Here is a 113,838-nt window from a genome sequence, read left to right as displayed (position 1 = left end):
ACAACGAGCTCGACGTCGTCGAGGGCATGCAGTTCGACCGCGGCTACCTGTCGCCGTACTTCATCAACAACCAGCAGTCGATGTCGGCGGACCTGGATGACCCGTTCATCCTGCTGCACGACAAGAAGATCTCCAATGTCCGTGACCTGCTCCCGGTCCTGGAAGGCGTGGCCAAGTCGGGCAAGCCGCTGCTGATCGTCGCCGAGGAAGTCGAAGGCGAGGCCCTGGCCACGCTGGTCGTCAACACCATCCGCGGCATCGTGAAGGTCGTGGCCGTCAAGGCGCCGGGCTTCGGCGACCGTCGCAAGGCGATGCTGGAAGACATGGCCATCCTGACCGGCGGCACCGTGATCTCCGAGGAAGTCGGCCTCTCGCTCGAGAAGGCGACCATCAAGGACCTCGGCCGCGCGAAGAAGATCCAGGTCTCCAAGGAGAACACCACGATCATCGACGGCGCCGGCGAATCGTCGGGCATCGAAGGCCGCATCAAGCAGATCAAGGCGCAGATCGAGGACACGTCCTCCGACTACGACAAGGAAAAGCTGCAGGAGCGCGTTGCCAAGCTGGCCGGCGGCGTGGCGGTGATCAAGGTCGGTGCCTCGACCGAGATCGAGATGAAGGAAAAGAAGGCCCGCGTCGAAGACGCCCTGCACGCCACGCGCGCTGCTGTGGAAGAAGGGGTGGTCCCGGGCGGCGGCGTTGCGCTGGTGCGCGCGCTGCAGGCCATCGGCGAGCTGAAGGGTGCCAACGAAGACCAGAACCACGGCATCGTGATCGCCCTGCGCGCCATGGAAGCCCCGCTGCGCGAGATCGTCACCAACTGCGGTGAAGAGCCGAGCGTGGTGCTGAACAAGGTCAAGGACGGCACCGGCAACTACGGCTACAACGCGCAGACCGGCGAATACGGCGACATGATCGCGTTCGGCATCCTGGACCCGACCAAGGTCACCCGTTCGGCGCTGCAGAACGCGGCCTCGATCGCCGGCCTGATGATCACCACCGAAGCGATGGTGGCGGAGCTGCCGAAGAAGGACGAGCCGGCCATGCAGGGCGGCGGCGACATGGGCGGCATGGGCGGCATGGGCTTCTAAACCACACCCCACGCAAGACCCGCGAAACGAAAGCCCCCGCAGAGATGCGGGGGCTTTTTTTGTGGTGGTCCTGTGGTGGCCCTCTGGTGGCCGTGAGGCCTTCGCGGCTCATGTCCCCCGGCATCCGCCTGGCGGCGGATGCCTCCTCCTTGACTTCCCCGCGAAGGCCTCACGGCCACTTCGGGGCTCTGTGGCGGCTGCCAGTTAGGGACCATGCGCGGGATCGCGGGGAGTGCTTTCAAACCACCGCGTACTGCGGCGCACCGGGTGCCAAGGCCCTTGAGGGGGAAGTCAAGGAGGAGGCGATGGCCGCAAGGCCGTCGCCGGGGGACATGAGCCCTCAAGGGCCTTGGTACCCGGCACCCCGCGTCATATCCGCGTCATAGCCGCGTCGCGCTCCCCGTCATCCGGTCTTCCCCGGGCAATGACACAATTCCGTCCTTTCCCCGCTCGGAATGCACGATGGCCGGTGGTTCACTGCTCCTGCTGCTCGACGACATCGCCACGATCCTCGATGACGTCTCGATCCTCACCAAGGTGGCCGCCAAGAAGACCGCCGGCGTGCTTGGCGACGACCTGGCGTTGAACGCACAGCAGGTGGCCGGGGTGCGCGCGCACCGCGAGTTGCCCGTCGTGTTCGCGGTGTTCAAGGGGTCGATGCTCAACAAGGCGATCCTGGTGCCTGCGGCGCTCGCGATCAGCCTGTGGCTGCCGTGGCTGGTCACGCCGCTGATGATGATCGGCGGCGCCTACCTCTGTTACGAGGGCGTGGAAAAGCTGGCCCACAAGTTCCTGCACAAGGACGAAGCGCCGCCGCCGCGCAAGGATCTGCAGCGTCGCGCCGAAGCCGTCTTGGCCAAGGCCGCCGCCGCGCCGAACGAGGCGGACGTGCTCGCCAGCGAAAAGGAGAAGATCCGGGGTGCGATCCGCACCGACTTCATCCTGTCGGCCGAGATCATCGTGCTCTCGCTCGGCGTGGTGGCCGGGCAGCCGCTGCTGCAGCAGGTGCTGGTGCTGGTGGCGATCGCGCTGGCCATGACCTTCGGCGTCTACGGGCTGGTCGCAGGCATCGTGAAGCTCGACGACGTCGGCCTGTGGCTGACCCGCAAGCCCGGCAAGGTCGCCTGCATGGTGGGGCGCGGCCTGCTGTACGCCACCCCCTGGCTGATGAAGACCCTGTCGGTCCTCGGCACCGCGGCGATGTTCCTGGTCGGCGGCGGCATCCTCGTGCACTCGATCCCCGTGCTGCATCACGCGGTCGAGGCCCTCGGGCCGGACGGCTGGCTCGGTGCGATCGTCAGCGCGCTGTGCAATGCGCTGGTCGGCATCGTTGCCGGCGCGCTGGTGCTGGGCGCGGTCACGCTGTTCGGCAAGCTGCGCGGGAAGGCACCGGAGCCGGCACACTGAAGCTATAGTCTGCACCCGCTCCACATCCCGCATCCGATGCCCGATCCGCACAATGCGCCGCGTCGCGCCGCTGTCGGCCTTGCTGCCGGTGGTACCGGCGGCCACCTGTTTCCTGCCGAGGCGCTGGCGCGCGAACTGCTGGCGCGTGGCCATGAGGTCGTCATCTATACCGAGCGTCGCGGCGCGCAGTTCACCCGCGCCCTTGAGGGACTGCCGCACGTGGTGCTGCCGGCGCGCAGCCTGGCCGGCGGCATCGGCGGCAAGCTGGCCGCGGCGACGGTGATCGCGCGTGCCACGCTGGCCGCACGCGCCGACATGAAGCGCCGCGGCGTGCGCCTGCTCGCGGGCTTCGGCGGCTATCCAAGTTTCGCGCCGGCGCTCGCCGCGCGCAGCCTGGGCCTCCCGCTGCTGCTGCACGAGCAGGGCACGCGGTTGAGCATGGCTAACCGCCAGCTGCTGCGTTTCGCCACGCGCGTGGCGACGTCGTTCCCGGGCGTTGCCGGCATCGACGTCGGGCGCGTGGTGGAAACCGGCAACCCGGTGCGCGCCGAGATCCTCGCCGCCGCCGGCGCGCCCTATCCGTCGCTCGATGCCCCGGCGCCGCTGCGCCTGCTGGTGGTCGGCGGCAGCCAGGGCGCCGCGGTGTTCGGGCGCGTGGTGCCGGCGGCCCTGCTGGCGCTGCCTGAAGCCCTGCGCCGGCGCATCCGGGTGGCGCTGCAGTACCGCGGCGACGATGCGGCCAGCGTGGCCGCCGGACTGCAGGCGGCCGGGATCGACGCCGAGGTGCGGCCGTTCTTCGACGACATGGCGGCGCGGCTGCACGATGCGCACCTCGTGCTCACCCGTGCCGGCGCCACCACCATCGCCGACCTGCTGGTGGTCGGCAGGCCGGCGATCTTCGTGCCGATCCCGCAGGGCGGCTCGCGCGAGGAGCAGCGCGGCAATGCCGAAGCGCTGGCGCGGCTCGGCGCGGGCTGGTGCATGCCCGAGCCGGACGGTTTCACCGCCGCCGCGCTGGCCGGGCGCCTCGCCCTGCTGTTGGCCGACGCCACCACGCTGCCGAACGCCGCCGCGGCCGCCGCGGCCCTGGGCCGGCCCGATGCCGCCTCGCGCCTGGCCGACGAGGTCGATGCGATGTTGGCGCTGCCGGCGGGCAGCGCGTCGCGACGCGCGCTGACCGGAGGCTGACCGGCGTGGCCCGCGACGCGCAGGATGTGCTGATCGTCGGCGGCGGCCACAACGGCCTGGTTTGCGCCGCCTACCTTGCCGGCGCCGGGCTCAAGGTGCGCGTGCTGGAGCGCCGCGGCATCGTCGGCGGCGCCGCGGTCACCGAGGAGTTCCATCCCGGCTTCCGCAACTCGGTGGCCAGCTACACCGTCAGTCTGCTGAACCCGCGCGTCATCGCCGACCTGCGCCTGGCCGCGCATGGCCTGCGCGTGGTCGAGCGGCCGTACTCCAACTTCCTGCCGCTGCCCGATGGCCGCGCGTTCCGCCTCGGCGGCGAACACGGCACCGCCGAGGTCGCGAAGTGGTCGCCGCGCGACGCCGAACGCCTGCCGGAGTACTACGCCATGCTCGACCGCGTGGTGGTGGTGCTGCGCCAGCTGATGCTGGAAACGCCACCCAACGTGTCCGACGGTTTCGTGCTGGCCGACTGGATGGCGTCGCTGACCGTGGCGCGGCGCCTGAAGTCGCTGGACATGCGCGGCCGCCGCGACCTCCTCGACCTGTTCGCCAAATCCGCGGGCGAGCTGCTCGACGCCTGGTTCGAATCCGAACCCTTGAAGGCGGCGCTGGGCTGGGACTCGGTGGTCGGCAACTTCGCCAGCCCCTACACGCCGGGCAGCGCCTACGTGCTGCTGCACCACGTGTTCGGCGAGGTGAACGGCAAGCAGGGCGCCTGGGGGCACGCGATAGGCGGCATGGGCGCGATCAGCGATGCGATCGCGGCCGAGTGCGCGGCGCGCGGCGTGGTGGTGGACACCGATGCCGAGGTCGCCGAGGTGCTGGTGGAGCAGGGCCGCGCGGTCGGCGTGGCGCTGGCCGATGGCCGCATGCTGCGCGCGCGCGTGGTCGCCAGCAGCCTCAACCCGAAGCTGCTGTACACGCGCCTGGTCGCGCGCAAGCACCTGGATGACGACACCGCCGAGCGCATCGCCCGCTACCGCTGCGGCTCGGGCACGTTCCGCATGAACGTGGCGCTGTCGGAGCTGCCGGACTTCAGTGCGGCACCGGGCACCACGCTGCAGCCGCACCACCAGAGCGGGATCCTGGTCGGACCCTCGCTGCGCTATTTCGAGCAGGCCTATTTCGACGCCCGCTCCAGGGAGCACAACGCCGGCTGGGCGCGCGCGCCGATCGTCGAGCTGGTGATCTCCTCGACGCTCGACGCCAGCCTCGCGCCCCCTGGCGCGCACGTCGCCAGCCTGTTCTGCCAGCACGTGAACCCGGATGTCGACGGCGGCTGGGACGCGCACCGCGACACCGTGGCGCGGCTGATGATCGACACCGTGGACGCGCAGGCGCCGAACTTCCGCGCCAGCGTGCTCGGCTACGAAGCACTGTCACCGCTCGACCTCGAACGCCGCTTCGGCCTGGTGGGCGGCGACATCTTCCACGGCAGCCTGGGGCTCGACCAGCTGTTCGCGGCGCGGCCATTGCTCGGCCAGGGCAACTACCGCGGGGCGCTGCCGGGGCTGTACCTGTGCGGGTCCGGCACGCATCCCGGAGGTGGCGTGACCGGCTTGCCCGGGCGAAATGCCGCGCGCGAGATCGCCCGGGACCTCGGTCGTCGCATGTCAGGCTGAGCCGTCGCCGGTCTTCAATTCATGAACTGCCCGGTTTCATTTTGCAGCGCAGCGTGCAAGTTGCATAACGCTTCCTTCACGATCGACCTGCACCCGACGTGGGGGAGGGAGCAAGGCCCGAAGCGGTTCGCCGCTTCGGGCTTTTTTATGGTGATCTCCCTGGGCATGGGGCACCGGGTACGAAGACCGTGACCACTCATGTGCCCCGGCGATGGCCTGCCGGATCCGGTTCTCGTATGTCCGATCCCGCGCCGATGCCACAATCCCTGCGTGAACCCCGTCTCCGACATGCTTCCTGACGTGCGCCTGGGCGACCATGTCGACCGACTGCTGGCGCGCCTGCCGGACGGGCTTGGCGCGCGCGGCGGCGATGCCTTGCGCCGCGTGGCGATCGCCAGCGATTTTGCGGCCGAGGTGTTCGCCCGGCAACCCGAGGTGCTGGCGCGCCTGGTGGACGCGCAGGATGCGCCGGCGCTGCCGCTGCCGGTCCTGCCCGCCGATGGCCAGGCCGAATGGCCGACCCTGCTGCGCCGGTACCGGACCGCCGAGTCCGCGCGGCTGGTGTGGCGTGACGTGCTCGGGCTGGACGCGGTCGGCGACACGCTGGCCGGCAGCACCCGCCTGGCGGAGGACTGCCTGCAGCTCGGGCTGGCGGCGCTGGAGGCGCAGTTCGAACAGCGGCACGGCCTGGTGCGGGATGGCGACGGCCATGTGGTGCGGCTGGTGGTGTACGCGCTGGGCAAGCTTGGCGGCGGCGAGCTCAACTTCAGCTCCGACGTAGACCTGGTCTATGCCTACGCGGCGGGCGGCGAGAGCGATGGCGCGCGACCATTGGCGGCGGAGGATTATTTTGCCCGCCTGGGCCAGGCGCTGGCACGGCTGCTCGACGCGCCGACCGCCGACGGCTTCTGCCACCGCGTCGACCTGCGCCTGCGCCCGTTCGGCAACGCCGGGCGCATCGCGCTGAGCTTCGCGGCCATGGAGCTGTACTTCCAGCGCGAAGGCCGCGACTGGGAACGCTACGCCTGGCAGAAGGCGCGGCCGGTGGCCGGCGACATCGCCGCCGGCGAAGCGTTCCTGGCCACGCTGCGGCCGTTCGTCTACCGCCGCTACCTTGATTACGGAGCGCTCGAAGGCCTGCGCGACATGAAGCAGGCGATCGCCGCCGAAGTGGCGCGCAAGGACCTGGCCGACGACATCAAGCGCGGCCCGGGCGGGATTCGCGAGATCGAATTCCTGGTGCAGGCGCTGCAGCTGATCCGCGGTGGCCACGAGCCGGCGCTGCGCGGCCGGCGCCTGCTGCCGATGCTCGGGGCGCTGTGCGCGGCGCGGCAGGTCGCGCCGGAGGCGGCCGCCGATCTCGCGGACGCCTACCTGTTCCTGCGCCGGGTGGAGAACCGCCTGCAGATGCTGCGCGATGCACAGACGCACGTCCTGCCGGATGACGCCTTCGACCGCCTGCGCGTCGCGCGCGGACTTGGCCATGACAGCTGGCCGGCGCTTGCCGCGGAACTCGAGGCGCATCGCGCGCGCGTCGCCGCCGAATTCGACGCGCTGCTCGCCCAGCGCCGTGCGCAGCCCGGCGTCGACAGCGACATCGCCGGCTACTGGCGCGCGCTGCCCGATGCCGGCGCGGCCGATGTGCTGGCCGCCGCCGGCTATGGCGACGCCGCCGAGGTCGACGCCGCGCTGCGCGATTTCGCGCGCTCGCCCAGCGTGCGCGAGCTGTCCGACGCCGCGCGCGCACGCCTCGACCGGGTCATGCCGCTGCTGCTGCAGGCCACGGCGCCCGCCGACCGCCCGCTGCAGGCGCTGCGCCGCCTGCTGGCGCTGCTGCACAACATCCTGCGCCGCCCGAGCTACCTGGCATTGCTCGACGAACAGCCTGCGGCGCTGGCGCGCCTCACCGGCCTGGTGACGCGCAGCGCGTTCCTCGCCGAGCGCGTTGCCGCGCACCCGCTGCTGCTCGACGAGCTGCTCGACGCGCGCGTGGAAGGCCCGCTGCCCGGGCGCGAACAACTCGATGCCGCCTGCCGAGTGGCGCTGCAGCGCGACGACATCGAGGCGGCGCTGTTCGCGCTCAACGAAACCCGCCAGGCGCTCAGCTTCCGCATTGCGCTGGCCACGCTCGACGACCGCCAGCCGGCGCCGGACAGCACCCGCCAGCTGTCGTGGCTGGCCGATGCGGTCGTCGGCGTCGTGGTTGCGCTGGCGCGACGCGAGATGCAGGCCGCGCACGGCGACATCGCCGGCGCGCGCTTCGCCGCGATCGGCTACGGCAGCCTCGGCGGCGAGGAGCTCGGCATCGGCTCCGACCTCGACCTGGTGTTCCTGTACGACGCGCCCGAAGGCGCCCAGTCCGACGGCGCGCGCAGCGTGGACGCCGGGCGCTGGTTCGCGCGCCTGGCGCAGAAGGTCGTGGCGCTGCTCGGCACCAGCACTGGCGCCGGGCGCCTGTACGAGGTCGACGTGCGCCTGCGCCCGGATGGCGCCAGCGGCCTGCTGGTGTCCTCGCTCGCCAGCTACGGCGAATACCAGCGCACCCGCGCCTGGACCTGGGAACACCAGGCGCTGGTGCGCGCGCGTTGCGTATCCGGCGATGCCGGCCTGTGCGCCGCGTTCGAGCGCGTGCGCACCGCGGCGCTGGCGCGGCCACGCGATCCTTCCGTGCTGTTCACCGATGTCGCGGCGATGCGCGCCCGCATGCGCGCCGAGCTCGACCGTGGCAGTGCCGCCCGCTTCGATCTCAAGCAGGGCGAAGGCGGCCTGGTGGACCTGGAGTTCCTGCTGCAGGCGCTGGTGCTGCGCGATGCCGCCGCGCGTCCGACGCTGCTGGTGCCGCGCGCCACGCCCGAGCTGATCGCGGCGTGCCGCGCAGGAGCTCTGCTGGACGAGGCGACCGCGGCGCGGCTGACCGCTGCGCACGCCACGCTGGTGGCAATGGGACTTGCCTGCACCCTGGACCGCCGCGCGCGCCTGGTCGACGACAGCCCCGGACTGCAGGCCGCGCGCGACGCCATCACCGGCGCCGTGCGCGCGGCAGGCCTGGCAACCGCCTAGGCGGCGGCGTCGATGCTGATCCCGGCCAGCCGCTGCAGCGCTTCGGCGTACTTGTCGCGGGTGCGGGCGATCACGTCCGCCGGCAGCGACGGCCCGGGCGCGGTCTTGTCCCAGCCCTGGGCCTCCAGCCAGTCGCGCACGAACTGCTTGTCGTAGCTCGGCGGGCTGGTGCCGACTTCGTAGGCATCGGCCGGCCAGTAGCGCGACGAGTCGGGCGTGAGCATCTCGTCCATCACGTACAGGCGGCCGTCGGCATCGGTGCCGAATTCGAACTTGGTGTCGGCGAGGATGATGCCGCGCCCGGCGGCATGCTCCGCGGCGAAGGCGTACAGCCGCAGCGTGGCGTCGCGCACCTGTTCGGCCAGCTCCGCGCCGACCTTGTGCACCATGGTGTCGAAGTCGATGTTCTCGTCGTGGTCGCCGGCGGCGGCCTTGGTGGACGGGGTGAAGATCGGCTGCGGCAGGCGCTCGGCCTGGCGCAGGCCATCGGGCAGGGCGATGCCGCTGATGCGGCCGGTGCGGCGGTAGTCGTTCCAGCCGCTGCCGATCAGGTAACCGCGGGCGATGGCCTCCACCGGCACCGGCTTCAGGCGCCGCGTCACCACCGAGCGCTGCAGGTAGGGCGCCGGATCCACGCCGGCCGGCAGCACGCTGGCCACGTCGATGCCGGTGAGGTGGTTCGGCATCAGGTGTTCGGTCTTGTCGAACCAGAAGTTGGACACCTGGCAGAGCATCTCGCCCTTGCCGGGGATCGGGTCCGGCAGGACCACGTCGAACGCGCTCAGGCGATCGCTGGCCACGATCAGCAACAGCGGGCCGAACGCCTCGGGGCCGGAGCCGGGAGGCAGCTCGTAGACATCGCGGACCTTGCCGCGGTGGAGCAGGTTGAGGCCGGGGAGGCGGGCTTCGAGCAGGGTCGTTGCCATCGTGTCGGGTCGCAGCCGTCGGGCGGGCATTGTAGCGACGACGGCGTCGAGGTGCCGGGGGACGGTAGAATCACGCGCATGAAACGCTGGTACGGAAAACTCCTGGGCTTCATCGCCGGCTGGCTGCTGCTGCGCCACCCGGCCGGCGGGCTGATCGGCCTGCTGATCGGCCACGCCTTCGACAGCGACTGGTTCCGGCGCCCGGCCGACAACGCCTATGGCGTGCTGGGCCTGGGCCCGGACGCCAGCGATGCCGATGTCGACCGCGCCTACCGGCGGCTGATCGCGCAGTACCACCCCGACCGTCTCGGCGGCGCCGCCGAGGAGCTGCGCGACCAGGCCGAGCGCCGCGCACGCGAGATCAACGGCGCGTACGACCGCATCCGCGCGCTGCGCAAACCGCGCTGACCGCGACGGTCGCCGCACCGCATCCTTCCCCCCGTCCGGACCCGCCATGCAACCGACCGTCATCGCCCCCTCGATCCTCTCGGCGGATTTCGCCCGCCTTGGCGAGGAGGTCGACAACGTGCTCGCCGCCGGCGCCGACTGGGTGCACTTCGACGTGATGGACAACCATTACGTGCCCAACCTGACCATCGGCCCACTGGTCTGCTCCGCGCTGCGCAGGCATGGCGTGACCGCGCCGATCGACGTGCACCTGATGGTGTCGCCGGTGGACCGCATCGTCGGCGATTTCGCCGAGGCCGGCGCCACGCTGATCAGCTTCCACCCGGAAGCGAGTTCGCACGTGCACCGCACGATCCAGCTGATCCGCGCTGCCGGCTGCCAGCCGGGGCTGGTGCTGAATCCGGCGACCCCGGTCGAGGTGCTCGATTACGTGCTCGACGAACTCGACCTGGTGCTGCTGATGTCGGTCAATCCGGGGTTTGGCGGCCAGGCCTTCATTCCCTCCGCGCTCGACAAGCTGCGCACGGTGCGCGCGCGCATCGATGCCAGCGGCCGTGATGTGCGCCTGGAGATCGACGGCGGCGTGAAGCCGGACAACATCGGCGCGATCGCCGCCGCCGGTGCCGACACCTTCGTCGCCGGCTCGGCGATCTTCAGCCAGCCGGATTACGCCGAGGTCATCGCGCGCATGCGCGCGCACGCCGCCGCGGGGACCTGATGGCCGCGCCGCGCTGGAGGCTGGTGCTCAACGGCAAGTCGGCCGGCGACGACGCGCTGCGCGATGCGGTCACCGCGATCCGCGATCGCGGCGTGGCGCTGGACGTGCGCGTCACGTGGGAAGCGGGTGATGCGGAGCGCCATGTGTCCGAAGCGATCGCCGACGGCGTGGCGACGATCATCGCCGCCGGTGGCGACGGCACGCTGAGCGAGGTCGCGGCTGCACTGGCGCGCCGCGACGCCGCTGCCGACGCGCTGCCCTCGATCGCGCTGGTGCCGTTGGGCACCGCCAATGACTTCGCGAGCGCGGCCGGGATCCCCGACGCGCCGCTCGACGCCATGATGCTGGCACTGCAGCAGCCGGCCACGCTGGTCGACCTGCTGCGCATCGAGGCCGACGACGGCGCGCACTGGGCCGCAAACCTGGCCAGCGGCGGGTTCGGCACGGATGTCACGGTGGAAACCAGCGAGGGCATGAAGAAGCTGCTCGGCGGTCTCGCGTACGTGGTCACCGGCATGGCCAAGCTCGGCCGCATCGATCCGGTCTCCGCGCGCTTCAAGGGCCCCGGATTCGAATGGAGCGGCGACTTCATCGCGCTCGGCCTTGGCAACGGGTCGCAGGCGGGCGGTGGCCAGGCGCTGTGTCCCGATGCGCTGGTCGACGATGGCCTGCTCGAGCTGACCATCGTCCCCACGCTCGAGGGCGAGGTGGCGGCGACCTTCGGCACGCTGCTGGCCGACGGCAGGCACGCCGCGCTCGATCGCGTCGCGGTGCGCACGCGCCTGCCCTGGGTGGAGGTGGCCTCCGACGCGCCGCTCACGCTGAACCTGGATGGCGAGCCGGTGACCTGCACGCACTTCCGCGTCGAATGCGTCGCCGCGCGCCTGCGCATGCACTTGCCGGACGGCAGCCCGCTGCTCTCCGCGAACAGGTCGCGCACACCATGACGCCCGACGAATTCCAGCGCCACGCCGATGCCGGCCACACCCGCATCCCGGTGATGCGCGAAGTACTGTCGGACCTGGACACGCCGCTGTCGGTGTACCTGAAGCTGGCCGACGGCCCCAATACCTACCTGTTCGAGTCGGTGGAGGGTGGCGAACGCTTCGGCCGCTATTCCATCATCGGCCTGCCGGCGACGCGCGTGTACGCCTTCCACGGCCACGTGCTCAGCGTGCGCGAGCACGGCGAGGTGGTGGAAACGCGCGCGGTCGCCGATCCATTCGCCGAAGTCGAACACCTGCGCGCCGCGCATTCGGTGCCGCGCATCGCCGGGCTGCCGGGGTTCACCGGCGGCCTGGTGGGCTGGTTCGGCTTCGAGTGCATCGGCTACGTCGAGCAACGCCTGGATGGTGGCGACACGCCGGACGAGCTCGGCACGCCGGACATCCTGCTGATGGAGTCCGACGAGCTCGCGGTGTTCGACAACCTCAAGGGCCGCCTGTACCTGGTGGTGCACGCCGACCCGCGCGAGCCGCAGGCGCTGGCACGTGCCAACCGTCGCCTCGACGCGCTGGTGCATCGCCTGCGCAGCGGCGGCGCGGCGTACCCCGAAATGCTGCAGCCGGCGGCACTCGACGAGGCGGATTTCGTTTCCGGGTTCACCCGTGACGGCTTCATCGATGCGGTGAAGCGCTGCCAGGAGTACATCGCCGCCGGCGACGTGTTCCAGGTGGTGCTGTCGCAGCGGCTGTCGGTGCCGTTCCACGCGCGCCCGGTGGATGTCTACCGCGCGCTGCGCGCGTTGAACCCGTCGCCGTACATGTATTTCCTCGACGTCGGCGGCACCCAGGTGGTGGGCAGCTCGCCGGAGATCCTGGTGCGCCAGCAGGGCGACCTGGTCACCGTGCGCCCGATTGCCGGCACCCGCCCGCGCGGCGCCACGCCGGAAGAAGACGCCGCGCTCGAGGCCGAGCTGCTGGCCGACCCCAAGGAGCGCGCCGAGCACCTGATGCTGATCGACCTCGGCCGCAACGACGTCGGCCAGGTCGCGCGCCCGGGCACGGTGGAGATGGGCGAGCGCTTCGTGATCGAGCGCTACAGCCACGTCATGCACATCGTCAGCGAGGTCACCGGGCGACTGCGCGACGGCCTGTCGTACACCGACGTGCTGCGCGCCACGTTCCCCGCCGGCACGGTGAGCGGCGCGCCCAAGATCCGCGCGCTGGAGATCATCCGAGAGCTCGAGCCGGTCAAGCGCAACGTGTACGCGGGCAGCATCGGCTACATCGGCTGGCACGGCGACGCCGATACCGCGATCGCCATCCGCACCGCGGTGATCCAGGACGGCCGCCTGCACGTGCAGGCCGGCGCCGGCATCGTCTACGACTCCGACCCGGTGAAGGAGTGGGAGGAGACGATGAACAAGGGGCGCGCGCTGTTCCGCGCGGTGGCGCAGGCGGCCGGCGGGCTGTAGCCGGCGCGAACGCGCGGTTTGGGTGAAAATGACCGATTCGCCGGCACGGATGCAGCCATGCTGCTGATGATCGACAACTACGACAGCTTCACCTTCAACCTCGTGCAATACCTGCAGGTGCTGGGTGCCGAGGTGCGCGTGGAGCGCAACGATGCGCTCGATGTCGACGCCATCGCGCGCATGGCGCCGGAGCACATCGTGCTGTCGCCAGGACCCTGCGCGCCCGACCAGGCCGGCATCTGCCTGGCGGTGATCGAGCAGCTCGGCCCGCGCATCCCGATCCTGGGCGTGTGCCTCGGCCACCAGGCCATCGGCCAGGCCTATGGCGGTCGCGTGGTGCGCGCCAAGCGGATCATGCACGGCAAGACCTCGCCGATCCGCCACACCGGCGCTGGCGTCTTCAGCAGCCTGCCGGATGGCTACGAGGCTACCCGCTACCATTCACTGGTGGTCGAGCAGCACAGCCTGCCGGACTGCCTGGAAGTCACCGCCTGGACCGACGACGCCGATGGCGGCCGCGAGGAGATCATGGGCCTCCGGCACCGCGAGCACCCGGTGCAGGGCGTGCAGTTCCATCCCGAATCGATCCTCAGCCAGCACGGCCACGCGCTGCTGCGCAACTTCCTCGAACAGGTTTGAAGCACACGATGTCCATCACCCCCCACGAGGCCCTGCAACGGACCATCGAGCACCGCGAGATCTTCGAAGACGAGATGGTCGACCTCATGCGCCAGGTGATGCGCGGCGACGTGTCGCCGCTGATGACCGCGGCGATCATCGTCGGCCTGCGGGTGAAGAAGGAAACGGTGGGCGAGATCACCGGCGCGGCGCGCGCGATGCGCGAGCTGGCGCTGAAGGTGGACGTGGCCGACCGTCGCCACCTGGTCGACATCGTCGGCACCGGCGGCGACGGCGCCAACACCTTCAACATCTCCACAGCGTCGAGCTTCGTGATCGCCGCGGCAGGCGGCAAGGTCGCCAAGCACGGCGGGCGCAGCGTGTCCTCCACCTCGGGCAGCGCCGATGCGTTCGAAGCCCTGGGCGTCACCATCGAGCTGCCGCCGGCGGGGGTGGCGGAATCGATCGCGCGCACCGGCATCGGTTTCATGTACGCACCGGCCTACCACCCTGCGATGAAGGTGGTGGCCCCGGTGCGCCGCGAGATGGGCGTGCGCACGCTGTTCAACATCCTCGGGCCGCTGACCAACCCCGCTGGCGCGCCCAACATTTTGATGGGCGTGTTCCATCCTGACCTTGTCGGCATCCAGGTGCGCGTGCTGCAGGAGCTGGGCGCCGAGCGCGCGCTGGTGGTCTGGGGCCGCGACGGCATGGACGAGATCTCGCTGGGCGCCGGGACCCTGGTCGGCGAACTGCGCGACGGCCAGGTGCGCGAGTACGAGATCCATCCCGAGGATTTCGGCATCGCCATGGCCGCCAGCCGCAACCTGCGCGTCGATGGCGCGGCGGCGTCGCGTGACATGGTGCTGGACGCGATCGGCAACGCCGACGGGCTCCCCGGCAGCATCGTGGCGCTGAACGCGGGTGCTGCGCTGTATGTCGCCGGGGTCGCCGCATCGATCGCCGAGGGCGTGGTGCTGGCGCGCGCCACCATTGCCTCGGGCGCGGCGCTGGCCAAGCTGCGCGAATTCGCGTCCGCCACCGCCGCCATCGCCGCCGCGACGCCCTGACACCGGCGCGCGCGGGGCCGGCGGCGCGGCCTGCGTGCTATTTTCAAGCCTTCGTGGCATCCGCGTGATGCCATCCATTGAACATCGCCATGGCGCCGGGGGCGCCTGGCCGGGAGTGTGTGCTGCATGTGTCCTAGCAAGGTCGCCGACGGCGAAGAGCGTGGCTGGATCGTTCCCATCGGCGGTGCCGAGGACAAGGAAACCGGGCGCAGGATCCTCAAGCGCTTCGTGGAGCTGTGTGGCGGCCGCGATGCCGACATCGCCATCATCCCCACCGCCAGCCGCCTGGCCGACACCGGGCCGCGCTACGAGGACCTGTTCAACCGGCTCGAGGCCGGACGCGCGCGCTCGGTGCCGTTCGCCTCGCGCGAGGACGGCGGGCGTGACGCCTACCTGCGGCAGCTGGAGGACGCCACCGGGGTGTTCATCACCGGCGGCAACCAGCTGCGCCTGTCGACCATCCTCGGCGGCACCGCGGCGGCCAAGCTGATCCGCGAACGCAATGCCAGCGGCGTGCATGTCGGCGGCACCAGCGCCGGCGCCAGCATCCTCAGCGAGCACATGATCGCGTTCGGCAAGGAAGGGTCGTCGCCGCGCGCCAGCAGCGTGCGGCTGGCGCCGGGCCTCGGCCTGACCAACCGCTTCATCATCGACCAGCACTTCCGCGAGCGCGACCGCCTCGGCCGGCTGGTGGCGGCGCAGGCCTACAACCCGTTCGCGATCGGCATCGGGCTCGACGAGGACACCGCGGCGTTCATCGCACCCGACAACACGCTCGAGGTCGAGGGCAGCGGTTCGATCACCGTGGTGGATGCCAGCGGCCTGCAGTTCTCGTCGATGGCCGAAGCCGGCCAGGATGATCCGGTGTGCCTGCTCGGCCTCACCGTACACATCCTGGTGGCGGGCGCCACCTACAACCTGCACACGCGCCGCGCGTCGCCCGGTACATTGGCCGACACCCACGATTGATCCAAACGCCACCTTGAAGGGAACCACATGCGCGTCCTGAACCGTTCCGTCTACGTCGGTCCATCGCTGTACGCGCACTTCCCGGTGATCCGCCTCGAGCTCGACCTGGGCCTGCTGGAGCAGTGGCCCACCGCGCGCCTGGGTGCCGGCTTCATCGACGGACTGGTCGCCGCGTTGCCGGGGCTGGCCGAACACGGCTGTTCGTACCGCGAACCCGGCGGCTTCCTGCGCCGGTTGCGCGAAGGCCAGGGCACCTGGCTCGGCCACGTGCTGGAGCACGTCGCGATCGAGCTGCAGAACGTCGCCGGCGAAGATGTCACGTTCGGCAAGACCCGCGGCATCGATGAGGACCGCCCGGGCGTCTACTCGGTGGTGTACGAGTACGCGCAGCGCGAAGAGGGCATCGCCGCCGGCGAGCTCGCGCTGAAGCTGCTGGAATCGCTGCTGCCCGAGGCACTGCGCACGCCGGGCAGCGTGCCCGATGGCTGGGAATGGGAGGAGGCGCTGACCGCGTTCATCCGCTACGCACAGCGACGCCAGCTGGGTCCCTCGACCGCATCCCTGGTGCGTGCCGCCGAGGAGCGCGATATCCCCTGGATGCGCCTCAACGAGCAGTCGCTGGTGCAGTTCGGCCACGGCAAGTACCAGCAGCGCATCCAGGCCACGGTCACCGGGCGCACCTCGCACATCGCCGTGGAGCTCGCCGGCGACAAGGAAGAAACCAACAAGATCCTCGGCGCGCTGGGCCTGCCGGTGCCGCGTCAGATCATGGCCAACAGCCAGACCGACGCCATCAAGGCGGCCAACCGGCTGGGTGGTCCGGTGGTGCTGAAGCCGTGGAACGGCAATCACGGCCGCGGCATCACCATCGACGTGCGCGGCGACGACGCCATCCGCGTCGCGTTCAACGCCGCGCGCGAGCATTCGCGCTCGGTGATCGTGGAGACCTTCCAGCCTGGCGACGACCACCGCCTGCTGGTCGTCGACGGCGAACTCGTCGCCGCCACCCGGCGCACGCCCGGCCATGTGGTGGGCGACGGGCGCAGCACCATCGCCGAGCTGGTGGAGGTGGTGAACCAGGATCCGCGCCGCGGCGTGGGCCACGAGAAGGTGCTGACGCGGCTCGAGCTCGACGACGCGGCGGCACTGATGATGGAGCGCGTGGGCATGGCCGCGGACTCGGTGCCCGCCGAAGGCGAGGTGGTGTACCTGCGCGCCACCGCCAACCTGTCCACCGGCGGCACCGCCACCGACGTCACCGACACCATCCATCCAGACAACCGCGACATGGCCGAGCGCGCGGTGCGTGCGATCGGGCTGGACGTCGGCGGCGTGGATTTCATCACGCCCAACATCAACGAGAGCTACCGCACCATCGGCGGCGCGATCTGCGAGGTCAACGCCGCACCCGGATTCCGCATGCACGTGGCGCCCAGCGAGGGCACGCCGCGCGATCCGGCCGGGCGCGTGATCGACATGCTGTTCCCGTCCGGTGCATCGACGCGCGTGCCGATCGCGGCCATCACCGGCACCAACGGCAAGACCACCACCGCGCGCATGCTGGCGCACATCACCAAGATGGCCGGTTTCACGCCCGGGCTCACCACCACCGACGGCGTGTACATCGACGGCCAGCGCACCGTGGAGGGCGACATGACCGGGCCGACCTCGGCGCGCATGGTGCTGCGCGACCCGCAGATCGACATGGCGGTGCTGGAGACCGCGCGCGGCGGGCTGCTGCGCGCCGGCATGGGCGTGCGCCACATCGACGTGGGCGCGGTGCTCAACGTCGCCGCCGACCACCTCGGCCTGAAGGGCATCGATACGCTGGAACAGCTCGCCGAGGTCAAGCGCGTGGTGGTGGAGGTGGCACGCGAATGCGCGGTGCTCAACGCCGACGACCCGCAGGTGCTGCGCATGTCGGCGTACACCGATGCGCGCAGCATCTGCTACGTGACCATGAATCCCTCGCATGCGCTGGTCCGCGAGCACATCCGCGCCGGTGGCCGCGCCTGCGCGCTGGAAGCCGGCGTCAACGGGCAGATGGTCACGCTGTACGACAAGGGCGCGCACCTGCCGCTGATGTGGACGCACCTCATACCGGCGACGCTCGAGGGCCGCGCGCTGCACAACGTGCAGAACGCGATGTTCGCCGCGGCCATGGCCTATGCGCTCGGCATCAAGCTCGATGCCATCCGCCAGGGCCTGCGCACCTTCGACTCCACGTTCTTCCAGGCGCCGGGGCGCATGAACGTGTTCGAGGAGCATCCTTTCAAGGTGGTGATGGACTACGCGCACAACGCCCACGCGGTGGCGATGATGGCCGGGCTGGCGCAGCGGCTTGACGTGGCCGGGCGCCGGATCGTGGTCGTCGCCGGGCCGGGCGACCGCCGCGACGAGGACCTGGTGGCGATCGCCGGCAGCGTGGCCGGCAAGTTCGACCACTACATCGTGCGCCGCGACGACGGCCTGCGCGGCCGCGACGGCGACGAGGTGCCGCGCATCATCGCGGACGCGTTGCGCGCCGCCGGCGTGGGCGACGCCATGATCAGCGTGATCCCCGACGAGCAGGCCGCCGTGGATGCCGCGCTGCGCATGGGCCGCCCCGGCGACCTGGTGCTGGTGCTGGCCGACGCGCTGACCCGCACCTGGAAGCAGATCACCAAGTTCCGCGCCGATGGCGAGGCACCGCCTGCCCCGGTGCGCGTCGAGCCGCCGACGCTGTCGGAGTCCGAGCACGACGCGGCGACGGTCGCGGCGATGGACGGCGTGGTGCGCGACGAACGCGGCCTGGTATTCGAGCGTGAAGAGAGCGACTGACGATGAGCGCAGGCGGGCACTGACGTGGTGGACGCATTTGAGGACTCGCGCCGGCTGACCGGTGCGAATGTCTATTTCGCCGGCCCCGGCGCCGCGCTGGAAACGGTGACCGGGCCCGCGGTGGATGCCGCGCCGCTCGCGCGCTGGGCCGGCAACATCGCCGCCGCGCGCGTGGCGCTCGGCTGGCCCGCTGGCGCGGTGCTGGCGCGTCCGCATGCCAGCGGCGCCTCGCTCGCGTTCGAGGCGCCGTTCGACCAGCTGTATGCCGCCACCGAGGTCAACGAGTGGGCGTGGTCCGCCGCGGGGGCGTCCACCGGCGGCCAGGCGGGCGACGAGGCCATGGCGCCGGGGCACGCGTCGCATCGCGATGCAGACGGCGCGCTGCACACCCTGCGCGCGGTGGCCGCGGCCGAGGCCAATCCACGGCTTGTGGCGCTGCGTGCCGCGGCGCACGCGCGCGGTCTGCCGTTCCTGTCCGACGACGACGAAGCCACGGTGGGCGCGGGCAGTGGCGCGGCGACCTGGCCGGTGCACGCGCTGCCGTCGGCGGATGCAGTCGACTGGGCCGCGTTGCACGACATTCCCTGCGCGCTGGTCACCGGCTCCAACGGCAAGACCACCACGGTGCGCCTGGTGGCGGCGATGGCGCGCGCGCATGGCTGGTCGACCGCGCACAGCTGCACCGATGGCGTGTTCTTCGACGGCGTGGAACTGGAGTCCGGCGACTACTCCGGCCCGACCGGCGCGCGCACCGCGCTGCGCCAGCCTCGGGCCGAGGCCGCGGTGCTGGAAACCGCGCGCGGCGGCCTGCTGCGCCGCGGCCTGGCCGTGGAGCGCGTACGTGCGGCGGTAGTGACCAATGTCAGCGAGGACCACTTCGGCGAGTACGGCGTGCACGGACTGGCCGACCTCGCGCGGGTCAAGCTCACCGTGGCGCGTGCCGTGGCCGATGACGGCCTGCTGGTGCTCAACGCCGACGATGCGCTGCTGCGCGAGCTCGGCGCCGACAGCAGCCGGCCACTGGGCTGGTTCGCGCTGGATGCGGAGGCGCCATGGCTGGTGGCGCATCGCGCCCGCGGCGGCGCGACCTGCGGCGTGCACGCCGGTCGCCTGCAGCTGCACTGGCGGGGCCGAAACCACGATCTCGGCGCGGTGGCCGACATGCCGCTGGCGCTGGGCGGCCGCGCCACCTACAACGTTGCCAACATTGCCGCCGCGAGCCTCGCGGCGTCGGCCATGGGCGTGCCGCCGGCGACGATCGCGTCCGCGCTGGCGCGCTTCGGTGCCGGCAGCGGCGACAACCCCGGGCGCCTGCAGCATTGGCGCTTCGACACGCTCGATGTGTTCGTCGACTACGCGCACAACCCCGAGGGCCTGCACGGCTTCCTGCGCGCGATCGGCGCGGACCGGCGCACCGGTCGCCTGGCGATGATCCTCGGCCACGCCGGCAACCGCGAGGATGCCGACCTGCGCGCGGTGGCCGCCACCGCGGCGGCCTACCGCCCGGAGCTGGTGGTGCTGAAGGACATCGGCGGCTACGAGCGCGGCCGTACCGCGGGCGAGGTGGCCGGTATCATGCGTGCCACGCTGATTGCTTCGGGCGTCGGCACGGACGCAATCGAGACCCGTCTCGACGAGGTCGAGGCCGCGCGCCGACCGCTCGAATGGGCGCGTGCCGGTGACCTGCTCGCGCTGCCGGTGCATGAACTTTCCGCGCGTGCCTGCGTGGTCCACCTGCTCGACGCGCTGCACGCGCAGGGCTGGCGGGCCGGCCAGCCGCTGCCCCCGAGAGAGGACGACATGCCATGAACGAACCCCGCCAGGATGTGCTGCGACGCATCCTCGCGCGCAAGGTGGAGGAAGTCGCCGAGCGCAGCGCCCGCGTGCCGCGCGAAGCGCTCGCCGCGCGCCTCGCCGACGCGCCCCCGGTGCGCGGCTTCGCGGCGGCCATCGAGCGCGTCGCCGCCTCGGGCCGTTCCGCGGTGATCGCCGAGGTCAAGAAGGCCAGCCCGTCGAAAGGCGTGATCCGCGCCGACTTCGATCCCGCGGCGATCGCGCGCAGCTACGAAGCCGGCGGCGCCGCCTGCCTGTCGGTGCTCACCGACATCGACTTCTTTCAGGGCGCCGATGCCTACCTGCAGGCCGCGCGCGACGCCTGCAGCCTGCCGGTGTTGCGCAAGGACTTCATCGTCGATGCGTACCAGGTCGACGAGGCACGCGTGCTCGGTGCCGATTGCGTGCTGTTGATCGTCGCCGCGCTCGACGACGCGCTGCTCGCCGCGCTCAGCGCGCAGGCGTTGTCGCTGGGCATGGACGTGCTGGCCGAGGTGCACGACGCCGACGAGTTCGCGCGCGCGCTGCGGCTGCCCGCAGTCGACGGCCGCGCGCCGCTGCTCGGGGTCAACAACCGCGACCTGCGCAGCTTCGAGGTGTCGCTGGACACCAGCGAGGCGCTGGCCGGCAGCGTGCCCGCGGGCCGGCGGCTGGTGTCGGAGAGCGGCATCATGACCACGGCCGATGTTTCGCGGCTGCGCGCGGCGGGCGTCGAGGCGTTCCTGGTCGGCGAGGCGTTCATGCGCGCAGACGACCCGGGCGAGGCGCTGCGCGCGCTGTTCGCGGCATGAGCAGCGTCGACCAACCGGACACGGCGCGCGGCGTGCCGCGCGCGGACGCGCCGCTGGTGGTGTTCGACTTCGACCACACCCTGTACGACGGCGACTCCGGCAGCCACCTGTTCGCCTGGCTGATCCGCCGCAGTCCCTGGCGCACGGCGCTGGCGCTGGTGATGGCGCCGGTGTTCGCGCCGATGGTGGCGTTCCTGCCGACCCGCCGCGTCGGCATCTCGGCGTTCGTCTGGGCCGGCACGGTCGGCTTCCATCGCCGTCGCGACCTCGATGACCTGATCGACACCTACGTCGACGGGCACGTCGAAGCCATCCGCGCCAAGCTGCTGCCGGTGGCGCTGGCGGTGATGCAGGCGCATCGCGAACGCGGTGACCGCGTGGTGGTGGCGACCGGCGCGCCGCCGGAACTGGCGCGCGCCATCCTCGCGTTCGTGGCCCACGAGGACGTGCCGGTGGTCGGCACGCTCGCCGGGCCGCGCTTTGGCGCGGTGGTCGCGGTGCGCCACTGCCACAACGAGGAAAAGATGCGCATGCTGCGCGAGCGTGGATGGGGCGACATCGCCATCGCCTATTCCGACTCCAGTGCGGACCTGCCGCTGCTGCGCGCCGCGCGCTCGCCGGTGGTGGTCAATCCCAAGCCCGGCGCGGTGGCGCTGTTCCGGCGCGAACTGCCGGCCGGCACGCCGATCCTCAACTGGGGTTGCCCGGACCGCGCGGGTGATCCGGTGCCGGCTCAGGCGACGAACAGCGCGCGGTAGATCTGGAAGCCGCTGATCGCCAGCACCAGCCCGCCGACGGCGAACAGCACCAGGCGCTCGCGCACGTGGCGCACCATCAGCGCCGAGACCGGTGCGGCGACCACCCCGCCGATCAGCAGGCCAAGGGTGATCTTCCAGTGTTCCAGGCCGATGGACAGCAGGAACGTCACCGAGATCGCCAGGGTGACCATGAACTCCGAGGCGCTGACGGTGCCGATGCTGGTCCGCGCCTCGCCACCGCGCGCAAGCAGGGTGGAGGTGGCGATCGGCCCCCAGCCACCGCCGCCGATGGCGTCGAACAGGCCGGCGAAGAAGCCGAGCACGCCGACGCGCTTCACGCGGCTGCGCGGCACCAGGCGCCCGCCGGCGCGCAGCAGGATCAGCAGCGCCAGCACCAGCAGGTAGCCGTGGATCCATGGCTTGATCGCGTCGCCGTCGATGCGGCTGAGCGCGTAGGCGCCGATCACCCCGCCCACCACGCCCGGCACCGCCAGGCGCAGCATCAGCTTGCGGTCGACATTGCCCATCGCGCCGTGCGCGGCGCCGGAGACCCCGGTGGTGAACACTTCGGCGGTATGCACGCTGGCGCTGACCGCCGCCGGCGGCATGCCCATCGCCAGCAGGATCGAGGACGACACCAGCCCGTAGGCCATGCCCAGCGCGCCATCGACCAGCTGCGCGCACAGGCCGATGGCCACGAACATCGCGAAATCTGCGCCCAGCAGGTCCATGCACCTCCCGTCGCGCCAGGCGCGTGGTTCAGGGGCTCAGGATAGCGGGGCGGCGGTGACGGGCGCCGCCTTGGATCAAGCGTCGCCGAGGCGTTTGACGAAGCGCACCGTGCCGTCGCCGAAGCCGCAGGCCTGGTAGAACGCGTGCGCGTCACTGCGCTGCGACCCGCTGCTGAGTTCGATGCGCGCGGCCCCGGCGGCGCGTGCGCGGCGCTCGGCTTCGCGCAGCAGCTGGCGGCCCAGGCCGCGGCCCTGCGCGCCGGCGGTCACCACCAGCGCGGTGATCCGGCAGGTGATGGTGTCCAGCGGCAGGTAATACATGAAGTCGAGCGCCACCAGGCCGCAGACCACGCCGCCGCAGCGCGCGACCACCAGCGCCTGGCGGTCGTCGCCGACGATCGCGGCGATGCGCCTGGCGGCATCGGCGCGGTCGCAGGGGTAGCCCATCTCGCAGAGCAGGGCGGCGACGTCGTCGGCGTCGATCGACGACGCGCTGCGCAGGTCGGCCTCCGGCAGGGTGCCGCGGGATTCGAAATGCGCCGGCACGCGGGGCTCAGCGCGTGCCGTACAGCACGACGGTCTTGCCGCGGGCGTGCAGCTTGCCGTCGATCTGCAGCTTCTTCAGCACGCGGCCGGCCATCTCGCGCGAGCAGCCGACCAGGCGGGCGAGCTCCTGGCGAGAGACGCGCAGCTGGGTGCCGTCGGGATGGCTCATCGCCTCGGGCTCCTTCGTCAGGTCGTGCAGCGTGCGCACGATGCGATCGGTGACGTCGAGGAAGGCGAGGCGCCCGGCCTTGCGGCTGGTGTCGAGCAGGCGCCGCGACAGCTGCGCGCCGATCGAATACATGATCTGCGTGGCATCTCCGGACAGCGATCCCTCGAACAGCTGGTACAGGCGCTCGTAGCTGATCTCGGCGAGTTCGGTCTGCGTGCGGGTGCGCAGGATCACCTCGCGCACGTCGGATTCGATGAACAGGCCCATCTCGCCGACGAACTCGCCCGCCCCGAAGTAGCCGAGGATCAGTTCGCGACCATCGTCCTCCTCGGTGATGATGCTGACCGAGCCGTTGATGACGTAATACATGGTGCCGGCCTGGTCGCCCGGGCGGAACACCTCGGTGCGCGGCGGATAGCGGCGGCGGTGGCAGTGCGCCAGGAAACGTTCGATCGTCGCCGGCGACGGCATGAGTGGATGCAGGGGGCGTCTATAGGTACTGAGGATGGCCACAGGGCTTGTATTCATGGGCAGGGTGAACGGGGGATTCAGGGAGAGTAGGCCGTTCGACCCCCGCGGGCAAACCCGTTGTGCCCCGATATGCGGCCCCAAGCCGGCTGCGGGTCGCCCCCCGGGGCGCGATGCCGCATAATCGCGCACTTTCCGCCGAACCTGGATCCGATGCCGTGGTCAAGCCGCTCCCCCGCCTGAAGCTCCAGGGGTTCAACAACCTCACCAAGGCGCTTTCCTTCAACATCTACGACGTCTGCTACGCGGTGTCCGAAGAAGAGAGGCAGCGCTACATCGAGTACATCGATGAGGAATACAACGCCGACAGGCTCACCCAGATCCTGACCGACGTCGCCGAGATCATCGGCGCCAACATCCTCAACATCGCCCGCCAGGACTACGACCCGCAGGGCGCGTCGGTGACGATCCTGATCTCGGAGCAGCCGGTGATCGACAAGGCGGCCGCCAAGGGCGTGATCTCCGACGCCGTGGTCGCGCACCTGGACAAGAGCCACATCACCGTCCACACCTATCCCGAGACGCACCCGCAGGCGGGCATCGCGACCTTCCGCGCCGACATTGACGTGGCCACGTGCGGCGTGATCTCGCCGCTGAAGGCGCTGAACTACCTGATCGAGAGCTTCGAGTCGGACATCGTCATCGCCGACTACCGCGTGCGCGGCTTCACCCGCGACATCAAGGGCAAGAAGCACTTCATCGACCACAAGATCAACTCGATCCAGGATTACCTGGCCAAGAACGTCAAGTCGCGCTACGAGATGTTCGACGTCAACGTCTACCAGGAAAACATCTTCCACACCAAGATGCACCTGAAGGACTTCGACCTCGACCAGTACCTGTTCGAGGAGAAGGCGCGCAACCTGTCGTTCAAGGAGCGCATGAAGATCGAGGCGCTGCTCAAGCGCGAGATCGAGGAGCTCTTCCACGGCCGCAACCTGGTGGAGTGACGAGGAACCGCCGCGATGGCCTGGATCCACCTGCTGCTCGCCGGCCTGTTCGAGATCGGCTTCGCGATCGGCCTCAAGTACACCGAAGGCTTCACCCGCCTGTGGCCCAGCGTCTGGACGGTGACCACCGCCGCGATCAGCCTGTGGCTGTTGACCCAGGCGCTGAAGGTCATCCCGGTGGGCACGGCCTATGCCATCTGGACCGGCATCGGCGCCGTGGGCGTGGTGACGATCGGCATCCTGGCGCTGGGCGAAAGCGCATCGCCTGCGCGCCTGGCGTGCATCGCCCTCATCGTGGGCGGCGTGGTCGGGCTGAAGGTGGTTTCGGCCTGACGCAAGCCGGCGGTCAGATCCGGTAAGCGACGGTCTTCATGAGCTTCGACGCCACGGCCATCAAGGTCGGGATCGGCTGCGGCAGCAGGCGCGCGCCGGCGGCTTCGGCGTTATCGGCGTGGCGGGCCTCGTCGGCCTTCATGACCTCGAGGATCGCGCGGCTGCGCAGGTCGGCCTCGGGCAGGGTGCGCAGGTGCTCTTCGAGATGCGCCTCGACCTGGCGCTCGGTTTCGACCACGAAGCCGAGGTTCCAGCCGTCGCCGCGCAGCCCGGCCAGCAGGCCGATGGCGTAGCTGCCCGCATACCACAGCGGGTTGAACAGGCTGGGCCGGCTGTCGAGTTCGCGCAGCCGGTCGTCGCACCAGGCAAGGTGATCGGTTTCCTCCTGAGCCGCCTCGAGCAGGTGCGCGCGCGTGGCGGCGTCGCGGGCCACCGTCGCCTGCCCGACATACAACGCCTGCGCGCAGACCTCGCCGACATGGTTGATGCGCATCAGTCCCGCCGCGTGGCGGCGCTCGGGCTCGTCCAGCACCACCTCGGCGTGGTCCGCGCCGGGGTTGCGGCGCTCGGCACGCGGCCGTCCGGCAACGGTTTCCAGTGCGTTCTGGGCATCCGCCAGCAGGCGGTCAAGCGGGGAGAGGGTGCGCGTGGTCATGCCGGCATTGTGCGCCCGCCGATCGGTGCCGGCCACCGGCCCCGAAGGGCCAGCCAACCTCCAACTTGCGGCGAACGCGGCCGGCCGGTACAATTCCGCCTCTTGCGTTCCCGGAACGTGAAAACGCGTGGCGAAGTTCCCGGCCCAGGCCCGGAACCAACCCGACCAGTCACCCCTGAGAGTTCCCGATGAAAACCTTTATTGCCAAGAACGAGACCGTCCAGCGCGACTGGTTCATCGTCGATGCCACCGGCAAGACCCTTGGCCGCCTGAGCACCGAAATCGCGCGCCGCCTGCGTGGCAAGCACAAGCCCGTCTACACCACCCACGTCGACACCGGCGACTACATCATCGTGGTCAACGCCGAGAAGATCCACGTGACCGGCAACAAGCTGGCCGACAAGATGTACTACCGCTTCACCGGTTACATCGGCAACCTCAAGTCCGAGTCCCTGGCGCAGGCGCTGCAGCGCCACCCGGAGCGCGTGATCGAGCATTCCGTCAAGGGCATGCTGCCGAAGAACACCCTCGGCCGTGCGATGTACAAGAAGCTCAAGGTCTACAAGGGTGCCGAACATCCGCACGCCGCCCAGCAGCCGCAAGTCCTGGATATCTGAACATGGCAATCACCCAGAATTACGGCACCGGCCGTCGCAAGTCCTCCACCGCCCGCGTGTTCCTGCGCCGCGGTACCGGCACCATCACCGTCAATGAGCGTCCGCTCGACGAGTTCTTCGGCCGCGAGACCGCGCGCATGATCGTGCGCCAGCCGCTCGAGCTGACCAAGAACACCGAGAGCTTCGACATCTACGTGACCACGCACGGCGGCGGCACCACCGGCCAGGCCGGCGCCATCCGCCTGGGCATCGCCCGCGCGCTGGTGGAGTACGACGAGACCCTCAAGACCGAACTGCGCAAGGCGGGCTTCATGACCCGTGACGCGCGCGAAGTCGAGCGCAAGAAGGTCGGCCTGCACAAGGCACGTCGCGCCACCCAGTTCTCGAAGCGCTGATCGAGGTATTCAGGATCGCCTCGCGCGATCCTGCGTTACAATTTGCTCCATAGCCCCGTCGCCAAGCGGTAAGGCACCTGACTCTGACTCAGGCATTCGGAGGTTCGAATCCTTCCGGGGCTGCCACATCCAAGCTAGGCCCGAAGCCCGCCACGTGCGGGCTTCGTCCTTTCCGCCTGCCGGAGTCCGCACATGGCCATGACCTTCCCCCCGCCGTATACCGCCGAGGACGGCGTGCTGGCGGCGCTGCGCGATGACGGGTATGCCGTACTCTCGCCCGCGATGGTCGCCGCACTTGCGGGCATGACGCCGGTGGACGTCGCCGGCCTGCAGGTCGGCTGGAGCGACCTGCCGCTCGACGGCTACCTGCGCGACGGCGGCAGCTATCGGCGGCGCCGGCATTCCTGCTTCATCGTCGACGGCGAGGGCGCGCATCTCGCCCCGCATCGCGCGCACTGGCAGTCGCTCGACTACAACGCACTGCATGGCGGCATGGAGCGCATGTACCAGCCGCTTTCGCCGGGCGTGATGGGAAGGCCTGCCTGGCCGCGGCTGCTGGAAGCGTTGGGCACGCTGTTTTCGCAGGTCCGCGCCGCCATTCCGTGGTACGTGGAAGCGCACCAGTTCCGCATCGACACCAGCGACGGCATCGGCCGGCCCACGCCCGAGGGCGCGCATCGCGACGGCGTCGATTTCGTCGCCGTGTTCGTCGTCGAGCGCCATGGCATCAAGGGCGGCGAGACCCGCGTGTTCGATGCCGCCGGCCCCGACGGCCACCGCTTCACGCTCGAGGACCCGTGGTCGCTGCTGCTGCTGGACGACACCCGCATGATCCACGAGTCGACCCCGATCCAGCCGCTCGACGCCGACGCCACCGGCCACCGCGACACCCTCGTCCTGACCTACCGGGCAGGTGCGTTCCAGGGTGAGGATTGAGAGCAAAAAATGCTCTCCCACACGCCACCCACCGCCCCGCTACAATCGGCGGATTGTGGCTTTCGCGGAGCGGTGATGAAGCTGGGTTCTTTGAAAGAGGGCGGCCGCGACGGCACGCTGGTGGTGGTGTCGCGTGATCTCGCGCGTGCCGTGCGCGCGACAGGGATCGCACCGACCCTGCAGCAGGCGCTCGAGGACTGGTCCAACATCGCGCCGCGCCTCGTGGCGCTGTCCGACGCGCTCAACGCCGGCGACGCCGATGGCGCCTTCGACGTGGAACCGGCGCAGCTTGCAGCCCCGTTGCCACGCGCCTACGAATTCCTCGATGGCAGCGCCTACCTGCCGCACGTGGCGCGCGTGCGCCGTGCGCGTGGTGCCGAGGTGCCCGAGAGCTTCTACACCGATCCGCTGATGTACCAGGGGACCAGCGCCGGCTTCCTCGGCCCGCGCGACCCGGTGCGGGTGACCAGCGAAGAACACGGCATCGACCTCGAGGCCGAGATCGTGGTGGTCACCGACGACGTGCCGATGGCGGTCACGCCGGAGCAGGCCGCCGGGCATATCCAGCTGATCGGACTGGTCAACGACGTCAGCCTGCGCAACCTGATCCCGGGCGAGCTGGCCAAGGGCTTCGGGTTCCTGCAGTCCAAGCCGCGTTCGGCGCTGTCGCCGGTGTTCGTGACGCCCGACGAGCTCGGCGACGCGTGGCGCGGCAGCAAGCTGCACCGGCCGCTGGTCACCCATGTCAATGGCGCATGGTTTGGCGCACCGGAGGCCGGCGTCGACATGCAGTTCGATTTCGCGCAATTGGTCGCGCATGCGGCCAGGACGCGGCCGCTGTCGGCGGGCACCCTCGTCGGCTCCGGCACCATCGCCAACGAGGACACCACGCTCGGCGCATCGTGCTTCGCCGAGAAGCGGACCGTCGAGGCGCTGGAGCACGGCCAGCCGGTGACGCCGTTCATGAGCTTCGGCGACACCGTGCGCATCGAGATGTTCGATGCCGCGGGCGAGACGATCTTCGGTGCCATCGAGCAGCGGATCGAGCACCAGGGCGCACCCTGAGGGACGCCAGCGGCGCGCCGGCCCCGCCCAGGCGGGATGATTTGGGGAACGGGGGGAGGAGTGGCCAGGTGGCGACCGTGAATGAATCCTTGTGCCTGCATTCGTACTGGCGCTCCAGCGCCGCGTATCGCGTGCGCATCGGCCTGAACATCAAGGGGCTGCCCTACGACATCGCCCCGGTGCACCTGGTCCGCGACGGTGGCGAACAGCACAAGCCCGACTTCGCGGCCATGAACCCGCAGCAGCTCGTGCCGGTGCTGCAACACGGCCAGCGCATGCTGCGCCAGTCGCTGGCGATCCTCGAGTACCTGGACGAGATGTGGCCCACGCCGCCACTGCTGCCGTCCACCGCGCGCGACCGCGTCCGCGTGCGCGGCCTGGCGCAACTGGTGGCGTGCGACATCCATCCGCTCAACAACCTGCGCGTGCTGCAGTACCTCGAGCGCGACTGGGGCGTGCCCGGCGCGGAGCGCGACGTGTGGGTGAAGCACTGGATCGTCGAGGGCTTCCGCGCGCTCGAGGCGCTGCTGGCCGGCAATGTCTCGACCGGCGAATACTGCGACGGCCACGCGCCGGGCCTGGCGGACTGCTGCCTGGTGCCGCAGGTCTACAACGCGCGCCGGTTCGGCGTGGACATGGCGGCGTTCCCGATCATCGCGCGCATCGAGCAACACTGCCTGCAACTTCCGGCATTCGACGCCGCGCGCCCCGAGCGCCAGCCCGACGCGCCCGAAATGGCCTGACGCCTCAGTGCGAGGCGTGGCCGGTGTCGAAGACGTCGGCGTAGGGGTCGTGCTCGTCGCCGCCTTCGGACAGGCGGAACTTGAGGTCCAGGCCGTCGCGCGAGTCGGCTGCCCGCAGCGCGGTCTCGCGCTCGATGCGGCCGTCCTTGAACAGCCGGAACAGGCACTGGTCGAACGACTCCATGCCTTCCTCCAGCGACTCCTCCATCGCCTGCTTGATCTCGTGCACCTGGCCGCGGCGCAGCAGGTCGCGGATCATCGGCGTGTTGATCAGCACTTCGGTGGCCGGCATCCGGCGACCGTCGGTGCCCACGACAAGGCGCTGCGAGACCACCGAACGCAGGTTCAGCGCCAGGTTCATCAGCACGTTCTTGTGCGCCGCCTCGGGGAAGAAATTGAGGATGCGCTCGATGGTCTGGTCGGCGTTGTTGGAGTGCAGCGTGGCCAGGCAGATGTGGCCGGTCTCGGCGAACGCGATCGCGGCCTCCATCGTGGTGGCGTCGAGGATCTCGCCGATCAGGATGACGTCCGGCGCCTCGCGCATCGCGTTCTTCAGCGCGTTGTGGAAGGCGTGGGTATCGATGCCGACCTCGCGCTGGTTGACGATCGACTTCTTGTGCCGGTGCAGGTATTCGATCGGATCCTCGATGGTGAGGATGTGCCCCGGGGTGGTGCTGTTGCGGTAATCGATCATCGACGCCAGCGTGGTCGACTTGCCGGAGCCGGTGGAGCCAACGATCAGCACCAGGCCGCGCGGGGCCATGATGATGTCCTTCAGCACGGACGGCAGCTGCAGCTCCTCGATCGAGGGGATGGTGCTGCGGATCGCACGGATCACCATGCCGACCTCGCCGCGCTGCTTGAACACGTTGACGCGGAAGCGCCCGGAGTCGGCCAGCGACAGCGCCATGTTGAGCTCCAGCTCGCGCTCGAACTGCGGCACCTGGCCTTCGTCCATCAGCGAGTAGGCGATCTTCTTCACCATGCCGGGAGGCAGGCCGGTATTGCCGAGCGGGTAAAGCTTGCCTTCGACCTTGATGTACACCGGCGCACCGGTGGTCAGGAACATGTCGGAGGCATTCTTTTCCGTCATCAGCTTGAGGAAATAGCCGATGTCCATTGCCGATATCCCCTGTCGCGTCGCGCCGGCACGTTGCGTACCGGGCGGATGCTGATAACAATGGCCGCGCGATCCCCCAATCGGCACGACCCCCTATGCGCACAAGCTTCGCACAATTCAAGACGGCCCTGCATGGCCTGTGTCTCGTTCCGGTGCTCGTACTCGGGGCCTGCGCGAGCCTGCCACCACCCACGGCCGAACTCACCACCGCGCAACAGGCGGTCTCGCGCGCCGATGCCGCCGATGCCCAGCAGTACGCGCCGGAGGAGCTCGAGCGCGCACGCACCGCGCTGAGCCGCGCCCAGTCGGCGATGGCGGCCGGCCAGGAGCGTGACGCACGCGTGCTGGCGCAGTTGGCGGCGGCTTCGGCCGACCTCGCCAAGGCCCGCAGCGAGCAGGCGCAGACCGCATCCGCGCTTGCACAGCGCCGCAGCGAGGTGGCTGGCCTGCGCCAGCGCCTCGGCATGGAGGGCACGCCATGACCCGCATCATCGCCGCCACGGCCATCGCCATCGCACTGCTGGCGACGCCGGCCATGGCGCAGGTCCAGCCGCGCGGGCAGGCGCCGGCGCGCACGCAGGCCGCGAGTGAACTGGCGCGCCTGGAGTCCCGCCTGCAGGCGATCGACACCGATCCCGTACGCAACACGCTGGCCGCGTACGAGCGTCTCCAGGCCCGCCAGGCGGTGGATGCGCTGGCGGCCGCAAGGAGCGGCCAGGGGCGCACGGACGCACGCCAGGTCGCCGAATGGCGGGTCGAGACCGCGGAAATCGCGGTAGGCAACGCCGTCGACCGGCGCGAGCTCGATCGCCTCGAGCGCGAACGCAGCGAACTGCTGGTGGAAGCCAGCCGCCAGGATGCCGCCCGCGCCCGCGCGGAGGCCGAGCGGCTGCGCATCCAGGCCCAGGTGCAGGCCGAGGAGGCCGAGCGCCTGCGCCTGGCGGCCGAGGAGGAATCCAGCGCCCGCCAGCAGGTGGAAGGCGTGCTGGACGACGTGGCCGGCGCACAGGCCGCCAAGCTGCGTGCGGCGCGACAGCGCGAAGCCGAGCTCAAGCGCCAGGAAGCCGAGCTGATGCGGGATGTGCCGGGTCCCGCCAGGCGCCCGCGCTGACGCCCGCAAGCACGCCGGAAGCGGGTCCGGCGGCCGCCTGTCCGGCGGCTGTCCGCACCCTCCGCGGTGGCCTTGCCCCCCCAGGTCGGGAGGAGTAGGGTCGGTCCTGCAGGCGGCGACCACCTACGGTGAGGCCGCCTGGCGGAGCGGAAGGGTGACGTGACGGAATCGTGCGACTCCAACGGGAATGTCGCCGCGGGCAAGGCCCCGCGGACGTTCCCGAGGGGGCGTCCGGAACGCGCCGGTCCAGCTTCAAACGATACGCCTCGGGCCGCAGGGTCCGGGGCGTTTTTGCATGTCCGCGCGGTGGGCCGCGCGGGCCACAGCTGAAAGGAGGTCTCCATGTTCGAAGGTCAACCGCAGGCCGAAATGGACGAGCTGTTCAAGTCCAACCCGGAGTTCCGCCAGCTCTACCACCGGCACAAGGAACTCGACAAGAAGGTGCTCGACGCGGAACTCGGCGTTCTGCCGATCGATGACACCAGGCTGGCGCAGATGAAGCGCGAAAAGCTCGTCGCCAAGGACCGCCTGGCGCAGATGTTCGACACATTGACCCACTGATTCCACTCCCCCCACGCCGTAACCAGGCAAGCGTGCGCGGCGGCGGCCATCCTCGTCGGTCGCCGCCGCGCACGCGCCACCTGCCGGGGCCACGCAACGGACCGCGACGCGCGATGCGATAATCGCCGCCCCGTTACGTGAGGCCGTCCGGCATGCCCATCCACGATTCCGTCCTCGGACTCATCGCCGATACCCCCATCGTCAAGGCCAGGCGCCTGGATGCGGGTTGCTGCGAGCTGTACTTCAAGCTCGAAAGCCAGAACCCCGGTGGTTCGATCAAGGACCGCATCGGCATGAGCATGATCGAGGCCGCCGAGGCGCGCGGCGACATCAAGCCGGGTGACACGCTGGTGGAGGGCACCGCCGGCAACACCGGCATCGGCCTGGCGCTGGTGGCGCAACAGAAGGGCTACAAGCTGGTGCTGGTGGTCCCCGACAAGATGAGCCGGGAAAAGATCTTCAACCTCAAGGCGATGGGTGCGGAAGTGGTACTGACCCGCTCGGACGTCGCCAAGGGCCACCCCGACTACTACCAGGACCTGGCCGAGCGCCTCGCCGCCGAGACGCCGGGGGCGTACTTCATCAACCAGTTCGGCAACCCCGACAACCCGGCCGCGCACGAGCACGGCACCGGCCCGGAGATCCTGCGCCAGATGGCCGAGGTCGGCGGGCTGGATGCGATCGTCTTCGGCTGCGGCAGCTCCGGCACGATGAGCGGGCTGTCGCGCTGCTTCGCCACGCAGGCGCCGGACGTGGAGATGGTGCTGGCCGATCCGGTCGGCTCGATCCTTGCCGAGTACATCAACGAGGGCACGCTCAGCGACAAGTCGGCCAGCTGGATGGTGGAGGGCATCGGCGAGGACTTCCTGCCGTCGATCTCCGATTTCTCGCGGGTGAAGAAGGCCTATGCGATCACCGACAAGGAGAGCTTCCTGACCGCGCGCGAGCTGCTGGCCAAGGAGGGCATCCTGGGCGGGTCGTCCACCGGCACGCTGCTGGCCGCGGCGCTGAAGTACTGCCGCGAGCAGACCACGCCGAAGAAGGTGCTGGTGTTCGTCTGCGACACCGGCAACAAGTACCTGTCGAAGATGTACAACGACTACTGGATGCTCGACAACGGCTTCATCGAGCGCGAGCAGCACGGCGACCTGCGCGACCTGATCCTGCGCCCGTATTCGCAGCGCGACACCGTGGTGGTCGGGCGCAACGACCTGCTGGTCACCGCCTACCAGCGCATGAAGCTGTACGAGATCTCGCAGCTGCCGGTGATGGACGGCGACGACCTGGTCGGCATCCTCGACGAGTCGGATGTGCTGCTGCACGTCTACGGTGACGAGGCCCGGTTCCGCGACCCGGTGTCGACCGCCATGGCCAGCAAGCTGGAAGTGCTGGACGTGAAATCGCCGATCGAGTCGCTGCTGCCGGTGTTCGACCGCGGCCAGGTGGCGATCGTGATGGACGGCAGCCGTTTCCTCGGCCTGATCACCCGGATCGACTTGCTGAACTGGCTCCGCCGCCGGGTGAACTGAGCCCCTCCGCGGGGCTGGCCACCGCTGGCCCGATGCTACAATCCGCAGTCTTTTCAAGCGGATGTGAAGGCATGCACGACGATCAGGGACACGGCGGCGCGGACACGTCCGGGTGGGGCCATGGCACCCGGGCGATCCACGCCGGGCAGTCGCCGGATCCCTCCACCGGCGCGGTCATGGTGCCGATCTACGCGACCTCCACGTACGCGCAGTCCAGCCCGGGCGTGCACCAGGGCTTCGAGTATTCGCGCACCCACAACCCCACCCGCTTTGCCTACGAGCGCTGCGTGGCCGGGCTTGAAGGCGGCAGCCGCGGCTTCGCGTTCGCCTCCGGCCTCGCCGCCAGCGCGACCGTGCTGGAGCTGCTCGACAGCGGCGCGCACGTCATCGCCATGGACGACCTCTACGGCGGCAGCTACCGGCTGTTCGAGCGCGTGCGCCGGCGCACCGCGGCGCTGGACTTCAGCTTCGTCGACCTGACCGACCCCGCCGCGTTCGAAGCCGCGATCACGCCGCAGACGCGGATGGTCTGGGTCGAAACCCCCACCAACCCGATGCTCAAGGTCGTCGACCTGAAGGCGATCTCCGCGATCGCCCGCAGGCACGGCCTGCTGATGGTGGTCGACAGCACCTTCGCCTCGCCGATCCTGCAGCGCCCGCTGGAACATGGCGCCGACATGGTGCTGCACTCGGCCACCAAGTACCTCAACGGCCACTCCGACATGGTCGGCGGCATGGTGGTGGTGGGCGACAACGCCGATCTCGGCGAGCAGCTGGCGTTCCTGCAGAATTCGGTGGGCGCGGTGCAGGGGCCGTTCGACAGCTTCCTCGCACTGCGCGGGCTGAAGACGCTGCACCTGCGCATGCGCGCGCACTGCGACAACGCGCTGGCGCTGGCGAAGCACCTCGAGTCCCATCCGGCGATCGAGCAGGTGATCTATCCCGGCCTGCCGTCGCATCCGCACCACGCGCTCGCCGCGCGCCAGATGGACGGCTTCGGCGGCATCGTGTCGGTGGTGGTGAAGGGCGGCCTCGCCGGTGCCACGCGCTTCTGCGAGCGCCTGAAGATCTTCACCCTGGCCGAGTCGCTGGGCGGCGTGGAAAGCCTGGTCAACCATCCGGCGGTGATGACGCATGCGTCGATCCCGGTGGAGCGCCGCGCAGTGCTCGGGATCAGCGATGCGCTGGTGCGTCTGAGCGTCGGGGTGGAGGACGTGGCCGACCTGATGGCCGACATCGAGGCGGCACTGGACAGCGTCACTCCATGACGCAACCCCCGGGCGCGGATTCCAGCCACGGGGCGGGCGTGCCATCGGCGCTGGCCTTTGCCGTGTCCGGCGTGGTGTCCGAGGGTGACGCCGGGCCCCGCCTCGGCTACCGCTGCGCGGGCGAGGGGTACGACCCCGCGCGCCGCGTCGCCGGCGTGGTGGTCGGCATCGACGATGGCGTCAGCCTGCGCTTCGCGCTGCCGGCGGCATCGGTCGATTTCATCCTGCTGGAGCCGGCCGCGATTTCGGGCCATTACAGCGTCACGCACATGGTGTATGCCGGCACGCCTGTCGATGACCTCGCGCGGCGCGTGATGGCGGCGCACGAGCGCCTGGGCGACGCCGCAGGACCGGGCGCCATCGCCTTCTCCAATGATCGCGGGCGCCCTTCGCTGGAGCTCGATGTCCGCGGCCTCGGTGCTGTCGGCGGCGGGCAGCACCTGGAACTGGTGCTGCGTCGCGAGGCCGACGGCGTCGCGGCGGCCGATGCGTTCGCGCGCGTCCTGGCGGCGATCGGCCGCGGGCAGGACGCCGACCACGCTGCCGGCGCGCGCCTGGCCCGGACGCTGCAGGCCCTGTCGGCGCGCATGGACGGGCTCGCGGCCGCCATCGACACGCGTGCGGACGGGCCGGGGCAATCCGGCCTGGCCGACGCGATCCAGGCGCTGGTCGCCGCGGGCGCTGCGCGCGATGAACGCATCGCCGGGCTCGAGCGGCAGTTGGTGGCCCTGGCCGGCGTCCTGGGGCGCACCGAAACGTCGCTGGCCGCGCTCGCGCCCATGGTCGAGAACGCGTCGGCGATCGCGGCGACAGCGCGCGAGCAGTCCGCGCGCGATGGCGACGCGTTGCGGGCGGAGCTCGCCTCGCTGCACGGGCAGGTCCGGCACGTGGCGGATTCGATCGACAACCTGTTCTGGCGTCGCTGGGCGCGGCGGCTGCGTGGAGGTGGGCGGTGACCGGCGGCGCAGCGGCCGTCGACGTGCCGCGGTTGGAGGTGCTGCGGTACTCCCCGCTGCACCAGCTTGAGCCGCTCGCCGATGGCGCGTGGCTGGCCACCGGCGACGACCCGTACTTGCTGGTGGAGTTGCCGGAATCGGTTCGCGATGGCGGCGCCCTGCGCATCAGCGTCGAACTCGACGGCGAACACCTGCAACGGCCCTGCCTCTACCTCGATTCCGGCAGCGGCTGGACCGAGTCGGGACGCTTCGAGCTCGTGCCCGACGGCCCGCGGCACTGGACCGCGCTCGCGTGCGTGGAGGCGCTGGCCGGCCCGGCCCGCTTCGACCCCAGCGAGTGCGCCGGCCGCTTCCGGCTTGGCATGCTGACGCTCGAGCGCGTGGCGCCGGCCGCGCTGGCGGTGGAGCTGCTCGCGCGTGATGCGGCGGCACACCCGGAGTCGGCCGCCGACGTGCTCGCACGCGCGGCGGCAATGGCGCAATCCTTCGGCCACCGGGCGGCATGCGCGTGGCTGCTCGCCGGCGGGCCGGATCGCGTGCGCGAGCCGCCGGGCTCGTATGCCCGGTGGATCGGCCTGTACGATTCGCCGACACCGGCCGAGCTGGCCGCGCTGCGCTGCGCGGTTCGCGCGCTGCCGGCGCGGCCCCTGCTGTCGCTGTTGCTTCCGGTGTCGGGCGAGCGCCACGAACTGCTGCAGGCCTGCATCGCTTCCCTGCTCGAGCAGGCCTATCCGGACTGGGAGTTGCTGCTGGTCTGCGACGCGCAGGCGCTGTCCGCGCCGATGCGCGCCGCGGTGGACGCGGCGATCGCGCAGAGCAGCCGCGTCCGCATCGTCCCCGGACCGGCAGACGACGTGGCCGCCTGGAACCGCGCGCTGGCCGCCGCAGGCGGCGCCTGGATCGGCGTGATCGAGGGCGCGCCGGTGTTCGCGCCGCACGCGCTGGCGGCGCTTGCGATGGCCGCGGCCGCGCATCCCGGCGCCGGCCTGGTCTATTCCGACTGCGACCGGATCGACGCGGCCGGGCGCCGCCATGCGCCGGGCTTTCGCCCGGACTGGAACCCGGACCTGTTCCTCGCACGCGACTACATCGGGGCCGCGGTGCTGTTCGAGACCGCCCTTGTCCGCAGGGCAGGAGGATTCCGCACCGACCATGCACCTGCCCTTGTCGGTGACCTCGCGCTGCGCTGCGTCGGGCTTGCCGACGTGGCGTCGGTCCACGTGCCGATGGTGCTGTCGCACTGGCCCGACGGCGCGGTGGGCGAACCGGCCGCGCGCGCCGAAGCGCGCCGCGCCGCGCTGCGCGAGCACCTCGGCGACCGCGTGATGGCGGTGGACGCGGTCGGTGACGGCGCGCGCCTGCGCTGGCCGCTGCCGGCGCCACCGCCGCGCGTCAGCATCGTCATCCCCACGCGTGACCGCGTCGACCTGCTGCGCCTCTGCGTGGAGAGCATCCTGTCGCTCACCACCTACCCGGACTTCGAGCTGCTGGTCGTCGACAACGGATCCAGCGACGCCGAGGCGCTGGCCTACCTGGCGTCGCTGGACGCGCGGCCGCGCGTTCGCGTGCTGCGCTACGACCGGCCGTTCAACTATTCGGCGATCAACAACTTCGCCGTGGCGCAGGCCACCGGCGCGGTGGTGGCGCTGCTCAACAACGACATCGAAGTGATCTCGCCGGACTGGCTCGACGAGATGGTCGCGCACGCGATACGGCCTGGCATCGGCGCGGTGGGCGCGATGCTCTACTACCCCGACGACACCATCCAGCACGCGGGCGTGGTGGTGGGCCTGGGCGGGGTGGCCGGCCATGTCTATTCCCGCCAGCCGCGCGGCAGCGCGGGCGAAGACGGGCGGGCCATGCTCGTCCAGGACATGACCGCGGTGACGGCCGCCTGCCTGGTGGTCACCAGGTCGGCATGGGACGCCGTCGGCGGCCTGGACGAGGCGTTGATGGTGGCGTTCAACGACATCGACTTCTGCCTGCGCCTGCGCAGGGCCGGCTACCGCAACCTGTGGACCCCGCACGCCGAGCTGTACCACCACGAGTCGGCCAGCCGCGGCAGCGAGGACACGGAAGACAAGTTGCGCCGCTTCCACTCCGAAGTGGCCTTCATGACCGATCGCTGGGGCACGTTGCTGCACGACGACCCTGCCTACAATCCCAACCTTTCGCTCGCGCACGGCGCGGCCAACGCGCTCGCTTCGCCCCCCCGCCGCGGCTTGCGGTCGTGGCTGGCCGACGCGCTCGCGGGCGCGTCCCGCGCCGCGCCGCAATGATCGACCCCGGATGATCCGATGAAGCAGATTGACGACGCCCGCGCATCCGCGGGCGCGAGCGTGGCGCTGCCGATGCAGCCGATCAACCACGTGCGCACCCTTGCCGAAGAACACGCGTGGGAAGCGGTCGGCAACGACCCCGCGTTCCGCTGCACCTTGCCCGGGGGCGGGCTCGAGGCGGGCTGGTACGAGGTGGACGCGGCGCTGGAGCTCCTGCAGGGCCCCGAGCCGTGGAGCTACTTCTATCCCGACTATGGCGACCCCGACCTGGAACGCCACAAGGTATTCGTGCCGTGGCGCGCAGCGGGTGGCGGGCGCCAGCGCGCGATCGTGCTGTTCACCAACCACGTGCACAGCCTGCGCCTGGATCCGGCGGTCGCGGTATGCAGGTTCCGGCTCGACGACCTGCGGCTGCGACGCGTCGGGCGCCGCGAGGCGGCCGGCACCATGCTGCGCGAGGTACTCGGCGACCACGACGCTGGCGCGGGCGAGACCCTGCGGCGCGTGGCGGGCCTCGCGGGGCAGCTGTTGTCCGGCGGCGCGCGGGCGTTCGCCGCGCACCTGTACGCGCTGTATGCGCGCGCACCGGCCGGCAGCGCCAACGTCGGCTACCAGACCTGGGTGGACCTCTACGATTCCTGCTCGACCGAAGTGCTCGAAGCGGCCGCCAGGGAGGCGGCTTCGCTCGCGGTGCAGCCGCTGTTCTCGATCATCGTGCCGGTGTACGACACGGAGGAGCGCTGGCTGCGCCAGTGCGTGGACAGCGTCCGCCGCCAGGCGTACGACAACTGGGAGCTGTGCCTGTCCGATGACGCCTCGCCCTCGCCGCATGTGCGCAGGCTGCTCGCGGAGCTGTCGGCGGCGGATCCGCGCATCAAGGTGGTCCACCGCGACAGCAACGGGCACATCTCCGCCGCGTCCAACAGCGCGATCGAGGCGGCCTCGGGCGATTGGCTGGTGCTGCTGGACCATGACGACGAACTGCATCCGCGCGCGCTGGCCGAGCTGGCGGGGGCGATCAACCGCTTCCCGGACTGGAAGCTGATCTTCAGCGACGAGGACAAGATCGACGAGGACGGTGTCCGCTTCGATCCGTACATGAAGTCGGACTGGAACTACGACCTGTTCCTGTCGCACAACTGCATCAGCCACCTCGGCGCGTACGACGCCGCCATGGTGCGCGAGGTGGGTGGTTTCCGGGTGGGCATCGAGGGCAGCCAGGACTGGGACCTGGCCCTGCGCTGCATCGAGCGCATCCGCGCCGACCAGGTGGGGCACATCCCCAAGGTCCTCTACCACTGGCGTGCCATCAAGGGCTCCACCGCGCTCGCGCCACAGGAGAAGGGCTATGCTCACCACGCCGGGCTGCGCGCGATCGCCGGGCACCTGGAGCGCACCGCGTCCACGGGGCGCGTGGAGGAGATCCCCGGGCAGCACGGCAACTACCGCGTGCGCTACGCGGTGCCCGATCCGGCCCCGCTGGTCAGCATCATCGTCCCGACCCGTGACAAGGTCGAACTGCTGAAGGCCTGCATCGACTCCATCGTCGAAAAGACCACGTACCCCGCGTACGAGATCGTGGTGGTCGACAACCAGTCGTCGGAACCCGATGCGCTGGACTACCTCGCATCGCTGCGCGGCGATGCGCGGATCCGCGTCGTCACGTATGACGCGCCGTTCAACTATTCGCGCATCAACAACCACGCGGTGGCCGCGGCGCGCGGCAGCGTGTTGTGCCTGATGAACAACGACATCACCGTGATCACCCCCGGCTGGCTCGAGGAAATGGTCGGCCACGCCTGCCGCCAGGGCGTCGGTGCGGTGGGCGCGATGCTGTACTACCCCAACGACACCATCCAGCATGCGGGCGTGATCCTGGGTGCGCACGGGGTGGCGGCGCACGCCTATGCCGGCCACGGCCGCGGCTACCCCGGGCACATGAGCCGGGCGCGCCTGATCCAGGAGCTCAGCGCGGTCACGGCCGCCTGCCTGGTCGTCACCCGCGAGGCCTACGAACGCGTCGGCGGCCTGGACCCGCTGCTGGGCGTCGCGTTCAACGATGTCGACTTCTGCCTGCGGCTGCGCGAGGCGGGCTATCGCAACGTATGGACCCCGTACGCGGAGCTGTACCACCACGAGTCCGCGACGCGCGGCTACGAGACGTCCCCCGAGAAGATGGAGCGCTTCAACGGCGAGGTGGTCTTCATGCGCACCCGGTGGGGCGAAGCCTTGCAGTACGATCCCGCGTACAACCGCAACCTGAGCATCAACGACGAGCTGTACCAGCTGGCGTACCCGCCACGCGAGCAGTGGCCGGGGCCACCGCTGCGTGCCCTCGACCGCTGATCGGTTCGACGATCTTCCGACGATCTTCCACCCCATCTTCCAACGACTGGAGAGACCATGAACAAGATGACCCTGATGGCACCCGCCCTGCTTGCCGGCCTGCTGGTCGCCGGCTGCGGCGAGCGCCCGGCCGACACCGCCGCGGTGGGCGAGCCGGCTGCGCCCGCCGTGGCGCCTGCCCCGGAAGCAAGCGTACCGGTCCCGGCTGCGTCCGCGACCACCGCCTATGCGATGGCCGCCGGCGCAGCCACGGCCGGCCAGTGCGCGCTGGACGTCGTGAACGGCATCCATGCGCCGTCGGTGACCGTGCCGGTGGGCAGCAAGGCGTCCTTCGGTGGCTGGGCCGCCAGCGCGGAGATGCAGGTGCCGGTGGATGCGCTGTTCGTGCTGGCCAATGGCGCCGACAGCCATGCCGTGCCGCTGGTGGCCGGCGCATCGCGCCCGGACGTCGCCGCCGCCCTGGCCAGCGACGCGCTCGCCAACGCCGGCTACAACCTGGAGGTCGACCTCGCCGCCGTGCCCGCGGGCAGCTACGACCTGGTGGTCGTGCTCGACCAGGCGACGTCGGCGTACTGCGATCTCGGCACCAAGCTGGTGCTGGAGTGATTCCAGGCCGCCACGCCAATGCCTGACCCGGCTGTCCGCACATCGGCCCCGCCACGTCCGTGGCGGGTGCTCGCGCCCTTCGGCGCGCTCGGGCGGCACGCCGACCTGACGCGCGAGCTGGTGCTGCGCGACATCCTGGGGCGCTACCGGGGCGCCACGTTCGGCTTGCTCTGGTCGCTGCTCGGGCCGCTGCTGATGCTGGTGATCTACACGGTCGCCTTCGGGCAGATCCTGGGCAGTCGCTGGAACCAGGCGTCGAACGCCGAAGCCCCGTTCGGCGTGGTGCTGTTCCTCGGCATCATGGTGCACGGCTTCTTCGCGGAGTGCCTGGCGCGCTCGCCGCGGCTGATGATCGACAACAGCAACTACGTCAAGCGCGTGGTGTTCCCGCTGCACATCCTGCCGTGGACGGTGATGCTTTCGGCGAGCTTCCACCTGGTCGCAAACGTCATCGTGTTCGCGTTGCTGGCCAAGATCCTCGCCGGCACGTTCTCGCCGTACATCGTGCTGGTGCCCGTGGTGATGCTGCCACTGGCCTTGCTCGCGGTGGCGGTGGGCTGGGTGGCGTCGTCTTTGGGCGTGTACCTGCGCGACCTCAGCCAGGCGATCCCGGTGATCGTGACGGCGCTGCTGTTCCTGTCATCGGCGATCGTGCCGGTGGAGGCCCTGTCGGAGAAGTACCAGCTGGTGTTCCAGCTCAATCCGCTGACCTTCTTCATCGACCAGGTGCGCGAAGTCGCGCTGTGGGGCAGGCCGCCGGACTGGATCGGCCTCGCCTGGCGCGGCGTGGCCAGCGTCGTGGTGCTGTACGCGGCGTATGCCTGGTTCCGCGCCACCAGCCGGGGTTTCGCCGATGTCCTCTGACCCGGTGATCCGCCTGCGGGGCGTCGGCAAGGCGTTCCCCATGTTCGACAAGCCGTACCAGCAGCTGTTGCACGTGCTGGCCCCCGGCATGCGGCCGGTCGCGATGTTCCACGCGCTGCGGGACGTCAATCTCGAGATCCGCCGCGGCGAGAGCATCGGGGTGATCGGCCGCAACGGTTCCGGCAAGTCCACGCTGTTGCAGGTCATGGCCGGCATCCTGCAGCCCTCGAGTGGCGAGCTGATGGTGTCGGCACGCATCGCGGCCCTGCTCGAGCTGGGCGCGGGCTTCAATCCCGAATTCACCGGGCGCGAGAACGTGCGCATGAACGCGGCGCTGCTCGGCCTCAGCCAGCGCCAGATCGACGACCGCATGGACGCCATCCTCGCGTTCGCCGAGATCGGGAGCCACGTCGACCAGCAGGTCAAGACGTATTCCAGCGGCATGTTCATGCGCCTGGCGTTCGCGGTCGCCGTGCATACCGATCCGGACGTGCTGATCGTGGACGAAGCGCTGTCGGTCGGCGACATCTACTTCCAGCGCAAGTGCTTCAAGCGCATCGAGCAGATGCGCCAGGACGGCTGCACGCTGCTGTTCGTGACACACGCTATCGATTCGGTGCTGCAGCTCTGCGACCGCGGCATCGTCCTCGATGGCGGGCGCGTGGTGTTCGACGGCGACGCGCAGCCGGCGGTTAAGCAGTACCTCAAGGTGGTGTTCGGCGAGCTGCAGCAGGAGCCGGAGCCGGGCGACGCGCCGGTCGAGCCGGCCACCGACGCCGATGCCGAAGCCGAAGCCACGCAGGACCGCAACGAGATCGCCGACTTCATGGCTGGCGGTGCACGCGAGCTGATGGCCACGCGGCCCGGCTACAACCGCGACGAGACGCGGCTGGGTGACGGGCGCGTGCGCACCGTCGACTGCATGGTGGTGGGCGACCACGGCAACGGACCGCTGGTGCCCGCGCGCTCGCCGTTCAAGCTGCTGGTCCGCTACCACGCGCCACAGGCGATGGACCGGCTGATCTTCGGGCTGCGCGTGTGCACCGTCACCGGCGCCGTCGTGTACAGCTCCAACACCCTGGTATCCAAGGGCGAACTGTACCGGTGCGATGCCGGTACCACGGCGATCGCGGAGTTCGACCTGCGCTGTTCATTGCTGCGCGGGCAGTATTTCGTGACGGTAGGCGTCTCGCAGCTCGACGAGGACGGCCACGAGATCCATGCGGTCGACCGCCGGTCCGACGTGCTCATCCTCACCGTCACCGGCGAGCTCAACCACGCCGAAGGCGTGGCCGACATGGAAGCCGGATTCAGCCTGGACGCACAGGCCGGCGCGATCCAGCCGATGGGATGAGCGACATGACGCCCTGGCCCGTGGATCAGTTCCTGGTGTCGTCGGTGAACGGCGGCGGGCTGTTCCTGCTCGGGCCGGGCGGACTTGAGCGCTGGTCGAAAGTGGATACGACCGGCGTGGCGCTGGTGCCGACCGGTGCCGTGCTGGCCCGCCAGGCGGAAGGCTTTGCCGAGCTGCGCTGGCTGCGGGGCCGTGACGTCGTGCGGGTAAGCCTTGCGGCGGAGTCGCTCGATCTCCACGACCTCACGTGGCACGCGGATCGCCTGTATGTCGTCGCGACGCAGCACAACCTGATCCGCGAGCTCGATCACGACTTCGCGCTCCTGCGCCAATGGTCGTTCCCCGGTGAAGAGGACTCGCAGCACATCAACTCCGTGTGCGTGCACGACGGCCGACTCCTCGCCTCGCGGTTCGGCCGGTTTGCCACGCACAGGGGCTACAAGGGCGTGACCGGCGGGGCTGGCGAGGTCTTCGACGTCGAGTCGGGCGAAGTCCTCATCGATGGGCTGTCACAACCGCATTCGCTGGTGTCGCATGAAGGGCACCTGTGGCTGTGCGATTCGGAAGCGCGCACCGTGCGGCGTTACCGCGACTTCCGCGAGGACGGCGCGTTCCTGCTGGACGGTTACGTCCGCGGGCTTGCATTCGGTCCGGCTGGCCAGCTGCATGTCGGACTCAGCCGCAGCCGCAACGCGGCGCCGGGCGGCATCGCGTCGGCCTGCGTGGCCGTCTTCGACGTCGCCAGCATGCGCGAACTCGGGCGCGTGCCGCTGCCGGTCGACGAGGTCTACGACATCGTTCCGGTTCCCACCGCGGCCGTCGACGACCTGCGCACGGCGGCGTTTGCCGACGCCGTTGCCGAGTACGACACACTCGTCGACGCCCGCAACCGCGCCGCGGCGGAGGTCACCGACGCGCTCAGGGAGCTGTCCACGATCCACCACGCAGCCAACCTGCGAATCGCGGAACTCGAAGCCGCGACCGTTGCAACCGCGGCGCAGCTGGAGGAAACGCGACGGCTGCTGGTCGCGTCGGAAGCACGGGACAGCGAGGATTCTGCTTGGGCAGGCATGCTCGAAGCCGAGGTGGAGCGGCTGTGGTCGGCCCTGGCAACCGGGGCGCGGGCGGAGGCGACGCTCGCCGGCGGCGGCGTGCTGGCGCCGCGCGTGTCGCGCGCCGACCTGCCGGTGGCCGGCCTCGCGTTCGCGGTGCATGACGCACCGCTGGTGACGATCCTGGTCGCGTCCTACGGCCACTTCGACCAGACCCGCCGCTGCCTGGAGTCGATCCGCGATGCCGGCGCAGACGCGGCGTTCGAGGTGATCCTGGTCGAGGATGCCTCGGGCGAGGTGGAGATGGACCGGTTTGCCCACGTTCCGGGCCTGGTCTACCGGCGCAATGACACCAACCTCGGCTTCCTGCGCTCGGTCAATGCCGCGCTGCCGCTCGTGCGCGGCGCCTGCCTGCATCTCCTCAACAACGACACCGTGGTCACTCCGGGGTGGCTGGATGCGCTGTTGCGGACGTTCGCCATCTTTCACGACTGCGGGATCGCGGGCTCGATGCTGGTGTATCCCGACGGCCGCCTCCAGGAGGCGGGCGGGATCGTGTGGTCCGACGCGTCGGGCTGCAATGTCGGGCGCGGTGGCGAGCCGTCCGACCCGCAGTTCGCCGCCGTGCGCGAGGTCGACTACGTCTCCGGCGCCTCGGTCATGGTGCGCACGGAGCTGTTCCGCCAACTCGGTGGCTTCGACGAGCGCTACGCCCCGGCGTATTACGAAGACACCGACCTCGCATTCCGCCTGCGCGACCGCGGGCTCCTGGCCTTCTTCCAGCCCGCGTCGGTCGTGGTGCACCAGGAAGGCCTGTCGCACGGCACAGACGAAGGCGCCGGCGGCAAGGCATGGCAGGCGCGCAACCGGGAGGTCTTCCGCGAGCGCTGGGCAGTCGAGCTGGCGCGTGCGCAGCTACCGCCGGGCGAACACCCGTTCCTCGCGCGCAGCCGTGCGCAGCTGAAGAAGACGGTGCTGGTTGTGGACGACCTTCCGCCGCATACCGATCGCGACGCCGGCTCGCGGGCGATGTGGCAGTTGATGCGGCTGCTCTGGATGCGCGGCCTCGACGTCAAGTTCTGGAGCCATCGCGTCGAGGGCGAACAGCCCTATCTCGACCTGCTGGCGATGCATGCCATCGAACTGGTCGGCAACGGCGAGGGTGGCCGCGCGTTCGATGCGTGGATGCAGGTACATGGACGGTACGTCGACTACGTCGTGCTAAGCCGGCCGCACGTGGCCATGGAGGCGCTCGATGCAGTACGCCGCCACTCGGTGGCGAAGGTGCTGTACTACGGCCACGACGTACACCACCTGCGCCTGCAGGGTGCGCATGCCGTGCTTGGCACCGATGACGACGCCATCCAGGCGGACACGCTGCAGGCCATCGAGCAGCGCATCTGGGGTGCCGCCGACCTGGTCCTGTACCCGTCGCGCGACGAGACCGCGCGCGTCGAGACGTGGCAACGCGCCAACGGCGCACCCGGGCAGGCCCGCACCGTACCGCTGTTCGCGTATGGGCCGCCGCCGGCATTGCCCGCACATGCGGGTCATGCCCTGGCCGGCCGCGACAGCATGCTGTTCGTCGGCGGGTTCGCCCACGCACCCAACGCGGACGGCATCCTCTGGTTCGCCCGTGAGGTGTGGCCGCTGGTGCACCGGCAGGTGCCCGCGCTGCGGCTCGTTGTGGTCGGCGCCGATCCGGGCGAAGCGGTTCGCGCGCTCGCGGGCGAGGGCATCGAGATCACCGGCGAGGTCAGCGAAGACGACCTCGTCGCGGCCTATGGCCGCGCCCGGGTGGCGGTCGCGCCGCTGCGGTTCGGTGCCGGCGTCAAGGGCAAGGTGCTGGAAGCGCTGCATGCCGGCGTGCCTTGCGTCACCACGCCCGTGGGTGCGCAGGGCCTGGATGATGCCGATGGCTTGGTGGTGGCCGCGGATCCGGCCGCGATGGCTGCCGCGATCGTCCGCCTGGCCACCGACGCCGATGCATGGATGCACGCGTCGGGCGCGGGCCAGGCGTTCATCCTCGCGAACTTCTCCCCGCAGACGGTATGGGAGGCGATCTCGGAGGTGGTGGACGCCACGCCGTATGCGGACATGGCATCACGGCTCGACGCGCTTCAGGCGCCCTGATCGGGGCTGCGCGCGGGCAGCATCGCCATCCCGCGGTTCGCCCTGTGCAGCGGGCGACGGGGGACAGAGGCGATGTCGTAACCCAGGAATGCCAGCACGAACTGCAGGCCGAGGATGATCGGCAGGGCCGAAAGCATGACCGTGCCGGCGGGGGTCGACACGCCCGACTGCATGGACTGCAGCCACGCCTGCGCGCCAAACAGCGCACCTCCGGCAATCAGCAGGGTGCCCGCCACCAGCTCAAGCGAGGCCAGTGAGAGGTCACGCAGGAAGTAGTTGTAGAAGATGCGCTTGCCGAAGTTGCGCACGTGCTTGGCCAGGAATTCGCCCAGGATCCGCGAGATGCGCAGGTTGCTGACCTCGTCACCGTAGTGCGCGTCCATCGGCACGTCGACGGCCACGGCACGAAGCGTGTTCAATCGGAACAGCAGGTCGGTCTCGAAGAAATAGCGCTTGCTGATCCTGTCGAACGGCAGCCGCCTGGCGACGTCGGCGTGGATCGCGGTGTAGCCGTTGGTCGGATCGAAGAGGTCCCAGTATCCGGTCGACAGCTTGGCCATGAACGAAAGCACCGCGTTGCCGAAGATCCGCAGGGGCGGCATGCGCGTGATGTTGGTCAGGTCGAAGAAGCGGTTTCCCTTGGTGTAGTCGGCCTCGCCGGCGGCGATGGGCGCCACGAAGTGCCCGATCAGGCGGGGATCCATCTGCCCGTCGCCGTCGATCTTGACGATGATGTCCGCGCCTGCGGCGATGGCTTCGCGGTACCCGTTGAGCACGGCCCCGCCGACACCCTGATTGACGGCGTTGTAGTGGACGCGCACGCGCGGGTCGGTGCATTCGGTCTCCACCATGGCGCCGGAGCGCTCGGGACAGGCGTCGTCCACGACGATGATGATCTCGACCACCGGCGGAATCGAGGCGAGGACATCGAGGATGTGGGCCTTGACGCGGTAGCAGGGCAGCACGACGGCGATTCGGGGCAAGGTGGCCGTCACGACAGTCTCCGGAGTGATGGCGGAAGTGTGGGGCACGGCCGCGTGCGTCATGGCGCGCTACCGTGGTAGCGTGTCTGGATGCTGGTCAACGCGTCATACGTCAACGCCGGCATGCACAGTACGCAGGCGAGCAACAGCAGCCTGAGCACAGGGCCCGCGCGGAGCGCATTGAAGACCAGCAGGAACGCCAGCGTGGGCAGGAAGTACCGGCCCTGCAGGCCCTGGATCACCGGCGCGTCCACGTGCGTCCAGGTGAGGAACAGGGGAACGGCCAGCAACGCCAGCGAGCCAAGCGCGGCGCCCACGGCGAGTGCCCGGGTCGGCATGGGGATGCGAGTGGCATCCGGGTTCGTCCACAGGCTCGCAAGCAGCATCGCGCCAGCGGCGGAGTAGGCCCAGCTCGACAGCGGCACATCTAGCCAACCGAGTCGCCCGATCATGGAATGGTAAAGCCCAAGCATGCCGTCGCCAAAGAACGTGTTGTACGCCATGCGTGCGACCACCATCGGCTGCTCCACCAGCAACGCGCGGTTCGCCTCCGGATCAACGCCAGGCCCGTAATGCGCGTTGCCTGCCGACCAGATCGTCCATGCCGTGTGCACGACCCAGGGGATCAGCATCGCGGTGACGGCGAGCTCGGCGAAGCGGACGCGCGCGACGCGACAGGCCGGGTAGCAGAACAGCACGGCCGCCAGGATCCACGCCGCACCCGGTTTCGCGAAGGCCAGCATCAGGGCCAGCGCTGGCAGGACCAGACGCGCCCGCTCCGGCGCGAACGTGCCGCCGGCAACGCCGGACACCACGCCCAGGAAACAGAAGCTCAGCGACAACACCAGCGAATCCGCACTGATCGACGCCACCTGGCTGAGGGTCATCGGCAGCAACGCGATTGCGAACAGCGCCCATTTGCCGAACGCCGCGTGGCGGACGCCGTAGGCGACCAGGCAGGCGCCGATGAGCAGGTTGAAGAATCGGGCCAGGTCCAGGAACGTGTCAAAGCTGGTACCGATTCCGCAGGAGGCAGCCAACACCAGTGACGGGGCTGCATACAGGTGCGGCGCGTACTGATCGGCGGACGTGGGCAGCGCGCGTTTCTCGCGGTCGCATGCCAGCGGCTGAGCGAGTTGCTTCTGCAGCTCGGAATCGTCGAGCGCGCCGGGTTGTTCCGCGGCGCCCCACAGTGGTCCGTACATCGCGCCCACGTCGACGACCGGTGCCGACCCCGAATCACCCAGCCATGCGCCACCGTGGATCTTGGCGATCTTGCTGAGATGGGTGACCTCGTCGGGTACGCCATTCGGGGGCAGCGACTGCAGGATCAGTCCGCCAGCTGCCAGCATGAGCACCAGGCACAGCCAATGCGCGCGACGCGAGCACCAGTCGAACCCGGCAGTCGCCATCCGCGCCACGCGGGGTGCACCGTCGAGGATGCGCAGCGAGGTGAAGAACGCTGCCAGTGCGACCAGCGCGGCCAACGCCATGGCCGCACGCCACGGGGCGGTTGCGCGCGGCGCGGCCTGCGCCTGCGAGGCGAGCACAACAAAGGGGTCGGGTGCCATGGGGGCCGCCCGCAGCACCATGCACGGGCCTTCGTGCCGGACCGCGACGTCGTTGGTCGCAATGACGGTGTAGCCGAACTTCGTGCCGTCGCGCCCACGGAGTTCGCACAGCCGCATCGTGGCACTGCCCGGAGCGGGGTCGAGCCGCAGGTGCTCTGCGCTGCCTGCAGGCAGCCGGAGCCGGATCCGTTCATTGCGTACCGGAATCCGTTCGACCGTCGATTCCTTTTCGCTGAAACGCCCGTCCGCCGAATGGAATACCTGGAGCTTCGTCGGCGTGGCCGCATGCGCCTCGAATTTCACGGTGGAACGGGTATGCAGCCATGCGGCGGCAAACGCCATGGTCGCGACGAGGGCAAGCAGGCACGTCGCCGCGAGACGCCCGCGGCGCGAGGCAAGCCGCGTCGGCAACCAGGAGGCCACGGACGCGTGCTTCCCGACCCGGACACTGCGCTCGGGGTTTGAAGGACTCGCAGGCACAGGAAACTCCCTCGGTGTGCGACAACGCCGTCCCGGCGTCCCACGCGTGTCTTGTCTCCGGCGTGTCCGTCGAGCAGGGCGCGTTCAAGCTTGGCGGCCGCGAAGTATACCGGTGCGGACGGACCTGTTGGCGTCGGTTATGATTCGGCGGACCCGCCAGGATTGCGCCATGCCCAGCACGCCCACGCCCACAGCCGATATGGCGGAATACATGACTGCGGCGAATGTGCTGTTGATCCTCGGCACGATCCTCATGCTCTCGTTCGGGCAGGTGCTTTTCAAGAGCGCCTCCGGCCACCTCGACATGTCGCAGCCGGCCACCTGGCTTTCGGTGCCGCTGGTCGCCGCCCTCGCCCTGTATGGCCTCGCCACGCTTTCCTGGCTGGTGGTGCTCTCGCGCGTGCCGCTGTCGTTCGCCTTCCCGTTCTACGGCTTGGCGTTCCTGCTGGTGCCGGTGGTGGCCGCGGTGTTCCTGCGCGAACCGTTGCGCTGGCAGACACTCGCCGGCGGCGTGGTCATTCTTTGCGGCATTGCCATCACCGCCTGGGGGTCGCGTTCATGAGTACCTGTCCGGCCTGTGATGCAACGCTCCGCTCCAGCCTGCCGGCGTGGCACCTCACCTGTGCGGCGTGCACCTACGAAGGTAGCTCGCTGGAGCCGCATATTCTCGAGCAGGCCCAGGGCGGCGACCTTGACGAAGCGTCCCGCCACGATGGACTCGCGGCGTTGCGCCAGGCCAATTTCGCGCGGTTGCTCGAACGGCTGTCGGCGACGGTCAAGCGCGAGGATGGTGCCGTGCCGCGGCTGCTGGATGTCGGCTGCGCCCACGGCTGGTTCATGGAGGCGGCCGCAGGGCGCTTCAGCGTGGTGGGCATCGAGCCTGACAGCGCAGTGGCGGAAGCAACCCGGGCACGTGGCCTTGCCGTGCGCGGCGGCTTCTTCCCGGACGTGCTGGAAGGCGACGAGACCTTCGACGTCATCGTGTTCAACGACGTGCTGGAGCACATCCCCGACGTCAACGCCACCTTGCGCGCCTGTCACGACCACCTGGTGCCGGGTGGCTGGGTGGTGGTGAACGCACCGTCGCGCAAGGGGTTCCTCTACCGGCTCTCGAAGGTGCTCGCCCGCACCGGCATGCCGGGATCGTTCGAGCGGATGTGGCAACTCGGCTTCCCGTCGCCGCACGTGCATTACTTCGACACCGACAGCATCAGACAACTCGCGCGTCGCAACCGCCTCGAACTCGCATCCCGGATGTCCCTGCCTTCGGTCGCCGTCCGCGGCCTGTACTCGCGCATTCGCTATTCGCGTGACGTGCCGGTGGCGAAGGCGGCGGCGTTGGCGACGGCGGTGGCAATCGCGCGCCCGCTGCTTGCGGTATTGCCGCCCGATATCGAAGTCTGGTTGCTGCGCAAGGCCTGACTGCCCTAAAGGACGCTTGTCGTCGCATGGGTCCCCGCTAGACTTGCGGGATACGACCCTGGAGCTGCCAGACATGACCCATCACGCCACGCCGCACGCCGGCAGCGCATCGCCGCCGGCAGGCTCGCCCGCCGGAAAGGTCTTTCCCTCCGCCGACGCGGCCCTGCACGGACTCGTCGCCGACAACCAGACCCTCGCCGTGGGCGGCTTTGGCCTGTGCGGCATCCCGGAGGCCCTGATCGCCGCGCTGCGCGATTCGGGCGTGACCGGCCTCACCGCGATCTCCAACAACGCCGGCGTCGACGGCTTCGGCCTCGGCCAGCTGCTTGCCACGCGCCAGATCCGCAAGATGATTTCGTCCTACGTGGGCGAGAACAAGGAGTTCGAGCGCCAGTACCTGGGTGGCGAACTCGAGCTCGAGTTCAACCCGCAAGGCACGCTGGCCGAGCGCCTGCGCGCCGGCGGCGCGGGCATCCCGGCATTCTTCACCGCCACCGGCTACGGCACCATCGTCGCCGAGGGCAAGGAGACGCGCGAGTTCGCAGGCAAGCACTACGTGATGGAAACCGCGCTGGTCGCCGACGTGGCGCTCGTCAAGGCCTGGAAGGCCGACCGCGCCGGCAACCTGGTATTCCGCAAGACCGCGCGCAACTTCAATCCGGCCTGCGCCATGGCCGGCAAGGCGTGCGTGGCCGAGGTGGAGGTGCTGGTGGAGGTGGGCGACATCGATCCCGACCAGGTGCACCTGCCCGGCATCTACGTCGACCGCATCGTGGTCAACGCCACGCCGGAGAAGCGCATCGAACAGCGCACCGTGCGCGAAGGAGGCAAGTGATGGCCTGGACCCGCGACCAGATGGCGCAGCGCGCCGCGCGCGAGCTTGCCGACGGCATGTACGTCAACCTCGGCATCGGCCTGCCCACCATGGTGGCCAACCATATTCCCGAGGGCGTGGACGTGTGGCTGCAGTCCGAGAACGGCCTGCTCGGCATCGGCCCGTTCCCCACCGAGGATGAACTCGACGCCGACCTGATCAACGCCGGCAAGCAGACCGTCACCGCGCGCGCCGGAGCCAGCTACTTCGGCAGCCACGACTCGTTCGCGATGATCCGCGGTGGGCACATCGACCTGGCGATCCTCGGCGCGATGGAGGTCACTGACAAGGGCGACCTGGCCAACTGGATGGTGCCCGGCAAGATGGTCAAGGGCATGGGCGGCGCGATGGACCTGGTGGCCGGCGTGAAGCGCGTGGTGGTGTTGATGGAGCACTGCACGAAGAACGGCGAGCCGAAGATCCTGCCGGAGTGCACGCTGCCGCTGACCGGCGTGGGCGTGGTGAGCCGGATCATCACCGAGCTGGCGGTGTTCGACGTTACCGCGGACGGGCTGCAGTTCGTGGAGGCCGCGGAGGGCGTCGACGAGGACACACTGCGCGCGAAGACGGGCGTGCCGTTCCGCAAGGGGGCCTGAGGCACGTGTTCCGCACCTGACCGGGTGCGGAGCAAGCCCGCAAGTGAAAAAGGCCGCAATCGCGGCCTTTTTCGTTGCTGCTGGCGATCTTGCCGCGCCGCCGGCCGGGCTCAGCCGCCGAGAGCCGCCTCCAGCTCCGGCAGCACCTGGAACAGGTCACCCACCAGGCCGATGTCGGCCACTTCGAAGATCGCCGAGTCGGCGTCCTTGTTGATGGCGACGATGGTGCCGGCGTCCTTGATGCCGGTCAGGTGCTGGATCGCGCCGGAGATGCCGATCGCGACATACAACTCCGGGGCGATGATCTTGCCGGTCTGGCCGACCTGCATCTCGTTGGGGCAGTAGCCGGCGTCGACCGCGGCGCGTGATGCGCCCACCGCCGCGCCGAGCCTGTCGGCGAACTTGTAGATCACGTCGAAGTTCTCCTTCGAACCCACGCCGCGGCCGCCCGACACCACGCGGCGCGCCGACTGCAGGTCGGGGCGATCGCTGGAGCCCGCGGCGAGCCCGACGAAGCGGGTATGGGTTGGCAGCGTCGCTTCGACGCTCGCCGCTTCGACCGCGGCACTGCCGCCCTTGCCGGCTTCCTTCCAAGACGCGGTGCGCACGGTGGCCACCACGACCTGGTCGGCAGCGGCTTCAACGGTGACGATGGCGTTGCCGGCATAGATCGGGCGCTTGAACACGTGGCTGCCTTCGACGGCCATGATGTCGGAGACCTGCGCGGTGCCGAGCAACGCGGCCACGCACGGCATCAGGTCCTTGCCGAACGTGGTCGAGGGGCCGAACACATGCGTGTAGCCGGCGGCCAGCGCGGCCACCTGCGGCGCGAGCACCTGGGCGATGGCGTGCTCGTTGGCGGCGTTGGCCACGGTGAGCACGCGCGCCACGCCGGCGATCTGCGCCGCTTCCGCGGCGACGGCGGCGGGATCGGCCGCCAGCACCACGATGTCGATGGCGTCGGGCGACAGCGCCTGCGCGGCGGTGACGCACTTGGCGGTGGATGCGTTGAGCTTGCCGCCGAAGTGTTCGGCGACGATCAGGACCTTGGCCATCAGAGCAACCCCTTTTCCTTCAGTGCGGCAACCAGCTCGGCCGCGTCCTTGACCATCACGCCCTTGCTGCGCTTTGCCGGCGCGACGTACTGCGTGGCCTTGAGCGCGCCGCCGGCCTCGACGCCGAGGTCGGCGTACGGGATCGACTCGAGCGGCTTGGACTTGGCCTTCATGATGTCGGGCAGCTTGATGAAGCGCGGCTCGTTGAGGCGCAGGTCGGTGGTGATGACCGCCGGCAGGTCCACTTCCAGCGTCTCCAGGCCGGCGTCGACCTCGCGGGTCACCGTGGCCTTGCCGTCGGCCACCTCGAGCTTCGACGCGAACGTCGCCTGCGGGCGGCCCCAGAGCGTGGCCAGCATCTGGCCGGTCTGGTTGGCGTCGTCGTCGATCGCCTGCTTGCCGAGGATCACCAGGTCCGGCTGCTCCTTCTCCACGAGCTTGAGGAACGCCCGCGCGGCGGCCAGCGGCTGCACATCCTGGCCGGCGTCGATGACCACGTGGATGGCGCGGTTGGCGCCCATGGCCAGGCCGTTGCGCAGGTGCGGCTGCGCGTCGGCGGGCGCGATGGTGGCGACCACGACTTCGGTGGCGATGCCCTTGTCGCGCAGGCGAAGGGCTTCTTCCAGCGCGATCTCGTCGAAGGGGTTGGCCGACAGCTTGACACCGTCGGTGATCACGCCGGTACCGTCCGGCTTGACCTGGATGCGGACGTTGTAGTCCACCACGCGCTTGTAGCCGACGAGGATTTTCATCGTTGCGGTGCGTCCTTGGGGGTAGGGCGGAAACCCGCGATTTTAGCGGGCCTTGGCCCGCGGCGCGAACTTGGCCGCCGTGGTGGCGCGGCCATCATGCCCCGACGGCAGGCCGCAGCACGCGCCGCCCGAGCAGGAACGTCACCGGCATGCTCGCCGCCACCGAGAGGAAAGGCGCCAGGCGCGGGTCGATGTCGAGCGGTCCGATGGCCAGTTCCAGCACGCTGGCACCCACCGCCCAGCCGGCCAGGCACACCAGCGGCCATGCGGCGAAGCTGCGCCATCCACGCCGCGCGCGGAACGCGTAGCGGGTGTGAAGCAGGTAACCGAGGCCCACGCCGACCACGAAGCACACGGCGTACGCCGCCTGCGGCGCCATCCACGGCAGCAGCAGCCAGTACACGATCAGGCAGGCGACGGTGTTTGTGCCGCCGGCGACGACGAAGCGCACGAAGGTGGCGGCCGTGCCGTGGTGGCGCAGCGCAGCCAGCAGCCTGTTCATGCGCCGGGCGCGGCGGCGGCCAGCGCCAGGAACGCGTCGTAGTCGCGGATGTAGTCGCCTGCGTCGTAGGGGTGCGAGGCGAATACCAGCAGCACCGCATCGGGCGAATAGCGGTACTGCGTGCCCCAGGTCATCGGCGGCAGGTGCAGGCCGCGTTCGGGGGCGTCGAGGGTGAACTCGCGGCGGTGCAGGCCGTCGTCGGCCAGCACCCGCACCGAGCCGTGCACGCAGACCAGGAACTGGTGGCATTCCCGGTGCGCGTGTTCGCCGCGGGTCTCGCGCGATGGCACGTCGAACACCAGGAAGTACCGCACCGGCGCGAACGGCAGGTCGCGCGCAAACTCGCCCACTGACAGCGAGCCGCGCAGGTCGATGAAGCGCGGCAACCGCACCATGCGTGCGCCGCCGGTGCCGGCATCGGCGGGGTCGGCGGCGGCGGCGGCAACAGCGTTGCCGGCATGCGTGCCGGGCGCGCCGGCGAGCACCTGGCCGGCGTCGTCGTCGGTGACATAGCCGACGATGCGTGCCGGGTTGCCGACCACGATCGCGTTGGCCGGCACCGAACGGGTGACCACCGCGCCGGCGCCGATCATCGCGCCGCGGCCGATGCGCACGCCCGGCAGCAGCGTGGCGTTGGCGCCGATCGACGCGCCGTCCTCGACCACGGTTTCAGCGTACTGCTCCGGGCGCTGCCGGCTGCGCGGGAACAGGTCGTTGCTGAAGGTGGCATTGGGGCCGACGAACACGTCGTCACCCAGGCGCACGCCATCCCAGAGCTGCACGCCGCACTTGATGGTGGTGCGGTCGCCCACCACCACGTCGCCTTCGATGAACACGCCGTCGCAGACATTGCAGTCGCGGCCGATGCGCGCGCCGGGCAACACGTGCGCAAACGCCCACACCCGCGTGCCGGCGCCGATGGTGTCGCTCTCGCACAGCGCGTTGGGGTGCACGTAATGGCTCATGTGGCGTCGCCCTCGAAGGTCTGCTCGCTGTGCACCAGCGCCAGCGGCCGGGCCTTGGTGTTCTCGAACGCGCGCCAGGCGTAGCTGCCCACCACGCCGAGGCCCAGCGTGTTGATGGCGCCGAAGAACAGGATGGTGAACACCGTGGCCGCATAGCCTGGCACGGTCACCCACCCCGACACCTTGGCCACCACCACCACCAGCGCCAGCGCCACCGCCACCACCAGCGCGAGCGCACCGGTCGCGAACAGGATGCGCACCGGCAGGTCGCTGAAGGCGAACACGCTGTCGGAGAAATACTTGAGCTTCTTGCCCAGCGTCCACGCGCTGCGGCCGTGGGTTCGGCGGCGTCGCGGGTAGGGCAGGAACGCGCGCCGCCCGCCCAGCCAGAACAGCTGCGCCAGCAGGCTGGTGTTGGACTCGCGCATCGCCACCAGGCGGTCGCGGAAGTCGGCGCTGACCGCGAAGATGTCCACGCCGCCGCGCGGGATGTCGGGCATCACCAGGCGCCGGTACAGCGACCAGAACAGCGTGGACAGCAGCCTGCCGAAGAACGGGTCGTCGCGACCGTCGCGCACACCGAAGCCGACATCGGCGCGCCCGTCGCGCAGCGCGGCGAGGAAGCGCAGCGCGAGTTCCGGCGGCTCCTGCAGGTCGGCCGCCATCACCGCGATCACCTGGCCGCGCGCCCTCTCCAGGCCGACGCGGATCGCCGGGAAGGCGCCGAAGTTGCGGGTCAGTTCCACCAGCTGCGCCGGGAAGCCCGCGCTCGGCAATGCGTCGCGCAGCAGCGCATGGCTGTCGTCGGGGCTGCCGTCGACCACCAGCACCGCCTCGAAGCCGCCCTCGACCTCGCGCGCCAGGCCGCGCAGGGCGTCGAGCAGCGCCGCGATCGAGCCGGCATTGCGGTACACCGGCACCACCACCGAGAGCGCGGGCGTCAGAAGCGGTTGCATGCGGCGGTCACCCTCTCGGCTTCGTCATCGGTCAGCTCCGGGAAGCATGGCAGGGTCAGCGCGGTGCGCGCCTGGCGTTCGGTCACCGGCAGCGACCGGCCCGCGTGGCGTCCGGCGAAGCAGGGCTGCTGGTGGTCGGGCAGGGGGTAGTGCACATCGCTGGCGATGCCGGCGGCGTCGAGGTGCGCACGCAGCGCATCGCGGGATTCGCTGTGCACCACGTAGAGATGCGCCACGTACTCGTCGCCGGCGACCGCCGGCACCGCGATGCGCGGGTTGGCGATGCACTGCGAGTAGCGGTTGGCGATGTCGCGGCGGCGCCGGTTCCAGGCGTCAAGCAGCGGCAGCTTGATCGACAGCACGCGTGCCTGCAGTTCATCCAGGCGGCTGTTGCGGCCGCCTTGCAGGGTGTTGACGTATTTCTGTTCCCAGCCGTACTGGCGCAGCGCGCGCAGGCGCGCGGCGATCCCGGCGTCGCGGGTGACGACGGCGCCGGCATCGCCCAGCGCGCCGAGGTTCTTGGTGGGATAGAAACTGAAGGCCGCGGCATCGCCGAATGCGCCGGCGCGGCGGCCGTCGGCGCTGCGCGCGCCATGCGCCTGCGCGCAATCCTCCACGAGCGCGGCGCCATGCGCGCGGCAGGTCTCGGCAATGGCGTCGATCCGCGCGAGGCGGCCATACAGGTGCGTGGCGACCACCGCGCGCAGCGGCCCGTCGCTGTCGCAGGCGCGCGCGAGCTGCGCCGGATCCAGCGTGGCGTCATCACCGACATCGACGAACACCGGTTCCGCGCCGCAGGCCAGCGTGGCCGTGGTGGCGTACATGGCGGCGTTGGCGGGCACCGCGACGCGGTCGCCTGGCACGACGCCAACGGACTTCAGTGCAAGCTCCAGCGCGTCACTGCCGTTGCCGACGCCGACGCAGTGGGCGACGCCGCAATACGCGGCAAAGGCGGACTCGAACGCCGCGACGCCCGGACCCAGTACGTACTGCCCGCTGTCCACCACGTCCGCCAGCGCCGCGGCGAGCTCGACGCGCAGCGCGGCCACGTGGCGCACCAGCGAATTGACGGGAACAAGGGGTGGGCGCATGCGTCACGGCGGGACCGGTTGGCCTGCATTCTGCCAGAAGCCGGCGTGGCACCCGCCGCACCGGACGGCGGCGGCGCCACGCTATGATCGGCCGCCGCATGCGGCAGGCCCAGGACACCACGATGACCACCGAGCCCTCCAGCCCCGTCCCGCACGGGCGCGACCGCGCGCATGCGGCGATGCTGCTGCTCGTGCTGGCGGCGACGCATCTGGTGTTCAACTTCGTGCTGACGCCGAACAGCCCGTTCCCCAACCACCCGGACGACTTCTCGTTCCTCGCCGGCACGCTCGCCGACATGGGCTGGGACTGGAAGCGCCCGGTGTCGACCAACGTGATCTTCCTGGTCGCCGCAGGCGGCCAGCTGGCGTCCTACGTGGTGCTCAACGCGTCGGCGGTGCTGGTGGCCTGGCTTGCGCTGCTGCTGGTGCGCGATGTCTTCGACGTGCGTCCGGGCGTGCTTGCGGCGCTGGCCTGCGGCGCCGTGCTGTCCAGCCATCCCGCCGCGCTGCAGCACGGCAAGTACCTCGGGCTGATGACCAACCTGGTGTCGCACGGCTTCGGCCTGGCCTGCCTGCTGCTGCTGTGGCACGGCTGGCGACGCGCCAGTGCCTGGCGGTGCGCGCTTGCGGCGCTGGCCTACCTGGCCAGCGCGTTCGCCAAGGAGGATTTCGTGCTGCCGCCGTTGCTGCTCGTCGCGCTGCTGTGGGCGCCTGGTAGCGCATGCCTGCCGGTGGGGCGCGGCGCCACGCCGTGGCCGCGTGGGTCACGGATTGCGCTATCGGTGCTGTTTGTCGCGATTGCCGTCGGCTCGATGGCGTGGCAGGCCTATGACCGGAATCCCTTTGTCGCCGGACTGTTCACGCCCGACAGCAGCAGCGCGTCGTACGCGGTGGAGCTCGCGCCCGCGGCACTGCTGCGTGCGTTTGGCATGTTGTTCTTCGGCTACACATGGGTGGCGACACTGCTGGCCGCTGCGGCATGGGCCGCCCTGTGGGTCGCGGCGCCGACGCTGCGCGTGCGCCTGGCCTGGTTCGCGGCGACGGTGGTCTCGCTCGCGGTGCCGTACGCGCTGATTCCCAACAACATGCCGGTGTACCGGGCGTATGCGTGGCTGCCGTGGATGGCAGCCATCGTCGCAGTCGCGCTGACGTTGCTCGCGCAGCGCGTTCCACGGCACGCGGCGATGCCGCGCCGCGCGGTGCCCGCGCTGGCCGCGATCGCGGTTGCGCTGGGCGCGGCGCTGCTGCACCACGATGCACGGCTCGATCTCGCCGCGCGCTACGCGGCCGGCGAGTCGGTCAACCGGCACATGCTCGACGCCCTCGAGCAGGAGCGTGCCGCGCTGCAGGATGCGCCCCTGGTGGGGCTGCACGGGCTGGGCGAGAACTCGCCCTGGTGCGGCAACGGCACGGTCTACCTGGCCCGCAAGCGGGGCTTTCAACAGCGCTGGCTGGTGTTGGCCCCGGGCGAGACGTCGTGCTACCGGAACCCCGCGCAGGGCGGCCGCAAGCCGCGGCACGACCTGCGGGTGTCAGTTGCACCGCCTGCCCACGCGTGTTCGCAGCCAACGCTGCCGGTGCTGGTGTTCGACGCCCACGGGCGCGGCACGCGCATGACCGGCCGCGACCTGTGCGCCGCCAGCGGCGGTGCCGTGGCCGGACCCTAGGGCGCCTGCGACGCGCCAGTCCGGCCCATCAACTGGCCGGGACGCTCGATGCGCACGCTGTGGCGTCCGCGCGCCGGAATCGCCAGCGCGACCTGGTAGCCGTTGACGCGGAACATCGGCGCGGTGTGGCCGTCGACGGTGGCGCGCCAGCGTGCGGCGGGATCCTCGTTGAGCACCAGCAGGCCAGGGCCGTCCGCATCCACCGTCGCCAGCAGCACCGTGCCTGCGTTGCGCTGCAGGGTGACGCGGCCGCCGATGCGCCCCGGGCCGGCATGCGCCACGGCATCGACGCCGGCGGGCAGGTCGATGGCACGCACCAGCGCGCGCAATGGCGAAACCGGCCCTGCTGCAAGCAGCGTGGTGACCGGGTCGTCCACCACGTCCATGCCACCGGCCAGGAAATACAGGCGCGGCAAGGCATCGGGATGGGTGCGCAGCACCAGGCCCGGGCGCAGGCGCTCGTCGCCGGGGCGCGCATCGGCTTCCGGCCACAGCGACCAGCGCACGCCGTACAGCGCCATGACCAGCGGGGTTGCCTGCGCCAGCAGCCGGTACTTCGCGTACTCGGCCGGGCCGATGCCGCCATGGATCGAGCGGAAGCCATGCATGGTCCAGGCATGCGTCAGCAGGTGGGCATTGTCGATGCTGCCACCGAGCATGAAACGGTAGCGGTCGCGCAATGGCAGCCGTGCGGCCAGCGCCGCGGCGTCGGCATGCGCCTGCACGCGGTCGGCATGGAACAGCATCGCGTCGTCGTGGGCAAAGCGCTTGTTGTGCATGAACGGCGCCCACGCACTGCCCGCCAGCAGCGCCACGCAGGCCAGGGCGAGGGCGATGCCACCGCCGCGCCGAGCGCGCAGGCACCAGCCGAGCGCCGCGAAGGCGACCACCGACGCGAGCAGGGCGCCGCCGCGGTAGCCGCTGCCGCCGGCCAGGATGAGGGCGGCCGTGGCCGCGACGGCGAACACGCCCAGCCACGCCCACGGATCGCGCAGCAGCGCCGGCGGCGTGCGCAGCCGCAATGACTGCAGGCCCAGCGCGGCGAGCGGCAACAGCAGCACGACCGCCAGGCACGACCACCAGGTCAGTTCGCGCACCTTGTTCGCCAGCGGCACCGCGGCAAGCAGCGATGCCATCGGCAGGAAACACGACACCGCCGCCAGCAGCGCGACCACCAGCAGCGCGCGCGCGAAGCGCGTGGCGGGCAGCACCGGCAACCAGCGCCCGAAGACCGCAAGCGCGGCCAGCACGACCGCGGCCCCCAGGTAGGCGTTGCCGATGCCGCGGCGGTATTCGAACGCCACCAGCAGCCCGGCTTCGACGGGCGCCAGCGCGTGGTGGCGGAGCGCGGCCACCGGGACGGGCTGGTTGCCGACCACATGCCCGCCCGATTCGCCCAGCCAGCGGATCGCGCGCGCGTGGAAGGCCAGGATTTCGGAGAGATAGGGCCAGGTGGCCGCGAACACCAGCGCCGCGGCCAGCGCCAGCCATGCGCTGGTGGTGGCGAACGCACGCCGCGCATCGCTGTCGCGTGCCGGCACGGCCTGCACCGCGACCGCCAGCCACGCCACGCCCGATGCCCATGCCGCGAACACCAGGTTCTGCGCGGGATGCGCATACACCAGCAGCGTCGCCGCGGCCGCCAGTGCGAACGCCATCGGCGCCTGCGCCCGCCATCCGGGCACCGCGTACAGGCGCGCCTGCGCGGCCAGCACCCAGGGCAGCCAGGCCATGCCGGCGATGATGTGCGGCCAGCCGGCCGCGCTGCGCACCGCGGGGAACCACGGCAGCGCCAGGCCCACCGCGCACGCCAGCGCCATGCGCACGCCGAGCGCGCGGGCCAGCGCGCAGCCGCCTGCACCGAGCAGGGCGAGGTGCAGCATGACGATGAAGTTCAAGCGGTCCAGTGTCGCCGCGGGCGATGCATCCGCCCCCGCCCAGTTGAAATACAGCGGATAAAGCATGTGGTAGTTGGGGTTCGACCAGTTCGACTCTCCGGCCCGCACGCCCTCGGTGTACATCGCGGCCAGCGGGCCTTCCGCGGCGATGGCGCGGCTGGCCTCGTTGAAGAACGCCAGCAGCATGTCGGCCTGGTCCGGGCCGCGCGCGAGGGTTTCGCCCGCGTAGTGGACGCGGGCGATCGCGAACACCGCCGCCATCACCGCGAGCAGCAGCGCCAGCTCGTGCAGCAAGCGCATCGACCAGTGCCTTGCCTGCGGCGGGCGCATGTCAGTCAAGCGCATGCAGCGCGCGGTCGGCAGCCTCGAGCACGCGGTCCATGTGTGCGTCCAGGCCGATCCACATCGGCAGCCTGAACAGGCGCGCGGCGACGTCGTCGGTGATCTCCAGCGTGCCGTGCGCGCGGCCCAGGCGGGCCCCGGCGGGCGAGGAGTGCAGCGGCACGTAATGGAACACCGACAGCACGCCGTCGGCGCGCAGCGATTCCAGGATGCGCGTGCGCGATGCCAGGTCGGGTGCCAGCAGGTAGTACATGTGGGCGTTGTGCTCGCAGTGCGCAGGCACCACCGGGCGGCGCACGCGTCCGGCCTGCTCGTGCGCCTGTGCCCACGCGTGGTAGCGCGCCCACAGCGCGAGGCGCCCATCGGTGAGCGCGTGCGCGTGGTCGAGCTGGGCCGCCAGGAACGCCGCCGTGATCTCGCCGGGCAGGAACGACGAGCCGAGGTCGCACCAGGTGTAGCGGTCCACTTCGCCGCGGTAGAAGCGGCCGCGGTCGGTGCCCTTCTCGCGGATGATCTCGGCGCGCGCGACCAGCGCCGGGTCGTTGACCAGCAGCGCGCCGCCTTCGCCGCAGATCACGTTCTTGGTCTCGTGGAAGCTGAGCGTGCCCAGCGCGCCAATGCTGCCCAGCGGCCGGCCGCGCCAGCGCGACATGATCCCCTGCGCGGCGTCCTCCACCACCACCAGGCCGTGGCGCGCGGCGATGGCCAGGATCACGTCCATCTCGCAGCCGACGCCGGCGTAATGCACCACGCAGATGGCGCGCGTGCGCGGCGTCACCGCCGCCTCGACCAGGCGTTCGTCGATGTTGAGCGTGTCCGCGCGCACGTCGACGAACACCGGCGTGGCGCCGCGCAGCACGAACGCGTTGGCGGTGGAGACGAACGTGTACGAGGGCAGGATCACCTCGTCGCCGGGGCCGACGTCGGCGAGCAGCGCCGACATCTCCAGCGCCGCGGTGCAGGAATGGGTGAGCAGCGCGCGCCTGGCGCCGGTCTCGCGCTCCAGCCAGGCGTGGCAGCGGCGGGTGTACGCGCCGTCGCCGGACAGGTGACCCGCGGCATGCGCGCCGGCGATGTTGCTGAGTTCACCGCCGGTCATGTGCGGGCGGTTGAAGGGGATCATGCCGGGCGCACTCATGCGTGCACCGCCTTGCGCGCGATCACCACGCGGCTGCCGCCCAGCGGCAGGCGGATCCCGCATGCCACCAGCGCGCCTTCGATGCGCATCGCCAGGTCGAGCAGCGCATCGACGGGCCGTGGCAACGCCAGTTCGGCGAGCGGGTCATGGGCGGCGCCGGGGCGGCGCGGCCGCAGTCGCGACAGCACCATCAGCGGCAGCAGCACGCCGGTGAAGCTGCCGCTCCAGGTGATCGAGAAGCCCGCGGCGCGCAGCTTGGCCTCCAGCTCGCCGCGCGCGTAGCGGCGCACGTGGTGCGCGGCGACGTCCTGTTCGCTCCACAGCCACGGATGCTGCGGAACGCTCAGCGCCGCGATGCCGCCGGCCCGCAGGGCCTGGTGGATGCTGCGCAGTGCGGCGACGTCGTCATCGATGTGCTCGAGCACGTCGTAGGCACCGATCGCGTCGAAGCCGGCGTCAAACGGCAGGGCGCGGGCGTCGAGCTGCAGCAGGTCGGCGCGCGGCACGCGGGCGCGCGCGTACGGCAGGCTGTCGGCGAGGAACTCGCTGCCGCTGATGCGCCAGCCGGGAAAGCGTTCGGCCACCGCGGCGAGCACGAAACCGGTGCCGCAGCCGACTTCAAGGTAGTCGCGCACGTGCCCGGCATGACGCGCAAGCAGGCGCAGCAGCAGGCGGTTGCGCGCGCGGAACCAGAAGTTGCCGGCCTCGAGCGCCGCCAGCTTTGGAAAGAACGCCGCGTCATAGCCGCCGCTGCGCGCGCCCATCACGTACGGAACCCGGCCTGCACCAGCGCGCAGGCGCGTCCGGCATCGTCGCGCAGCCAGGCATTGGCGCGGCGCCGGCCACCGCTGGCGGCCCAGCCTTGGCGGAGTTCGAGCCTATGGGCGCGGCGCGCATCCGGCACGGCCAGCGGCAGCTGCGCCAGGCTGTCGAGCTGCACCGGCGCGCCACAGGCATCGGCAAGCAGGGTGGCGATGTCGCCGACCGGCAGCGGCCACCCGTCGGCCTGGTCGCGCAGCGCGCCGGCGGCGTAGCCACGTGACACCGTGGGCACGCCCGGCGCACCGAGCATCGCGTTGACATGCAGCGTGTCGTACGCGGCGTACAGGTGGTATCCCTCGCGCGCCCAGACCTTCTGCACGGCGAAGTTGTCGACCTTGGTGGACATGCGCATTTCCGCGAACCCGAGCGCCCGGTAGTGGCGTTGCGTGTGGCGGATCAGGTCGCCGAACAGGCCGCTGCCGGCTTCCGAGGGCAGCACGCCGTAGATGCCGCCGTTGGCGATGCCGGCCGCGGCGTCGGCCTCGCAGCAGGCGAAGGCGACGATGCGCCCCGCGCGGCGCGCCACCCAGCTCGCGGTACGCGCGCCGCCGCGATGGGCCAGCGCCCATTCGCGGTAGCCGGCCAGGGCCAGCTCCGGTGCGAACAGCGGATTGGCGAAGTAGTGGCTGGCGTAGCCGCCGAAACTGGCATCGACCAGTGCGGCCAGCGCGTCGTCATCGGCCGGCGTGGCCGGGCTGATGTCCACGTCGGCATTGGCGGGCGCATGCGGCACGCGGCGCTGCAGGTCGACCGTGTAATAGACCAGCACCCCGGCATCGATCACCTCGAAGCCGAGGCCGGCAAGCGCGCGCACCTGCTGCGACGCACCCACCGGCAGGCGGTAGATGGCGACGTCGGCGGCGCTGGCCAGCAGCGCCGGAAGGGGATCGCCGTCGAGCCGCGTGGCGCGCCAGACATCGAGGCCGAAACGCGCGCTGTCGGGCGCCGAGCGGGCGAGGCCGGCATGCTCAAGCATCGAACACGGGCTCCACCGCGGACGTTTCCCTCTCCACCACGAACGCCGGCCGGCGCTTGCTGTCCTTGAAGACCTGGCCGACGTACAGGCCGACCACGCCGACGCAGAACATCAGGATCCCGCACAGCAGCCAGATCGACGCGATGATGCTGGTGTAGCCGGCCACGCCGGTGCGGCCGCTGAAATACAGCCATACCGCCGCCAGCACCACGGCGAACGAGAACAGCGACACGCCCATGCCCAGCTTGACCACCAGGCGCAGCGGCTTGTCCGAGTGCGACAGCACGATCGACAGCGCAAGGCGGGCGGCCGCGCGCAGGCTGTACGCACTGCGTCCTGCAGCGCGCTCGGCGTGCACCACCGGCAGCGACGCAGACGGCAGGCCGGTCCAGCGCACCATCAACGGAAAGCAGCGCTCGCTTTCGGGCATGCGCAGCAACAGGTCCACCACGCGCCGCGAATACACGCCGAAGTTGGCGACGCGATGGTCCTGCGGCACGCCGGACAGCCAGCCGAGCAGGCGGTAGAAGCACCACGAGCTCAGTCGTTTGCCGAGCGTGTCGCGGCGCCCGGTGCGTTGTGCATGGACGATGTCCACGCCTTCGCGCGCACGCTCCAGCAGCGACGGGATCGCCTCCGGGGCGTCCTGCAGGTCGCAGTCCATCACCGCCACGTGGGCGCCGCGCGCGTGTTCGAGCCCCGCGTAGATCGCCGCGTGCTGTCCGAAGTTGCGCGACAGGCGCAGTCCGCGCACCTGCGGGTGGCGCAACGCAAGGTCCTCGATGCGCATCCAGGCGCCATCCGGGCTGGCGTCGTCGACCAGCAGGATTTCAAGCCGCTCGTGGTCGTCGAACGCGCGCAGGCAGCGCTCCACGAGGTCCTCCACGCAGCCCGCGCAGCCGTAGACCGGCGTGACGATGCTGAGCGTGGGTGGCGATGGCGGAGCGGTGGGCATGGTTCGCGGCGCTGCGGAAGGTGCCGGGCAATAGTGCCGCAAGCCGCGCCCAATGGACATCGCGCCGCCAGGCGCTACGGTGGTCGCCGCTATACTCGCGACCGGTCAACACCGGCACCGAACGCATGCCCTCGAGCCCCGCGCGCGCACCCGGCGCACCGCGCCACGCGCCCCAGCTCGCCTGGCTGCTGGCGCTGCCCGCGTTGCTGGCGATCGCGCATGCCGTCGCGCTCGCCGGCAGCATCGCCAATCCGCTGGTGTACTCCGACAACTGGACCTTCATCGAGACCTTCCTGAAGGTGGCGCTGGAGGAGGGCGCCGGCTTCGGCGATTTCCTCGTCAAGCGGGCCGGCGTCGACCACGCGCAACCGCTGGGCAAGCTGCTGATGCTCGCCAACGCGCGCTGGGCCGGACTCGACTTCATGCTTGAAGCGCGCGTGGCGCTGGCCTGCGTGGTGGCCGGCTGGGTGCTGCTCTGCGCCGTGGTGCTGCGCGGACGCGGCGGGCATGTGCCGGCGGCGCCGCTGGTCGTGTTGTTGCTGGCCGCGATCCTGGTGGTGCAGCTGGCCCCGGCCAGCGTGGATGTCTATGCCTACCCGATGGTGCTGATGGCGCACGCGTTCTACCTGTCGGCCTTCGCCGTGCTGGCCACGTCCTGGCACGCCTACCGCGGCGGGCCCGCGTGGACGCTGGTCGTGGCCATGGCCGCCTGCGGCATCGTCGGCGACGACTCGGCGATCCTGCTGGTCGCCGCCACCGTGCCCGCGCTGCTGCTGGCCGGTGCGCGCGAACAGCGCCTGCGTGGCGCGTGGCGTGTCGTCGCGCTGCTGGTGCTGGTGCTGCTGGCCTGTCGTGGCGCGTACGCGCTGTTCGGCGAGATCCGCGGCAGCACCAGTGCCGATTTCAACGTCGGGCTGGCCGCGCGGGTCGCCGGCCTGGCCTCGCAGTGGCGGGACGCGTGGGCGTGGCTGGCCACGCCGCTCAGCGCGGGGCTGGTGTCGGGCGCGGCGCTGCGCGCGATGCTGGGCGACGGCTGGCTGGCGGCGCGCATCGCGTTGGCGGTGCTGGTGGGTGCCGGGCATGCATGGTTCTGGTGGCGGGCGTGGCGCCTGCGCCCGGGGGCGGCCTGGTTCCTCGCGGTCGCGCTGATGCTGCTGTTCTACGCGATGGTCGCCGGCGTGCTGTTCGGCCGGGTATTCGTGCGTGGCACCGCCTTCCTCGACCAGGGGCGCTACTCGGTGTTCTATCAGGTCGGCATTGTCGCGTTGCTGCTGATGGCGCTGGCCGAGGGCGCGCTCGCGACGGGGCGTTCGCGCGCGCTCGCGTGGTCCGCCGCGGCGGCCTTGCTGCTGCTGCAGCTGCCGCTGGCACTGCACGCCTGGCAGCAGGTGCCGGGCCACCGCGACGCCTACGCGCACATGGCGCGCGACATGGCCGCGATGGCGCGTGACCCGCTGCATCCGCCGGCCGGGTGTGCGGTCGGCGTCGACGTCTGCGTGCGCCCCGAGGCCACGCGCGTGGCGCTGATGGCGATGCTGGTCGAACATCGCCTGAACCTGTTCTCGCCGCGGTTCCGCGCCCGCCACCCCGAGCTGGCGCGCGCCGCAGGACCGCTGCCGCAGCCCGCGGCGCCGGCGGACTGAGCGGGCGCGTCGCCTACAGGTTCTGGTAGTTCGGCCCCGCGCCGCCTTCCGGCGTTACCCAGGTGATGATCTCGTAGGGATCCTTGATGTCGCAGGTCTTGCAGTGCACGCAGTTGGCGGCGTTGATCTGCAGCCGCTTGCCGTGCGCGGCCTGCGCGTCCTCGACGATCTCGTACACGCCGGCCGGGCAGAAGCGCGTGCAGGGGTTGCCGTACTCCTCGGCGCAGCGCGTCACGCAGACTTCGGTGTCGTGCACCAGCAGGTGCACCGGCTGGTCCTCGTCATGCTCGGTGGCGGCAAAGTACACGCCGGCGAGCCGGTCGCGCGGCGCGAGGTCACGCTTCACGTAGTCGCGGTCCGGCTGCGCCTGGCCACCGAGCCTGTCCAGCGATGACCAGTCGGGCGTGACCTTGAGCGTCCATGGGGTATGCCCGCCGAGCGCCGTTTCCAGCGCCGCATTGGCCAGTCCGAACCACAATCCCTTCTTGAAGCCGGGCTTGATGTTGCGCACCGCGCGCAGCTCGCGCATGGCGTCGGACTCGCGCAGCTTCGCGTCGTAGCCTTCCGCCGCCAGGTCGCCGGCGGCAAGGTGTTCGGCGGCGAGCATGCCGGAACGGATCGCCTGGTGGGTGCCCTTGATCTTGGGCACGTTGAGCAGGCCCGCGGTATCGCCGATCAGCAGCGCGCCGGGCATCTCCACCTTGGGCAGCGACTGCCACCCTCCGGTGACGATGGCGCGCGCGCCGGCGGACAGGATGGTGCCGCCCTCAAGCAGCGGCTTGACCGTGGGGTGGTTCTTCCACTGCTGGAACGCCTCCCACGGCCGGTATTCCGGGTCGCTGTAATCGAGGCCGCTGACGTAGCCCAGCGCCACCTGGTCGTTCTCGAGGTGGTAAAGGAAGCTGCCGCCATAGGTGTTGTTGTCCGCCGGCCAGCCGAGCGAATGCACGATCTTGCCGGGCGTCACGCGGCCCGCGGGCAGCTGCCACAGCTCCTTGATGCCGATCGAATACGCCTGCGGGTCGCTGTCGGCATCGAGCTCGAAACGCTTCACCAGGCGCTTGGTGAGGTGTCCGCGCGCACCTTCGGCGAGCACGGTGACCTTGGCATGGATGTCGATGCCGGCGGTGTAGCCCGCCTTCTCCGAGCCGTCGCGGGCGATGCCCATGTCGCCGATGCGCACGCCGGTGACGCGGCCGTCGGCGGCGTGCAGCGTCTGCGCGGCGGAGAAACCCGGATAGATCTCCACGCCCAGTGCCTCGGCCTGCGGCGCCAGCCACGCGCACATCGCGCCGAGGCTGACGATGAAGTTGCCGTGGTTGCGCATGCCCGGCGGCACGATCGGGAACTTGCGGCCGCCGTCCTTCGTCAGGTACCAGAGCTCGTCCTCGCCGGCCGGTACGCACACCGGCGGCGGGTTGTCGCGCCAGCCCGGCAGCAGGGCATCGAGCGGACCCGGCTCGATCACCGCACCGGACAGGATGTGCGCGCCGATGGTGCTCGATTTCTCGATCACGCACACCGAGATGTCGGGGTTGAGCTGCTTCAGGCGGATCGCGAAGGCCAGGCCGGCGGGGCCGGCGCCCACCGTCACGACGTCGTATTCCATGACATCGCGCTCGGGCTCGGGCACGTCGACGGTGGTGGCAGGTTCGGCTGGCTGGTTCATGCGTGCGGCCCGTATTGCAGTGCGGTGATTGTCGCGGCTCGCGCGGTGCGCGGCAAACCGCCGTGGTGGTGCGTGCTAGCGTGCGCCATGGCGCTCATCCCGGTCACGCTCGAAGGAGCCGATCTCGCGTTCGCTCCGGCCTGGCTTGCGCAGGACGCAGCGGACGCGCTGTTCGCGCACCTGCAGGCCGAGGTGCCGTGGTCCGTGCATCGCATCCGCCTGTTCGGGCGCCTGGTCGATTCGCCGCGCCTGTCGTGCTGGATCGGCGACCCGGGTGCCGGCTACACCTATTCCGGCACGCGCTTCGAACCGCATCCGTGGCCACCGCTGCTGGCGGACCTGCGCGTGCGGGTGGCCGAAACCTGCGGCGAGGAGTTCAACAGCGTGCTCGCCAATCTCTACCGCGACGGCCGCGACAGCATGGGCTGGCACCGCGACGACGAGCCGGAACTCGGGCCGCGGCCGGTGATCGCATCGCTGAGCCTGGGGGCCACGCGGCGCTTCGTGCTGAAAGAGGGGGTTGCCGCCGGTTCGGCGGGCGCGCCGCGGAAGCGGGTGTTCGAGCTTGGCCACGGCAGCCTGCTGCGCATGGCCGGCGACACCCAGCGCCATTACCGCCATGCGCTGCCGCGCACCGCGCGCCCGGTGGGGCCGCGGATCAACCTGACATTCCGCAGGATCCGCTCAGCGCCTTGAAGCGGATGCCGGCGGCGGTGCCGTGCGGGCATGCCCGGCACCGGTGGACAGCGTCCAGCCGGACACGTCGCGGCCAAGCGCCTCCAGCGCGGTGGTGAAGGTGGCGGCAACCGTCGCCACGTCGGTGCCCGCCGCAGGCTCCGCCACGGTGAAGGTGCGCGACGCCACGATCCCCTGCGAGCGCGCATGCAGCAGCTTGGCGTGCAGTTCGATGGTCGCCGCCGGCGTGGCGCGACCGGCGTAGTCGGCCTCGAAGCGGCGCAGGTCGAGCAGCAGGCGATAGTCGGGTGCCACGCCGCTGCCGCGGCGGGACACGCCGGCGATGTGGCCGGAGTCTTCCAGCGTGCGCAGCACCACCTCTTCGACCATGTCGGTCGGCGAGCGCGCCCAGCTGGCACCCGAATACACCTGCAGCTCGCCGGGAGACGGGCGCACCGCGATGCGGAAGGTGTCGACGGTGCGCGCGGCGCTCGGCGGATTGATGGCGAGCTGCCAGTCGACGCGCGGCCACGCGGGGTCGGCGGCCACGCGCGGGTCGGGCGCGTAGATCGCCGCGCGCTCGCGCTCGCCGGCGCCGCCCAGGATCGAACAGGCGCCGAGCGCCAGTGCGGCGGCCGCGACGGCCATGCGTGCGAGTGCGGTCATGGGTTTCATTCGGGTTCGAACTCCTTCGGCGCGTCACGGCCGAGCAGGTAGCGCGCGGGATTGGAATCGAAGCGGTCGCCGATGCGACGCAGGTCGCGCACCAGCGAACGCAGCTCCGACAGCGTCGGGCCGAGCTGTGCCAGACCGTCGTTGGCGAAGCTGTTGATGGCGTTGCGGTTCTCGCCAAGGATCAGGTCGGCGCTGTTGGCGGCGGAATCCATCTTGGCCAGCGTCGATTCCAGGTCCGCCACCAGCCCGGGCAGCTTGGCCACGAACTCGCGCTCGAGCCCCGTCATCGCGCGGTTGGAGGTTTCCACCACGTCCACCAGGTTCTCGCTGGCCAGGCGTGCGTTGACGATCAGCGCGGCCAGGTCCTCGCGCTGGCCGGCGACCGCGCCGGTCATGCCTTCGATGTTCTCCAGCGTGCGCGCGATGCGTTCGACGTTTTCCTCGCTGAGCACCAGGTCGAGGCGCGCGACCAGGCGGTTGGCGGTGTCGGCGATGTTCTGCAGCGCCGAGGCTTCGGTGAGGATCACCGGGATCGCGCCGTTCTCGCGCGCCTCCAGGTGCGGCGCGTCCGGGCTGCCGCCGGTGAGCTGGATGAAGGTCGAGCCGGTCAGCCCCGTCACCGAGAGCTTGGCGCGGGTGTCGATCTTGACCGGTACTCCGGCCTCCACCCGGATCCGCGCCACCACGCGCCGCGGATCCTGCGGCGCCAGCGACAGCGCGTCCAGCGTGCCCACCGCGATGCCGTTGTACTGCACCACGCTGCCTTCAAGCAGGCCGGTGACCGGCTCGTTGAACACCACGTGGTAGCTCCGCCAGTTGCGGTCGGTGGAGAACTTGGCGGCCCACAGACCGAACACCAGCAACGCGAGCGCCGCGGCCAGGGTGAAGGCGCCGATCAGCACGTAGTTGGCCTTGGTTTCCATCGTCAAGTGTCCTCGGCGGCGCGCTGTGTCGCCCGTTGTGCCGCGCGACCACGCGGACCATTGAAATATTCCTGCACCCAGGGGTGCTCGAGGCGCTCGATCTCCGCCAGTGGCCCCACGGCCACCACCTTGCGGTCGGCCAGCACGGCTACGCGGTCGCAGACAGCGTACAGGGTGTCCAGGTCGTGGGTGATGAGGAACACCGTGAGCCCCAGTGCCTGCTGCAGGGTGCGGGTGAGGTGGTCGAAGGCCGATGCGCCGATCGGATCCAGGCCGGCCGTGGGCTCGTCCAGGAACAGCAGTGGCGGGTCCAGCGCCAGCGCGCGCGCAAGGCCGGCGCGCTTGCGCATGCCGCCGGAGAGCTGCGACGGCAGCTTGGCGAGTGCGTCCGCCGGCAGCCCGGCCAGCTTGATCTTGAGCAGCGCGAGCTCGTAGCGCAGCGAGTCGTCCAGCGCCGGATAGTGCTCCAGCAGCGGCACCTCGACGTTCTCGCCCACGGTGAGCGACGAGAACAGGGCGCCGTCCTGGAACAGCACGCCGGTGCGTCGCTCGACATAGGTGCGGTCGGCGGGATCGTCGGACGCGCTGTCGACGCCCATCACCTCGATGGTGCCGGCATCGGGCTTGCGCAGGCCGATGATCGAGCGCATCAGCACCGACTTGCCGCTGCCCGAGCCACCCACCACGCCGAGGATCTCGCCGCGGCGCACGTCGAGGTCGAGGTCCTCGTGCACCACCTGCTCGCCGAAGCGGGTGCACAGCCCGCGGACGCGGATGATCGGCTCGTCGTTGCTCACCAGCCCACCTGCATGTACCAGATCGCGGCCAGCGCGTCGAAGATGATCACCAGCGAGATCGTCTGCACCACGCTGGACGTGGTGCGCTCGCCGACCGACTGCGCGGTGCCCTTGACCTGCAGCCCCTCCAGGCAGCCGATCAGGCCGATCACCATCGCGAACAGCGGCGCCTTGGACATGCCGACCAGGAAGTGCCGGATCTCCATCTGGTCATGCATCCGCGCCAGGTACGCCTGTGGCGGGATGCCGAGCTCGAACGCGCCCACCGCCATGCCCCCCAGCAGGCCCGACACCATGGCGATGAAGGTCAGCAGCGGCAGCATCACCAGCAGCGCCAGCAGCCGCGGGATGACCAGCACGTCGACCGGATCCAGGCCCAGGGTGCGCATCGCGTCGATCTCCTCGCGGCTCACCATCGCGCCGATCTGCGCGGTGAACGCGCTGGCGGTGCGGCCGGCCAGCAGGATCGAGGTCAGCAGCACGCCGAACTCGCGCAGGAAGGCGATCGACACCAGCTCCACGACGAAGATGGTGGCGCCGAAGTCGACCAGGATGTTGGCGCCGAGGAAGGCGATCACCGCGCCGACCAGGAACGACAGCAGGATCACCAGCGGCACCGCGTCCAGCCCGACCTGCTCCATGTGGAACACGGTGGCGGTGCCGCGGAACCGGCGCGGTTCCTTCACCATGCGCAGCATCTTGACGAGGTTCTCGCCGAGGAAGCTCACCAGCGCGACGGTCTCGTTCCAGTTGTCCTTGACCGCGAAGCCCAGACGCCCGAGCGCCGCGGCGAAGCCGTACTCGCGGCGCTTGCGCGGCCGGTCGTCCACCACATCCTCGATCGCCGCCACCAGCGCGTGGTGGTCCTCGTGGAATTCGAGGGACTCGAGCCCGAGGTCGCGGGAACGCGCGAAGCGCATCAGCTGCAGCACGCCGATGGTGTCGAGACGCTCCACGCCGCGCGCGTCGATGCCGGCAATGCCGTCGGGCGCGGCGCGCAGCGCGGCGGTGAAGACCTCGGCGTTGCGCAGCGTCCAGCGCCCGACCAGCCGCCAGCGCCCGGCGTCGTCCGGGTCGGGGGCCATGCTGGGCGCGGTGGTGGCGGGGACTGGCATCGTGCGTGGGCGGGTCGTCGCGAAGTTGCACGGAGGATACCGAACACCGTGAAGGCGGCGCATGCGATCCTTCACGCCATGTCGCGACCGTTCCCCCAACAGGCCTACGCCGCCCGTATCGCCTTCATGGTCGAACTGGCCGAACACCTGCACGCCTATGGCACCACCTCGCCACGCCTGGAAGGCGCGCTGGTGCAGGTGGCGCAGCGCCTCGGACTGGAATGCGAGCCCTCGGCCAGCCCCACCGCGATGGTGCTGTCGTTCAGCGATCCGATGCGGCCACCGGGCGACAGCGACACCACGCGCGTGATCCGCATGCCGCCCGGCGAGACCGACCTGTCGCGGCTGTGCGACGTCGACCGCATCGCGGAGGAGGTCCTCGCGGGCGACATCGACGTGGCTGCCGGCCATGCCGCGCTGCGCGCGCTCGACCGTCCGGCCGGCAAGCGCGGCAACGCCCTGCAGGTCCTTGGATTCAGCCTCGCCGCGGCCGGCGTGGCCGGACTGCTGCGCCTGCCGTGGCTCGAGATCGCGCTCACGGCAGCGATCGGGCTGGTGATCGGCATGCTGCACAAGGCCGCGCGCACCCGCCCGCGCCTGCGCGAAGCCGGTGATGCGGTCAGTGCCATGGTCGCCGCTGCGATCACCATCCTGGTGGCCGCCTGGGTGGTGCCGCTCAACCTCAATACCGTGATCATCTCGGCATTGATCGTGCTGATGCCCGGGTTGGCGCTGACCAATGCGATCAACGAACTGACCAGCCAGCACCTGATGTCGGGCACCGCGCGATTCGCCGGCGCGGTGGCGACCATGATCATGCTCACCGTGGGCACGATGATCGCGCTTGGCGCGGCGGAGCTGGTCGGGATCGAGCCGCAGGTGCGCGCGTGGCGGCCGCAGCCCGACTGGGTGGAGTGGTGCGCGCTCGCCCTGGCGTCGTTCGCGTTCGCGGTGCTGTTCCGCGCCAAGCCGCGCGATTACTGGCTGGTGATGGTGTCGGCGGTGGGCGCGTACCTGGTGTCGCGGCTGGCGGGTGGCGCCTGGGGCAGCGAGGTCGGGATCTTCCTGGCCGCCCTGCTGGTCACCGTGGCCGGCAACGGCTACGCGCGCTGGGCCAAGCGCCCGGGCGCGGTGGTGCGCGTGCCGGGCATCATCCTGATGGTCCCCGGAAGCTCCAGCGTGCGCACGCTGATGACCTCGATCCAGCAGCAGGACCTGGTGGCCGGCCAGGACGCGGCACTCGCCGTGGTCAACATCCTGCTGGCGATCGTCGCCGGCCTGATCTTCGGCAACCTGGCGTTGCCGGCGCGTCGCAACCTGTAGCCGGCCTTCCCCCGCGTGCGGGGGAAGATGCCCGAAGGGCAGGTCGCGGCAATCCCCGCGTGGACGCTTACTCGCTGGCGATCAGGAACTCTTCGGCGGACTTGCCGGCGGCCAGCTGCGCGGCCAGCCAGCGCGGCTTCATGCCGCGCCCGGTCCAGGTTTCCGCCGGGTTTTCCGGGTTGCGGTACTTCGGCGCGACCTTGCCGAGGGTACGGCCGGCCTTGGCGGGCTTGGCGGCCTTGCCGGTCTTGCGCGTGGCCGCGGGCGCCGCTCCGGCAGCGCCGGTGCCGAACAGCTCCGCGATGGTGTAGCCCTCGGCGGCCGCGGCGGCCTTGAGCCTGGCGCGCACCGTGGTGATCGGCTTGCGCTTCTTCAGCGTGGTCTTGCGCGCCTTCGCCTTGTTGATGAGGGTGTCCAGTTCCTTCGCGGACAGGTTCTGCAGGTCGATTGCCATCGTGTGCTCCGGTTGTAATGCAGGGGGAGGGCGGCGCATTGCCGGCCTGGTTTCATTTCAATGCGGGCGCGCGGCCACGCGTGCGAACAGCGCCTCGCGTTCGAGGCTCTCGGCCTCGGCGGCGGTGCGCGCGCGGTATTCGAACGTGCCGGATTCCAGCCCGCGCGCCGAGACCACCACGCGATGCGGGATGCCGAGCAGTTCCATGTCGGCGAACATCGGGCCCGGACGCAGGCCGCGGTCGTCGAGCACCACGTCGACGCCGGCCGCGGCCAGGTCGTCATGCAGCGCGGTCGCAGCGGCCAGCACGGCGGGATCGTTCTTCGGGTTGATCACGCACACCGCGACCGCCCACGGCGCCATCGCCTCGGGCCAGATGATCCCGGCGGCGTCGTGGTTCTGCTCGATGGCGGCGGCGACGATGCGCGACACGCCGATGCCGTAGCAGCCCATCATCGGCACCACGGTCTTGCCGGTGTCGTCGAGCACCTTGCAGTCCATGGCGCGCGCGTAGGTGTCGCCGAGCTGGAAGATGTGGCCGACCTCGATGCCGCGCACGATGCGCAGCACGCCGCCATCTTCGGCGCGATCGCCGTCGACCACGCTGCGCACGTCGGCGACCGTGTCCGGCTCCGGCAGGTCGCGGCCCCAGTTCACGCCGGCGAGGTGCTCGCCGGGGCGGTTGGCACCGACCACGAAGTCGGCCATCGCCGCGACGTCGCGGTCGGCGACCACGCGCACCGGGCGCGCCGTCGCCACCGGGCCGAGGAAGCCGGGCTCGCAGCCAAGGTGCTCGAGGATCTCGGCTTCGGTGGCCAGGCGGTATGCGCCCAGGCCGGGCACCTTGCCCAGCTTCACTTCGTTGGCGTCGTGGTCGCCGCGCACCAGCACCAGCACGAACTGCGGCTGCCCGTCGGCGTCGTGGCCCATCACGGCCACCGACTTCACCGTGCGCTGCAGGGCGATGCCCATCAGCGTAGCGACGTCGGCGCAGGTCTTCTGCACGGGCGTTGCGATCGCGTGCATGTCTTCGGACGCGGCCGCGCGCGGCGCAGGATCCGCGGCGCGCGCGGCCTCGACGTTGGCGGCGTAGCCGGCCGCGTCATTGCTGCCGGTGTCCGACCAGGCGATCGCGTCCTCGCCGGACTCGGCAAGCACGTGGAACTCCTGCGAGGCGTCGCCGCCGATTGCGCCGGAGTCCGCCAGCACGGCGCGGAAGCGCAGGCCCAGGCGGCTGAAGATGCGGGTGTAGGCGGCATGCATGCGCGCGTACGAATGCGCCATGCCCTCGGCGTCGATGTCGAACGAATAGGCGTCCTTCATCAGGAACTCGCGCGCGCGCATCACGCCGAAACGCGGACGGATCTCGTCGCGGAACTTGGCCTGCACCTGGTAGAAGGTGACCGGCAGCTGTTTGTAGCTCGCCAGCTCCTGGCGCGCGAAGTCGGTGATGACCTCCTCGTGCGTGGGCCCGTAGGCGTACTCGGCGTCCTTGCGGTCGCGGATCTTCAGCAGCTGGCCGCCGAACTTTTCCCAGCGCCCGGTTTCCTCCCACAATTCGCGCGGCTGGATCGACGGCATCAGCATTTCCAGCGCGCCGGCGGCGTCCATTTCCTCGCGCACCACCGCTTCCACGCGGCGCAGCACGCGCAGGCCGAGCGGCGACCAGGTGTAGATGCCGGCGGCGAGCTTGCGGATCATTCCCGCCTTGAGCATCAGCTTGTGGCTGACCAGCTCGGCTTCGGCCGGGGTTTCCTTTTCGGTGCGGAGATGGAACTGCGACAGGCGCATCGGCGGCTTGTGGTCGTGGCGAGGCCGCTGATTGTGCCATGCAGCACGGGCGGGGCCGCATCCGGCGCGCCGCGGCGCGCCTGCGTCAGCGGCGCCGGCCGTCGACTTCGATGCCGTCGCGCGGCTGGATATCGACCTTTTCGAAGTGCCGGCCGCGCGGCGGTGGCGCCTGTGTCACCTGGACCACGCCGGCATCGTCGGTCCAGCGATAGAGCACCGGGCGTGCGTCTTCGACGTTGGCAGCGGCAGCCTGCTCCGCGCGTGCGCGGCGTGGGTCGTCGGTCGCTTCGGGCTCGCGCGAGAACCACCAGGCCACCGCGATCCCGGCGGCGATGCCTGCAACCACGGCCCAGCGGGTATCCAACGCGGCGTGCCGTCAGGGCGTGCAGTAGGCCTTCACCGCCGCCTGCGCGAGTTCCATCTGGTTGGCGCGCTGCGTGGGGTCCAGCACCTGGTCGGGCTTGCCGTCACCGTCGGTGTCCTGCTGCACGTCGCCGCTGGTCTGCAGCGCGGCGATGTTGGCGCGCGCCGCTGCGCACTGCGCGTTCTCCGGCGCCACCACCGCGGCCTGGGCGACCGGGGCGGCGCTGCCGGCGGCGTTGATCACGCGCTGCTCGTAGCGGCCATTGGCCGGCGGCGTCTGCGAATAGTGGGTGACGCCGCTGGCGTCCTTCCACTGGTAGACCTCGCCGGCAGTCTGCTGCGCGTGGGCGGCGGGAAGCGCGGCCAGTGCGATGGCGATGCCGAGGACGATGCGGTTCATGCGGGGTCTCCTGCCTGCGAAGGCGTTGGCCCGGGATTGCAGCACCGGGCGGCGGCCGGCGCAAGCACGGCGGCGTGGTTCCGTGACCGGCACGCCGCGGGTGGTGGCCGGCGCCCCGCGGGTACACTTGCCGCCATGGATGACCAGACGCCCCAGCCGCGCCGCGCGCGCGGCATCTACCTGCTGCCCAACCTGTTCACGACGGGTGGGCTGTTCGGCGGGTTCTTCGCCATCATCGCGGCGTCGCAGGGGCGGATCGAAGCCGCTTGCATCGCGATCTTCGTGGCCGCCATCCTCGATGGCCTCGATGGCCGCGTGGCGCGGCTCACCAACACCCAGAGCGACTTCGGCGTGCAATACGACTCGCTGTCCGACCTGGTGAGCTTCGGCATGGCGCCGGCGCTGGTGATGTACCACTGGTCGCTGGTGGCGATGAAGTTCGACGGCACCACGCTGGGCAAGGTCGGCTGGCTGGCCGCGTTCCTGTATGCCGCCTGCGCGGCGCTGCGCCTAGCGCGTTTCAACAGCCAGGTCGGCAAGGTCGACAGCCGCTGGTTCATCGGCCTGGCCAGCCCGGCCGCCGCCGGGGTGATGGCCAGCTCGGTGTGGACCTTCCACACGCTCGACCTCAGCGGCGAGGCGATGCGCTACGCGGCACTGGCGATCACCGTGGTCTGCGGCCTGCTGATGGTCAGCCAGTTCCGCTACACCAGCTTCAAGGGCAGGGGCAGGGGCCCCGGCTCGGACCGGGTGCCGTTCTTTTCGCTGCTGCTGATCGTGGCGGCGCTGATCGCGCTGTGGATCGATCCGCCCAAGACCCTGCTCGCGGTGCTGGGCGTGTACGCGCTGTCCGGCCCGGCGCTGTGGCTGTGGCGCCTGCGCCGCACGCGCACCGGCGGTGGCGTGGCGTGAACTGGGACCCGTGGCAGCGCGAGGTGCTGGAGGCGCTCGGCCACCAGGTCTATGCGCGCGCGCCGGTGCCCGGTGACGAAGTGCCGGACGATGCACTCGCGCACGCCCTGCTGCGCGCCGCGCGCCGCGCGATCGACGATCCGGGCGCCGCGGCGCTGCTGCGTTCGCTGCCGCCGCTGGCGTCGCTGCGCGCCGATCCGCGCGCCAAGCGCGCGCTGTGGCCGCGGCTGCGCGCGCTGCGTGGTGGCACGCCACGATGAGCGCCGCGGTCGAGCCCGCGCCGCAGCCGACCATGCGGCCGATGCGCGAGGCCGACCTGGATGCGGTGATGGTGGTGGAGCGCCGCGCCTACCCGTACCCGTGGACGCCGGGCATCTTCCGCGACTGCCTGCGTTCGGGCTATCCGGCGTGGGTGCTGGCGCTCGACGGCGCGCTCATCGGCCACGGCGTGCTCAGCATCGCCGCCGACGAGGCGCACGTACTCAACGTCTGCGTCGATCCCGACCGCCAGGGCCGCGGCTACGGCCGGCACCTGCTGCGCGCGCTGCTGCGCGAAGCGCGCGGGCGCGGCGCCTGCCGGGTGTTCCTTGAAGTGCGTCCGTCCAATCCCAACGCCATCGCCCTCTACGAGGACGAAGGCTTCAACGAGATCGGCCGCCGCCCGCGCTATTACCCCGCCGACCAGGGCCGCGAGGACGCCATCGTGATGGCGATCGAGCTGTTCGACTGAATGCCGTGGTGACGCAGGCGGCTAGAGCCGCGCGCGCTGCGCCGCCAGCGTGTCGCGCTGCGCATTCCAGTCGGCCAGGCGCGTGCGCTCCTGTTCGACCACCGCCGCCGGCGCGTTGCTGACGAAGGTCTCGCTGGCCAGCTTGGCCTGCGACTTGGCCAACTCGCCCGCCACGCGCTTCAGTTCCTTGTCGAGCCTGGTGCGTTCGGCATCCAGGTCCACCAGGCCGTCGAGCGGCACGTAAAGCCGCAGTTCGCCGACCATCGCGGCGGCGGACGGCGGCGGCTCGTCAGCGGCCACCTCGATCGCCTCGATCCGGTTGAGGAACCTGAGCTCGGGGGCGAAGCGCGCCGCGCGCGCCGCGTCGTCGGCGCTGCCACCTGCCAGCAGCAGGCGGATCGATTTCGCCGGCGACACGCCGAGTTCGCTGCGGATGCGGCGCAGCGCGGACACCATCGCCTTCAGCCACTCCACGTCGGCCTCGGCGCGCGCCACGTCCAGGCCGGCGAAATCGCCCGCCTGCGGGTAGCGCTGCAGCATGATGGTGTCGGCGGTGATGCCCAGCCTTGGCGCGACCTGCAGCCACAGCTCCTCCGTGACGAACGGCACCAGTGGATGCAGCAGGCGCAGCAGGCGCTCGAGCACCAGCAGCAGCGTGCGGCGCGTGCTGTCGGCCGCGGCGCGGCCTTCGGCCGTGCCGGTGTCGCCCTGCAGCGCCGGCTTGGCCAGTTCGACGAACCAGTCGCAGAACTCATTCCACGCGAACTCGTACAGCGCCTGCGCCAGCAGGTCGAAGCGGTAGCTGGCGAAGTGCGCCTCGGCCTCGGCGGTGACGGCGGCGAGGCGGGCGAGGATCCACTTCTCCGGATCGGTGACCGGCGTGAAGGGAAGGTCCTCGGCGTTGCCCGCGGCAACAGGGCTCGTGGCCGCCATGCCTTCGGTGTTCATCAGCACGAAGCGCGTGGCGTTCCACAGCTTGTTGCAGAAGTTCTTGTAGCCCTCGGCGCGGGCGAGGTCGAACTTGATGTCGCGGCCGGGGCCGGCGAGCGCGGCCATGGTGAAGCGCAGCGCGTCGGCGCCGAACGCGGGGATGCCGTCGGGGAACTCCTTGCGCGTGGCCCTGGCGATCTTGTCGGCCATCTTCGGCTGCATCAGGCCGCTGGTGCGCTTCGCGACCAGGTCGTCGAGCGTGATGCCGTCGATCAGGTCCAGCGGGTCGAGGATGTTGCCCTTCGACTTGGACATCTTCTGGCCGTCCTTGTCGCGGACGAGGCCCGTGACATAGACGTCGTGGAACGGCACCTGGCCGGTCAGCTGGTCAGTCATCATGATCATCCGGGCGACCCAGAAGAAGATGATGTCGAAGCCGGTGACCAGCACGCTCGATGGCAGGAACTGTTCGAAGCCGCGCTCGCGCATGGCCCCGGCATCTGGCCAGCCCATGGTGCTGAACGGCCACAGCGCCGAGGAGAACCAGGTCTCCAGCACATCGCTGTCCTGGCTGAGCGGGCCGCCGTAGCCGGCTTCGGTGGCGCGCGCACGCGCCTCGGCCTCGTCGCGGCCGACGTAGATCGCGCCGTCGTCGGCGTACCACGCGGGGATGCGGTGGCCCCACCACAGCTGGCGACTGATGCACCAGTCCTGGATGTTCTCCATCCAGTGGCGGTAGGTGTTGATCCAGTTGCCGGGCACGAACTTCACCCGTCCCGGCTCGCCGTCGACGCCGTCCGCCAGGTCCAGCCCGCGCTGCGCCAGGTCGTCCATCTTCACGAACCACTGGTCGGTGAGGTAAGGCTCGATGACCTGGCCGGTGCGGTCGCCGCGCGGCACCTGCAGCTTGTGCGCGCGGGTTTCGACCAGCAGGCCCGCGGCCTCAAGGTCGGCCAGCACCGCCTTGCGCGCGTCGTAGCGGTCCAGGCCGCGGTACGCGGCGGGGATGGCGTCGTCGTCGGACACCACCTGGGCGTCCGGCGTGAAGATGTTGCGCAGCGGCAGGCCGTGGCGCTGGCCGACCGCGTAGTCGTTGAAGTCGTGCGCGGGCGTCACCTTGACCACGCCCGTGCCGAACGCACGGTCGACGTAGGCGTCGGCGATCACCGGGATCGCGCGCCCGGTCAGCGGCAGGGCCACGCTGCGGCCGACCAGGTGCGCGTAACGCGCGTCGTCGGGATGCACCATCACCGCGCTGTCGCCGAGCATCGTTTCCGGGCGCGTGGTGGCGACGACGAGATAGTCGCGGGTTTCGCGCAGGGTCTCGTTGCCGTCGGCATCGTGCTCGACGTGTTCGTAATGCGCGCCATCCGCCAGCGGGTAGGCGATCGACCACAAAAAGCCGTCTTCCTCCTCGCTGACCACTTCCAGGTCGGAGATCGCGGTCTTCAGCACCGGGTCCCAGTTGACCAGCCGCTGGCCGCGGTAGATCAGGCCGTCCGCATGCATGCGCACGAAGGCTTCGACCACCGCCGTGGAGGCGATCGGATCCATGGTGAACACGCTGCGCGACCAGTCGCCGGAGGTGCCGACGCGGCGCATCTGCTGCGCGATGGTGTCGCCGGACTGGCCCTTCCACTCCCAGACCTTGTCGATGAAGCGCTCGCGCCCGAGCGAATCGCGGGTTTCGCCCTGGCCCTCGCGGTCGAGGTTGCGCGCCACCACCATCTCGGTGGCGATGCCGGCGTGGTCGGTGCCCATCTGCCACAGCGTGCGGAAGCCGCGCATGCGGTGGTAGCGGACCAGTGCGTCCTGCAGCGTGTGCTGGAACGCATGGCCCATGTGCAGGGTGCCGGTGACATTGGGCGGCGGCAGCAGGATCGAGTACGCGGGTCCGTCGCCGCAGGGCGCGAACACGCCGCTGGCTTCCCACTGGGCGTACAGGCGGGATTCGAAGGACTTGGGGTCGTAGCCGGTGGCAAGGGTCATTCAGGGACTCGTGGTCGGGGCAGGGCGGGGGCGGACCCCCGCGTCACATGTCGTATTTCTTCAGGTCGAGGCCGCGCGCCTTGTACTGCCTCCAGCGCTCGCGCAGCGGGCCGCGGGCGGAGTCGTCGGCGGGTACCACCTCGAGCACGCGCTCGAAGGCGCCCTCGACGGCGGCATCGCGCAGGTTGAGCACCAGCGGACGCAGCGGCACGTCGGCTTCGGGCGGGGCGATGAGCACGTCGGCCTCCTCCTCCTCGCCGCCGCCATCCTCGGGCTCCAGGCCTGCGATCTGGTGCGGCACGTAGGCGTCGGGCTCGAACGACCACAGCAGGTCGTCGAGCCGTTCGGCCTGCGCCGCGTCGCGCGCCAGCACCAGCATCGGCTGGCCGGCGGCCAGCGCCTTCTTCGCCAGTTCGCAGACCAGCAACAGCGGCTCGTCGCGGAAGCGCGGTTTCGCGATCAGGTAGAAGTCGGCGCGGGCCACGGGCGGGCTCAGCCCGCCTGGTCCAGCAGCCACTGCGACAGCAGGCCGACCGGACGCCCGGTGGCCAGCCCGTTCTTGCCGCTGTGGCTGGCGCTGCCGGCGATGTCGAGGTGCGCCCAGCGCTGGCCCTCGGTGAAGCGCGCCAGGAAGCAGCCCGCGGTCACCGCACCGGCCCAGCGGCCGCCGATGTTGTAGACGTCGGCGAAGCTGGAATCGAGCATGGTCTGGTACTCGTCCCACAGCGGCAGGCGCCAGGCGCGGTCGAAGACTTCTTCGCCGGCGGCCAGCAGTTCCTGGCCGAGGTCGTCGTGCTTGGTCATCAGGCCGGTGGCGAAGCTGCCGAGGGCGACCATGCAGGCGCCGGTGAGCGTGGCCACGTCGACCAGGGCCTTTGGCTTGAACTGCTGCGCGTAGGTCAGCGCGTCGCACAGGATCAGGCGGCCCTCGGCGTCGGTGTTGCCGACCTCGATGGTCTTGCCGGACATGCTGGTGATGATGTCGGAGGGACGGTAGGCGTTGCCGTCGATCGCGTTCTCGACCGCCGGCACCACCACCACGAGGTTGATCGGGAGGTCCATGCCGGCCGCGGCGACGAAGGTGCCCATCACCGAACCGGCGCCGAGCATGTCGTACTTCATCTCCTCGATGCCGCCCTGGGTCTTCAGGTTGACGCCGCCGGTGTCGAAGGTGATGCCCTTGCCGACCAGCACGTAGGGCTTGGCGTCACCGCCGTTGTTCCACTTCAGCACGATCAGCCTGGGGGCGTTGGCCGAGCCGCGGGCGACCGCCAGCAGCGAACCCATGCCGAGCTTCTCCATGTCCTCGCGCTCGAGGACCTCGCAGCCGGCCTTGTCGAAACGGGCGGCGAAATCGCTGGCCTGCTGCGCCAGGTAGGCGGGATTGCAGATGTTGGGCGGCAGGTGGCCAAGTTCGCGGGTGAACTCGACGCCGGCGGCGATCGCCTGGCCCTGGGCCAGTGCGACGCTGTCGCTGCCGGTGATCTCCAGGCGTTCCAGGCCCTTCTCGTCGCGCTTCTTGTTCTTCTCGCCGAGCGTGGCGATGTAGCGGTAGCTCGCGTGGCTGGCGGCGATGGCGGCCTGGCGGATCGCCCAGGCGGCGTCGCGGCCGGCAACCTCGAGCTCGGACAGGGTCAGCAGCGCCGAACGCGCCGGTCCGGTGCGCAGCGCGCGCGCGGCATCGGCCACGGCTTTCAGGTACTGCGGCACCGCGAACTTTCCGGCATCGCCCAGGCCGATCACCAGCACCCGCGGCGCGGCAACGCCCGGCAGGTCCAGCAGCAGCGTGGTGCGGCCGGTGGCGCCATCGAGGTCGCCGCGGGCGGCGAGTGCCGACAGGCGGCCACCACTGGCCTCGTCGAGCGCGCGGGCCGACGGCGCGAGGGTCTTGTCGGCATAGGCGCCTACGACCACGCAGTCGACCTGGGCGGCGGCGGGTGGGGTCTGGTTCAGGGCAAGTTGAAGGCTCATGGGATCCTGTTCTGCGGTTCTCGTGAAGTGTTCCTTACAATCGGCGCTTCTAGAATGCGGCGGATGCGCCGCAGCGCCAGGTCCTGGCGCGGCCGATGCGGTGTATGGACGAACCCCCGATTCTAATGCAAGGCCGCTGCCGGATGCCGAAGCTCGACTCCTACCTGTTCCGCGAATTCGCCCAGGCCACCTTCGCGGCGCTGGTCGTGCTGCTGATCGTGAGCCTTGGCGGGGTGTTCGCGGACGTGCTGGGCGACATCGCCCGCGGTCGGGTGCCGGCCGGGCTGATGCTGTCGCAGCTGGGCCTGCAGGTCCTCAACTACCTGCCGCTGATCCTGCCGCTGGGACTGATGCTGGGCCTGTTGCTGGCGGTCGGGCGGCTGTACCGGGATTCGGAGATGCCGGTGCTGATCGCCACCGGCGTCGGGCCGCGACGCCTGCTGCGCCCGCTGATGATGCTGGTGCTGCCGGTGGCCGGTTTCATCGGCGCGTGTTCGCTGTGGCTCGGGCCCTGGGCCAACGACTACTCGCAGCGGATGGTGGCCGAAGGCAACCGCAGCCTGCTGCTGGCGGGGCTTGAGGCGGGGCGCTTCGTCGAACTGCCCGGCGGCGGCGGCGTGGTGTACGTGGGCGCGATGTCCGACGACGGCTCCGCGCTGGCGCGGGTGTTCGTCTACCGCTCCGACGAGGAGCGCATGGACGTGACCACCGCGCGCACCGGGTCCCTCGCGGTCGACGGTGCCGAGCGCTACCTGAAGCTCGACCAGGGCTTCCGCGTCGAAGGTCCGCTCGCCGACGGCCTGGATTTCCGGATGATGCGCTACGCCGGCAACGAGATGCGCCTGCCGGATGCCGAGACCCGTCCGGCCAGCGAGAACCCCGAATACGACTCCACCCTCGCGCTGCTCGGCGATGCCCGCCCCGAGGCGCGCGCGCAGCTGCACGCGCGCATCGCACCGCCGCTGCTGGCGCTGGCCTTTGCCCTGCTCGCGGTGCCGCTTGCACGCAGCCCGCCACGCCAGGCGCGCTACGGCCGCATCGTGCTCGGCTTCCTCGCCTACGTGATCGGCATCAACCTCATGCTGCTGGGCACCGAGTGGATCGCCGACGGCAAGATCCCGGCGGCGCTGGGCCTGTGGTGGCTGGTTCTGCCGCTGCTGGCGCTGGGCGCGTGGATGTATGTCCGCGACGGCAGCGTGGCCGCGCCGCGGCGGCGCAAGCGCACGGCGGAGGCGGCGCGATGATGCCGTTCCCGAAGATCCACGACCTGTACGCCGCGCGCACCGTGGCGGTGACGGTGCTGCTGACCTGGATGGTGCTGGTGGGCCTGGATGCCGTGCTCGCCGGCGTGCAGGAGATCAAGCACATGGGCGATGGCGACTACGGCTTCGTCAGCGTGGTCACCTACGTGGCCTATACCTTGCCGCGGCGCGCCTACGTGATGTTCCCGACCGCGGCGGTGATCGGCACGCTGATGGGCCTGGGCCAGCTGGCCGCGACCACCGAGCTCACCGCGCTGCGCGCGCTGGGCGTGTCGCGGCGCCGACTGAGCCTGTCGGTGGCGGCGCCGCTGGTGCTGCTCACCCTCGCCATGATGCTCAACGGCGAGACGCTCGCGCCGGGCGCGCAGCGCAGCGCGGACGCCATGAAGTCGGCGGCGCGCTCACGGGACATGATCGTGGCGCAGTACTCGGGCCTGTGGGCGCGCGAGGGCAACACCTTCCTCAACGCGACCAGCGGCCAGGAACGCAGCGACAAGGGCGATACCTGGCTCGAGCTCAATGGCGTGCGGCTGTTCGAGTTCGACGACGACGGCCGCCTGGAGTCGATCGCCGACGCCGGGGTGGCGGAGCACCGCGCCAGCGGCTGGCTGCTGCGCGACGTGCGGCGCGTGTATTTCGAGCCGCGCCAGGTCACCGCGACCAGCATCGTCGAAGAGCGCTGGGAGTCGCAGCTCGACGCCGCGGCGCTCGCCGCCAGCGCCGGCAGCGCGTTCCGTCCGCGCTACATGCCGGCCCGCGACCTGGCCGAAGGCATCGAATACCGCAGGCGCAACCGCCTGGATGCCAGCGAGTTCGAGGAGCACTACTGGGGTCGCTGGTTCTACCCGTTCAACGTGCTGGCCCTGTGCCTGGCGGCGATCCCGTTCGCGTTCGGCTCGCTGCGCAGCGGCGGGCTGGGGCGGCGGCTGTTCATCGGCATCGTGTTCGCGCTCGGATTCTGGTTGCTGCAGGCGCAGGCGGTGAAGCTCGCGGCGGTGTACCGCTTCGACTACCGGCTGGCCTACACGGTGCCGCCGACGGTGATGCTGGTCGTGTCCTGGCTGCTTTTCCGACGCCGGAGTGGGTGAAACCCGCGGTTGCGGCGTCGCGGGCCGGCAGGTAAACAGTGCATCCATGACTCCGGGCGGCGCGCCGCGCCCGGCAGCAGGGGATGGCGATAGGCCGGGGCGCAGCTACCAGACGGAGAGCAGAAGATGCAGAGCAGCATGCGTATGGCCGCGGCCGTGGCCATGATCGTGGGTGTCGGCCTGTTGGCCATGGGCGACGCCGAAGCGCGGCGTGGCGGCAAGGAGAAGGGCACGCCGGCGTGGATGAACGAGAACGGTGAAGTCATCGATTCGACCGCGGTCGAGGCGGGCTACGGCGAGACCGTCACGGGGCTGGGCGACTGGGAAGGCGAAATCACGGGCAAGCCGGCGCCCGGCAGCAAGTTCACCCAGCTCCAGATCGGCATGCCGATGAAGCAGGTCACCGACCTGGTGGGCCAGCCGACCGACCAGGGCGCCTACATCACCGCCAAGGCCTTCATCCCGTTCTTCTTCGGCGGCGACAAGCACCGCTACGAGATGGCCTACAAGGGCCAGGGCCGCCTGGTGTTCGCCGGCGAGTCGATGGGCACCGGCGGCAACCTGATCTGGATCATCCACAACAAGGACGACTCGGGCTACCGCTGAGACGTGCTTTGTGCCGGGACGTGCCGTGCGCGTGCGCAGCATTTAAAGCGCGTGCGCAAGCTGCAGGCCCCCGGGACGAATGTCCCCCGGCCTTCGCCTATGCGAAGGCCTCCTCCTTGATTTCGCCCCGAGGGCCTGCAGCTCGCGTCGGGGCGTTGGCGGCGCGGTGATCCTGCGGCCCACGGAGCAGCCGGTTTTTTGCTTTCTTCCAAGCGCCGCGACGCTGACGCGACGGGTGTGAATGCCCTTGGGTGCGAAATCAAGGAGGAGGCCTCCGCGGCAGCGGAGGCCGGGGGACATTCGCACCCAAGGGCATTCGCACCCGCACGCAGCGCCCCGCGCCCCAGCGTTTGAATCCGCCAGCGCCGCCGCCGACAATACCGGCCCCCGGACACCACGGCAGCCACGCATGACCATCCTCCGCATGACCGACCTCGACCTCGCCGGCAAGCGCGTCCTGGTGCGCCAGGACCTCAACGTGCCGGTGGCCGACGGCCGCGTCACCTCCGACCAGCGCATCACCGCGTCGCTACCGACCTTGCGCGCGCTGCTCGACGCCGGTGCCGCGGTGATGGTCATGTCGCACCTCGGTCGTCCCACGGAAGGCAGCTGGAGCGAAGCGGATTCGCTCGCGCCGGTCGCCCTGCGCCTGTCGGAGCTGCTTGGCCGCGACGTGCCGCTGGTGCGCGAGTATCTCGACGGTGCCGACGTGGCGCCGGGCCAGCTGGTGCTGCTCGAGAACTGCCGCATGAACGTCGGCGAGAAGGCCGATGACGAAGCGCTGGCGAAGCGCTATGCCGCGTTGTGCGACGTGTTCGTCATGGACGCCTTCGGCACCGCGCACCGCGCGCAGGCGTCCACCCACGGCGTGATCCGACACGCCGCGCAGGCGGTCGGCGGGCCGCTGCTGATGGCCGAACTCGACGCGCTGGCCAAGGCCCTGCACGCGCCGGCGCGGCCGCTGCTGGCGATCGTCGCCGGCTCCAAGGTGTCCACCAAGCTCGAGCTGCTGTCGTCGCTGGTCGGCAAGGTCGACCAGCTGATCGTGGGTGGCGGCATCGCCAACACCTTCATCGCCGCGCAGGGCCATGGCGTCGGGGCCTCGCTGCACGAAGCCGACCTGCTGGACACCGCGCGCGACATCATGGCCAAGGCGCACGCGCGCGGCGCCGACATCCCCGTGCCGACCGACGTGGTGGTGGCACCGGCGTTCAGTGCCGACGCGCCGGCCACGGTGAAGGCGGTCGATGCGATCGCCGACGGCGACATGGTGCTCGATATCGGTCCGGAGACCGCCGTGCGCTACGCGGAGATGATCGCGAAAGCCGGCACGGTGTTGTGGAACGGCCCCGTCGGAGTGTTCGAGTTCGACGCGTTCGGCAAGGGCACCGAGACGCTGGCGCGCGCGATCGCGGCCTCGCCGGCGTTCTCGATCGCCGGCGGCGGCGACACGCTGGCGGCGGTCGACAAGTACGGCATCGCCGGCGACATCTCCTACATCTCCACCGGTGGTGGCGCGTTCCTGGAGTTCCTGGAGGGCAAGGTGCTGCCCGCCGTGGCCGCGCTGGAGCAGCGCGGCGGCTGAGCACCTCAGCCGCAGCGCGGCCTTCGTGTAGGCTCCCCGAGGGGTCGGGGGCCGGCCGGGGAGCATGGATGATGCGTTGGCTTGTGGGTCTGGCTTGCCTGTTGTTGCCTGTTGCTGTCGCCGCGCAGGCCACACACGCGCGCGGGGAGTTCAACTTCGCCATCGAGCCCGAGCCGGGCTTCGTGGAACGCGTGGACGTGCCGGTGCAATGGGACCCGGCCGCGCCCGGCCATGACGAGCCGCGCTGGCGCTACTGGTGGTACGACGCACAGAGCGACCGCCGCGGTGGCGCCGACCACCAGTACGTGGAGCATGTGTTCGAACCGCGCGCGACCTCGCTTCTCGGCGAGGCGGGGCGCTTCCAGGTGTCGTTCAACCCCGACTACCAGACACTGGCCTTCCACCGCGTGGAGTTGCGCCGAGACGGCCGCTGGGTGGACCGGCTGGTGCCGGAGCGGATCTCGCTTGCGCGGCGCGAGCGCGGGTTCGAGCAGGACCTCGCCGATGGCCTGGTCTCGGCGCTGGTGGTGCTGGACGATGTGCGCGTCGGCGACGTGGTGCGTGTCTCGTATTCGGTCCGGGGCAGCAATCCGGTGCTCGCCGGACAGGTCTCCGACTGGTCGCAGCTGGGCTGGCGCAATCCGGTGCTCGGCAATCGCCTGCGCGTGCTGTACGACCCGGGCACGCTGCCCGCCGTCCACCGCGAACACACCGATGCCGAAGCCGTGGTGACCAGGCGCGATGACGGCGTGGAAGTGGTCGTGTCCAGCGCGGCGGCTGCCGCCGTGCTCGACGAAGGCGACTATCCCGCCTGGCACCAGCCGTTCCCGCAGGTGCAGGTGGCCGCGGCACGCAGCTGGGCGGACGTGGTCGCCTGGGCGCTGCCCCTATATCCGGAACCACCGCCGCTGCCGGCGGACCTGGAATCGCGCCTGCGCGAGTGGGCGAGGATCCGCAGCCCGCTTGAGCGGCTGACCGCGGTGGCGCGGGCGGTCCAGGACGAGGTGCGCTATTTCGGCGTCGAGATGGGTGAGAACACCCACAGGCCGAGCGCGCCCGGGGTCACATGGGAGCGGCGCTTCGGCGACTGCAAGGACAAGTCCTACCTGCTGGTGACGCTGTTGCGCCGGCTCGACATCCACGCCGAACCCGCGCTGGCGTCGATCGGCCGCGGCCGCGCGGTCGCCGGTTTCGTGCCCTCGGCGTCCGACTTCGACCACGTCATCGTCCGGGTCCGCCTCGGTCGCGAGGTGCGCTGGGTGGATCCCACGCAGACCTACCGCGGTGGCGCCGCGGGCGATGCCGACCTCAGCAGCTACGGCATGGTGCTGCCGCTGGTGGCGGGCTCCGCGGCCATGGTCGAGGTCGCGGCTCCCACCGTCGCGCCGGGTGGCGTACATGTCACCGAGCGCTACATGCCCGCGGCCGACGCCGGGCAGGTCACGCTGGAAATCGCCACGGTGTACAGCGGCGACTCCGCCGACGCCATGCGCCGCGGCGCGGCGACCGAGCGGCGCGAGGAACGCGGCCAGCGCTATGCCGACTACTACCGCAAGCGCCTCGGTGAACTCGACCAGGTCGTGCTGCCCGTGGTCCTGGACGACCGTGACGGCAACCGCATCACGGTCACCGAGACCTACCTGCTGAAGGATGCGCTGCAGGCCGAAGGCGCCGCGCGCGCGATGGATACCTACGCGGAGTCGCTGGACTCGCCGAGCCGCCTGCCGTCGGTGATGCAGCGCCGTGGTCCCCTGGCCGCCAGCCAGCGCGGCCGCTACCGCCACGACATCGAATTCCACATCCCCGAAGGCTGGAGCGCGCGCTTCGGGAAGGAGCGCGATGCGCAGGCGGTCGATGGCCTCGAATACAGCCGCGAGGTCGACGTGCTGGATGGCGTGGCGGCGGTGCGCTACCAGCTCGATGTCGCCGGGCGCGACGTCGCGCCAGGCGAGGTGCGCACGCACGTGGGCGGCCTGCGCAAGGTGCGCGACGGCCTGTCGGCGCGGCTGCGCTTCCAGCCGCCGGCCGCGCAGGCCGCGGCCGGGCGCCGGCAGAGGCTGGAGGCCCTGCTCAAGGACACCGTGAAGAAATGATGCGCATGGTGGGGCGCGTGCCGCGGCCGTACGCCCACCACTGATGCCGTGCATGCGCCTCGGCTAGGATGGGCCGAGGCGCGCGATCCGCGCCATCCACCCCCGAGGCCCGCATGTCCGACCACCGCCGCCGTACCCGCATCCTCGCCACCCTCGGGCCCGCGACCGACGCGCCCGGCGTCCTGGACGCGCTGCTGCAGGCGGGGGTGAACGCGGTGCGCCTCAATTTCTCGCACGGCGATCCGGCCGACCAGGCGGCGCGTGCGCAGGCGGTGCGCGAGGCGGCGCAGCGTGCGGGCGTGGAGGTCGGCATCCTCGCCGACCTGCCGGGGCCCAAGATCCGCGTCGAGCGGTTTGCCGAAGGCCGCGTGGCGCTGGTCGCCGGCGCGCGCTTCGACCTCGTGGCCAGCGTCGACGCGCCGCCCGGCACGCAGCACGAGGTGGGCGTCAGCTACCTCGGCCTGCCCGGTGACCTCGCGCCGGGCGACGTGCTGATGCTCGACGATGGCATGGTGCAGCTGCGCGTGGAGCGCATCCAGGGTCCGCGCATCGTCACCGTGGTGCTCAACGACTGCGTGCTGTCGGACCGCAAGGGGCTCAACAAGCTGGGCGGCGGGCTGTCGCTGGGCGCGCTCACCGAGCGCGACCGCGAACTGATCGCCGTCGCCGCGGGCATCGGCGTGGATTTCATCGCGGTGTCGTTCTGCCGCAACGCCGCCGACATGGACGAGGCCCGCGCCATCGCGCGCTCGCACGGCTCGGATGCGGCGATGGTGTCGAAGGTGGAGCGCGCCGAGGCGATCGAGAACCTCGGCGAGGTGATCGACGCCAGCGACGTGGTGATGGTGGCGCGCGGCGACCTCGGCGTGGAGATCGGCGACGCCGAGCTGCCCGGCCTGCAGAAGAAGATCATCCGCGAGTCGCTGGCGCGCGGCAAAGTGGTGATCACCGCGACGCAGATGCTGCAGTCGATGGTCGACAGCCCGATGCCGACGCGCGCGGAAGTGCTTGACGTCGCCAACGCGGTGATCGACGGCACCGACGCGGTGATGCTGTCGGCCGAAACCGCGGCCGGCAGTTTCCCGGTGCGCGCGGTGGAGGCGATGGCCCGCATCTGCGTGGGCGCCGAGCGCCAGTTCGCGCACGACACCGATTTCGAGGCCGCGCAGCGCAACCTCGAGCGCGCCGACCAGGCGATCGCGATGGCGGCGATGTTCCTGTCCGAGCACATCGGCGTGCGCGCGATCGTGGCGATGACCGAATCCGGCGGCACCGCGCGCTACCTGTCGCGCTACCGCTCGGGCGCGCCGATCTACGCGTTCTCGCGCCACGACGGGGCGCGCCGGCGCATGACCCTGATGCGCGACGTGTTCCCGATGGGCTACGACAGCCGCGGCCAGACCGCGCTCGACGCCGCCCGTGGCAGCGTGCGCGCGCTGGTCGAGGCCGGCCTGCTGTCGGTCGGCGAGCGCGTGGTGTTCACCAGCGGCCAGCACATGGAGACCCACGGCGCCACCAACACGCTGCGCCTGCTGAAGGTCGGCGAGCAGGGCCACGCCGAGGGCCTGGGCGAGCTCTGAGGCCGCGCGCGGCGGCCCTGCCGGTGGCGAACGGCTATAATTGCCGGCCCTTCCCGTGCAGGACGCCAACACCATGAGCATCGAATTGCTTGCCGAAACCGCCCTCGCCATGGTCGCCCCCGGCAAGGGCATCATCGCGATCGACGAATCCACCGCCACCATCGCCAAGCGTTTCGCCGGCGTGGGCATCGAGAACACCGAAGAGAACCGCCGCGCCTACCGCGAGCTGCTGCTCACCACGCCGCGGCTGTCCGAGCACATCAGCGGCGCGATCCTGTTCGACGAGACCATCCGCCAGAAGACGAAGGACGGCGTGCCGTTCGCCAAGTACATGTCCGACAACGGCATGATCCCGGGCATCAAGGTCGACAAGGGCACGCACGCGCTGGCCGGTTTCCCGGGTGAAGTGGTCACCGAGGGCCTCGACGGCCTGCGCGCGCGCCTCGAGGAGTACTACAAGCTCGGCGCGCGTTTCGCCAAGTGGCGCGCGGTGATCAACATCGGCGAGGACGTCCCGTCCGGCACCTGCATCGAGGCCAACGCCCATGCGCTCGCGCGCTACGCCGCGCTGTGCCAGGAGCAGGGCCTGGTGCCGATGGTCGAGCCGGAAGTGATCATGGACGGCAACCACGACATCGAGACCTGCTACGAGGTGAGCGAGGTCACCCTGCGCGCGCTGTTCGACGCGCTGTACAACCAGAACGTCGCGCTCGAGGGCACCATCCTCAAGGCGTCGATGGTGCTGCCGGGCAAGGACTGCGAAGAGCAGGCCTCGGTCGAGGACGTCGCCGAAGCGACCCTGATGTGCCTCAAGTCGTCGGTGCCGGCCATCCTTCCGGGCATCGTGTTCCTGTCCGGCGGGCAGAGCGACGAGGACGCCACCGCGCACCTCGACGCCATGAACCGCCTCGGCCCGAACCCGTGGCCGCTGTCGTTCTCCTACGGCCGCGCGATGCAGTCGGCGGCGCTGCAGCTGTGGTCGAAGGACCTCACCGGCAACTACGCCAGTGCCCAGCAGACAGTGTTCGCCCGCGCCCGCGACAACGGCCTCGCGGCGCTGGGCCAGTGGGGCGACAACGACTGACCCTGGTCTTCATCTGCTGGACCATGGAACGCCGGCTCACGCCGGCGTTTTCTTGTGGCGCGTAGGGCCCCTGTGGTGGCCGTGAGGCCGTGGCGGCTCATGTCCCCCGGCATCCGCCTGGCGGCGGATGCCTCCTCCTTGACTTCCCCGCCACGGCCTCCCGGCCACTTCGGGGCTCTGTGGCTGGCTGCCAGTACCGGAGCCATGCGCGAGATTGCGGGCTGTGGGCTTTGCTCCTGGACAACGCGTACTGCGGCGTACCGGGTGCCAAGGCCCTTGAGGGCGAAGTCAAGGAGGAGGCGATGGCCGCAGGCCATCGCCGGGGGACATGAGTCCTCAAGGGCCTTGGTACCCGGGGCCCATACCCCGGAACGCTCAGGGCAGACCCGCCAGCCATTCGTCGTCCGAGCCCTCGCTCACGCCTTCGAACAACGGCGTGGAGAAGTAGCGCTCGCCGGTATCGGGCAGCATCGCCAGGATCACGTCGCCGTCGCGTGCGGTCTTCGCGACATCGAGCGCGGCGGACACCGTGGCACCGGCCGAGATGCCGACGAAAATGCCTTCCTCGGCGGCAAGGCGGCGCGCGGTGGCGATGGCATCGGCGTCGGAGACCGACAGCACCTGGTCGGCGACGTCGCGGTTGAGCACCTCGGGCACGAAGTCCGGCGTCCAGCCCTGGATCTTGTGCGGTGAAAACTCCTTGCCCTGCAGCAGCGCCGCCACTTCCGGCTCGCAGGCGGTGACCTTCACTTCCGGGCGCGCCAGCCGCAGCATCTCGCCGACGCCGGTGAGCGTGCCGCCGGTGCCCCAACCGGTGACGAAATGGTCGAGCCGGCGCCCGGCGAAGTCCTGCAGGATCTCGGCCGCGGTGGTGTTGCGGTGGTACGCGGGGTTGGCCGGGTTGGCGAACTGGCTGGCGAGGAACCAGCCGTGGGCGTCGGCGAGTTCCTGCGCGCGGCGCACCATGCCGCTGCCGCGTTCGGCGGCGGGCGTGAGGATGACCTTGGCGCCATAGGCGCGCATCAGCTTGCGGCGCTCGACCGAGAACGATTCGGCCATCGTTGCCACGAACTTGTAGCCACGCGCGGCGCAGACCATCGCCAGCGCCACGCCGGTGTTGCCCGAGGTCGCCTCGACCACCGTGTCGCCCGGCTTGAGCACGCCGCGCTGCTCAGCGTCGAGGATGATGGCGATCGCCAGCCGGTCCTTGACCGAGCCGCCGGGATTGAACGACTCGACTTTCGCGTACATGGCGACGTTGCCGGGTGCGATGCGGTTGAGCCGCACGACCGGGGTGCCGCCGATGGTGTCGAGGATGCTGTCGTGGATCATGGCGTCGTCCTGGAGTGGGAGGGGACGGGGCCGCCGGCGCTGGCCCGCGATGCAGTGCCAGAGTGCGCCCTAACGCATGGGCGTGCCAGCGGTTGACCGCGACAGCGTGTTCCGCGTGCAAGTCTGATGGCACACGTGGCGGTCACCGGCAGCCCGTAGAATCCCGCGATTGCCCCACTTTCCTGCGTGAAGATGCCCCGTTCCCCTGTTTCCGGATTGTTCCCGCGCTGCTGGCTGCCGGCCGCGCTCGCCTTGGCCCTCGCCGCCTGCGGGGGGAAGGATGCCCCGGCCGCGCGTGCCGAGGCCGCGGTCACGGTGACCACGGCCACCGTTGCGATCCGTCCCTTCAACGACCGCATCCGTGCGCTGGCCACGGTCAACGCGCGCGAATCGGTGGACGTGACCGCCAAGGTCAGCGAGACGGTCGACCGCGTGCATTTCGAGAGCGGTGACGAAGTAGCCGCCGGTGCGCCGCTGGTGACGCTGAGCGGGCAGCAGCAGGACGCCGCGTTGGCGGCGGCCCGCGCCACGGCCAACGAGGCCGACCGCCTGTACCGGCGCCAGCAGGAACTGGCCGCGCAGCAGCTGATCGCGCGCGCCTCGCTCGACACCCAGGGCGCGACGCGCGACAGCGCCCGCGCCCAGGTGCGGCAGATCGAAGCCAACCTGCGCGACCGCGTGATCCGCGCGCCGTTCGCCGGCGTGCTCGGCATCCGCCAGGTCAGCCCGGGTGCGCTGGTCACGCCGGGCACGGTGATCGCCACGCTGGATGACATCGCGCGCGTGCATGTCGACTTCCCGGTGCCCGAGGCGCAGCTTGCGCACGTGGCGGCCGGGCAGCGCGTCGCCGGCACCAGCAGCGCATGGCCGGGCCGCAGCTTCGAAGGCACGGTGAGCATCGTCGATTCGCGCGTCGACGCCGCCACGCGCGCGGTCATCGTGCGCGCCGACTTCGCGAATGCCGAACGCCTGCTGCGCCCCGGCATGCTGCTGCAGGTCGAGCTGGAACGCCCGTCGCGCGATGCGCTGCTGGTGCCCGAGATCGCCATCGTGCAGGTCGGTCGCGACTCGTTCGTGTACCGGGTCAAGGCCGATGACACCGTGGAGCAGGTGATCGTGGCGGTGGGCGCGCGCGACGCCGGCAACGCCGAAGTGACCAGCGGCCTGGCCGCCGGCGACCGCATCGTCGTCGACGGCACCGGCAAGCTGCGCCCCGGGCTCGCCATCCGCGAGGCGGCGCCGGCATCCGTCGCGCCTGCGCCCGCCGCCGAACCCGCCGGTTCAATTGACCCCGTCGATTCCGCCACTGTCGCTCCAGCCGGGACCTGAGCGCGATGAGCCTGTCCGAACTGTCGATCCGTCGCCCCGTGTTCGCCACGGTGATGAGCCTGATGCTGATGGTGCTGGGCGTGCTGGCGTTCTCGCGCCTGACCCTGCGCGAGCTGCCGGCGATCGACCCCCCGATCGTCTCGGTGGATGTGTCCTATCCCGGCGCCTCGGCGGCGGTGGTGGAAACGCGCATCACCCAGGTGCTCGAGGATGCGCTGTCCGGGATCGAAGGCATCGAGACCATCCAGTCGCGCAGCGTCAACGGGCGCTCCGCGGTGACGCTCGAGTTCACCCTGCAGCGCGACATCGAGGCCGCGGCCAACGACGTGCGCGACGCGATCAGCGGCGTGGCCGACCGCCTGCCGGACGAGGCCGACCCGCCCGAGGTCGAGAAGGCCGACAGCGATTCGGACACGATCATCTGGCTCAACATGAGCTCCAGCAAGATGGACACGCTGGAGCTGTCGGACTACGCCGACCGCTACATCGTCGACCGGCTGTCGAGCCTCGACGGCGTGGCGCAGGTGCGCATCGGCGGGCGCCAGCGCTATGCCATGCGCATCTGGCTGGACAGCGCGGCGATGGCGGCGCGCGGCATCACCCCGGCCGATGTCGAGACCGTGCTGCGCGCGGAGAACGTGGAGCTGCCGGCGGGACGCATCGAGTCGGAAACCCGCGACTTCACGCTGCGCGTCGAGCGCGGCTATACCGAGCCCAAGGACTTTGCCGCGATTCCGCTGCGCAAGGGCGATGACGGCTACGTGGTCAGGCTGGGTGACGTGGCCGAGATCGAGCTGGCCTCGGCCGAGCGGCGCGCCTATTACCACAGCAACGGCGCGCCCAACATCGGCCTCGGCATCATCAAGACCTCGACCGCGAACGCGCTCGACGTCACCCGTGCCGCGCGCGCGATGGCGGTGGAGATCCAGAAGTCGCTGCCCGAGGGCACCGACATCTTCGTGGCCTACGACGACACGGTGTTCATCGAGGAATCGATCAAGCGCGTGTACTGGACCCTGGCCGAAGCGATCGCCTTGGTGCTGCTGGTCATCTGGCTGTTCCTCGGCAGTTTCCGCGCGGCGCTGATCCCCGCGGTCACGGTGCCGGTGTGCCTGCTGGCGGCGTTCATCCCGCTGCTGCTGTTCGGCTACTCGATCAACCTGCTGACGCTGCTGGCGCTGGTGCTGGCGATCGGCCTGGTGGTGGACGATGCGATCGTGGTGCTGGAGAACATCCAGCGCCGCGTCGACCTGGGCGAGCCGCGCCTGGTCGCTTCGGTGCGCGGCACGAAGCAGGTGGCGTTCGCGGTGATCGCCACCACCACGGTGTTGGTCGCGGTGTTCCTGCCGGTCGGCTTCATGGAAGGCAACACCGGGCGCCTGTTCCGCGAGCTGTCGGTGGCGCTGGCCGGCGCGGTGGCGCTGTCGGCGTTCGTGGCGCTGACACTCACGCCGATGATGGCCTCGAAGATGGTGCGGCCGCACTCGGAAGAGAAATCGAACCCGGTGAACCGCTGGTTCAACCGCCGCCTGGAGGCGGTCAGCGGCGGCTACCAGCGCCAGCTGCAGCGGCTCGGCGGCATGCGCCCGCGGTCGGTGCTGGGGCTGATGCTTGGCGTCATGGCCCTGTGCATCGCCGGCATTGTCGGCCTCGGCAAGCTGGTGCCGTCGGAACTGGCACCGGCCGAGGACCGCGGCTCGTTCTTCGTCTCGATCGTCGGACCGGAGGGTGCCGGCTACGACTACACGGTGGAGCAGATCCGCGAGGTGGAGAAGGTGTTCGCCGGACGCGTGGCCGCCGATGGCAATGCCATCCGCCGCTTCAACAGCCGCGTGCCCGGCGGCTGGGGCGCGGGCGAGGAGATGCACACCGGCAACGTGATCGTGTTCCTCGAGGACTGGGACAAGCGCGACGAGTCGACCGCGGAAGTGGCCGAGTCGTTGCGCGCCGAACTCGACGGACTGACCGGCGTGCGCGCGCAGCCGCGCGTCGGCGGTGGCCTGGTGGGCAGCCGCGGGCAGCCGATCCAGCTGGTGCTCGGCGGGCCGGAGTACGCGGAAATCGCGCGCTGGCGCGACCTTGTCATGCAGCGCATGGAAGCCAATCCCGGCATGTTCTCGGTCGACTCCGACTACAAGGAGACGCGCCCGCAGATGCGCGTCAACATCAACCGCGAGCGCGCCGCCGACCTCGGCATCAGCGTGACCTCGATCGGGCGTGCACTCGAGACCATGATGGGCAGCCGCCAGGTCACCACCTTCGTGCAGGAAGGCGAGGAGTACGACGTGCTGGTGCAGGCCGGTCGCGCCGGGCGCGCGGCACCCGCCGACCTGACCGCGATCCAGGTGCGCACGCGCGACGGGGCGCTGGTGCCGCTGTCCAACGTGGTATCGCTCAGCGAGCTGGCCGAGCCCGGCAGCCTCAACCGCTTCAACCGCATGCGCGCCATCACCATCACCGCCGGCCTCGCGCCGGGATACAGCATGGGCGAGGCGCTGGCGTTCCTGGACGAGGTGGTACGCACCGAACTGCCCGACTACGCGCAGGTCGACTGGAAAGGCGAATCACGCGAGTACCAGCGCGCGGGCGGCGCGGTGCTGCTGACCTTCGCGCTGGCGCTGCTGGTGGTGTACCTGGTGCTGGCCGCGCAGTTCGAGAGCTTCGTGCATCCGTTCGTGATCATGCTGACGGTGCCGCTGGGCGTGCTCGGCGCGTTCATCGGCCTGGCCCTCACCGGTGGCACCTTGAACCTGTTCAGCCAGATCGGCGTGGTGATGCTGGTCGGGCTGGCGGCGAAGAACGGCATCCTGATCGTCGAGTTCGCCAACCAGCTGCGCGACGAGGGCCGCAACATCGCCCAGGCGATCGTGGAGTCGTCGGTGGTGCGCCTGCGGCCGATCCTGATGACCGCGATCGCCACCATGATGGGCGCGCTGCCGCTGGTCATGGCCGGTGGGCCGGGCTCGGCGAGCCGCGCCACGATCGGCGTGGTGGTGATCGCGGGCGTGGCGTTCTCGACCTTGCTGTCGCTGTACGTGGTGCCCGCGTTCTACTCGCTGCTGGCGCCGTACACGCGTTCGCCCGAGGCCGTCACGCGCCAGCTCGAACGCGAAGAGGACGAGGTGCCGCCGGTGGGCGGGCACGCCTGACGCGCACGCGGGAGTTTCGCGATCGGGTGCCGATCATGGAGAATCGGCCGGTCCGCTCGTGCACGCGTCGCCGGTGCACACCGCCAACGAACCGGAGCACGCCCTTGGACCAGTTCCTCGCCACCCTCAACGGCATCATCTGGAGCAAGGCGCTGATCGCGCTGTGCCTGGGCGCCGGCCTGTACTTCTCCATCCGCACGCGGTTCATGCAGTTGCGCAGCGTGCCGGAGATGATCCGGCTGCTGCTGTCGGGCAAGTCGTCCGAGGCGGGCGTCTCGTCGTTCCAGGCGCTGGCGATCTCGCTGTCGGGGCGCGTGGGCATCGGCAACATCGCCGGTGTCGCCACGGCCATCGCCTTCGGCGGCCCGGGTGCGGTGTTCTGGATGTGGGTCATGGCGTTCCTCGGCGCATCGACGGCCTACGTCGAGTCGACGCTGGCGCAGATCTACAAGGAAAAAGACGACGAAGGCCGCTACCGCGGCGGTCCGGCGTACTACATCGAAAAGGCGATGGGGCAGAAGTGGTACGCGTGGCTGTTCGCGATCACCACCATCGTCGCCACGGGCTTCTTCCTGCCGGGGGTGCAGTCCAACGGCATTGCCGCGGGCATGGAAAACGCGTGGGGCATCGCGCCAAGCGTGACCGCGACCGGCGTGGTGATCGCGCTCGGGTTCATCATCTTCGGCGGCGTGAAGCGCATCGCGCGCTTCGCCGAGTTCGTCGTGCCGTTCATGGCCCTGGCCTACATGCTGGTGGCCTTCGTGATCATGGTGCTCAACGCCGAACAGGTGCCGGAGATGGTCACGCTGATCTTCCGTAGCGCGTTCGGCATGGAAGCCGGCTTCGGCGCCATGCTCGGCCTGGCGGTGGAGTGGGGCGTCAAGCGCGGCATCTATTCCAACGAGGCCGGCCAGGGCACCGGGCCGCATGCCGCGGCGGCCGCCGAGGTCTCGCATCCGGCCAAGCAGGGTTACGTGCAGGCGTTTTCGATCTACGTCGACACGCTGCTGGTGTGTTCGGCCACGGCGTTCATGATCCTGTCGACCGGCATGTACAACGTCGCCATGCCCGACGGCGCCATGCTGGTCGAGGCCCTGCCCGGCATCGAGGCGGGGCCGGGCTTCGCCCAAGCCGCGGTTGAATCGGCGCTGCCCGGCTACGGTGCCGGTTTCGTGGCACTGGCCCTGCTGTTCTTCGCCTTCACCACGATCGTCGCCTACTACTACATGGCGGAAACCAACATCGCCTACATCAACCGCAAGGTGCACCGGCCATGGATGACGCTGGCGCTGCGGGTCGCGATCCTGCTGGCGGTGGTGGTGGGCGCGGTACGCAGTGCGGGCGCGGCGTGGACGCTTGGCGACATCGGCGTGGGGCTGATGGCGTGGCTCAACATCATCGCGATCCTGATCCTGCAGAAGCCCGCGCTGATCGCACTGCGCGACTACGAGCGGCAGAAGAAGCTTGGCCTCGATCCGGTGTTCGATCCGGAGGCGCTCGGCATCCGCAATGCCGCTTTCTGGCGCAAGCGGAGCTGACATGACGAGTCGCTGGCCTGGTGGAAGCGGCCCCCCGGGGCGCAACAGTCCCTGGCGCGCGGAGCCCAACCCGCGCAAGGCGGCCGCGCCGCGCGCGGAGCGTGCGCCTGCAGCTCCGGCGCCGGGTGGAGAGGATGCGCCGCCGCCGGAGGCCTCCGGCGAGCTGCGCCTGTACGGCTTCAACGCCGTGCAGGCCGCGTTCGCGCGCCGCCCAGACGCGATCCGCAAGGTCTACCTGGCCGAAGCGATGATCCCGCGCCTGCAGCCGCTGCTGAAATGGTGCGCGGCGCAGCGCATCGGCTACCGCATCGTCGCCGAGGACGACCTGCGCCGGCTGGCCGCAAGCGCCCACCACGAGGGTGTGGTGGCCGACGTGCTGCGCGCGCCGCCGGCGACGCTGGCGGAATGGCTGGATGCATTGCCGCCCGGCCCGCAGTGCGCGCTGTGGCTGGACGGCGTGGGCAACCCGCACAACCTCGGCGCGATCCTGCGTTCGGCCGCGCACTTCGGCGTGGCCGGCGTGCTGCTGCCGAAAACCTCGCCGCTGGCGCTGTCCGGCGCTGCGGCGCGCGTCGCCGAGGGTGGCGCCGAGGCGGTGCCGTTCGTGCGCCTGGGGCGTGACGAGAATTCCATCGCGCAACTGCGCGGCGCCGGTTTCGCGCTGGCGGCGACCGTCGTGCGCGGCGGCGACGATGTCTTCAAGGCGACGCTGCCGCAGCGGCTGGTGTTCGTCATCGGCGCGGAAGGCGAGGGCATGTCGCCGGCCCTGGCCGCGGCCTGCGACCAGCGCCTGTCGATCGCCGGCACCGCCGCGGTGGAAAGCCTCAACGTGTCCGCGGCGACCGCGGTGCTGCTGGCGCGCTGGTGGCAGTCACGCTGAGCCCGCCGCAGCGGCGACCGCAGGCGGTCGCCGGCGGTCGCCGGCGCAGGGGCAGGTCAGGGCGCCTTGGGCGCGCTGCCGAAACCGCCCTCGGCCTCGGCCGCGAGGTAGGCCATGACCGCCCAGGCCGCGGTGTTCTGCGCCAGCGCCGCGGGGTCGATCTTGTCGAGCGTGTCGTCGGGCGTGTGGTGGTAGTCGAAGTAGTCGCTGCCGTCCTGCCCGAGCCAGGCCCACGCCGCGCCCTGCGCCGCGATCGGGCCGACGTCGGGGCCGGGGCCGCCCTTGTCGGAGCGTTCGATGCCCAGCGGCGCCAGCAGCTCGGCGATTTGCGCCTCGGCGGCGTCGGCGTGCGCGGGCGCTCCGGTGTTGAAGGCGTAGATGCGGCCGGCGCCGAAGTCGCTCTCGGCCACCAGCTGGTGGCGCACGACGTCCGCGGCATGCGCCGCGGCATAGGCCTTGCCGCCGTGCAGGCCCTGTTCCTCGTTGGCGAACGCGACCACGCGGATGCTGCGCGCGGGGCGCCGCTCGAGGCCCGCGATCAGCTTGCCCGCGGCCATCGTGATGCCGATGCCCGCGGCGTCGTCGACGGCGCCGGTGCCCAGGTCCCAGGAATCCAGGTGTGCGCCGAGCAGCACCACCTCATCGGGCAGGCTGCGCCCGGTGATTTCGCCGATCACGTTCTGCGAGGTGTATTCGCCGTCCCAGCCGCAGTCCAGCGCCAGGCGCAGGCGTACCGGGCCGCGCGCCAGCAGGCGGGCGAGCTGGTCGGCGTCGGGCACGGAGAGCGCGGCGGCGGGCACGGGGGCCAGGCCGTCGTCGAAGCGGGTGATGCCGGTGTGCGGGTTGCGGTGCGAGTCGGTGCCCGCCGAGCGCATCAGGAAGCCGACCGCTCCGGCGCGGATCGCGGCCGACGGCCCGCGGCTGCGCACGCGTCCGCCCGGACCATAGCCACTGCCGTCGCGTGCGCGTTCCATGCGGTAGTCGACGAAGGCCAGCTTGCCGGCGAGCGAGCCCGCCGGCGCGGCTTCCAGCGCGGCCAGGTCGGCGAAGCGCACAACCTCGGCCTCCACGGTGCCCGCCGGGCTGCCGCCGAGCGCGGTGATCGTGAGCGGCTGCGCGCTGGCGCCCAGGACTTCGGCACGCTCGCTGCGGCGCTCCCACTTCGGGAAGGTCACCGGCTCGGTCCACACGCGGTCGTAGCCGAGCTCGGCGAATTTCGCCTTCGCCCACTCCACAGCGCGCGCGTCGGCCTCGCTGCCGGCCAGGCGCGGACCGATCTCGGTGGTCAACGATTCGGTGATGTCCCACGACAGGGTGCTCTGCAGCGCCTGCGCGCGCAGCTGTGCGGCGACGGCCATCGCGGCGTCGTCGATACGCGTCGTGGCGGGTGTCGGCACGGGCCCGGCGGCGGCGGCGCCGGCGGGCAGGGCGGTGACCGCGGTGATGGCCGCGGCGAGCAACAACGGAACCAGGCGCATGGCGCTCCACATCGTGAAAACAACAGGGCCACGAGCTTAGCAACCCGTGGCCCCGTGCCGATGTGCCGCAGGTACCGGCCTGCGTCGCGCTGGCTACCTCTGCAGTGCGTTGCGGATCTCGCGCAGCAGCAGGATCTCCTCGCTCGGCTCCGCCGGCGCGGCGTCCGGCTTGCGGCTCATGCGGTTGATCGCCTTGACCACCATGAAAATCGCAAACGCGATGATCACGAAGGTGATCAGCGCATTGATGAAATTGCCGATGCCGATCTGCACCGCTGGCACCACCACGCCGGCCGCGTCGACCGTGGCGGCCTTGAGCGTGATCGCGATCCTGGAGAAGTCGACACCACCGATGAGCATGCCGATGGGCGGCATGATCACGTCCTCGACCAGCACGGTCACGATCTTGCCGAACGCCGCGCCGATCACCACGCCGACGGCGAGGTCGATCACGTTGCCGCGCATCGCGAATTCCTTGAACTCGGACATCATCCCCATTGCGCTCTCCTGATGGTTACGGCGGGTGCCGCGATCAGGGTACACGCGCCGCCGCGATGCGGCAGCGCAGCACGATGGCGTCGTCCAGGCGCGCTTCGCAGGTGTCGCCGGGGTGCAGCGCGGCCACGCCCGCGGGCGTGCCCATGAACACCAGGTCGCCGGCGCGCAGCGTGTTGAGGCGCGAGAGTTCGTGGAGGATGTCCGGCACGTCCCAGACCAGGTCGGACAGAAGCCCTGCCTGGCGTTCTTCGCCGTTGACGGTGAGCGACAGCCGGCGCGGCGCGAGCTCGCCGATGGCGGCGGCGGGCACGAGCTCGCTCACCGGCGCTGATTCATCGAAGGCCTTGCCGGTATCCCACGGAAGGCCGGCCTGCTTGGCCGCGGACTGCAGGTCGCGGCGCGTCAGGTCCAGGCCCACGCCGTAGCCGAACACCAGCCGTGCGGCGTGTTCGCGGTCGAGGATGCCGGGCGGGGCGTCGCGGCCCAGGGCGACCACCAGTTCGACCTCGTGGTGCAGGTCGACGGTGGCGGGCGGGTAGTGCACCACGCCCCCGGTCACCAGTGCATCGGCGGGCTTCATGAAGAACACCGGCTGGCCGCGGGTGGCTTTGGACGCCGCCACCGCGGCACCCATCTCGCGGGCGTGGTCGGCGAAATTGCGGCCGACGCAGTACACGCGCCGCACCGGGAATGTGCCGCCGCCGCGCACGGCCAGGCGCGCCTGGGCGGGCGCGGGAATCACGTCGGTCATGGGAGTTCCGTCAACGGGTGGCGGGCGAGCGGCCGGTGGCCGGGCTCAGGCGGGCTTGTCGATCACGCGGTATTCGGCATCCACCACGCGGCCGCCACGGGCCTGCGGTTTTCCCCGCTGCAGCCACACGCGGCGCACCAGGCCGAGCGCGAGCATGGTGCCGCCGACCACCACGCCGACGACCAGCAGCACCAGCAGCAAGGCAACGCCGAGCAGCCCGAGCGCCACGCGCAGCAGGGGATGCCTGGGCTTGCGCGGTGCGAACAGGTCGCGGAACTGGCTGGCGTCGAAACGGGCGTGGGCGGTGCGGAAGCTGCTGTTGATCATGCGGTGATGCCAGAATGCCGAGCAATGATGATGCGACGAGTATCGGCGGCACGATGTCGAAAGATGTAAGCGAAGCGTTAATCGGATCGGGTGCGGCGGAGTCCACGCCGCTGCGCACGCTGGCCTCCATCGCGCCCGGCGGCTTCGCCGAGTGCGAGGGCCTGGTCGACGGCGACATGGACTCGATCATCCTCCACCGCGACGCCGCCGACGGCGTCCGCGCCTGGCTCAACATCTGCCCGCATGCCGGGCGTCGGCTCGACTGGGCGCCCGGGCAGTTCCTGAAGGCCAGGGACGGGCAACTGGTCTGCGCGGTGCACGGCGCCACGTTCGAGACCGTCGGTGGCCTGTGCACCGCCGGGCCCTGCCGCGGCGAGGCGCTGCGCGCGGTCGCCGTCGTGGTGCGCGACGGCCTGGTCTATCTGGCGGGTTGAGCCGGCAGCCGCGCCACGCGGTCAGAAGATCAGGTTCACCATCACCACCACCACTGCGATGTACGCCAGCGACAGTGGTGCGCCCACGCGCCACAGGTCGCGCGCGGAATAGTTGGCGGGGCCGGCGATCATCGACATCACCGGGTTGGACTGGGTGACCAGGTTGTTGGACGCCGACAGCGCCACGATCAGCGCGAACGCGGTCGGGTCGCCGCCCGCGGCCAGCGCCAGGTTGATCGCCAGCGGCACCATCACGATGGTCGCGCCGACGTGGCTGATGACCAGCGAAAACGCCGCCGTCAGCAGGGCCACCGTCAACTGGATGATCCACACCGGAAGGCCTTCGGGCAGGCGCTCGATGGTGTGCCCGGCGATCCACGCCGCGGTGCCGCTGGAGTCCATGGCCCAGCCCAGCGGGATCAGGCAGGCCATCAGGAACACCGTCTTCCAGTTGATGGCGCTGTAGGCCTCGTCCATCTTCAGCACGCCGCAGACCAGCATGCCGGCCACGCCGGTCATCAGCGCGATCGAGGTGGGCAGCTCCGAGCCGAGCGCGATCAGCATGGTCACCGCGAAGATCGCCATCGCGATCTTGAACTTGTGCGGGCGCTGCTCGCCCTTGGGGTAGTCGGTGACCACCACGAAATCGCGGTTGGCGGCGGTCTGCGCCAGGTCCTGCCAGATGCTGTGCAGCACCAGCATGTCGCCGGCGCGCAGCGGCAGGTTGCGGATGTTGTCGCGCAGCACGTCCTTGTCGCGGTTCACCGCCAGCAGGCTGATGCCGTAGTTCTTGCGCAGCGCCAGCTCCGCCTGGGTCTTGCCGATGAACTTCGACGTCGGCGGCACCACGGCCTCGGAAATGCCGGCGCGGCTGGGGTTGAACAGGTCACCGAACTCGCGCAGGCGGGTGGACATGCGCAGCATGTTGTTCTGCGCGAAGTCCGCGACCTGCTGGCGCGCGCCCATCGCCCCGATCACGCTGCCCACCCAGATGCGGGCGTCGGCCGGCGGTGCCAACCGTGAATCGTTGCCGGTCTTCAGGGCGAGCAGCAGCGGCGCGCCGTGCACGGTCTCGGCCTCGCCCAGCGCCATGCCGACCAGCGGGCTGTCGGCGCTGACGGTCAGTTCGAACACGTCGCCCTCGATGCCGTAGGCGCGGGCGAAATAGCTCTCGGTGCGGGCCGGCGTGACGCTGCCGTCGCCGGCGATGTTGTCACCGAGCAGGCGGTCGCCGAAGAAATGGAAGTAGGCCAGCGCGATCAGCAGCAGCGCCAGGCCGATTGGCAGCGGCGCGAACATCGGCAGCGGCTCCAGCGTGGCCACGCCGGAGGGCAGGTTGGCGTTGGCCGCGACCAGCAGGTCGTTCAGCAGGATGAGCGGCGAGTTGCCGACCATGGTCAGCGCGCCGCCCATCACGATGGCGGCGGCGATCGGCAGCAGGAAGCGCGACAGGCCAAGCCCGGTGCGCGACGCCAGCCGCGACGCCACCGGCAGGTACAGCGCCATCACCGCCGGGTTCTGCATGAAGGACGAGTTCAGGCCGGCGACCGCCGAGGTGTACAGCAGCAGCTTCTTCTCGACGCCCTTGGAGCGTCGCAGCAGCCAGGCGGCGAGGCGGTTGAGCGCGCCGGTGCGGTCCAGGCCGGTGCCGAGGATCATCGTGGCGATGATGCTGATCACCGCGTTGGACGAGAAGCCGTTGAAGATGTCCTCGGGCGCCACCAGCCCGGTCAGGCCGAGCACCACCAGCGCCACCAGCGCCACCAGGTCGACGCGCACGCGCTCGAACAGGAACAGCACCATCACCATCGCGACCAGCCCGAGGACGAGCTTCATGTCCGTGGTGAGGGCGAGGGTCTCCATGTCCTGGCGTCAGCTCCCGTCCCTGTCGTACAGCAAGTCCCAGACGCCGTGTCCCAGGCGCTGGCCGCGACTTTCGAAGTGGGTCTGCGGCCGCCACTCCGGGCGCGGCACGTGGCCACGCGCGCCGGCGCGGTTGCGCAGTCCCCGGGTCGCGTCGAGCACGTCCCACATCTGCTCCGCATAGTCCTGCCAATCGGTCGCGAGGTGCAAGCGGCCATTCGTCGCAAGCTTGCGCACGAGCAGATCGGCAAACGCGGGATTCACCAGCCGGCGCTTGTTGTGGCGCTTCTTGTGCCAGGGATCGGGGAAGTAGATGCGCACTTCGTCGAGGCTGGCGTCGGTGATCTCGTGCTCCAGCACCTCGACCGCGTCGTGGTGGTAGAGGCGTACATTGCCGACGTCGTCATCGGCGAGCGCGTTGAGCAGGCGGCCCACGCCGGGGGCGTGCACCTCGATGCCGATATGGTCCCGCGCCGGGTCGTGGCCGGTGGAGAAGCGAAGGGCTTCACCGTTGCCGAAGCCGATTTCCAGGATGCGCGGTGCCTGGCGCCCGAACACGGCATCGAAGTCGCGCGGCGCGGCCGTGTAGTCAAGCCCGAAGCGTGGCCACAGTGCGTCGAACGCGCGCTGCTGCGCCGGCGTGAACCGTCCCTGGCGCAGCACGAAGCTGCGCACGCGCCGGTTGCCGTCCTCCACGGTGAACGGCTTGGGCGGCGCCTTGGCGCCCGGGCTTTTGAACGGATCCACGCGCGGCGGTCAGCCGACCAGGCCGTCGACCGGCGACGAGGCGCTGGCATAGCGCTTGCGCGGAATGCGCCCGGCGAGGAAGGCATGGCGCCCGGCCTCGACGGCCAGGCGCATGGCCGTGGCCATGCGCACCGGCTCGCGCGCGCCGGCGATGGCGGTGTTCATCAGCACGCCGTGGCAGCCGAGCTCCATGGCGATCGCGGCATCGGACGCGGTGCCCACGCCGGCGTCGACGATGATCGGCACCCTGGCGTTCTCGACGATCTCGAGCAGGTTCCAGCGGTTCTGGATGCCAAGACCCGAGCCGATCGGCGCCGCCAGCGGCATCACCGCCACGCAGCCGATCTCTTCCAGGCGCTTGGCCAGGATCGGGTCGTCGCTGGTGTAGACCATCACGTCGAAACCGTCGGCGACCAGCTGTTCGGCGGCCTTGAGCGTCTGCACCACGTCGGGGAACAGCGTGCGCTGGTCGCCCAGCACCTCGAGCTTGGTGAGGTTGTGGCCGTCGAGCAGCTCGCGCGCCAGGCGGCAGGTGCGCACCGCCTCTTCGGCGGTGTAGCAGCCGGCGGTGTTGGGCAGGATGGTGTAGCGGTCGGGCGGCAGCACGTCGAGCAGGTTCGGCTCGCCGGGCGACTGCCCGATGTTGGTGCGGCGGATGGCCACGGTGACGATTTCAGCGCCCGCGGCCTCGGTGGCGCGGCGGGTTTCGTCGAGGTCGACGAACTTGCCGGTGCCGGTCAGCAGGCGGGAACGGTAGCGCTTGCCGGCGATGACGAGGGCGTCGTCGCCAAAGGTGTCTAGGCTGGTCATCGCCGCATTATCGCGCAACTCCGGCGGCTTAGCCCCCGCCGAGCGCGTGCACGATCTCGACGCGGTCGCCGGCCTCCAGCAGGTGCGTGGGGTGCAGGCTGCGCGGCACGATCTCGCCGTTCACTTCCACCGCCACCTTGCGGCCGGCAAGCGCCTCGCGCTCGAGGAGTTCCAGCACCGTGGCCGGGCCGGGCAGTGCGCAATGGGCGCCATTCAACAGGATGTCCATGGCGCCATTGTCGCCAAGAGCGGCGCCGAATGCATGCCCGGCGCGCATCGTGCCGCGTTGCAGCTTGAGCAGGCGCGCCCGTTCATGGAACGATGCGCGCCCTTTGCCGATTCCCACGGGCGCCGGCATGCCACCTCCTCCGGAGCACTCCATGTCGCTGTCCCGTCCCGCCCGCACCGTCCTCGCCGCTGCGCTCGCCATGGCCGCCCTGCCCGCCGCGGCCCACGACCAGCCGTTCTCGCAGACGGTGTTCTTCGGCGACAGCTTGACCGACGCCGGCTACTTCCGGCCGCTGCTGCCGGCCAACGTGCAGGCCGTGACCGGCCAGTTCACCACCAACCCGGGCCTGGTCTGGTCGCAGTGGCTGGCCGATTTCTACGGCACCACCGCAGGTGCCAACGGCAACGGGCAGGGCGGCAGCAACTACGCGGCCGGTGGTGCCCGCAATGGCGTCAACGTGAACGGCGCGCTCGGTTTCATCCCCTCGCTCGCCACGCAGACCGGCAACTACCTGGCCGCCAATGGCGGACGCGCGGATCCGGATGCGCTGTACACGGTGTGGGGCGGTGCCAACGACCTGTTCGCCGTGGCCGCCAACCCGGGCAATGCCCAGGCGATCATCGGCGGCGCGGTCGCCGCGCAGGCCGGCATCGTCGGCACGCTGCAGGCGGCGGGTGCGCGCTACATCCTGGTGCCCACCATCCCCGACCTCGGCCTGACCCCCGCGCAGCGGGCGCAGGGCCCGGCCGCGCAGGCGCAGGGCACCGCGCTGGCGACCATGTACAACGACGCGCTGTTCGCCACGCTGGCGGCCAACAACCTGAGCGTGATCCCGGTCGACAGCTTCAATTTCCTGCGCGAAGTGGTCGCCAATCCGGCCATGTTCGGCATCAGCAACGTCACCGGCACCGCCTGCATGCCGCAGATCACCGCGCAGTCGCTGACCTGCAACCCGACCAGCCTGGTCAGCCCGGATGCGCCCAACAGCTACCTGTTCGCGGACGGCGTGCACCCGGCCAGCGGCGCGCACCGCGCGATCGCCGACCTCGCCGTTGCCGCCATCGAAGGCCCGCGCCAGATGGCCGTGCTGCCGCACTCCGCGGCCGGCACCGGCCGCAACCGCGCCGAGCGCGTGGCCGCCCGCATCGGCGTCAAGCCCGAGGCGGACGGCAGCCGCTGGTGGACCGACCTGCGCGGCGACTTCCAGCGCTACGGCCACGGTGACCATTACGACGGCACCGGCCCGGCGCTGACCGTGGGCCTGGACTGGACGCGCGGCAACCTGGTGTATGGCGCATTCGCGGGCTACGGCGCGCAGGGCAACGACTGGGGTGGCCGTCGCGGCGAGTGGGACCAGTCCGAGGCCAGCCTGGGCGGCTTTGCCGGCTGGTTCGGCGCTTCCGGCGCCTGGGTCAATGGCCAGGCCAGCTACACGCGCATCGATTTCGACATCGAGCGCCAGGTGCCGCTGGGCCCGGCGCTGCGCACGCACGACGCGTCGACCGACGGCAGCAACCTCACGCTTGCCGTGCACGCCGGTTGGGACTTCGGCGACGGCGCGCTGCGCCACGGCCCCGTGCTGGGCGTGACCGCGCAGCGCATCGACGTCGACGGCTTCGCCGAAAGCGACCCGGGCCTGTCGACCTCGCTGGCGTACCCCGACCAGTCGTTCGATTCGCTGGTCGGCAGCGCCGGCTGGCAGGTGTCGTACGCGATCACCGGCCACCTGCAGCCGTATGCGCGCCTGACCGTGGACCGCGAGTTCGAGGACGCCGCCACCCAGGCCTTTGCCCGCTCGCAGTCGATCGCCGGTTCGCTGGCCTACGCCGTGCCCGGCGTGGACTACGACCAGCGCTACAGCACGCTGACCCTGGGCGCGCGCACGCAGCTGTTCGGCCTGGATGCCAACGTCGGCAGCAGCCTGAACATCGGCCAGAAGGGCGGCAAGCACGCGATGGTGTTCGCAACCGTCGGCGCCGGCTTCTGAATCAGCGCCGGGGCGCCGCGCGGCCGGTCCGCGCGGCGTTGCCAACGACGCGATCCACGCCCTAGACTGGGCGTCCTGTGCGGGTGTAGTTCAATGGTAGAACTGCAGCTTCCCAAGCTGCTAGCGTGGGTTCGATTCCCATCACCCGCTCCAATCCCGCGCTCCAATCCCGCGCTCCAATCCCGCGCTCCAGTCTCGGGCCGTTCCGGCCACCCCCCATGAAATTCGCCATCCTTTCGCGCAACGGCAAGCTGTACTCCACGCGCAGGCTGGTCGAGGCCGCGCGCCTGCGCGGCCACAGCGTGCGCGTGCTCGATCCGCTGCGCTGTTACATGCGCATCGGCGTGGACGGCTTCACCATGCATTACAAGGGCCGGCCGCTGGCCGGCTATGGCGCGGTGATCCCGCGCATCGGCACCTCGATCAACCGCTACGGCAACGCCGTGCTGCACCAGTTCGAACTGATGGGCTGCCACACGCCCAATCCTTCGGCCGCCAACATGGCCGCGCGCGACAAGCTGCGCTGCCACCAGCTGCTGGCGGCCAAGGGCATCGACATGCCGGTCACGGTGTTCGGCGACAACCCGGACGACACCGTCGACCTGCTGGCCATGCTCGGCCCGCCGCCGCACGTCATCAAGCTCAACGAGGGCACGCAGGGCGCCGGTGTGATGCTGACCGAGAAGCCGTCGGCGTCGCGCAGCGTGGTCGAGGCATTGCGGGGCTTGTATGCCAACTTCCTGGTGCAGGAGTTCATCGCCGAGGCCGAGGGCGCCGACCTGCGCTGCTTCGTGGTGGGCAACGAGGTGGTGGCGGCCATGCGCCGACAGGCACCCGCCGGCGACTTCCGCGCCAACCTGCACCGCGGCGGCGAAGCCGAGGCGGTCGAGGTCACCGACGGGCAGGCCGACGTGGCGGTGCGTGCCGCGCAGGGGCTGGGGCTGGGCGTGGCCGGGGTGGACCTGGTGCTGTCGGCGCGCGGCCCGCTGGTCCTCGAGGTCAACGCCTCGCCGGGCCTGGAAGGCATCGAGCGTTCCAGCGGCGTGGATGTGGCCGGCCGGATCATCGAGTTCGTTGCAACAGCGGCGGCCGCCAAGCCTGCTTCTCCGCCACACCGCCGACCCAAACGGCGTTTAACGGAAGTTTAGCGGGTGGTTTAACGCCTCTTTAATCGCGCCGCGGGTAGCGTGGGCTGGTCGGAATCCTTGTGCGTGCGGTCGCATCTCTCCAGTCGTCAGTCGTGGATTGCGGTCATTGGGGCAACAACGTTCGGCCCGGGCAATCTCCTTGCCCGGGCCTTTTTTGTTCCCGCCGGCCGTGAATGGCCGGTGCGCGTATCCGTGGCAGAATGCGGCTGTCGGCGAAGCTTCCAGGCGCCGCGTGCCTTCCATCTGTACCTTTCACATTTTGGGGCTCCACGATGCGCGCACTGATTTTCAGCTTCCTCGTCTTCGCCGCCACCAGTACCGCCTTCGCGAAAGAAACCGTGCTCGACCTCAAGGCGAAGCCTTTCGCCGAGCAAGCCGAGGCGATCAAGGTCGATCTGGCCACTGGCGTGAAGTATCGCGAGATCTCCAACGATGACCGCAACCGCGTGTCCTACCTGCTGAACCGCATGGGTTCCAGGATCGAAGAGGCCGGCGGCGTCGACAGGTTGCCGCCGCTCATCCAGGTCGACGTCTTCAACGACCAGGAATCGGTCAACACCATCCTGACCAGGGCCTCCGAGGACAGCCGCATGGTCTGCAGGCGCGAGAAGACGACCGGCACCAACGCGACCACGAACCGCTGCATGACCGTTGCCGACCGCCGGCGCCACTCCGAGGCTTCGCGGGAGTGGCTGCGCAAGGGTGTCAGGCAGATGGCTCCCGGGAACTGATGCCTTGCGCATCCTAGTCATCGAGGACAACCAGGACATCGCCGCCAACCTGGGCGACTACCTGGAAGACCGCGGGCATACGGTCGATTTCGCCGCCGACGGCGTGACCGGGCTCCACCTGGCGGTGGTGCACGATTTCGATGCCGTGGTGCTCGACCTCAACCTGCCGGGCATGGACGGGCTCGAGGTCTGCCGCAAGCTGCGCAACGAAGCACGCAAGCAGACCCCGGTGCTGATGCTCACTGCCCGCGACACCCTGGACAACAAGCTGGCCGGCTTCGATTCCGGCGCCGACGACTATCTGGTCAAGCCGTTCGCCCTGCAGGAGGTCGAGGTGCGGCTGAACGCGCTGGCGCGCCGCGGCAAGGGTGTGCAGACCCGCGTGCTCGAAGTCGCCGACCTCGAGTACAACCTCGACACGCTCGAAGTCCGTCGCGGTGGCAAGCTGGTGCAGCTCAACCCCACCGCGTTGAAGATCCTGCAGTCGCTGATGGAGGCGTCGCCGGCTGTGGTCACGCGCCAGGAGCTGGAGACCCGTGTCTGGGGCGAGGAACTCCCCGATTCCGACAGCCTGCGCGTGCACATCCACGGCCTGCGCGCGGTGATCGACAAACCGTTCCCCACCCAGCTGGTGCAGACGCGCCACGGCATCGGCTACCGGATCGCCGCGCCAGATGTCTCCACCTGAGGGAGCCGTACAGGCGCCGGCCGCGGGCGGCCCGCGGCGCTATCGCCGCCGCCTGCGCAGCCGAATCATCCTGTCGTTCGCGCTGCTCGGGCTGGCCCTGACGGCGATGTTCGCGATCGCCGCGGCCTATGTGGGCGCGGTGGTCGAGGACCAGGCGGTCGGCAGCGTGCTGAAGAGCAACGTCGACGAGTACGCCGAACGCTTCTACGTCGACCGGTCCGCGGAATGGGCGCCGCTCAGCAACGTGCGCGCGATCGTGTACGGCCCGGGCAAGCTGCAGAACGTGCCGCCGGACTGGGCCGAACTCGAGACCGGTGTGTACAACATCACCGGCGAGGAGGAAGGCGAATCCTTCGTCTATCGCCTGGTGGTGAAGAAGGATGCCGACTACTGGTTCTTCCTCGCCCAGGACATGACCAACACCGCCGAGGTGCGGGCGCGGATCAAGCTGATCCTGATCGCCGCGGTGATCGCGTTCACCATTCTCGCCGGGCTGATCGGCTGGTGGTCGGCGTCGCGGGTGATGCGGCCGGTGTCGGAGCTCGCGAACCGGCTCAACGTGTCCAGCGACAGCGCGCGGCCGGGCCCGCTGGCGCCGCACTTCCCGGATGACGAGGTCGGCGAGCTCGCCACCGCGCTCGACGACTATGCGGCCCGGCTGACCGAAGTCGTGCAGC

Annotated in this window: 103 protein-coding genes and 2 tRNA genes (2 of these 105 only partly in view); 65 read left to right on the top strand and 40 right to left on the bottom strand. The window is 70.5% G+C overall.

Translation table 11 applies throughout. The features are described 5' to 3' along the window. The 5 genes from groL to glnE form a co-directional block, all read left to right on the top strand. Positions 1-1,091, top strand: the 3' portion of a protein-coding gene (gene groL / locus H5368_RS07690; protein WP_182822971.1) for a chaperonin GroEL. It extends 550 nt beyond the left edge of the window; only the last 1,091 of its 1,641 coding nucleotides appear in the window; its start codon lies beyond the left edge, outside the window; it ends in the stop codon at positions 1,089-1,091. Positions 1,092-1,553: 462 nt separating this feature from the next. Next, complete coding sequence (locus H5368_RS07685; protein WP_182822969.1) at positions 1,554-2,498, top strand: DUF808 domain-containing protein; 945 nt, start codon at positions 1,554-1,556, stop codon at positions 2,496-2,498. Positions 2,499-2,534: 36 nt separating this feature from the next. Beyond that, positions 2,535-3,686 carry a UDP-N-acetylglucosamine--N-acetylmuramyl-(pentapeptide) pyrophosphoryl-undecaprenol N-acetylglucosamine transferase gene (locus H5368_RS07680; RefSeq protein ID WP_182822967.1) on the top strand — a complete coding sequence of 384 codons (1,152 nt, stop codon included), beginning with the start codon at positions 2,535-2,537 and terminating at the stop codon, positions 3,684-3,686. 5 nt (positions 3,687-3,691) lie between these two features. Beyond that, a complete protein-coding gene (locus H5368_RS07675) occupies positions 3,692-5,305 on the top strand; it encodes an NAD(P)/FAD-dependent oxidoreductase (RefSeq protein WP_182822965.1) in 1,614 nt (537 codons plus the stop codon). A gap of 288 nt (positions 5,306-5,593) precedes the next feature. Next, positions 5,594-8,365: a bifunctional [glutamate--ammonia ligase]-adenylyl-L-tyrosine phosphorylase/[glutamate--ammonia-ligase] adenylyltransferase gene (glnE, locus tag H5368_RS07670; protein ID WP_182823882.1), complete on the top strand. Its 2,772-nt coding sequence runs from the start codon at positions 5,594-5,596 to the stop codon at positions 8,363-8,365. Here the strand turns inward: glnE and H5368_RS07665 are convergent. Continuing rightward, positions 8,362-9,291 (bottom strand): phosphoribosylaminoimidazolesuccinocarboxamide synthase, encoded by a 930-nt coding sequence (locus H5368_RS07665; protein WP_182822963.1) that lies wholly within the window; start codon positions 9,289-9,291, stop codon positions 8,362-8,364. The genes glnE and H5368_RS07665 overlap by 4 nt on opposite strands. Before the next feature lie 78 nt (positions 9,292-9,369). Between H5368_RS07665 and H5368_RS07660 the strand changes: the two genes are divergently transcribed. From H5368_RS07660 to H5368_RS07610, 11 genes are all read left to right on the top strand, one after another. Beyond that, on the top strand, positions 9,370-9,699 hold the full coding sequence (locus H5368_RS07660) for a DnaJ domain-containing protein (protein ID WP_182822961.1): 330 nt from the start codon (positions 9,370-9,372) through the stop codon (positions 9,697-9,699). 46 nt (positions 9,700-9,745) lie between these two features. Beyond that, a complete protein-coding gene (rpe, locus tag H5368_RS07655) occupies positions 9,746-10,417 on the top strand; it encodes a ribulose-phosphate 3-epimerase (protein ID WP_182822959.1) in 672 nt (223 codons plus the stop codon). Continuing rightward, the gene (gene yegS / locus H5368_RS07650; RefSeq protein ID WP_182822957.1) at positions 10,417-11,364 is read left to right on the top strand and encodes a lipid kinase YegS; all 948 of its coding nucleotides are present in this window, start codon (positions 10,417-10,419) and stop codon (positions 11,362-11,364) included. Before rpe ends, yegS begins: the two co-directional genes overlap by 1 nt. Beyond that, the gene (gene trpE / locus H5368_RS07645) at positions 11,361-12,833 is read left to right on the top strand and encodes an anthranilate synthase component I (RefSeq protein WP_182822954.1); all 1,473 of its coding nucleotides are present in this window, start codon (positions 11,361-11,363) and stop codon (positions 12,831-12,833) included. The genes yegS and trpE overlap by 4 nt, the downstream gene beginning before the upstream one ends. 57 nt (positions 12,834-12,890) lie before the next feature. After that, entirely contained in the window at positions 12,891-13,472 is a 582-nt protein-coding gene (locus tag H5368_RS07640; RefSeq protein ID WP_182822952.1) for an aminodeoxychorismate/anthranilate synthase component II, read from the top strand. Between the two features lie 8 nt (positions 13,473-13,480). After that, complete coding sequence (gene trpD, locus H5368_RS07635) at positions 13,481-14,521, top strand: anthranilate phosphoribosyltransferase (RefSeq protein ID WP_182822950.1); 1,041 nt, start codon at positions 13,481-13,483, stop codon at positions 14,519-14,521. 126 nt (positions 14,522-14,647) lie between these two features. Next, on the top strand, positions 14,648-15,490 hold the full coding sequence (locus tag H5368_RS07630; protein WP_182822948.1) for a cyanophycinase: 843 nt from the start codon (positions 14,648-14,650) through the stop codon (positions 15,488-15,490). A gap of 27 nt (positions 15,491-15,517) precedes the next feature. Continuing rightward, entirely contained in the window at positions 15,518-18,310 is a 2,793-nt protein-coding gene (gene cphA, locus H5368_RS07625; RefSeq protein ID WP_182822946.1) for a cyanophycin synthetase, read from the top strand. 27 nt (positions 18,311-18,337) lie between these two features. Next, positions 18,338-20,119, top strand: a complete 1,782-nt coding sequence (locus H5368_RS07620) for a Mur ligase family protein (RefSeq protein WP_343203891.1) — start codon at positions 18,338-18,340, stop codon at positions 20,117-20,119. Next, entirely contained in the window at positions 20,116-20,934 is an 819-nt protein-coding gene (gene trpC / locus H5368_RS07615; RefSeq protein ID WP_182822942.1) for an indole-3-glycerol phosphate synthase TrpC, read from the top strand. Before H5368_RS07620 ends, trpC begins: the two co-directional genes overlap by 4 nt. Next, entirely contained in the window at positions 20,931-21,692 is a 762-nt protein-coding gene (locus tag H5368_RS07610) for a haloacid dehalogenase-like hydrolase (RefSeq protein ID WP_182822940.1), read from the top strand. The genes trpC and H5368_RS07610 overlap by 4 nt, the downstream gene beginning before the upstream one ends. Here H5368_RS07610 and H5368_RS07605 read toward each other — a convergent pair. The 3 genes from H5368_RS07605 to crp form a co-directional block, all read right to left on the bottom strand. Continuing rightward, the gene (locus tag H5368_RS07605) at positions 21,668-22,423 is read right to left on the bottom strand and encodes a sulfite exporter TauE/SafE family protein (protein WP_182822938.1); all 756 of its coding nucleotides are present in this window, start codon (positions 22,421-22,423) and stop codon (positions 21,668-21,670) included. The two genes, H5368_RS07610 and H5368_RS07605, sit on opposite strands and share 25 nt — an antisense overlap. A gap of 75 nt (positions 22,424-22,498) precedes the next feature. Continuing rightward, a complete protein-coding gene (locus H5368_RS07600) occupies positions 22,499-22,969 on the bottom strand; it encodes a GNAT family N-acetyltransferase (protein WP_182822936.1) in 471 nt (156 codons plus the stop codon). Positions 22,970-22,976: 7 nt separating this feature from the next. Next, positions 22,977-23,609, bottom strand: coding sequence for a cAMP-activated global transcriptional regulator CRP (gene crp, locus H5368_RS07595; protein ID WP_223878048.1), 633 nt, complete (start codon positions 23,607-23,609; stop codon positions 22,977-22,979). 215 nt (positions 23,610-23,824) lie between these two features. On the opposite strand from crp, the gene speD reads away from it, so the two are divergent. Both speD and sugE read left to right on the top strand, forming a co-directional pair. Then, a complete protein-coding gene (gene speD, locus H5368_RS07590; protein ID WP_182822933.1) occupies positions 23,825-24,616 on the top strand; it encodes an adenosylmethionine decarboxylase in 792 nt (263 codons plus the stop codon). A 15-nt stretch (positions 24,617-24,631) separates the two neighbouring features. Next, entirely contained in the window at positions 24,632-24,949 is a 318-nt protein-coding gene (gene sugE / locus H5368_RS07585) for a quaternary ammonium compound efflux SMR transporter SugE (protein ID WP_182822931.1), read from the top strand. Between the two features lie 13 nt (positions 24,950-24,962). Here sugE and coq7 read toward each other — a convergent pair whose 3' ends face one another. Continuing rightward, positions 24,963-25,604 carry a 2-polyprenyl-3-methyl-6-methoxy-1,4-benzoquinone monooxygenase gene (coq7, locus tag H5368_RS07580; protein ID WP_182822929.1) on the bottom strand — a complete coding sequence of 214 codons (642 nt, stop codon included), beginning with the start codon at positions 25,602-25,604 and terminating at the stop codon, positions 24,963-24,965. 188 nt (positions 25,605-25,792) lie between these two features. Here coq7 and rplM point away from each other — a divergent pair, with 188 nt between their 5' ends. The 6 genes from rplM (at position 25,793) to maiA (ending at position 29,360) form a co-directional block, all read left to right on the top strand. After that, positions 25,793-26,221: a 50S ribosomal protein L13 gene (rplM, locus tag H5368_RS07575; RefSeq protein ID WP_182822926.1), complete on the top strand. Its 429-nt coding sequence runs from the start codon at positions 25,793-25,795 to the stop codon at positions 26,219-26,221. A 2-nt stretch (positions 26,222-26,223) separates the two neighbouring features. Continuing rightward, the gene (rpsI, locus tag H5368_RS07570; RefSeq protein WP_182822924.1) at positions 26,224-26,616 is read left to right on the top strand and encodes a 30S ribosomal protein S9; all 393 of its coding nucleotides are present in this window, start codon (positions 26,224-26,226) and stop codon (positions 26,614-26,616) included. A gap of 51 nt (positions 26,617-26,667) precedes the next feature. After that, positions 26,668-26,742 (top strand) — tRNA-Gln (locus H5368_RS07565). A 66-nt stretch (positions 26,743-26,808) separates the two neighbouring features. Continuing rightward, positions 26,809-27,552, top strand: coding sequence for a 2OG-Fe dioxygenase family protein (locus H5368_RS07560; protein WP_220486512.1), 744 nt, complete (start codon positions 26,809-26,811; stop codon positions 27,550-27,552). 75 nt (positions 27,553-27,627) lie between these two features. Then, complete coding sequence (locus tag H5368_RS07555) at positions 27,628-28,617, top strand: fumarylacetoacetate hydrolase family protein (protein WP_182822922.1); 990 nt, start codon at positions 27,628-27,630, stop codon at positions 28,615-28,617. 77 nt (positions 28,618-28,694) lie between these two features. Further along, on the top strand, positions 28,695-29,360 hold the full coding sequence (gene maiA / locus H5368_RS07550) for a maleylacetoacetate isomerase (protein ID WP_182822920.1): 666 nt from the start codon (positions 28,695-28,697) through the stop codon (positions 29,358-29,360). A gap of 4 nt (positions 29,361-29,364) precedes the next feature. On the opposite strand, the gene H5368_RS07545 is transcribed toward maiA, so the two are convergent. Further along, a complete protein-coding gene (locus H5368_RS07545; protein WP_182822918.1) occupies positions 29,365-30,480 on the bottom strand; it encodes a PilT/PilU family type 4a pilus ATPase in 1,116 nt (371 codons plus the stop codon). Between the two features lie 95 nt (positions 30,481-30,575). Between H5368_RS07545 and H5368_RS07540 the strand changes: the two genes are divergently transcribed. From H5368_RS07540 to H5368_RS07485, 12 genes are all read left to right on the top strand, one after another. After that, positions 30,576-30,962 carry a DUF4398 domain-containing protein gene (locus tag H5368_RS07540; protein WP_182822916.1) on the top strand — a complete coding sequence of 129 codons (387 nt, stop codon included), beginning with the start codon at positions 30,576-30,578 and terminating at the stop codon, positions 30,960-30,962. Then, on the top strand, positions 30,959-31,591 hold the full coding sequence (locus H5368_RS07535; RefSeq protein ID WP_182822914.1) for a hypothetical protein: 633 nt from the start codon (positions 30,959-30,961) through the stop codon (positions 31,589-31,591). Before H5368_RS07540 ends, H5368_RS07535 begins: the two co-directional genes overlap by 4 nt. A gap of 342 nt (positions 31,592-31,933) precedes the next feature. Continuing rightward, the gene (locus H5368_RS07530; protein WP_182822911.1) at positions 31,934-32,152 is read left to right on the top strand and encodes a YdcH family protein; all 219 of its coding nucleotides are present in this window, start codon (positions 31,934-31,936) and stop codon (positions 32,150-32,152) included. 152 nt (positions 32,153-32,304) lie between these two features. After that, positions 32,305-33,681 (top strand): pyridoxal-phosphate dependent enzyme, encoded by a 1,377-nt coding sequence (locus tag H5368_RS07525; RefSeq protein WP_182822909.1) that lies wholly within the window; start codon positions 32,305-32,307, stop codon positions 33,679-33,681. Between the two features lie 71 nt (positions 33,682-33,752). Continuing rightward, positions 33,753-34,949 (top strand): cystathionine gamma-synthase, encoded by a 1,197-nt coding sequence (locus H5368_RS07520; RefSeq protein WP_182822907.1) that lies wholly within the window; start codon positions 33,753-33,755, stop codon positions 34,947-34,949. Continuing rightward, the gene (locus H5368_RS07515; protein WP_182822905.1) at positions 34,946-35,905 is read left to right on the top strand and encodes a hypothetical protein; all 960 of its coding nucleotides are present in this window, start codon (positions 34,946-34,948) and stop codon (positions 35,903-35,905) included. Before H5368_RS07520 ends, H5368_RS07515 begins: the two co-directional genes overlap by 4 nt. Then, positions 35,902-38,184 (top strand): glycosyltransferase family 2 protein, encoded by a 2,283-nt coding sequence (locus tag H5368_RS07510; RefSeq protein ID WP_182822903.1) that lies wholly within the window; start codon positions 35,902-35,904, stop codon positions 38,182-38,184. The genes H5368_RS07515 and H5368_RS07510 overlap by 4 nt, the downstream gene beginning before the upstream one ends. An 18-nt stretch (positions 38,185-38,202) precedes the next feature. Continuing rightward, positions 38,203-40,530, top strand: coding sequence for a glycosyltransferase family 2 protein (locus H5368_RS07505; protein WP_255486385.1), 2,328 nt, complete (start codon positions 38,203-38,205; stop codon positions 40,528-40,530). A 57-nt stretch (positions 40,531-40,587) separates the two neighbouring features. Further along, positions 40,588-41,136: a hypothetical protein gene (locus H5368_RS07500; RefSeq protein WP_182822901.1), complete on the top strand. Its 549-nt coding sequence runs from the start codon at positions 40,588-40,590 to the stop codon at positions 41,134-41,136. A 66-nt stretch (positions 41,137-41,202) separates the two neighbouring features. Then, a complete protein-coding gene (locus tag H5368_RS07495; protein WP_343203890.1) occupies positions 41,203-42,000 on the top strand; it encodes an ABC transporter permease in 798 nt (265 codons plus the stop codon). Continuing rightward, entirely contained in the window at positions 41,990-43,354 is a 1,365-nt protein-coding gene (locus H5368_RS07490; RefSeq protein WP_182822897.1) for an ABC transporter ATP-binding protein, read from the top strand. Before H5368_RS07495 ends, H5368_RS07490 begins: the two co-directional genes overlap by 11 nt. A 5-nt stretch (positions 43,355-43,359) precedes the next feature. After that, positions 43,360-46,539 carry a glycosyltransferase gene (locus H5368_RS07485; RefSeq protein WP_182822895.1) on the top strand — a complete coding sequence of 1,060 codons (3,180 nt, stop codon included), beginning with the start codon at positions 43,360-43,362 and terminating at the stop codon, positions 46,537-46,539. Here the strand turns inward: H5368_RS07485 and H5368_RS07480 are convergent. Both H5368_RS07480 and H5368_RS07475 read right to left on the bottom strand, forming a co-directional pair. After that, entirely contained in the window at positions 46,527-47,585 is a 1,059-nt protein-coding gene (locus H5368_RS07480) for a glycosyltransferase family 2 protein (protein WP_182822893.1), read from the bottom strand. The two genes, H5368_RS07485 and H5368_RS07480, sit on opposite strands and share 13 nt — an antisense overlap. After that, on the bottom strand, positions 47,582-49,435 hold the full coding sequence (locus H5368_RS07475; RefSeq protein WP_182822891.1) for a DUF2142 domain-containing protein: 1,854 nt from the start codon (positions 49,433-49,435) through the stop codon (positions 47,582-47,584). The genes H5368_RS07480 and H5368_RS07475 overlap by 4 nt, the downstream gene beginning before the upstream one ends. A gap of 307 nt (positions 49,436-49,742) precedes the next feature. Here H5368_RS07475 and H5368_RS07470 point away from each other — a divergent pair, with 307 nt between their 5' ends. The 4 genes from H5368_RS07470 to H5368_RS07455 all read left to right on the top strand — a co-directional run bounded on the left by H5368_RS07470 (position 49,743) and on the right by H5368_RS07455 (position 52,465). Next, the gene (locus H5368_RS07470) at positions 49,743-50,135 is read left to right on the top strand and encodes an EamA family transporter (RefSeq protein ID WP_220486511.1); all 393 of its coding nucleotides are present in this window, start codon (positions 49,743-49,745) and stop codon (positions 50,133-50,135) included. Further along, a complete protein-coding gene (locus H5368_RS07465; RefSeq protein ID WP_182822889.1) occupies positions 50,132-50,995 on the top strand; it encodes a class I SAM-dependent methyltransferase in 864 nt (287 codons plus the stop codon). The genes H5368_RS07470 and H5368_RS07465 overlap by 4 nt, the downstream gene beginning before the upstream one ends. Before the next feature lie 73 nt (positions 50,996-51,068). Next, positions 51,069-51,830 (top strand): CoA transferase subunit A, encoded by a 762-nt coding sequence (locus H5368_RS07460; protein WP_182822887.1) that lies wholly within the window; start codon positions 51,069-51,071, stop codon positions 51,828-51,830. After that, positions 51,830-52,465 (top strand): CoA transferase subunit B, encoded by a 636-nt coding sequence (locus tag H5368_RS07455; protein ID WP_182822885.1) that lies wholly within the window; start codon positions 51,830-51,832, stop codon positions 52,463-52,465. Before H5368_RS07460 ends, H5368_RS07455 begins: the two co-directional genes overlap by 1 nt. 110 nt (positions 52,466-52,575) lie before the next feature. Here the strand turns inward: H5368_RS07455 and H5368_RS07450 are convergent, their stop codons facing one another. The 6 genes from H5368_RS07450 to H5368_RS07425 all read right to left on the bottom strand — a co-directional run bounded on the left by H5368_RS07450 (position 52,576) and on the right by H5368_RS07425 (position 57,786). Further along, positions 52,576-53,520 (bottom strand): electron transfer flavoprotein subunit alpha/FixB family protein, encoded by a 945-nt coding sequence (locus H5368_RS07450; RefSeq protein ID WP_182822883.1) that lies wholly within the window; start codon positions 53,518-53,520, stop codon positions 52,576-52,578. Further along, on the bottom strand, positions 53,520-54,272 hold the full coding sequence (locus tag H5368_RS07445; RefSeq protein WP_182822882.1) for an electron transfer flavoprotein subunit beta/FixA family protein: 753 nt from the start codon (positions 54,270-54,272) through the stop codon (positions 53,520-53,522). The genes H5368_RS07450 and H5368_RS07445 overlap by 1 nt, the downstream gene beginning before the upstream one ends. A gap of 94 nt (positions 54,273-54,366) precedes the next feature. After that, positions 54,367-54,774 carry a GtrA family protein gene (locus H5368_RS07440; RefSeq protein WP_182822880.1) on the bottom strand — a complete coding sequence of 136 codons (408 nt, stop codon included), beginning with the start codon at positions 54,772-54,774 and terminating at the stop codon, positions 54,367-54,369. Next, positions 54,771-55,739 carry a WxcM-like domain-containing protein gene (locus H5368_RS07435; protein WP_182822878.1) on the bottom strand — a complete coding sequence of 323 codons (969 nt, stop codon included), beginning with the start codon at positions 55,737-55,739 and terminating at the stop codon, positions 54,771-54,773. Before H5368_RS07435 ends, H5368_RS07440 begins: the two co-directional genes overlap by 4 nt. Then, positions 55,736-56,695: a glycosyltransferase family 2 protein gene (locus H5368_RS07430; RefSeq protein ID WP_182822876.1), complete on the bottom strand. Its 960-nt coding sequence runs from the start codon at positions 56,693-56,695 to the stop codon at positions 55,736-55,738. Before H5368_RS07430 ends, H5368_RS07435 begins: the two co-directional genes overlap by 4 nt. Continuing rightward, positions 56,680-57,786, bottom strand: a complete 1,107-nt coding sequence (locus tag H5368_RS07425; RefSeq protein ID WP_182822873.1) for a DegT/DnrJ/EryC1/StrS family aminotransferase — start codon at positions 57,784-57,786, stop codon at positions 56,680-56,682. Before H5368_RS07425 ends, H5368_RS07430 begins: the two co-directional genes overlap by 16 nt. 122 nt (positions 57,787-57,908) lie before the next feature. Here H5368_RS07425 and H5368_RS07420 point away from each other — a divergent pair, with 122 nt between their 5' ends. After that, entirely contained in the window at positions 57,909-59,453 is a 1,545-nt protein-coding gene (locus H5368_RS07420; RefSeq protein WP_182822871.1) for a hypothetical protein, read from the top strand. Here the strand turns inward: H5368_RS07420 and H5368_RS07415 are convergent. From H5368_RS07415 to H5368_RS07395, 5 genes are read right to left on the bottom strand one after another with little or no spacing between them, the layout of a single operon-like run. Further along, positions 59,450-61,651 carry a hypothetical protein gene (locus tag H5368_RS07415; RefSeq protein ID WP_182822869.1) on the bottom strand — a complete coding sequence of 734 codons (2,202 nt, stop codon included), beginning with the start codon at positions 61,649-61,651 and terminating at the stop codon, positions 59,450-59,452. The two genes, H5368_RS07420 and H5368_RS07415, sit on opposite strands and share 4 nt — an antisense overlap. A gap of 31 nt (positions 61,652-61,682) precedes the next feature. Continuing rightward, positions 61,683-62,831: a dTDP-4-amino-4,6-dideoxygalactose transaminase gene (rffA, locus tag H5368_RS07410; protein ID WP_255486384.1), complete on the bottom strand. Its 1,149-nt coding sequence runs from the start codon at positions 62,829-62,831 to the stop codon at positions 61,683-61,685. Further along, on the bottom strand, positions 62,828-63,595 hold the full coding sequence (locus H5368_RS07405) for a class I SAM-dependent methyltransferase (protein ID WP_182822867.1): 768 nt from the start codon (positions 63,593-63,595) through the stop codon (positions 62,828-62,830). The genes rffA and H5368_RS07405 overlap by 4 nt, the downstream gene beginning before the upstream one ends. Further along, a complete protein-coding gene (locus H5368_RS07400; protein ID WP_182822865.1) occupies positions 63,595-64,629 on the bottom strand; it encodes a hypothetical protein in 1,035 nt (344 codons plus the stop codon). The genes H5368_RS07405 and H5368_RS07400 overlap by 1 nt, the downstream gene beginning before the upstream one ends. Continuing rightward, the gene (locus H5368_RS07395) at positions 64,622-65,584 is read right to left on the bottom strand and encodes a glycosyltransferase family 2 protein (protein WP_182822863.1); all 963 of its coding nucleotides are present in this window, start codon (positions 65,582-65,584) and stop codon (positions 64,622-64,624) included. The genes H5368_RS07400 and H5368_RS07395 overlap by 8 nt, the downstream gene beginning before the upstream one ends. 125 nt (positions 65,585-65,709) lie before the next feature. Here H5368_RS07395 and H5368_RS07390 point away from each other — a divergent pair, with 125 nt between their 5' ends. Then, positions 65,710-67,227: a hypothetical protein gene (locus H5368_RS07390; protein WP_182822861.1), complete on the top strand. Its 1,518-nt coding sequence runs from the start codon at positions 65,710-65,712 to the stop codon at positions 67,225-67,227. 13 nt (positions 67,228-67,240) lie between these two features. On the opposite strand, the gene H5368_RS07385 is transcribed toward H5368_RS07390, so the two are convergent. Continuing rightward, on the bottom strand, positions 67,241-68,896 hold the full coding sequence (locus H5368_RS07385; RefSeq protein ID WP_182822859.1) for an electron transfer flavoprotein-ubiquinone oxidoreductase: 1,656 nt from the start codon (positions 68,894-68,896) through the stop codon (positions 67,241-67,243). 96 nt (positions 68,897-68,992) lie between these two features. Here H5368_RS07385 and H5368_RS07380 point away from each other — a divergent pair, with 96 nt between their 5' ends. Then, positions 68,993-69,592, top strand: a complete 600-nt coding sequence (locus H5368_RS07380; protein WP_182823872.1) for an alpha-ketoglutarate-dependent dioxygenase AlkB — start codon at positions 68,993-68,995, stop codon at positions 69,590-69,592. Here the strand turns inward: H5368_RS07380 and H5368_RS07375 are convergent. From H5368_RS07375 to H5368_RS07360, 4 genes are read right to left on the bottom strand one after another with little or no spacing between them, the layout of a single operon-like run. Next, on the bottom strand, positions 69,581-70,237 hold the full coding sequence (locus H5368_RS07375) for an ABC-type transport auxiliary lipoprotein family protein (RefSeq protein WP_182822857.1): 657 nt from the start codon (positions 70,235-70,237) through the stop codon (positions 69,581-69,583). The genes H5368_RS07380 and H5368_RS07375 overlap by 12 nt on opposite strands. Positions 70,238-70,242: 5 nt before the next feature. Continuing rightward, on the bottom strand, positions 70,243-71,169 hold the full coding sequence (locus tag H5368_RS07370) for an MlaD family protein (RefSeq protein ID WP_182822855.1): 927 nt from the start codon (positions 71,167-71,169) through the stop codon (positions 70,243-70,245). Between the two features lie 2 nt (positions 71,170-71,171). Continuing rightward, positions 71,172-71,966, bottom strand: a complete 795-nt coding sequence (locus tag H5368_RS07365) for an ATP-binding cassette domain-containing protein (protein WP_223878007.1) — start codon at positions 71,964-71,966, stop codon at positions 71,172-71,174. Beyond that, positions 71,963-73,051, bottom strand: a complete 1,089-nt coding sequence (locus tag H5368_RS07360; RefSeq protein WP_343203889.1) for an ABC transporter permease — start codon at positions 73,049-73,051, stop codon at positions 71,963-71,965. Before H5368_RS07360 ends, H5368_RS07365 begins: the two co-directional genes overlap by 4 nt. Before the next feature lie 108 nt (positions 73,052-73,159). On the opposite strand from H5368_RS07360, the gene H5368_RS07355 reads away from it, so the two are divergent. Continuing rightward, positions 73,160-74,404, top strand: coding sequence for a threonine/serine exporter family protein (locus H5368_RS07355; RefSeq protein ID WP_182822852.1), 1,245 nt, complete (start codon positions 73,160-73,162; stop codon positions 74,402-74,404). Positions 74,405-74,471: 67 nt separating this feature from the next. Here H5368_RS07355 and H5368_RS07350 read toward each other — a convergent pair whose 3' ends face one another. The 4 genes from H5368_RS07350 to H5368_RS07335 all read right to left on the bottom strand — a co-directional run bounded on the left by H5368_RS07350 (position 74,472) and on the right by H5368_RS07335 (position 77,412). Beyond that, positions 74,472-74,858, bottom strand: a complete 387-nt coding sequence (locus H5368_RS07350) for an H-NS histone family protein (protein ID WP_182822850.1) — start codon at positions 74,856-74,858, stop codon at positions 74,472-74,474. A gap of 57 nt (positions 74,859-74,915) precedes the next feature. Then, positions 74,916-76,649 (bottom strand): proline--tRNA ligase, encoded by a 1,734-nt coding sequence (locus H5368_RS07345; protein ID WP_182822847.1) that lies wholly within the window; start codon positions 76,647-76,649, stop codon positions 74,916-74,918. 85 nt (positions 76,650-76,734) lie between these two features. Next, positions 76,735-77,013: a DUF4124 domain-containing protein gene (locus H5368_RS07340; protein WP_182822845.1), complete on the bottom strand. Its 279-nt coding sequence runs from the start codon at positions 77,011-77,013 to the stop codon at positions 76,735-76,737. A gap of 12 nt (positions 77,014-77,025) precedes the next feature. Next, positions 77,026-77,412, bottom strand: coding sequence for a DUF4124 domain-containing protein (locus H5368_RS07335; RefSeq protein WP_182822843.1), 387 nt, complete (start codon positions 77,410-77,412; stop codon positions 77,026-77,028). Positions 77,413-77,547: 135 nt separating this feature from the next. On the opposite strand from H5368_RS07335, the gene pssA reads away from it, so the two are divergent. From pssA to rimI, 3 genes are read left to right on the top strand one after another with little or no spacing between them, the layout of a single operon-like run. After that, on the top strand, positions 77,548-78,324 hold the full coding sequence (gene pssA, locus H5368_RS07330; protein ID WP_182822841.1) for a CDP-diacylglycerol--serine O-phosphatidyltransferase: 777 nt from the start codon (positions 77,548-77,550) through the stop codon (positions 78,322-78,324). After that, complete coding sequence (locus H5368_RS13580; RefSeq protein WP_182822839.1) at positions 78,321-78,584, top strand: hypothetical protein; 264 nt, start codon at positions 78,321-78,323, stop codon at positions 78,582-78,584. Before pssA ends, H5368_RS13580 begins: the two co-directional genes overlap by 4 nt. Further along, complete coding sequence (gene rimI / locus H5368_RS07320) at positions 78,581-79,054, top strand: ribosomal protein S18-alanine N-acetyltransferase (protein ID WP_182822837.1); 474 nt, start codon at positions 78,581-78,583, stop codon at positions 79,052-79,054. The genes H5368_RS13580 and rimI overlap by 4 nt, the downstream gene beginning before the upstream one ends. Before the next feature lie 21 nt (positions 79,055-79,075). Here rimI and H5368_RS07315 read toward each other — a convergent pair whose 3' ends face one another. The 3 genes from H5368_RS07315 to H5368_RS07305 are packed head-to-tail and all read right to left on the bottom strand — an operon-like array spanning position 79,076 to position 83,944. After that, entirely contained in the window at positions 79,076-81,973 is a 2,898-nt protein-coding gene (locus H5368_RS07315) for a valine--tRNA ligase (protein WP_182822835.1), read from the bottom strand. Between the two features lie 43 nt (positions 81,974-82,016). After that, on the bottom strand, positions 82,017-82,457 hold the full coding sequence (locus H5368_RS07310) for a DNA polymerase III subunit chi (RefSeq protein ID WP_182822833.1): 441 nt from the start codon (positions 82,455-82,457) through the stop codon (positions 82,017-82,019). 8 nt (positions 82,458-82,465) lie between these two features. Continuing rightward, positions 82,466-83,944, bottom strand: coding sequence for a leucyl aminopeptidase (locus tag H5368_RS07305; RefSeq protein ID WP_182822831.1), 1,479 nt, complete (start codon positions 83,942-83,944; stop codon positions 82,466-82,468). A 143-nt stretch (positions 83,945-84,087) separates the two neighbouring features. On the opposite strand from H5368_RS07305, the gene lptF reads away from it, so the two are divergent. The 7 genes from lptF (at position 84,088) to H5368_RS07270 (ending at position 93,242) form a co-directional block, all read left to right on the top strand. Beyond that, positions 84,088-85,188 carry an LPS export ABC transporter permease LptF gene (gene lptF, locus H5368_RS07300; RefSeq protein WP_182822829.1) on the top strand — a complete coding sequence of 367 codons (1,101 nt, stop codon included), beginning with the start codon at positions 84,088-84,090 and terminating at the stop codon, positions 85,186-85,188. Further along, positions 85,185-86,294 carry an LPS export ABC transporter permease LptG gene (lptG, locus tag H5368_RS07295; protein WP_182822827.1) on the top strand — a complete coding sequence of 370 codons (1,110 nt, stop codon included), beginning with the start codon at positions 85,185-85,187 and terminating at the stop codon, positions 86,292-86,294. The genes lptF and lptG overlap by 4 nt, the downstream gene beginning before the upstream one ends. A gap of 189 nt (positions 86,295-86,483) precedes the next feature. Further along, a complete protein-coding gene (locus H5368_RS07290) occupies positions 86,484-86,900 on the top strand; it encodes a hypothetical protein (RefSeq protein ID WP_182823867.1) in 417 nt (138 codons plus the stop codon). Between the two features lie 409 nt (positions 86,901-87,309). Continuing rightward, positions 87,310-88,485 carry a phosphoglycerate kinase gene (locus H5368_RS07285; protein ID WP_182822824.1) on the top strand — a complete coding sequence of 392 codons (1,176 nt, stop codon included), beginning with the start codon at positions 87,310-87,312 and terminating at the stop codon, positions 88,483-88,485. Between the two features lie 101 nt (positions 88,486-88,586). Next, on the top strand, positions 88,587-90,578 hold the full coding sequence (locus tag H5368_RS07280; RefSeq protein ID WP_182822822.1) for a DUF3857 domain-containing protein: 1,992 nt from the start codon (positions 88,587-88,589) through the stop codon (positions 90,576-90,578). A 113-nt stretch (positions 90,579-90,691) separates the two neighbouring features. Further along, entirely contained in the window at positions 90,692-92,158 is a 1,467-nt protein-coding gene (pyk, locus tag H5368_RS07275) for a pyruvate kinase (RefSeq protein WP_182822820.1), read from the top strand. A 73-nt stretch (positions 92,159-92,231) separates the two neighbouring features. Then, positions 92,232-93,242 carry a class I fructose-bisphosphate aldolase gene (locus H5368_RS07270; RefSeq protein WP_182822818.1) on the top strand — a complete coding sequence of 337 codons (1,011 nt, stop codon included), beginning with the start codon at positions 92,232-92,234 and terminating at the stop codon, positions 93,240-93,242. Positions 93,243-93,617: 375 nt separating this feature from the next. Here the strand turns inward: H5368_RS07270 and cysK are convergent, their stop codons facing one another. Beyond that, positions 93,618-94,574 carry a cysteine synthase A gene (gene cysK / locus H5368_RS07265; protein ID WP_182822816.1) on the bottom strand — a complete coding sequence of 319 codons (957 nt, stop codon included), beginning with the start codon at positions 94,572-94,574 and terminating at the stop codon, positions 93,618-93,620. A 192-nt stretch (positions 94,575-94,766) separates the two neighbouring features. On the opposite strand from cysK, the gene H5368_RS07260 reads away from it, so the two are divergent. From H5368_RS07260 to H5368_RS07245, 4 genes are all read left to right on the top strand, one after another. Next, entirely contained in the window at positions 94,767-95,903 is a 1,137-nt protein-coding gene (locus tag H5368_RS07260) for an efflux RND transporter periplasmic adaptor subunit (protein WP_182822814.1), read from the top strand. Between the two features lie 5 nt (positions 95,904-95,908). Next, entirely contained in the window at positions 95,909-99,052 is a 3,144-nt protein-coding gene (locus H5368_RS07255; protein ID WP_182822812.1) for an efflux RND transporter permease subunit, read from the top strand. A 104-nt stretch (positions 99,053-99,156) separates the two neighbouring features. Beyond that, complete coding sequence (locus tag H5368_RS07250; protein WP_182822810.1) at positions 99,157-100,590, top strand: alanine/glycine:cation symporter family protein; 1,434 nt, start codon at positions 99,157-99,159, stop codon at positions 100,588-100,590. A gap of 1 nt (position 100,591) precedes the next feature. Next, positions 100,592-101,470 carry a TrmH family RNA methyltransferase gene (locus tag H5368_RS07245; RefSeq protein ID WP_182822807.1) on the top strand — a complete coding sequence of 293 codons (879 nt, stop codon included), beginning with the start codon at positions 100,592-100,594 and terminating at the stop codon, positions 101,468-101,470. Between the two features lie 56 nt (positions 101,471-101,526). Here H5368_RS07245 and H5368_RS07240 read toward each other — a convergent pair whose 3' ends face one another. From H5368_RS07240 to H5368_RS07225, 4 genes are all read right to left on the bottom strand, one after another. Further along, positions 101,527-102,828 carry a M28 family peptidase gene (locus H5368_RS07240; protein WP_223878049.1) on the bottom strand — a complete coding sequence of 434 codons (1,302 nt, stop codon included), beginning with the start codon at positions 102,826-102,828 and terminating at the stop codon, positions 101,527-101,529. 213 nt (positions 102,829-103,041) lie between these two features. After that, complete coding sequence (gene mscL, locus H5368_RS07235) at positions 103,042-103,446, bottom strand: large-conductance mechanosensitive channel protein MscL (RefSeq protein ID WP_182822803.1); 405 nt, start codon at positions 103,444-103,446, stop codon at positions 103,042-103,044. Positions 103,447-103,480: 34 nt separating this feature from the next. Further along, on the bottom strand, positions 103,481-104,197 hold the full coding sequence (locus H5368_RS07230) for a fumarylacetoacetate hydrolase family protein (RefSeq protein ID WP_182822801.1): 717 nt from the start codon (positions 104,195-104,197) through the stop codon (positions 103,481-103,483). A 45-nt stretch (positions 104,198-104,242) separates the two neighbouring features. Then, on the bottom strand, positions 104,243-104,524 hold the full coding sequence (locus H5368_RS07225; RefSeq protein ID WP_182822799.1) for a hypothetical protein: 282 nt from the start codon (positions 104,522-104,524) through the stop codon (positions 104,243-104,245). 53 nt (positions 104,525-104,577) lie between these two features. Here H5368_RS07225 and H5368_RS07220 point away from each other — a divergent pair, with 53 nt between their 5' ends. Further along, positions 104,578-104,958 carry a Rieske (2Fe-2S) protein gene (locus H5368_RS07220; protein WP_182822797.1) on the top strand — a complete coding sequence of 127 codons (381 nt, stop codon included), beginning with the start codon at positions 104,578-104,580 and terminating at the stop codon, positions 104,956-104,958. Positions 104,959-104,979: 21 nt separating this feature from the next. Here the strand turns inward: H5368_RS07220 and H5368_RS07215 are convergent, their stop codons facing one another. From H5368_RS07215 to thiS, 4 genes are read right to left on the bottom strand one after another with little or no spacing between them, the layout of a single operon-like run. Further along, on the bottom strand, positions 104,980-106,821 hold the full coding sequence (locus H5368_RS07215) for an SLC13 family permease (RefSeq protein WP_182822795.1): 1,842 nt from the start codon (positions 106,819-106,821) through the stop codon (positions 104,980-104,982). Between the two features lie 9 nt (positions 106,822-106,830). Then, positions 106,831-107,568: a tRNA (guanosine(46)-N7)-methyltransferase TrmB gene (gene trmB / locus H5368_RS07210; protein ID WP_182822793.1), complete on the bottom strand. Its 738-nt coding sequence runs from the start codon at positions 107,566-107,568 to the stop codon at positions 106,831-106,833. 9 nt (positions 107,569-107,577) lie between these two features. Then, a complete protein-coding gene (locus tag H5368_RS07205; protein ID WP_182822791.1) occupies positions 107,578-108,378 on the bottom strand; it encodes a thiazole synthase in 801 nt (266 codons plus the stop codon). Between the two features lie 28 nt (positions 108,379-108,406). After that, positions 108,407-108,607 (bottom strand): sulfur carrier protein ThiS, encoded by a 201-nt coding sequence (gene thiS, locus H5368_RS07200; RefSeq protein ID WP_182823865.1) that lies wholly within the window; start codon positions 108,605-108,607, stop codon positions 108,407-108,409. Positions 108,608-108,758: 151 nt separating this feature from the next. Between thiS and H5368_RS07195 the strand changes: the two genes are divergently transcribed. From H5368_RS07195 to H5368_RS07170, 6 genes are all read left to right on the top strand, one after another. Next, positions 108,759-110,594, top strand: a complete 1,836-nt coding sequence (locus H5368_RS07195; RefSeq protein WP_182822788.1) for an autotransporter domain-containing protein — start codon at positions 108,759-108,761, stop codon at positions 110,592-110,594. Positions 110,595-110,673: 79 nt separating this feature from the next. Then, positions 110,674-110,747 (top strand) — tRNA-Gly (locus H5368_RS07190). A 65-nt stretch (positions 110,748-110,812) separates the two neighbouring features. Beyond that, positions 110,813-111,742: a 30S ribosomal protein S6--L-glutamate ligase gene (gene rimK / locus H5368_RS07185; RefSeq protein WP_182822786.1), complete on the top strand. Its 930-nt coding sequence runs from the start codon at positions 110,813-110,815 to the stop codon at positions 111,740-111,742. A gap of 272 nt (positions 111,743-112,014) precedes the next feature. Continuing rightward, positions 112,015-112,473 carry a hypothetical protein gene (locus H5368_RS07180; RefSeq protein WP_182822784.1) on the top strand — a complete coding sequence of 153 codons (459 nt, stop codon included), beginning with the start codon at positions 112,015-112,017 and terminating at the stop codon, positions 112,471-112,473. 4 nt (positions 112,474-112,477) lie between these two features. Continuing rightward, positions 112,478-113,161, top strand: coding sequence for a response regulator transcription factor (locus tag H5368_RS07175; protein WP_182822781.1), 684 nt, complete (start codon positions 112,478-112,480; stop codon positions 113,159-113,161). Then, positions 113,148-113,838: the 5' portion of a HAMP domain-containing sensor histidine kinase gene (locus H5368_RS07170; protein ID WP_182822779.1), read on the top strand. It continues 659 nt past the right edge of the window; only the first 691 of its 1,350 coding nucleotides appear in the window; its start codon is at positions 113,148-113,150; the stop codon falls past the right edge of the window. Before H5368_RS07175 ends, H5368_RS07170 begins: the two co-directional genes overlap by 14 nt.

Origin of the sequence: Luteimonas sp. MC1782 (assembly GCF_014164605.1) — a bacterium.
In the GTDB taxonomy this organism is placed as follows: domain Bacteria; phylum Pseudomonadota; class Gammaproteobacteria; order Xanthomonadales; family Xanthomonadaceae; genus Luteimonas.
This window is presented reverse-complemented; position numbering and strand designations above follow the sequence as displayed.

Bases quoted from the DNA above. Each gene is read 5' to 3' on its own strand.
- H5368_RS07685 (WP_182822969.1), top strand. From the start codon at position 1,554: ATGGCCGGTGGTTCACTGCTCCTGCTGCTCGACGACATCGCCACGATC.
- H5368_RS07680 (WP_182822967.1), top strand. From the start codon at position 2,535: ATGCCCGATCCGCACAATGCGCCGCGTCGCGCCGCTGTCGGCCTTGCT.
- glnE (WP_182823882.1), top strand. From the start codon at position 5,594: ATGCTTCCTGACGTGCGCCTGGGCGACCATGTCGACCGACTGCTGGCG.
- H5368_RS07665 (WP_182822963.1), bottom strand. From the start codon at position 9,291: ATGGCAACGACCCTGCTCGAAGCCCGCCTCCCCGGCCTCAACCTGCTC.
- H5368_RS07660 (WP_182822961.1), top strand. From the start codon at position 9,370: ATGAAACGCTGGTACGGAAAACTCCTGGGCTTCATCGCCGGCTGGCTG.
- rpe (WP_182822959.1), top strand. From the start codon at position 9,746: ATGCAACCGACCGTCATCGCCCCCTCGATCCTCTCGGCGGATTTCGCC.
- yegS (WP_182822957.1), top strand. From the start codon at position 10,417: ATGGCCGCGCCGCGCTGGAGGCTGGTGCTCAACGGCAAGTCGGCCGGC.
- trpE (WP_182822954.1), top strand. From the start codon at position 11,361: ATGACGCCCGACGAATTCCAGCGCCACGCCGATGCCGGCCACACCCGC.
- H5368_RS07640 (WP_182822952.1), top strand. From the start codon at position 12,891: ATGCTGCTGATGATCGACAACTACGACAGCTTCACCTTCAACCTCGTG.
- trpD (WP_182822950.1), top strand. From the start codon at position 13,481: ATGTCCATCACCCCCCACGAGGCCCTGCAACGGACCATCGAGCACCGC.
- H5368_RS07630 (WP_182822948.1), top strand. From the start codon at position 14,648: ATGTGTCCTAGCAAGGTCGCCGACGGCGAAGAGCGTGGCTGGATCGTT.
- cphA (WP_182822946.1), top strand. From the start codon at position 15,518: ATGCGCGTCCTGAACCGTTCCGTCTACGTCGGTCCATCGCTGTACGCG.
- trpC (WP_182822942.1), top strand. From the start codon at position 20,116: ATGAACGAACCCCGCCAGGATGTGCTGCGACGCATCCTCGCGCGCAAG.
- H5368_RS07610 (WP_182822940.1), top strand. From the start codon at position 20,931: ATGAGCAGCGTCGACCAACCGGACACGGCGCGCGGCGTGCCGCGCGCG.
- H5368_RS07605 (WP_182822938.1), bottom strand. From the start codon at position 22,423: ATGGACCTGCTGGGCGCAGATTTCGCGATGTTCGTGGCCATCGGCCTG.
- crp (WP_223878048.1), bottom strand. From the start codon at position 23,609: ATGCCGTCGCCGGCGACGATCGAACGTTTCCTGGCGCACTGCCACCGC.
- sugE (WP_182822931.1), top strand. From the start codon at position 24,632: ATGGCCTGGATCCACCTGCTGCTCGCCGGCCTGTTCGAGATCGGCTTC.
- coq7 (WP_182822929.1), bottom strand. From the start codon at position 25,604: ATGACCACGCGCACCCTCTCCCCGCTTGACCGCCTGCTGGCGGATGCC.
- rplM (WP_182822926.1), top strand. From the start codon at position 25,793: ATGAAAACCTTTATTGCCAAGAACGAGACCGTCCAGCGCGACTGGTTC.
- rpsI (WP_182822924.1), top strand. From the start codon at position 26,224: ATGGCAATCACCCAGAATTACGGCACCGGCCGTCGCAAGTCCTCCACC.
- H5368_RS07560 (WP_220486512.1), top strand. From the start codon at position 26,809: ATGGCCATGACCTTCCCCCCGCCGTATACCGCCGAGGACGGCGTGCTG.
- H5368_RS07555 (WP_182822922.1), top strand. From the start codon at position 27,628: ATGAAGCTGGGTTCTTTGAAAGAGGGCGGCCGCGACGGCACGCTGGTG.
- H5368_RS07545 (WP_182822918.1), bottom strand. From the start codon at position 30,480: ATGGACATCGGCTATTTCCTCAAGCTGATGACGGAAAAGAATGCCTCC.
- H5368_RS07540 (WP_182822916.1), top strand. From the start codon at position 30,576: ATGCGCACAAGCTTCGCACAATTCAAGACGGCCCTGCATGGCCTGTGT.
- H5368_RS07535 (WP_182822914.1), top strand. From the start codon at position 30,959: ATGACCCGCATCATCGCCGCCACGGCCATCGCCATCGCACTGCTGGCG.
- H5368_RS07530 (WP_182822911.1), top strand. From the start codon at position 31,934: ATGTTCGAAGGTCAACCGCAGGCCGAAATGGACGAGCTGTTCAAGTCC.
- H5368_RS07525 (WP_182822909.1), top strand. From the start codon at position 32,305: ATGCCCATCCACGATTCCGTCCTCGGACTCATCGCCGATACCCCCATC.
- H5368_RS07520 (WP_182822907.1), top strand. From the start codon at position 33,753: ATGCACGACGATCAGGGACACGGCGGCGCGGACACGTCCGGGTGGGGC.
- H5368_RS07515 (WP_182822905.1), top strand. From the start codon at position 34,946: ATGACGCAACCCCCGGGCGCGGATTCCAGCCACGGGGCGGGCGTGCCA.
- H5368_RS07505 (WP_255486385.1), top strand. From the start codon at position 38,203: ATGAAGCAGATTGACGACGCCCGCGCATCCGCGGGCGCGAGCGTGGCG.
- H5368_RS07500 (WP_182822901.1), top strand. From the start codon at position 40,588: ATGAACAAGATGACCCTGATGGCACCCGCCCTGCTTGCCGGCCTGCTG.
- H5368_RS07490 (WP_182822897.1), top strand. From the start codon at position 41,990: ATGTCCTCTGACCCGGTGATCCGCCTGCGGGGCGTCGGCAAGGCGTTC.
- H5368_RS07485 (WP_182822895.1), top strand. From the start codon at position 43,360: ATGACGCCCTGGCCCGTGGATCAGTTCCTGGTGTCGTCGGTGAACGGC.
- H5368_RS07480 (WP_182822893.1), bottom strand. From the start codon at position 47,585: ATGACGCACGCGGCCGTGCCCCACACTTCCGCCATCACTCCGGAGACT.
- H5368_RS07475 (WP_182822891.1), bottom strand. From the start codon at position 49,435: ATGGCGTTTGCCGCCGCATGGCTGCATACCCGTTCCACCGTGAAATTC.
- H5368_RS07470 (WP_220486511.1), top strand. From the start codon at position 49,743: ATGCCCAGCACGCCCACGCCCACAGCCGATATGGCGGAATACATGACT.
- H5368_RS07465 (WP_182822889.1), top strand. From the start codon at position 50,132: ATGAGTACCTGTCCGGCCTGTGATGCAACGCTCCGCTCCAGCCTGCCG.
- H5368_RS07460 (WP_182822887.1), top strand. From the start codon at position 51,069: ATGACCCATCACGCCACGCCGCACGCCGGCAGCGCATCGCCGCCGGCA.
- H5368_RS07455 (WP_182822885.1), top strand. From the start codon at position 51,830: ATGGCCTGGACCCGCGACCAGATGGCGCAGCGCGCCGCGCGCGAGCTT.
- H5368_RS07450 (WP_182822883.1), bottom strand. From the start codon at position 53,520: ATGGCCAAGGTCCTGATCGTCGCCGAACACTTCGGCGGCAAGCTCAAC.
- H5368_RS07445 (WP_182822882.1), bottom strand. From the start codon at position 54,272: ATGAAAATCCTCGTCGGCTACAAGCGCGTGGTGGACTACAACGTCCGC.
- H5368_RS07440 (WP_182822880.1), bottom strand. From the start codon at position 54,774: ATGAACAGGCTGCTGGCTGCGCTGCGCCACCACGGCACGGCCGCCACC.
- H5368_RS07435 (WP_182822878.1), bottom strand. From the start codon at position 55,739: ATGAGCCATTACGTGCACCCCAACGCGCTGTGCGAGAGCGACACCATC.
- H5368_RS07430 (WP_182822876.1), bottom strand. From the start codon at position 56,695: ATGCAACCGCTTCTGACGCCCGCGCTCTCGGTGGTGGTGCCGGTGTAC.
- H5368_RS07425 (WP_182822873.1), bottom strand. From the start codon at position 57,786: ATGCGCCCACCCCTTGTTCCCGTCAATTCGCTGGTGCGCCACGTGGCC.
- H5368_RS07420 (WP_182822871.1), top strand. From the start codon at position 57,909: ATGACCACCGAGCCCTCCAGCCCCGTCCCGCACGGGCGCGACCGCGCG.
- H5368_RS07415 (WP_182822869.1), bottom strand. From the start codon at position 61,651: ATGCGCTTGCTGCACGAGCTGGCGCTGCTGCTCGCGGTGATGGCGGCG.
- rffA (WP_255486384.1), bottom strand. From the start codon at position 62,831: ATGAGTGCGCCCGGCATGATCCCCTTCAACCGCCCGCACATGACCGGC.
- H5368_RS07405 (WP_182822867.1), bottom strand. From the start codon at position 63,595: ATGGGCGCGCGCAGCGGCGGCTATGACGCGGCGTTCTTTCCAAAGCTG.
- H5368_RS07400 (WP_182822865.1), bottom strand. From the start codon at position 64,629: ATGCTTGAGCATGCCGGCCTCGCCCGCTCGGCGCCCGACAGCGCGCGT.
- H5368_RS07395 (WP_182822863.1), bottom strand. From the start codon at position 65,584: ATGCCCACCGCTCCGCCATCGCCACCCACGCTCAGCATCGTCACGCCG.
- H5368_RS07390 (WP_182822861.1), top strand. From the start codon at position 65,710: ATGCCCTCGAGCCCCGCGCGCGCACCCGGCGCACCGCGCCACGCGCCC.
- H5368_RS07385 (WP_182822859.1), bottom strand. From the start codon at position 68,896: ATGAACCAGCCAGCCGAACCTGCCACCACCGTCGACGTGCCCGAGCCC.
- H5368_RS07375 (WP_182822857.1), bottom strand. From the start codon at position 70,237: ATGACCGCACTCGCACGCATGGCCGTCGCGGCCGCCGCACTGGCGCTC.
- H5368_RS07370 (WP_182822855.1), bottom strand. From the start codon at position 71,169: ATGGAAACCAAGGCCAACTACGTGCTGATCGGCGCCTTCACCCTGGCC.
- H5368_RS07360 (WP_343203889.1), bottom strand. From the start codon at position 73,051: ATGGCCCCCGACCCGGACGACGCCGGGCGCTGGCGGCTGGTCGGGCGC.
- H5368_RS07355 (WP_182822852.1), top strand. From the start codon at position 73,160: ATGTCGCGACCGTTCCCCCAACAGGCCTACGCCGCCCGTATCGCCTTC.
- H5368_RS07350 (WP_182822850.1), bottom strand. From the start codon at position 74,858: ATGGCAATCGACCTGCAGAACCTGTCCGCGAAGGAACTGGACACCCTC.
- H5368_RS07345 (WP_182822847.1), bottom strand. From the start codon at position 76,649: ATGCGCCTGTCGCAGTTCCATCTCCGCACCGAAAAGGAAACCCCGGCC.
- H5368_RS07335 (WP_182822843.1), bottom strand. From the start codon at position 77,412: ATGAACCGCATCGTCCTCGGCATCGCCATCGCACTGGCCGCGCTTCCC.
- pssA (WP_182822841.1), top strand. From the start codon at position 77,548: ATGGATGACCAGACGCCCCAGCCGCGCCGCGCGCGCGGCATCTACCTG.
- rimI (WP_182822837.1), top strand. From the start codon at position 78,581: ATGAGCGCCGCGGTCGAGCCCGCGCCGCAGCCGACCATGCGGCCGATG.
- H5368_RS07315 (WP_182822835.1), bottom strand. From the start codon at position 81,973: ATGACCCTTGCCACCGGCTACGACCCCAAGTCCTTCGAATCCCGCCTG.
- H5368_RS07305 (WP_182822831.1), bottom strand. From the start codon at position 83,944: ATGAGCCTTCAACTTGCCCTGAACCAGACCCCACCCGCCGCCGCCCAG.
- lptF (WP_182822829.1), top strand. From the start codon at position 84,088: ATGCCGAAGCTCGACTCCTACCTGTTCCGCGAATTCGCCCAGGCCACC.
- lptG (WP_182822827.1), top strand. From the start codon at position 85,185: ATGATGCCGTTCCCGAAGATCCACGACCTGTACGCCGCGCGCACCGTG.
- H5368_RS07290 (WP_182823867.1), top strand. From the start codon at position 86,484: ATGGGCGACGCCGAAGCGCGGCGTGGCGGCAAGGAGAAGGGCACGCCG.
- H5368_RS07285 (WP_182822824.1), top strand. From the start codon at position 87,310: ATGACCATCCTCCGCATGACCGACCTCGACCTCGCCGGCAAGCGCGTC.
- pyk (WP_182822820.1), top strand. From the start codon at position 90,692: ATGTCCGACCACCGCCGCCGTACCCGCATCCTCGCCACCCTCGGGCCC.
- H5368_RS07270 (WP_182822818.1), top strand. From the start codon at position 92,232: ATGAGCATCGAATTGCTTGCCGAAACCGCCCTCGCCATGGTCGCCCCC.
- cysK (WP_182822816.1), bottom strand. From the start codon at position 94,574: ATGATCCACGACAGCATCCTCGACACCATCGGCGGCACCCCGGTCGTG.
- H5368_RS07260 (WP_182822814.1), top strand. From the start codon at position 94,767: ATGCCCCGTTCCCCTGTTTCCGGATTGTTCCCGCGCTGCTGGCTGCCG.
- H5368_RS07255 (WP_182822812.1), top strand. From the start codon at position 95,909: ATGAGCCTGTCCGAACTGTCGATCCGTCGCCCCGTGTTCGCCACGGTG.
- H5368_RS07245 (WP_182822807.1), top strand. From the start codon at position 100,592: ATGACGAGTCGCTGGCCTGGTGGAAGCGGCCCCCCGGGGCGCAACAGT.
- H5368_RS07240 (WP_223878049.1), bottom strand. From the start codon at position 102,828: ATGGCCGTCGCCGCACAGCTGCGCGCGCAGGCGCTGCAGAGCACCCTG.
- mscL (WP_182822803.1), bottom strand. From the start codon at position 103,446: ATGGGGATGATGTCCGAGTTCAAGGAATTCGCGATGCGCGGCAACGTG.
- H5368_RS07230 (WP_182822801.1), bottom strand. From the start codon at position 104,197: ATGACCGACGTGATTCCCGCGCCCGCCCAGGCGCGCCTGGCCGTGCGC.
- H5368_RS07225 (WP_182822799.1), bottom strand. From the start codon at position 104,524: ATGATCAACAGCAGCTTCCGCACCGCCCACGCCCGTTTCGACGCCAGC.
- H5368_RS07220 (WP_182822797.1), top strand. From the start codon at position 104,578: ATGTCGAAAGATGTAAGCGAAGCGTTAATCGGATCGGGTGCGGCGGAG.
- H5368_RS07215 (WP_182822795.1), bottom strand. From the start codon at position 106,821: ATGGAGACCCTCGCCCTCACCACGGACATGAAGCTCGTCCTCGGGCTG.
- H5368_RS07205 (WP_182822791.1), bottom strand. From the start codon at position 108,378: ATGACCAGCCTAGACACCTTTGGCGACGACGCCCTCGTCATCGCCGGC.
- thiS (WP_182823865.1), bottom strand. From the start codon at position 108,607: ATGGACATCCTGTTGAATGGCGCCCATTGCGCACTGCCCGGCCCGGCC.
- H5368_RS07195 (WP_182822788.1), top strand. From the start codon at position 108,759: ATGTCGCTGTCCCGTCCCGCCCGCACCGTCCTCGCCGCTGCGCTCGCC.
- rimK (WP_182822786.1), top strand. From the start codon at position 110,813: ATGAAATTCGCCATCCTTTCGCGCAACGGCAAGCTGTACTCCACGCGC.
- H5368_RS07180 (WP_182822784.1), top strand. From the start codon at position 112,015: ATGCGCGCACTGATTTTCAGCTTCCTCGTCTTCGCCGCCACCAGTACC.